Origin of the sequence: Acinetobacter gerneri DSM 14967 = CIP 107464 = MTCC 9824, from assembly GCF_000368565.1 — a bacterium.
Lineage (GTDB): Bacteria > Pseudomonadota > Gammaproteobacteria > Pseudomonadales > Moraxellaceae > Acinetobacter > Acinetobacter gerneri.
Map to the genome: position 1 here is coordinate 396333 of NZ_KB849545.1, position 115343 is coordinate 511675.

109 protein-coding genes, 5 tRNA genes, 1 pseudogene and 1 riboswitch (2 of these 116 cut by a window edge) are annotated in these 115343 nt (G+C 38.7%); of the genes and pseudogenes, 44 read left to right on the forward strand and 71 right to left on the reverse strand.

Translation table 11 applies throughout. The annotated features are described in order from the left end of the window. The 3 genes from uvrA to F960_RS16960 all read left to right on the forward strand — a co-directional run. Positions 1-496: the 3' end of an excinuclease ABC subunit UvrA gene (uvrA, locus tag F960_RS16950; RefSeq protein WP_004867928.1), read on the forward strand. Its footprint begins 2336 nt before the window's first position; only the last 496 of its 2832 coding nucleotides appear in the window; the start codon falls outside the window, past its left edge; its stop codon occupies positions 494-496. A gap of 98 nt (positions 497-594) precedes the next feature. Then, entirely contained in the window at positions 595-1419 is an 825-nt protein-coding gene (locus F960_RS16955) for a hypothetical protein (protein ID WP_020846504.1), read from the forward strand. A 4-nt stretch (positions 1420-1423) separates the two neighbouring features. Then, the gene (locus tag F960_RS16960) at positions 1424-2140 is read left to right on the forward strand and encodes a hypothetical protein (protein ID WP_004867931.1); all 717 of its coding nucleotides are present in this window, start codon (positions 1424-1426) and stop codon (positions 2138-2140) included. Between the two features lie 329 nt (positions 2141-2469). Here F960_RS16960 and F960_RS16965 read toward each other — a convergent pair whose 3' ends face one another. Together F960_RS16965 and F960_RS16970 are read right to left on the reverse strand one after the other, a co-directional pair. Then, positions 2470-3309: a class D beta-lactamase OXA-308 gene (locus tag F960_RS16965; RefSeq protein WP_004867933.1), complete on the reverse strand. Its 840-nt coding sequence runs from the start codon at positions 3307-3309 to the stop codon at positions 2470-2472. A gap of 346 nt (positions 3310-3655) precedes the next feature. Then, positions 3656-5041, reverse strand: coding sequence for an MFS transporter (locus F960_RS16970; RefSeq protein ID WP_004867939.1), 1386 nt, complete (start codon positions 5039-5041; stop codon positions 3656-3658). Between the two features lie 675 nt (positions 5042-5716). Here F960_RS16970 and omp33-36 point away from each other — a divergent pair. Next, a complete protein-coding gene (omp33-36, locus tag F960_RS16975) occupies positions 5717-6604 on the forward strand; it encodes a porin Omp33-36 (protein WP_004867941.1) in 888 nt (295 codons plus the stop codon). 83 nt (positions 6605-6687) lie between these two features. Here the strand turns inward: omp33-36 and F960_RS16980 are convergent, their stop codons facing one another. Next, positions 6688-7362, reverse strand: a complete 675-nt coding sequence (locus F960_RS16980; protein ID WP_004867942.1) for an ion channel — start codon at positions 7360-7362, stop codon at positions 6688-6690. A gap of 267 nt (positions 7363-7629) precedes the next feature. On the opposite strand from F960_RS16980, the gene F960_RS16985 reads away from it, so the two are divergent. Continuing rightward, a complete protein-coding gene (locus tag F960_RS16985; RefSeq protein WP_154650778.1) occupies positions 7630-8007 on the forward strand; it encodes a hypothetical protein in 378 nt (125 codons plus the stop codon). A 73-nt stretch (positions 8008-8080) separates the two neighbouring features. On the opposite strand, the gene pgsA is transcribed toward F960_RS16985, so the two are convergent. The 7 genes from pgsA to F960_RS17015 form a co-directional block, all read right to left on the reverse strand. After that, a complete protein-coding gene (pgsA, locus tag F960_RS16990; RefSeq protein ID WP_004867948.1) occupies positions 8081-8668 on the reverse strand; it encodes a CDP-diacylglycerol--glycerol-3-phosphate 3-phosphatidyltransferase in 588 nt (195 codons plus the stop codon). Positions 8669-8774: 106 nt separating this feature from the next. Beyond that, the gene (locus F960_RS16995) at positions 8775-9569 is read right to left on the reverse strand and encodes a thioesterase family protein (RefSeq protein ID WP_004867951.1); all 795 of its coding nucleotides are present in this window, start codon (positions 9567-9569) and stop codon (positions 8775-8777) included. A 35-nt stretch (positions 9570-9604) separates the two neighbouring features. Next, the gene (locus tag F960_RS23140; protein WP_004867954.1) at positions 9605-9739 is read right to left on the reverse strand and encodes a hypothetical protein; all 135 of its coding nucleotides are present in this window, start codon (positions 9737-9739) and stop codon (positions 9605-9607) included. A 70-nt stretch (positions 9740-9809) separates the two neighbouring features. Then, complete coding sequence (gene uvrC / locus F960_RS17000) at positions 9810-11609, reverse strand: excinuclease ABC subunit UvrC (RefSeq protein WP_004867957.1); 1800 nt, start codon at positions 11607-11609, stop codon at positions 9810-9812. Between the two features lie 203 nt (positions 11610-11812). Next, entirely contained in the window at positions 11813-12148 is a 336-nt protein-coding gene (locus tag F960_RS17005; RefSeq protein ID WP_004867961.1) for a hypothetical protein, read from the reverse strand. Positions 12149-12328: 180 nt separating this feature from the next. Further along, positions 12329-13273 (reverse strand): lipid A hydroxylase LpxO, encoded by a 945-nt coding sequence (gene lpxO / locus F960_RS17010; protein ID WP_004867965.1) that lies wholly within the window; start codon positions 13271-13273, stop codon positions 12329-12331. A 205-nt stretch (positions 13274-13478) separates the two neighbouring features. Beyond that, positions 13479-14471, reverse strand: coding sequence for a hypothetical protein (locus F960_RS17015; protein WP_004867967.1), 993 nt, complete (start codon positions 14469-14471; stop codon positions 13479-13481). A 435-nt stretch (positions 14472-14906) separates the two neighbouring features. Here F960_RS17015 and fadB point away from each other — a divergent pair, with 435 nt between their 5' ends. The 4 genes from fadB to F960_RS17035 all read left to right on the forward strand — a co-directional run bounded on the left by fadB (position 14907) and on the right by F960_RS17035 (position 20779). After that, positions 14907-17060 (forward strand): fatty acid oxidation complex subunit alpha FadB, encoded by a 2154-nt coding sequence (gene fadB, locus F960_RS17020; RefSeq protein WP_004867970.1) that lies wholly within the window; start codon positions 14907-14909, stop codon positions 17058-17060. A 12-nt stretch (positions 17061-17072) separates the two neighbouring features. Continuing rightward, entirely contained in the window at positions 17073-18245 is a 1173-nt protein-coding gene (fadA, locus tag F960_RS17025; protein WP_004867974.1) for an acetyl-CoA C-acyltransferase FadA, read from the forward strand. 84 nt (positions 18246-18329) lie between these two features. Next, the gene (locus F960_RS17030) at positions 18330-18779 is read left to right on the forward strand and encodes a hypothetical protein (protein ID WP_004867978.1); all 450 of its coding nucleotides are present in this window, start codon (positions 18330-18332) and stop codon (positions 18777-18779) included. A gap of 542 nt (positions 18780-19321) precedes the next feature. Continuing rightward, the gene (locus tag F960_RS17035) at positions 19322-20779 is read left to right on the forward strand and encodes a DKNYY domain-containing protein (protein WP_169333019.1); all 1458 of its coding nucleotides are present in this window, start codon (positions 19322-19324) and stop codon (positions 20777-20779) included. Between the two features lie 74 nt (positions 20780-20853). On the opposite strand, the gene F960_RS17040 is transcribed toward F960_RS17035, so the two are convergent. Both F960_RS17040 and F960_RS17045 read right to left on the reverse strand, forming a co-directional pair. Beyond that, on the reverse strand, positions 20854-21354 hold the full coding sequence (locus tag F960_RS17040) for a hypothetical protein (protein WP_004867986.1): 501 nt from the start codon (positions 21352-21354) through the stop codon (positions 20854-20856). A 356-nt stretch (positions 21355-21710) separates the two neighbouring features. Further along, positions 21711-22520: a hypothetical protein gene (locus F960_RS17045; RefSeq protein ID WP_004867987.1), complete on the reverse strand. Its 810-nt coding sequence runs from the start codon at positions 22518-22520 to the stop codon at positions 21711-21713. A gap of 177 nt (positions 22521-22697) precedes the next feature. On the opposite strand from F960_RS17045, the gene F960_RS17050 reads away from it, so the two are divergent. The 3 genes from F960_RS17050 (at position 22698) to F960_RS17060 (ending at position 24697) form a co-directional block, all read left to right on the forward strand. Next, the gene (locus F960_RS17050) at positions 22698-23108 is read left to right on the forward strand and encodes a hypothetical protein (RefSeq protein WP_004867988.1); all 411 of its coding nucleotides are present in this window, start codon (positions 22698-22700) and stop codon (positions 23106-23108) included. Between the two features lie 38 nt (positions 23109-23146). Next, positions 23147-23815 (forward strand): CDP-alcohol phosphatidyltransferase family protein, encoded by a 669-nt coding sequence (locus F960_RS17055; RefSeq protein ID WP_004867991.1) that lies wholly within the window; start codon positions 23147-23149, stop codon positions 23813-23815. 180 nt (positions 23816-23995) lie between these two features. Further along, a complete protein-coding gene (locus tag F960_RS17060) occupies positions 23996-24697 on the forward strand; it encodes a DsbA family oxidoreductase (protein ID WP_004867992.1) in 702 nt (233 codons plus the stop codon). 160 nt (positions 24698-24857) lie between these two features. Here the strand turns inward: F960_RS17060 and pqqE are convergent, their stop codons facing one another. The 6 genes from pqqE to F960_RS17085 form a co-directional block, all read right to left on the reverse strand. Continuing rightward, positions 24858-25988: a pyrroloquinoline quinone biosynthesis protein PqqE gene (pqqE, locus tag F960_RS17065; protein WP_004867993.1), complete on the reverse strand. Its 1131-nt coding sequence runs from the start codon at positions 25986-25988 to the stop codon at positions 24858-24860. After that, positions 25985-26263 (reverse strand): pyrroloquinoline quinone biosynthesis peptide chaperone PqqD, encoded by a 279-nt coding sequence (gene pqqD, locus F960_RS17070; protein ID WP_004867994.1) that lies wholly within the window; start codon positions 26261-26263, stop codon positions 25985-25987. Before pqqD ends, pqqE begins: the two co-directional genes overlap by 4 nt. Next, positions 26260-27009, reverse strand: coding sequence for a pyrroloquinoline-quinone synthase PqqC (pqqC, locus tag F960_RS17075; protein ID WP_004867995.1), 750 nt, complete (start codon positions 27007-27009; stop codon positions 26260-26262). Before pqqC ends, pqqD begins: the two co-directional genes overlap by 4 nt. Positions 27010-27024: 15 nt before the next feature. Further along, the gene (gene pqqB, locus F960_RS17080; protein ID WP_020846511.1) at positions 27025-27936 is read right to left on the reverse strand and encodes a pyrroloquinoline quinone biosynthesis protein PqqB; all 912 of its coding nucleotides are present in this window, start codon (positions 27934-27936) and stop codon (positions 27025-27027) included. Positions 27937-27995: 59 nt separating this feature from the next. After that, complete coding sequence (pqqA, locus tag F960_RS21940; RefSeq protein ID WP_081401800.1) at positions 27996-28067, reverse strand: pyrroloquinoline quinone precursor peptide PqqA; 72 nt, start codon at positions 28065-28067, stop codon at positions 27996-27998. A 241-nt stretch (positions 28068-28308) separates the two neighbouring features. Then, positions 28309-28713 carry an ASCH domain-containing protein gene (locus tag F960_RS17085; RefSeq protein WP_004868000.1) on the reverse strand — a complete coding sequence of 135 codons (405 nt, stop codon included), beginning with the start codon at positions 28711-28713 and terminating at the stop codon, positions 28309-28311. A 382-nt stretch (positions 28714-29095) separates the two neighbouring features. Between F960_RS17085 and F960_RS17090 the strand changes: the two genes are divergently transcribed. Then, on the forward strand, positions 29096-31297 hold the full coding sequence (locus F960_RS17090) for a phosphocholine-specific phospholipase C (RefSeq protein ID WP_035372930.1): 2202 nt from the start codon (positions 29096-29098) through the stop codon (positions 31295-31297). Positions 31298-31358: 61 nt separating this feature from the next. On the opposite strand, the gene F960_RS17095 is transcribed toward F960_RS17090, so the two are convergent. Continuing rightward, a complete protein-coding gene (locus tag F960_RS17095) occupies positions 31359-32240 on the reverse strand; it encodes a hypothetical protein (RefSeq protein WP_004868005.1) in 882 nt (293 codons plus the stop codon). Between the two features lie 297 nt (positions 32241-32537). On the opposite strand from F960_RS17095, the gene F960_RS17100 reads away from it, so the two are divergent. The 3 genes from F960_RS17100 to F960_RS21625 all read left to right on the forward strand — a co-directional run bounded on the left by F960_RS17100 (position 32538) and on the right by F960_RS21625 (position 35286). Beyond that, positions 32538-32753 (forward strand): hypothetical protein, encoded by a 216-nt coding sequence (locus F960_RS17100; RefSeq protein ID WP_004868007.1) that lies wholly within the window; start codon positions 32538-32540, stop codon positions 32751-32753. A 223-nt stretch (positions 32754-32976) separates the two neighbouring features. Then, positions 32977-34164, forward strand: a complete 1188-nt coding sequence (locus F960_RS17105) for a hypothetical protein (protein ID WP_004868009.1) — start codon at positions 32977-32979, stop codon at positions 34162-34164. A gap of 132 nt (positions 34165-34296) precedes the next feature. Next, entirely contained in the window at positions 34297-35286 is a 990-nt protein-coding gene (locus F960_RS21625; protein ID WP_004868011.1) for a hypothetical protein, read from the forward strand. A 45-nt stretch (positions 35287-35331) separates the two neighbouring features. Here F960_RS21625 and htpG read toward each other — a convergent pair whose 3' ends face one another. The 4 genes from htpG to F960_RS17130 form a co-directional block, all read right to left on the reverse strand. After that, the gene (htpG, locus tag F960_RS17115; RefSeq protein ID WP_004868015.1) at positions 35332-37263 is read right to left on the reverse strand and encodes a molecular chaperone HtpG; all 1932 of its coding nucleotides are present in this window, start codon (positions 37261-37263) and stop codon (positions 35332-35334) included. Between the two features lie 116 nt (positions 37264-37379). Further along, positions 37380-37742 (reverse strand): lysozyme inhibitor LprI family protein, encoded by a 363-nt coding sequence (locus tag F960_RS17120; RefSeq protein WP_373429863.1) that lies wholly within the window; start codon positions 37740-37742, stop codon positions 37380-37382. Between the two features lie 180 nt (positions 37743-37922). Then, a complete protein-coding gene (locus F960_RS17125) occupies positions 37923-38510 on the reverse strand; it encodes an OmpW/AlkL family protein (RefSeq protein ID WP_004868023.1) in 588 nt (195 codons plus the stop codon). A 314-nt stretch (positions 38511-38824) separates the two neighbouring features. Then, on the reverse strand, positions 38825-39694 hold the full coding sequence (locus F960_RS17130; protein ID WP_004868025.1) for an alpha/beta fold hydrolase: 870 nt from the start codon (positions 39692-39694) through the stop codon (positions 38825-38827). Between the two features lie 121 nt (positions 39695-39815). On the opposite strand from F960_RS17130, the gene F960_RS17135 reads away from it, so the two are divergent. Beyond that, a complete protein-coding gene (locus F960_RS17135) occupies positions 39816-40301 on the forward strand; it encodes a PaaI family thioesterase (protein WP_004868026.1) in 486 nt (161 codons plus the stop codon). A 125-nt stretch (positions 40302-40426) separates the two neighbouring features. On the opposite strand, the gene F960_RS17140 is transcribed toward F960_RS17135, so the two are convergent. Next, complete coding sequence (locus F960_RS17140; RefSeq protein WP_004868029.1) at positions 40427-40783, reverse strand: YMGG-like glycine zipper-containing protein; 357 nt, start codon at positions 40781-40783, stop codon at positions 40427-40429. Positions 40784-41057: 274 nt separating this feature from the next. Between F960_RS17140 and F960_RS17145 the strand changes: the two genes are divergently transcribed. After that, positions 41058-42422 carry an amino acid permease gene (locus F960_RS17145; protein ID WP_004868031.1) on the forward strand — a complete coding sequence of 455 codons (1365 nt, stop codon included), beginning with the start codon at positions 41058-41060 and terminating at the stop codon, positions 42420-42422. Positions 42423-42546: 124 nt separating this feature from the next. Here F960_RS17145 and F960_RS17150 read toward each other — a convergent pair whose 3' ends face one another. The 29 genes from F960_RS17150 to F960_RS17290 all read right to left on the reverse strand — a co-directional run bounded on the left by F960_RS17150 (position 42547) and on the right by F960_RS17290 (position 71975). Further along, the gene (locus tag F960_RS17150; RefSeq protein ID WP_004868032.1) at positions 42547-43089 is read right to left on the reverse strand and encodes a hypothetical protein; all 543 of its coding nucleotides are present in this window, start codon (positions 43087-43089) and stop codon (positions 42547-42549) included. Between the two features lie 352 nt (positions 43090-43441). Further along, positions 43442-47635 carry a DNA-directed RNA polymerase subunit beta' gene (gene rpoC / locus F960_RS17155; protein WP_004868033.1) on the reverse strand — a complete coding sequence of 1398 codons (4194 nt, stop codon included), beginning with the start codon at positions 47633-47635 and terminating at the stop codon, positions 43442-43444. A gap of 170 nt (positions 47636-47805) precedes the next feature. Beyond that, entirely contained in the window at positions 47806-51894 is a 4089-nt protein-coding gene (gene rpoB, locus F960_RS17160; RefSeq protein ID WP_004868035.1) for a DNA-directed RNA polymerase subunit beta, read from the reverse strand. A gap of 309 nt (positions 51895-52203) precedes the next feature. Then, positions 52204-52575, reverse strand: a complete 372-nt coding sequence (gene rplL / locus F960_RS17165; RefSeq protein WP_004868039.1) for a 50S ribosomal protein L7/L12 — start codon at positions 52573-52575, stop codon at positions 52204-52206. 48 nt (positions 52576-52623) lie between these two features. After that, the gene (gene rplJ, locus F960_RS17170) at positions 52624-53130 is read right to left on the reverse strand and encodes a 50S ribosomal protein L10 (RefSeq protein WP_004868044.1); all 507 of its coding nucleotides are present in this window, start codon (positions 53128-53130) and stop codon (positions 52624-52626) included. Between the two features lie 327 nt (positions 53131-53457). Then, complete coding sequence (gene rplA / locus F960_RS17175; protein ID WP_004868046.1) at positions 53458-54153, reverse strand: 50S ribosomal protein L1; 696 nt, start codon at positions 54151-54153, stop codon at positions 53458-53460. Between the two features lie 3 nt (positions 54154-54156). Next, a complete protein-coding gene (rplK, locus tag F960_RS17180; protein ID WP_004868049.1) occupies positions 54157-54585 on the reverse strand; it encodes a 50S ribosomal protein L11 in 429 nt (142 codons plus the stop codon). Positions 54586-54706: 121 nt separating this feature from the next. Continuing rightward, positions 54707-55240: a transcription termination/antitermination protein NusG gene (gene nusG, locus F960_RS17185; protein WP_004868050.1), complete on the reverse strand. Its 534-nt coding sequence runs from the start codon at positions 55238-55240 to the stop codon at positions 54707-54709. A gap of 7 nt (positions 55241-55247) precedes the next feature. Continuing rightward, positions 55248-55688 carry a preprotein translocase subunit SecE gene (secE, locus tag F960_RS17190; protein WP_004868053.1) on the reverse strand — a complete coding sequence of 147 codons (441 nt, stop codon included), beginning with the start codon at positions 55686-55688 and terminating at the stop codon, positions 55248-55250. 76 nt (positions 55689-55764) lie between these two features. Beyond that, positions 55765-55840, reverse strand: a tRNA-Trp gene (locus F960_RS17195). Between the two features lie 48 nt (positions 55841-55888). Then, complete coding sequence (gene tuf / locus F960_RS17200; RefSeq protein ID WP_004862742.1) at positions 55889-57079, reverse strand: elongation factor Tu; 1191 nt, start codon at positions 57077-57079, stop codon at positions 55889-55891. Between the two features lie 167 nt (positions 57080-57246). Continuing rightward, positions 57247-57321: transfer RNA gene (locus F960_RS17205), tRNA-Thr, on the reverse strand. A 12-nt stretch (positions 57322-57333) separates the two neighbouring features. Further along, positions 57334-57409 (reverse strand) — tRNA-Gly (locus tag F960_RS17210). A gap of 32 nt (positions 57410-57441) precedes the next feature. Then, positions 57442-57525: transfer RNA gene (locus F960_RS17215), tRNA-Tyr, on the reverse strand. A gap of 55 nt (positions 57526-57580) precedes the next feature. Next, positions 57581-57656 (reverse strand) — tRNA-Thr (locus F960_RS17220). 97 nt (positions 57657-57753) lie between these two features. Then, a complete protein-coding gene (gene trpE / locus F960_RS17225) occupies positions 57754-59247 on the reverse strand; it encodes an anthranilate synthase component I (RefSeq protein WP_004868055.1) in 1494 nt (497 codons plus the stop codon). Positions 59248-59418: 171 nt separating this feature from the next. Beyond that, entirely contained in the window at positions 59419-60087 is a 669-nt protein-coding gene (locus tag F960_RS17230) for an HAD-IA family hydrolase (RefSeq protein WP_004868059.1), read from the reverse strand. Positions 60088-60211: 124 nt separating this feature from the next. Beyond that, on the reverse strand, positions 60212-60958 hold the full coding sequence (locus tag F960_RS17235) for an FHA domain-containing protein (protein WP_004868061.1): 747 nt from the start codon (positions 60956-60958) through the stop codon (positions 60212-60214). A 68-nt stretch (positions 60959-61026) separates the two neighbouring features. Beyond that, positions 61027-63342: a type II secretion system secretin GspD gene (gene gspD / locus F960_RS17240; RefSeq protein ID WP_004868063.1), complete on the reverse strand. Its 2316-nt coding sequence runs from the start codon at positions 63340-63342 to the stop codon at positions 61027-61029. A 41-nt stretch (positions 63343-63383) separates the two neighbouring features. Then, positions 63384-64244 (reverse strand): type II secretion system protein N, encoded by an 861-nt coding sequence (locus F960_RS17245; RefSeq protein WP_004868068.1) that lies wholly within the window; start codon positions 64242-64244, stop codon positions 63384-63386. Further along, positions 64244-64987: a type II secretion system protein N gene (gene gspN, locus F960_RS17250; RefSeq protein ID WP_020846438.1), complete on the reverse strand. Its 744-nt coding sequence runs from the start codon at positions 64985-64987 to the stop codon at positions 64244-64246. Before gspN ends, F960_RS17245 begins: the two co-directional genes overlap by 1 nt. A 238-nt stretch (positions 64988-65225) precedes the next feature. Continuing rightward, a complete protein-coding gene (locus F960_RS17255; protein ID WP_004868076.1) occupies positions 65226-65552 on the reverse strand; it encodes an H-NS histone family protein in 327 nt (108 codons plus the stop codon). A gap of 175 nt (positions 65553-65727) precedes the next feature. Beyond that, positions 65728-66159 (reverse strand): acyl-CoA thioesterase, encoded by a 432-nt coding sequence (locus tag F960_RS17260; protein ID WP_004868080.1) that lies wholly within the window; start codon positions 66157-66159, stop codon positions 65728-65730. Between the two features lie 10 nt (positions 66160-66169). Next, positions 66170-67363, reverse strand: coding sequence for a heme biosynthesis protein HemY (locus F960_RS17265; protein WP_004868082.1), 1194 nt, complete (start codon positions 67361-67363; stop codon positions 66170-66172). Between the two features lie 10 nt (positions 67364-67373). Next, entirely contained in the window at positions 67374-68243 is an 870-nt protein-coding gene (locus F960_RS17270; RefSeq protein ID WP_004868085.1) for a hypothetical protein, read from the reverse strand. Beyond that, positions 68240-69019, reverse strand: coding sequence for a uroporphyrinogen-III synthase (locus F960_RS17275; RefSeq protein WP_020846437.1), 780 nt, complete (start codon positions 69017-69019; stop codon positions 68240-68242). The genes F960_RS17270 and F960_RS17275 overlap by 4 nt, the downstream gene beginning before the upstream one ends. Positions 69020-69023: 4 nt before the next feature. After that, a complete protein-coding gene (gene hemC / locus F960_RS17280; RefSeq protein WP_004868091.1) occupies positions 69024-69950 on the reverse strand; it encodes a hydroxymethylbilane synthase in 927 nt (308 codons plus the stop codon). Between the two features lie 90 nt (positions 69951-70040). Further along, a complete protein-coding gene (locus F960_RS17285; protein ID WP_004868092.1) occupies positions 70041-70778 on the reverse strand; it encodes a LytR/AlgR family response regulator transcription factor in 738 nt (245 codons plus the stop codon). 57 nt (positions 70779-70835) lie between these two features. After that, positions 70836-71975, reverse strand: a complete 1140-nt coding sequence (locus tag F960_RS17290; RefSeq protein ID WP_004868095.1) for a sensor histidine kinase — start codon at positions 71973-71975, stop codon at positions 70836-70838. Here F960_RS17290 and argH point away from each other — a divergent pair. After that, positions 71966-73414 (forward strand): argininosuccinate lyase, encoded by a 1449-nt coding sequence (argH, locus tag F960_RS17295; RefSeq protein WP_035372882.1) that lies wholly within the window; start codon positions 71966-71968, stop codon positions 73412-73414. The two genes, F960_RS17290 and argH, sit on opposite strands and share 10 nt — an antisense overlap. 11 nt (positions 73415-73425) lie before the next feature. Next, positions 73426-73698 carry an oxidative damage protection protein gene (locus tag F960_RS17300; protein ID WP_004868102.1) on the forward strand — a complete coding sequence of 91 codons (273 nt, stop codon included), beginning with the start codon at positions 73426-73428 and terminating at the stop codon, positions 73696-73698. Positions 73699-74333: 635 nt separating this feature from the next. Here F960_RS17300 and phoU read toward each other — a convergent pair. Continuing rightward, positions 74334-75056 carry a phosphate signaling complex protein PhoU gene (gene phoU, locus F960_RS17305; protein ID WP_004868103.1) on the reverse strand — a complete coding sequence of 241 codons (723 nt, stop codon included), beginning with the start codon at positions 75054-75056 and terminating at the stop codon, positions 74334-74336. 112 nt (positions 75057-75168) lie between these two features. Continuing rightward, entirely contained in the window at positions 75169-76518 is a 1350-nt protein-coding gene (gene abuO / locus F960_RS17310) for a multidrug efflux outer membrane protein AbuO (RefSeq protein ID WP_004868105.1), read from the reverse strand. 383 nt (positions 76519-76901) lie between these two features. Between abuO and F960_RS17315 the strand changes: the two genes are divergently transcribed. From F960_RS17315 to F960_RS17345, 7 genes are all read left to right on the forward strand, one after another. After that, the gene (locus F960_RS17315) at positions 76902-77939 is read left to right on the forward strand and encodes a hypothetical protein (protein ID WP_004868108.1); all 1038 of its coding nucleotides are present in this window, start codon (positions 76902-76904) and stop codon (positions 77937-77939) included. Between the two features lie 502 nt (positions 77940-78441). After that, positions 78442-78575, forward strand: a riboswitch (TPP riboswitch). 86 nt (positions 78576-78661) lie between these two features. Next, the gene (thiC, locus tag F960_RS17320; protein ID WP_004868110.1) at positions 78662-80548 is read left to right on the forward strand and encodes a phosphomethylpyrimidine synthase ThiC; all 1887 of its coding nucleotides are present in this window, start codon (positions 78662-78664) and stop codon (positions 80546-80548) included. Positions 80549-80624: 76 nt separating this feature from the next. Next, positions 80625-81269: an NUDIX domain-containing protein gene (locus F960_RS17325; protein ID WP_020846436.1), complete on the forward strand. Its 645-nt coding sequence runs from the start codon at positions 80625-80627 to the stop codon at positions 81267-81269. After that, positions 81256-82065, forward strand: a complete 810-nt coding sequence (gene cpdA / locus F960_RS17330) for a 3',5'-cyclic-AMP phosphodiesterase (RefSeq protein WP_004868114.1) — start codon at positions 81256-81258, stop codon at positions 82063-82065. The genes F960_RS17325 and cpdA overlap by 14 nt, the downstream gene beginning before the upstream one ends. 210 nt (positions 82066-82275) lie before the next feature. Next, positions 82276-82800 (forward strand): RNA polymerase-binding protein DksA, encoded by a 525-nt coding sequence (dksA, locus tag F960_RS17335; protein WP_004868116.1) that lies wholly within the window; start codon positions 82276-82278, stop codon positions 82798-82800. Positions 82801-82861: 61 nt separating this feature from the next. Beyond that, a complete protein-coding gene (gluQRS, locus tag F960_RS17340; protein WP_004868117.1) occupies positions 82862-83725 on the forward strand; it encodes a tRNA glutamyl-Q(34) synthetase GluQRS in 864 nt (287 codons plus the stop codon). Between the two features lie 85 nt (positions 83726-83810). Continuing rightward, a complete protein-coding gene (locus F960_RS17345; RefSeq protein WP_004868120.1) occupies positions 83811-84038 on the forward strand; it encodes a zinc-ribbon domain-containing protein in 228 nt (75 codons plus the stop codon). A 27-nt stretch (positions 84039-84065) separates the two neighbouring features. Here the strand turns inward: F960_RS17345 and ftsW are convergent, their stop codons facing one another. After that, complete coding sequence (gene ftsW / locus F960_RS17350; protein WP_004868123.1) at positions 84066-85262, reverse strand: putative lipid II flippase FtsW; 1197 nt, start codon at positions 85260-85262, stop codon at positions 84066-84068. A gap of 30 nt (positions 85263-85292) precedes the next feature. Continuing rightward, positions 85293-86639, reverse strand: a complete 1347-nt coding sequence (murD, locus tag F960_RS17355) for a UDP-N-acetylmuramoyl-L-alanine--D-glutamate ligase (RefSeq protein WP_004868126.1) — start codon at positions 86637-86639, stop codon at positions 85293-85295. 292 nt (positions 86640-86931) lie between these two features. Between murD and F960_RS17360 the strand changes: the two genes are divergently transcribed. The 7 genes and pseudogenes from F960_RS17360 to F960_RS17390 all read left to right on the forward strand — a co-directional run bounded on the left by F960_RS17360 (position 86932) and on the right by F960_RS17390 (position 90592). Continuing rightward, complete coding sequence (locus tag F960_RS17360) at positions 86932-87366, forward strand: PAAR domain-containing protein (protein WP_004868128.1); 435 nt, start codon at positions 86932-86934, stop codon at positions 87364-87366. 12 nt (positions 87367-87378) lie between these two features. Continuing rightward, positions 87379-87651: pseudogene (locus F960_RS17365) on the forward strand (PAAR domain-containing protein); the annotation flags it as partial. Between the two features lie 560 nt (positions 87652-88211). Continuing rightward, complete coding sequence (locus tag F960_RS17370; protein ID WP_004868132.1) at positions 88212-88682, forward strand: hypothetical protein; 471 nt, start codon at positions 88212-88214, stop codon at positions 88680-88682. Between the two features lie 95 nt (positions 88683-88777). Next, positions 88778-89218, forward strand: a complete 441-nt coding sequence (locus tag F960_RS17375; protein WP_004868134.1) for a hypothetical protein — start codon at positions 88778-88780, stop codon at positions 89216-89218. A gap of 24 nt (positions 89219-89242) precedes the next feature. Next, a complete protein-coding gene (locus tag F960_RS17380) occupies positions 89243-89677 on the forward strand; it encodes a hypothetical protein (RefSeq protein ID WP_004868137.1) in 435 nt (144 codons plus the stop codon). A gap of 24 nt (positions 89678-89701) precedes the next feature. Beyond that, positions 89702-90136, forward strand: coding sequence for a hypothetical protein (locus tag F960_RS17385; RefSeq protein ID WP_004868138.1), 435 nt, complete (start codon positions 89702-89704; stop codon positions 90134-90136). A 24-nt stretch (positions 90137-90160) separates the two neighbouring features. Beyond that, positions 90161-90592: a hypothetical protein gene (locus F960_RS17390; protein ID WP_004868140.1), complete on the forward strand. Its 432-nt coding sequence runs from the start codon at positions 90161-90163 to the stop codon at positions 90590-90592. Positions 90593-90670: 78 nt separating this feature from the next. Here the strand turns inward: F960_RS17390 and F960_RS17395 are convergent, their stop codons facing one another. Genes F960_RS17395 through F960_RS17405 form a run of 3 tightly spaced genes read right to left on the reverse strand, consistent with a single transcriptional unit; the run spans position 90671 to position 93066 of the window. After that, positions 90671-90922: a DUF6587 family protein gene (locus F960_RS17395; RefSeq protein WP_004868143.1), complete on the reverse strand. Its 252-nt coding sequence runs from the start codon at positions 90920-90922 to the stop codon at positions 90671-90673. 15 nt (positions 90923-90937) lie between these two features. Continuing rightward, a complete protein-coding gene (gene feoB, locus F960_RS17400; protein WP_004868147.1) occupies positions 90938-92800 on the reverse strand; it encodes a ferrous iron transporter B in 1863 nt (620 codons plus the stop codon). Further along, on the reverse strand, positions 92797-93066 hold the full coding sequence (locus tag F960_RS17405) for a FeoA family protein (RefSeq protein WP_004868148.1): 270 nt from the start codon (positions 93064-93066) through the stop codon (positions 92797-92799). The genes feoB and F960_RS17405 overlap by 4 nt, the downstream gene beginning before the upstream one ends. Positions 93067-93235: 169 nt before the next feature. Between F960_RS17405 and xerD the strand changes: the two genes are divergently transcribed. The 4 genes from xerD (at position 93236) to thrC (ending at position 97826) form a co-directional block, all read left to right on the forward strand. Further along, the gene (gene xerD / locus F960_RS17410; RefSeq protein WP_004868151.1) at positions 93236-94156 is read left to right on the forward strand and encodes a site-specific tyrosine recombinase XerD; all 921 of its coding nucleotides are present in this window, start codon (positions 93236-93238) and stop codon (positions 94154-94156) included. Positions 94157-94279: 123 nt separating this feature from the next. Then, a complete protein-coding gene (locus tag F960_RS17415; RefSeq protein ID WP_004868152.1) occupies positions 94280-95089 on the forward strand; it encodes a DsbC family protein in 810 nt (269 codons plus the stop codon). A gap of 128 nt (positions 95090-95217) precedes the next feature. Beyond that, positions 95218-96522: a homoserine dehydrogenase gene (locus F960_RS17420; protein WP_004868155.1), complete on the forward strand. Its 1305-nt coding sequence runs from the start codon at positions 95218-95220 to the stop codon at positions 96520-96522. Positions 96523-96680: 158 nt separating this feature from the next. Further along, the gene (gene thrC, locus F960_RS17425; RefSeq protein WP_004868158.1) at positions 96681-97826 is read left to right on the forward strand and encodes a threonine synthase; all 1146 of its coding nucleotides are present in this window, start codon (positions 96681-96683) and stop codon (positions 97824-97826) included. 159 nt (positions 97827-97985) lie between these two features. Here the strand turns inward: thrC and pbpG are convergent, their stop codons facing one another. Further along, entirely contained in the window at positions 97986-99029 is a 1044-nt protein-coding gene (pbpG, locus tag F960_RS17430) for a D-alanyl-D-alanine endopeptidase PBP7/8 (protein ID WP_020846432.1), read from the reverse strand. Positions 99030-99249: 220 nt separating this feature from the next. On the opposite strand from pbpG, the gene gacA reads away from it, so the two are divergent. Both gacA and F960_RS17440 read left to right on the forward strand, forming a co-directional pair. Then, positions 99250-99885 carry a response regulator transcription factor GacA gene (gene gacA, locus F960_RS17435; RefSeq protein ID WP_004868162.1) on the forward strand — a complete coding sequence of 212 codons (636 nt, stop codon included), beginning with the start codon at positions 99250-99252 and terminating at the stop codon, positions 99883-99885. Between the two features lie 599 nt (positions 99886-100484). Beyond that, positions 100485-101954 (forward strand): sigma-54 dependent transcriptional regulator, encoded by a 1470-nt coding sequence (locus tag F960_RS17440; protein ID WP_004868166.1) that lies wholly within the window; start codon positions 100485-100487, stop codon positions 101952-101954. 13 nt (positions 101955-101967) lie between these two features. Here the strand turns inward: F960_RS17440 and F960_RS17445 are convergent, their stop codons facing one another. The 4 genes from F960_RS17445 to lptF form a co-directional block, all read right to left on the reverse strand. After that, positions 101968-103173: a S41 family peptidase gene (locus F960_RS17445; protein WP_004868167.1), complete on the reverse strand. Its 1206-nt coding sequence runs from the start codon at positions 103171-103173 to the stop codon at positions 101968-101970. A 20-nt stretch (positions 103174-103193) separates the two neighbouring features. Next, on the reverse strand, positions 103194-104738 hold the full coding sequence (gpmI, locus tag F960_RS17450) for a 2,3-bisphosphoglycerate-independent phosphoglycerate mutase (RefSeq protein WP_004868170.1): 1545 nt from the start codon (positions 104736-104738) through the stop codon (positions 103194-103196). 150 nt (positions 104739-104888) lie between these two features. Next, positions 104889-105959, reverse strand: coding sequence for an LPS export ABC transporter permease LptG (gene lptG, locus F960_RS17455; RefSeq protein ID WP_004868171.1), 1071 nt, complete (start codon positions 105957-105959; stop codon positions 104889-104891). Next, positions 105959-107059: an LPS export ABC transporter permease LptF gene (lptF, locus tag F960_RS17460; RefSeq protein ID WP_004868174.1), complete on the reverse strand. Its 1101-nt coding sequence runs from the start codon at positions 107057-107059 to the stop codon at positions 105959-105961. Before lptF ends, lptG begins: the two co-directional genes overlap by 1 nt. A gap of 158 nt (positions 107060-107217) precedes the next feature. On the opposite strand from lptF, the gene F960_RS17465 reads away from it, so the two are divergent. From F960_RS17465 to F960_RS17480, 4 genes are all read left to right on the forward strand, one after another. Then, complete coding sequence (locus F960_RS17465; RefSeq protein WP_004868177.1) at positions 107218-108672, forward strand: leucyl aminopeptidase; 1455 nt, start codon at positions 107218-107220, stop codon at positions 108670-108672. Beyond that, positions 108665-109072, forward strand: a complete 408-nt coding sequence (locus F960_RS17470) for a DNA polymerase III subunit chi (protein WP_004868179.1) — start codon at positions 108665-108667, stop codon at positions 109070-109072. The genes F960_RS17465 and F960_RS17470 overlap by 8 nt, the downstream gene beginning before the upstream one ends. A 33-nt stretch (positions 109073-109105) precedes the next feature. Beyond that, positions 109106-109720, forward strand: coding sequence for a cell division protein BlhA (gene blhA, locus F960_RS17475; RefSeq protein WP_228134723.1), 615 nt, complete (start codon positions 109106-109108; stop codon positions 109718-109720). A gap of 188 nt (positions 109721-109908) precedes the next feature. Then, the gene (locus F960_RS17480; protein WP_004868183.1) at positions 109909-110127 is read left to right on the forward strand and encodes a hypothetical protein; all 219 of its coding nucleotides are present in this window, start codon (positions 109909-109911) and stop codon (positions 110125-110127) included. Positions 110128-110192: 65 nt separating this feature from the next. On the opposite strand, the gene F960_RS17485 is transcribed toward F960_RS17480, so the two are convergent. The 6 genes from F960_RS17485 to F960_RS17510 form a co-directional block, all read right to left on the reverse strand. Beyond that, the gene (locus F960_RS17485; protein WP_004868187.1) at positions 110193-110852 is read right to left on the reverse strand and encodes a riboflavin synthase; all 660 of its coding nucleotides are present in this window, start codon (positions 110850-110852) and stop codon (positions 110193-110195) included. A gap of 57 nt (positions 110853-110909) precedes the next feature. Next, positions 110910-111347 (reverse strand): hypothetical protein, encoded by a 438-nt coding sequence (locus tag F960_RS17490; protein ID WP_004868190.1) that lies wholly within the window; start codon positions 111345-111347, stop codon positions 110910-110912. Between the two features lie 18 nt (positions 111348-111365). After that, positions 111366-112664, reverse strand: a complete 1299-nt coding sequence (locus F960_RS17495; protein ID WP_004868194.1) for a DNA adenine methylase — start codon at positions 112662-112664, stop codon at positions 111366-111368. Further along, positions 112661-113761, reverse strand: a complete 1101-nt coding sequence (gene ribD / locus F960_RS17500) for a bifunctional diaminohydroxyphosphoribosylaminopyrimidine deaminase/5-amino-6-(5-phosphoribosylamino)uracil reductase RibD (protein ID WP_004868196.1) — start codon at positions 113759-113761, stop codon at positions 112661-112663. Before ribD ends, F960_RS17495 begins: the two co-directional genes overlap by 4 nt. A gap of 42 nt (positions 113762-113803) precedes the next feature. After that, complete coding sequence (nrdR, locus tag F960_RS17505; RefSeq protein WP_004868198.1) at positions 113804-114271, reverse strand: transcriptional regulator NrdR; 468 nt, start codon at positions 114269-114271, stop codon at positions 113804-113806. Between the two features lie 150 nt (positions 114272-114421). Beyond that, positions 114422-115343, reverse strand: partial view of an ammonium transporter gene (locus F960_RS17510; protein WP_004868202.1) — the 3' portion only. The gene runs 470 nt beyond the window's last position; 922 of the gene's 1392 nt are visible here — the last part of the coding sequence; the start codon falls outside the window, past its right edge — the gene reads right to left on this strand; the stop codon is at positions 114422-114424.

Below are 115343 nucleotides of genomic sequence, written 5' to 3' on the forward strand. Positions count from 1 at the left end.
AGTCGGCTATAAAGGTAAAAACATTTCTGATGTATTAGAAATGACCGTTGAAGATGCAATGCATTTCTTTGATGCAATTCCAGTGATTCATCGTCGTTTGGAAACCTTAAATCAAGTTGGTTTGGGTTATATTCGTTTGGGTCAGTCCGCTACTACTCTTTCAGGTGGTGAAGCTCAGCGTGTCAAACTTGCACGTGAACTTGCCAAACGTGATACAGGCAAAACTTTATATGTGCTTGATGAACCAACAACGGGCTTACATTTCCATGATATCGCTAAGTTGCTAGACATCCTGCATGAGCTTCGCAACAAAGGAAATACCATTGTCGTCATCGAACATAATTTGGATGTGATTAAAACAGCCGATTGGGTGATTGATTTGGGTCCTGAAGGCGGTGCTGGCGGTGGTGAAATCATTGCCGAAGGTACACCTGAAGAGGTCGTGAAATCTAAGATTTCACATACTGCAAGGTTCTTAAAACCATTGTTGAAGTAATATCCTTACTGCACTATTTATGATAAAACGGTGATTATATAATTGCCGTTTTTTTTACAATGAAAATAAATAATAAGCTCGTTTTTATATTTTTTATCATGCACTCTGCATTTTCATGGGGATATTCATGCCCTGCAAATCAATATTTTACAAAGCATCATACTCAAAATATGTATCCCAATTCTGTTCTGTGGCTACAGCAGCACACAGGAACAAATATTGGCTCTGTTGCAGCAAAATCAAAAACAGATACAGTCCCCTTCAATCTTAAAACCACCACATTGAATAACGAGATTAAACTTGTTCCTAAACAGCCTTATCTCAAAAATACAGAATATACTTTGGTGAACAAATACTTAGAACAACAATATTCAGCAGAAGATTTAACATTTAAAATCTCGGACCATCCACCTGTAGTTCAACCTCGGTTAGAAGCTGCGCCTACTCTTGAGAAATACCAATATCATCAAGGCGATATGCAAACAGGTCCTTCAGGGGAGATGCAATTTAAGTTCAGAGCCAATCTTGATCCCGCTGATTATCTAGTTCGTTTAAAAGTCTCTCAATCCAATGATTTTAGTGCTGCTTCTGAATATATTTTAGAGCCATTTCAAACTCAAAAAGCCGATCATCTTAGTGATAAATCTGATGCAGTGTTAACACATGTACGTTCCTATTTTGATGCATGTCATTGGGGCGTTCGCTTTCAGGAAAATGATCATTTTTGGATAAAAATGGATCTTATTAGCCATCAAGGTGACCTGATAACAAGCCCATTTCCTGCCTCAGAAATTATTATTGCACCAGAACCCAAAGCTGTAGCCTCAAAACCTGTAGACGATATTCACACCGCCAATTTTTGGCAAAAATTACTCATCAAAATTAAAAGCTTTTTTATCTCACTTTTTTCTTTTTTAGGATGAAAATATGAAAAAAATTATATTGATGTGTAGCTTATTTTTAAGTACAACAACTTTTGCATTAGATTGTGATATTCCACCTCACTATATATTCATCGCGACAAAAAACACTTACCCTTCATCTGTCTTTTGGTTAAGTGGACAGTCTGATTCGCCTGTTAAAAATATCCAACTGAAGTCAGCTAAAGACTCGAACTTACTTAAAATAATACCGAAAAATCTTTTAGAACCTCATATTTTATTGCAAAGCGATCATCCTCTTAAAATTGGGCAAAGCTATGCCATCAAAACCCCTGCAAGTTCAGATATTCAAATTTATGCACGTGACTTTCAAACAAAGATTCAAAATAACCCACCTAAACACCTCCTAAAATGGGTAGCAATGCCTCATTTTCTCCAAACTAAATTCGTTAGAGATACAGCATTTGGCGCTTATGGTTCAGTAAGTTTTAAACTCAAAACCAATTGGGAAACAAATGATTATCTTATCAATGTCAAAATTTCTAAAAATGCCAACTTTAGCCAATATCAAACGTTTTTAGAAAATCCATTCACAGACCAGTCTGGAACGACCAAAATCCAAGTTGGCTTTGATTTATGTAGCAATGCAAATGATTTTGTATTTCAACCAAATCAAACTTTTTACGCAAAGTTTGATCTCGTTACTCATGACGGAAAAGTCTTGATATGGCACCAAGCCCCTATAAAATTTACTACTCGATAATCATTGAATTATTTAAAATCTAGCGCACAAAACATACAAAAAGCTTTCAGAGCTATACACTCTTGGTAAAAAAAGGCTATTCACTTGTATTTAAATCAAATTTTTGCAAAAAAATTAAGCTGATTTTAAAAATTGATCAGTAACATTACTTTTATCAATTTTACATCGATCTCCATTCTTTCTAAAATTTGATTATCAAATGAACGCTGATCTTGAAAATATTTCTCAGGATGTTTTCTCCCAAACACATGACATCCTTTTCATATGCCCAATCCACCCCAAGTGATTGGGCTTTTTTTTGTAAATTTAAAAAAAATCAGGTCGATCCATTATAAATAAAAAAATATGCCCAATTTATCTAAGATATCCAGTGTTGCCTGCTGACGGCTATTGACATCTAGCCCCTGTACCATTTGCATATTGATGGAAAAAGCCACAATTTTGCCATCGGCTTGTTCAACCCAACCCGTATACCAACCGATGTCAGGTTGCCCATTTTTCATGCTCAAACCAGACTTGGCAAAAAGCTTGGATTGCCCTCGACTTTCCACATACAACATATCTTTAACTTGGCTTTGCACATTTTGATCAAATGGCAATTGTTGTGTTGCCAATTGATATGCAAATTGGGCTTCTTGTTTAGGTGTGATCTTCAGTGGTCCATCTAGCCAAAAACGATCAACAACAGTGCCGATATCCGTATTGCCATATCTAACCCGCGTTACTTCCTTTTGCATCAAATCCAAGCCAATACGACGCGCCAATTCTTGATAAACCGGTACAGCTGAAACTTTCATGGCATCGGATAAGGTCATGTCTTTTTCCCAGATCGACATTGCCCTTTTTTGACCATCCCATTTAAAGACTTCGGTGTTGGTTGCTTTATGATTTTGCAGTCCAATCAATGCATTTAACATTTTAAATGTCGAAGCAGGAACGTAGGCAGTATCTGCTCTTTGTAAAGCATTACCGTAGCTCTGAAAATGCTGACCGTCATAGGTCACAAATACTGCTTGAGTATGCATCTCATCGAAAAGAAGCGAGATTTCTGCTGCACGGGTATTGTGGTTTTCAGTATGTGAATTAGCCGACAGTTGTTGATTAGACTGACAAGCTGCACACAAAATACTCAAAAAACACAAAAGTGCCAAATTCAATTTTTTATTCATAATTTATTGTATCACCAAAAAACTTTATTTAAATATAGGCTTATTTTTTCCAACATATAAATAATATTTAACTATCACATAATTTTTTAGAATATATCAAAATAAAATATTTACACGCGCATCATAAGGGTGCATAATGCACCGCATTAGGGCAAGTCAATATCGTACCTCAGCAGGGTTTTTGACTTATCCGAAAGTTTTGGCGAAAAAAATCCCAATTTTCTTTGAAAATTGGGATTTTTTTTATTTATATCTACCGATTAGCGCAATAAGCATGCCAAGAGGTATCTATTTAAAGCCAATATCGCACTATTATAGTGCATAAATATTGTGTAAAATGATCATATTAATGCGATAAAATATTTTCAGCTTCCACTTGTCTATAGCTTTTTCTTATATAAAAAACACAAATCAAAGCAATAAATAGCGGTATAGCAAGCATATAGAAATAACCATTAATTCCAAAGTTTGCCAAAACGGTTCCACCAATCGCAGAACCTAAAATCGCACCAAATCGCCCCATCCCGATTGCCCAACCTGTTGCAGTTGCACGAACCTCTGTTGGAAATGATGCGACGACCAAATAATTCAATGCCAACTGTTGTCCACCGATTCCAAATCCAGCCAAAGCAATAAACGCAAAAATTAAGCCCCATTGTTGAGTTTGGATCGTGAAACCCAGCGCAAGCGCGATAGCGATCCCACAGCCCAACATGAAATATAAAATTTTCAATGTATTCAGTTTAGGCAAAAAGTAAGCCAGTGGAATAGCGAAGATAATAAAGGCAGCATTGACTGTAACTGAAGCATACGGTGCATCAGCAGGATTTAAGCCCGCTTGTTTCAAGATTGTTGGCAACCATGAAAGTAACATAAACCAAGCAATCCAATTGAAGAAATAAGTTCCCCATACACCAATGGTCGTTTTCGCCAAACCATTTTGAAATAAAGCCGACAATTGAGCAGCTTTGACTGCTGTTGTTTGCTCAGGTGCAATCTCTTCTTTTGTAAGCTTGAAGTTTTGACCCGTGATTTTCGCTAAAATTTTCTCAATTTTGGCTATATTCTTCGCTGTAGGGCGTTGTTTTAGATATTCCAAAGACTCAGGCAATATAAAAAACAAAATCAATAATAAAAATAATGGAACAACGCCACCAATAATATAAATACTTTGCCAGCCCCAAATCGGCATAATTTTGGCAGCTAGTATCCCACCGAGCATTGCTCCAGCAGGCAGAGCCAACAACACACCTGTTGTGACCAAACCTTTATAACGTTGCGGTGAGTATTCGGAAGCCAGAGCCAGTAAAACAGGTGTGGCGCCACCCATTCCCAAGCCAGCAATCACACGCAGGATAAAAATTTGATCCAGATGCGTGACATAGGCTGTAAAAAATGTCGCCGTCGCAAAGATAAACATACAAATCATCAAGGTCATACGACGACCTAGACGATCAGCCAACATGCCAAGACACATTGCACCAACTGTCATCCCGATAATGCCTGCAGTCAGTACTGGTGCGAGTGCTTTTGCTTCAAGTTGAAATGCATCAATGATCGCAGGTCCTGTAAATGCAACGGCTTGGGTATCGAAACCATCAAACAACGCTACACAAAAACAGAAAAATATGATGAAAAATTGATACGGTGAAAACTTCTGATCAATCACCTTGGTGATTGGATGAATACTCTTTTCCATAAAACATAAAAACCCAATTCCTTGAGGTTTCATGATTGTCTGCAAAGCCTGAAAACTCAATGCTTTAAAAAGTATCTAAGCATACTTTTTAAGTATATGAATTATTTTAACGGTCTGAATTTTAAATAAAAAAAAGCCCAACCTTGGGGAAAGCTGGGCGGATAAAAACTTAAATCTTGTGATCTAAACTAGATCTATTTGATGAAGCTATTATGGAAAAAAATTCTAATCTTGTAAATCCGATCAATTCAATCAACTTTGCGCATACAATCGTTTTTATAAATTATTGCCAATTAAAGCGCACTTTATATATATGAATGTATATTAACTTTAAGAGATGTGTATATTTTTCAGACTAAAAAGGTTTTTTTGTAAAAAATATGACTTATTTTTACACTTTTATTAAAATCCAGACGTAAAAAAACACGGAATTAACGATTAAAATTAATTCACGATCGTTTTAAACAATAAAAAAAACTAGAGAATTATCATGAATAATCCTTTTATTTTAGTTTTCCTTGTAAATATAATATTGTTATCTCACATTTTTTTTCAGGTTGACTTAATCCTTATCAACTGAGCACTTTTTAATCATAATACTTTTCTTAAAATTTGCAAGACCTATAATGTCCTTAAACATCATTGACTTAATATGTTGTTACAATACAATAACTGCCTGTTTACCCATTTCAACTTTTGGAAATGATTATGAAAAAACTCGGTTTAGCCACTGCTTTACTTTTAGCCATGACCGGTGCTCAAGCGTACCAATTTGAAGTACAAGGTCAATCAGAGTTCTATGACAACACTGAAAACAACGGCGGTAACTTCACTGGTGGTGTTCAAGGTACTTACTACCTTAAAAATGTTGACACTTCAAAAGGTCCACTTGCTGAAGCTGCATTTTTAAACCAAGCTTCTAACGTTTCTGTTGGTTATAACTTCGCTGAATACAAATCTAAACTTACTGGCGAAGATATCCAATCTCATAACTATGGCGTTAAAGCTGAAGGTTATGTTCCTACTAAGTATGTTCCTGTATATGCTAGCGCTTCTTACAGCCATACAAATAACGACAGCAAAAATAACTTTGCTCGTGATGACAGCGGCGATCGTTATGCATTAGAAGTTGGTGCGGTATTGGCTCCAAACTTCTTGTTAGCAGCTGGTTATACAAACGTTCCTAACCAATTGTCTCTTGATACTTTCGGTATCATGAAAAATGGTTTAGTTGCTGCTGGTATCGAATCAGCTCAAGCGATTCAAGACAAATCTGATGCTGTAACAGCTCGTGCTAAATATGTTGGCCCGATCACTGGTACAAACATGGCTGTTGGTTTTGAAGCTGCTGGTACTTTCGGTGAAGAAAACGTTTATGGTTTAAAAACTGATCTTTATTTAAACCCTAAATTAAGCGTTGGTGCTACATTCCTTGGTAGCGATGCAAGCGTTGGTGTTGACCAAGCTTGGGGTGCAGACGTAAATTACTTCATCACTCCTGCTGTTGCTGTAGGTGTTAACTACCTTCATGCAAACACAAACAATGTTGCGTATGACACAGATACTTATGGTATCAATGCAAAATACCGTTTCTAATTTTTTAGAAATGTGATGCAAAGAAAGGGTTCTATTTAGAACCCTTTTTTATTTGTCGTAGAAATATATAAAATACAATTTCACTACTTGGGACGATAACGAATATAGTTTAAAGCCACCAAACGCGACACAATCAAGGTCAAATACATCATGCCACAAAACATTTGCAACATTGCTAAAACCCTTGCAGGCGGGCTGATCGGCATCAAATCCGACAACCCTGTCGCTGATTGCAGACTAAAACTTATAAATAACAAATCTAGCCACGACTGCTGCCCCGCATAATTGGCATTTTGGAAACTATTGGGCACGATCAATTGACAAATATTATATAAAAATGCAAAAGCCCATACGATCAAAGTAAAAACAGAACCCGCAGCAAACAGCTCATCTTTGGTGACATAGCGGTCACTAAACATATATAAAATCAAACCATAAGCTGCCGAAAAATAAGCACAGGCCTGAAAAATATCAGCAATGATCTGAATAGGAATAGATTTATTGCCAAGTAAAATCATTAGTGAAAATACAAAAGCACCGACCACAAAAAATAGACCTAGTGCTGTATAAATTGGGGTTTGTCGTATCACTTTGGCAATTAAGAGCAATGCCAAAACACCTAAAGACCAAATAAAGCCTTGATAACTCATATGATGATTATTAATCATAGATAAAATTAAAATCAAAAGCTGAACCAACAAAAGCCATGCGGACGGTAACAATTTAAAACCACGCCAAAAATCTAAAATTGCTTTCATACTTGACCTTATAGTTATTTTACAATTTGAAAATATTCTGGCTTTATCATAAGCTTTACATGATTGAAAATATGCATATATTTATTTTGAACTTGTTGTAGATTTATAAATGGATAAACTTTAAAGCTAAATATACTCCGCTCATACACGTCACTTTTTGCTAAAAATAACATTTAAAGATACAGAAAGTTAGATAAAAAGCTAAAGACATTTATACAAATTCAACCAATACTATTTGATGTGCCCAATATAACGACGAGAGGTAAAATGATGAAAATACGCGCACTTTTTTTTGCAATTTTTTGCGCTTGCTTTATTGTCGCTTGTAGCAAGACGAGCCCACTTCTTGAAAATAACAAAGATTTCATTGGGGTCTGGAAAAATGAAACTGGTACAATCTCAATCGAAAAAAATGGGGATGCTCGCTATAGCAGTCATGAAAAACTGGAAAATATGACCAAAGATAGCGATGAAAAAGTTTCAGAATCTTCAGAAATCAAAGCGCAAATTACCGAGTTTGATTCTTCTCATTTTAGAATCGGATCAGGTGGCTTTGGCAAAAGTTTTGTGATTAACAAAGCCCCATATCAAGATAATGGCAAATGGAAAGTTGTATTGAATGATGAAGAATATGTAAAAAAATAACTTTTTATCTATTTTTCAATTTCAAACAAAAAAGCTTAACCGAGGGGTTAAGCTTTTTTAATTGATTTTTAGATCAAGGCTGTTTCAGATAAGGCCATGCAGCACGTAAATAGATAAACATTGACCATAACGTTAAAGCCACAGCGGTATATAACAAAATATACGCAAACAACTCAAATGGTGGCCAATTCAATAAAAACACTGAAATTGCAATCATTTGAAAAGCTGTTTTGTACTTCCCTACAGTCGAAACAGCGACACTGGTACGTGCGCCCAACTCAGCCATCCATTCACGTAAAGCAGAAACTGTTATTTCACGTGAAATAATCACGATTGCAGCAAATGCCATCGCAATACTTGGCTTCCATTGCACCAATACTATCAGCGCTGTCGAAACCATTAATTTGTCAGCAACAGGATCCAAAAAGCGACCAAATGCTGAAGTCTGATTGAGGCTTCGTGCTAGATAACCATCAAACCAATCTGTAATTGCTGCAAGTACAAAGATTGCAGTCAAAATGATATGTCTAAACATCCCACCATGATGTCCTTCGACACCCACAGCAGGTGGCCAATACGCTACAAGCAAAAATACTGGAATTAATGCAATTCGAGCTAAAGTTAATATATTTGGAATATTCAGGATACGACCTGTAGTCATAGACACCGCCAGTTTGTCCCCTATTTGCATCAATTCACGTGAAATGAATGATGAAGATTACAGCTTGAAATTAGCTTCACTTTATACGAAATACCAAGCACTGTCACTAGCTAAAGACCGTGACTGTTTGCCTAGAAATGGCAATTAAACGGTTATTTTTATCCCACAAATATGCATTTTCAGTCGAATAACCGTGATCAGCATAATCAGTAAATACTTTATATTTAAACCAATCATGCATATTTTGTTGCAGTGAATGCACAAAACTAATATGCCAAGTCAATGAACTAGAAGGTGCAGGAATTTTAAATAGAGGTAATACACCCGGTGGCCACACATCCATTAATGCCAATAAATCTGACACTTGCATTGGACGATCTTTATGCAAATTTGGATCAAAACGCGACCAACCACCAAAATCTGGCTGCTTAGTCCCCGAAATTGGATAATGCCCTTCTGCCCAAGTCAGCTCAAATTGTTTGAAACATTCTGGAAATGGCAAATGCTTAGGCACAATATGTAATTGTTCAACAGCAGGATAATCTGGAGCAAGCTTTTCATTGGACACTTTGATATGCGTATCACGCTCAGTGCCAAAGCTTGCAATCAAAATACTTTGCACCGCTTCGTCTTGCCAGAGTCTGACTTCTATCGTCGTTACAGATTTACCTTGTCGTAAAATCTCCGCAGTCAAACGCACTTTGGCTTCTTGCACAGGACCAACAAAAGTAATGCTACAACTGAGTACTTTCTTTAATGGATTATTGATGGTCAAAACTGCTTTTTGCATCAGCATTGCAGCGACTAAACCACCAAAAACAGTTCGACCTTGTAGCCACCCTTTGGGCAACTCCACCCATTCTTCTTGCTGAATTTGCGCATAAAGCTGACTCAATGGCATCACATTTCCCTAAACAAAATATCCTTTTTGCTATCTTAACTGGAAAATGGATAAGGTAAATGGTCAGTGACTTTCGAGTCAATGAACATTTTGGCAAATGGAACGCTGTTAAGGCCTGTTAGTGCTATTAAATGATCTTGCATCCAACTGGTCGCTCCTGCCTTGGTCATGATCGCTCAGCTCGATATGATTTAAATACTGATTTTTTGAGTTTTAAAATTGATGCTTTTAAGCAGAATCTTATTCATGCAAAATTTTATAAATCGTTCTAGCCATAACCGCCCCCAGACCCGGTACTAGCATCAGATCATTTTCAGAAGCTTTTAGCACACCTTGTATGCCGCCAAAATGAGTCAATAAATCACGACGACGTTTAGGTCCAAGTCCTGGTATCGCTTCAAGCACAGACCCTGCACGACGTTTATCGCGCTTGGCACGATGCTTCGTGATCGCAAAACGATGTGCTTCATCACGAACCTGCTGGATCAAATGTAAGGCCTTATGATCCTCAGGAAGTTGGATTTTTTCACCATCGGTAAAATGCAAAGTTTCCAAACCGGGTTTACGCCCTTCCCCTTTTGAAACACCGACCATGAATGCGTCCAAACCTAATTCTTGCATCACTTCCATAGCCATGTGCAACTGACCTTTACCACCATCAATGAGCAACAAATCAGGCAACATATTTTTCTTATAACGGCGCGTTAATGCTTGTCTCATCGCAGCATAATCATCACCTGCGGTAATATCATTAATCGCAAATTGACGATAATCTCTTTTACGGGCACCCCCTGCATCAAATACCACACATGATGCGATCGTCGCTTCGCCCATAGTGTGTGAAATATCAAAGCATTCAATTCGATCAATCGGACGTCCTACCACTTCTTCAAGCTGATGAAAACGCTCATTTAATTCTAAATGATTGGCGAGTTTCCCTTTGATTGCATGTTGCACATTCATCTGGGCGAGTTCTAGCCATTCGGCACGAGTTTCACGCACATTGTGTTTAATTTGAATTTTTTTACCAAACTCTTGATGCAATGCTTCTTGCATTTCATTTTGATTGGGTAATGCCGTATTGACAATCAATTCAGCAGGAACTTCATCGGCAACTTGGAAATAAAAGTTCGCCATAAAATCAGATAACATTTGCCCCAGATCATCGCCCAACATGTCGGGGAAATAACTTTTTCCACCCAACATTTTCCCATTTCGGACAAACATAATCTGAACACAGGTCACCCCAGCTTGATATGCAATAGCCAAAATATCAGCTTCGCCTTTGAGCTTATAAATCGCTTGCTGTGCCTGTACATCACGCAATAAAGCCATACGATCACGATAAAAAACTGCTTTTTCAAACTCTAAATTTTCGGCAGCTTGCTCCATTTTCTCAATCAATTCTTGGTTGAGTTCCTTGGTATCACCACGTAGAAAACGAATCGAATTTTCCACATCCTCTTTATAAGCTTCTGGTGAAATCAAGCCCACGCATGGCGCGGTACAGCGTTTGATTTGGTACTGTAAACATGGTCTTTTACGCTGGGAAAAATAGCTATTTTCGCATTGACGCACATTAAATAATTTCTGCAAAACCAATAATGTATCGCGTGCATTGTAAGCACTCGGATACGGCCCGAAAAATTTACCAACCTGATGTTTGCCCTTACCACGACCACTCGCAATACGCGGATAAGGCTTATCTGCAGAAACAAAAATATAGACATAAGATTTATCATCGCGCAGCATAATGTTATATGGCGGACGATGCAGTTTAATCAGGTTTTGTTCAAGTAAAAGTGCTTCAGTTTCCGAACGTACCACCAAAGTTTCAATGTGATAAATACGTGCAACCAATGCTTGAGTTTTGGGATGTTCAATGGTTTTAACAAAATAACTCGACACACGATTTTTTAGATTTTTCGCCTTACCGACATACAACAATTCGCCATCTTTACCGAGCATTTTATATACGCCGGGAAGCTGGGTCATATTAGCTAAAATCTGTTCAATATTTTCGCGTGCGTTTTCGTTCACAATAATTTTCTAAAACCTAAATATATGGATTAATTTAGGTTCTATAATTATTTTTTCAAGGGCTTTGTTGTGAATAGCTCAAATAGATTCACATTATGAAGACCTTTGATTTATATTTTAAGACTTAACTGATGCTTTAAATAGCTAGACCTGTATCACGCTGAAATTCAGTCAACCCCACTTTATTTCAGTTTTCAAGATATTTAATCTGCTTTATTTTGCTGCTGATCCGCTTCATTTACAGTACTTTGATCATCTTTTTTTACATCGGATGTTGATTGCTTAAACTGATTCATTTTTGCAGTATTGATCGCATCTTCACGCATTTTTATCGCATGTTCTTGGCGTTGTATCTTATTTTCAGAACTTTGATTTTTGGCTATTTCAAAAAAATTAATCCTTTCATCTGCAACAGAATCAGTCTGAGCATTATTCAACATTAAGGACTGTGGTTTTTGTAAATGATTGGTTTCTGCAAAAGTAGATGTGACAGTCAAAAGTCCACCAGTCATCAGGATTACATACAGAATCTTATTCATTTCTCATACCTATTTTTTAAATTTTTTTAACCTTAAGCCCTGTAGTGTAGGCAATTTATCTGTATAAGCAGCTGATCTTCACTTTTTTCTACAAAATCACTACCTGAGCCTTACCTTTTATTTTCAGATACAAAAAAACGCTCCGAAGAGCGCTTTTAAAAATTTATGCCGTATAACTCATTAAAAAAGCTTTTGGAAAAATGCAATAATTTGAGACATATAAGGACGAATAAAGATCAAGAAGAAAATACCCAGCATCAATACCCATTTCAAAATATAGTACAGCGTACGATTTGATGCTTTTAAGGCTTTTGCCTTGAGACGAATTTGATAAACATAACCAAAAGCTTTGTTTAAACCACCCGTTTTATCTCCAGCTTCATTTGGAGAACTTGCAGCAGTCATGACATTTTTACCGAACCAATGGTTAAATTTCTCCATGATTCTACTTTTTAATGGACGCTCGACATCGGCAAAGAAAATAATACGGTTTTGATCTGTTTTATTTTCTGCATAGTGGATATAAGTTTCATCAAAAACAACACTTTGACCATCACGCCATGAGTATCTTTGGCCATCTACATCAATAAAACAACGGTCATCATTTGGAGTCATCAAACCTAAATGATAACGTAGCGAACCCGCATAAGGGTCACGGTGACGGACCAAACGGCTATCAGGTGCAAGCTCGGTAAACATTGCCGCTTTAATCGTCGGTAAAGTCTTTAAAAGCGCAGTTGTTTTTGGGCAAAGCTCTGCCGCAGAAGGATGAGCTGAATCATACCATTTCAAATAAAAACGCTTCCAACCTGTTTTAAAGAATGAGTTAAAACCCAAATCATCATAGGTGCTAGATGCTTTGATTCCGCCTTGGGCATAAAGCGCTTCAGCTTCTTCTTTAATCATTTCCCAGTTTTCATCCAGTACTTTGAGATCGGCAAAATATTTAGTGTCAATATAAGGCTGATTCGGTACTTTTGAAAAAATGTACATCAGGAAATTTACAGGGGCCAAAATCGTTGAATGATCAAAGAATTGACGATAAAACGAATGGCGCACTTTACCGCGATTTTGGATATACAATGCTGAAATCACAAAAATCGCTAATATGATCCATTTAATCATACAGCTACTCACATTTGAGAAAACTTAAAACAAGTCTTCGAGTTCGAGAGAATTCAAATAATTTTACTGTATAGATAATAGCAAATTCACAAGAAAAGTTCAGGAAATTAGGTTTACTGATGATTTCATTTAAAAAAGGAAAATCTCGCTATGAGATTTTCCTTTTTTTGTTTCAATCAAATAATTCAAAACATCGTCTATGACATTACTCGTGTTTCGTCCAATCTAAATCTTGAAAGCTATAAATCGCTTTTGCTGCATCCTCGTTATACATATCACATCCAGTCTGCAATCCAGCCAAACTCAATTTCAAACTACGCACTTTATCTGCACCAAGATCTGGATTTTTCAGTCTTTCTTCAAGCTGTTTTATCGCAATAGTATTGGTATATTCAATCGCACTATTATATTCAGCCTTATAGGTCTTGTTTTGGTATTGGACCGCAGGAGTGTTGACATAAGTGACGCCAAGCGCTGTTTCATAAACAACAGTCCAAGGCACATCCTGCCACGTTCCCGAAGTATAACGATACTGCACTGCTGGCTCGATATTGATCGAATCAATCAAGGCTTTGTTGGCTTGATCAAAATCACTAAAAGGATATAGAGCGCCATCTTTTTTGATGAGGTCAGTATCTAAGCCAGTAAAAGAAAAATATTCCTGATCATTTTTCCGAGAAATCAAACGGAAGCAAGCACTACCTTGTGGAAAAATAGTTTTACCATGCTGATCTAAAAACTTTTGCCCATTAGTTTTCACATATTTACTGTCAAAGCCCAAGCTTCGGTATCCTGGCAATACGGTATCGAAGATATTTTTACCCGTTAGATCGACTTGCTCATATTTAATATGCGATTTCACATCGCCAATAATATGTGAAGTCCAATCTGTCAAAGAGTTAACATCAATCACTCGGTTCGCAATATCTGTCGGCTTATATAGTTTTGATTCAGTTAAAATAAAAGTCCCTAAAGGTAAATTATTTGATAACTGGTTAGAGATTTTATTGTCTGCCGATACTTTGCTATAACCAATATCAATCTTATCCGCTGTCGTTGTCGGATTATATTGAATATGCCAGTAACGCAATGAATTATCTGGTTGAGCTGTGCTGCCCCCTCCACCACCACCGCCACAAGCAGTCAGTAAAATTGAAGCAATCGAAAGGCTCAGTCCTGTTAAAATTTTCTTATTCATTATCCTAAATCACATTTATTGACATTTTTGTCCTGAGCAACATTCTATACATTTTTTATTCACAATTAAAAGATTGCTCACATTTTTAAGCAATTTTATTGACCTATTGACCATATTGCCCCTTTAAAGCTTGCTTTTAGCCTTGATTTAATCGCTAAAAAAATGATAGCAAACCATTTTTAATTTTATTTAAAAATGTTTAAAAATAAATACTTAAGTAAAAATCATTTATTTCCATCAATCATAAAACTTGATCGTTGAAAAATTTGCAACAAAAAAATTGATGACCCTTGCGTCACGGCTTGATACAACTTGTTAGGTTCTTTTTAGATATAGTTATCGTAAGATTAGCGAAGCATAAAAATGTGTAGGACTAACGCACATTCGCTTCAAAACATCAACTTATGAAGTCCTCCAAAAAAAGGAGATCAGGGCATGATCCACGCTGGCAATGCCATTACCGTCCAAATGCTTTCGGACGGAATCGCAGAATTCCGCTTTGACTTACAAGGTGAGTCTGTCAATAAATTTAACCGTGAAACACTTGAAGACTTTAAAGCGGCGATTGCTGCTGTTAAAGCGGATAGTTCTGTTAAAGGGTTAATCGTTACTTCTGCTAAGTCTACTTTTATCGTAGGTGCGGATATCACAGAATTTGGTGATAACTTTGCGCAAGGTGAAAAAGCGATTGTTGAATGGGCTGGTCCTGTTCATGACATCTTCAATAGTTTTGAAGATTTAGAGATTCCGAAAGTTGCTGCGATCAATGGTATTGCATTGGGCGGCGGTTTTGAAATGTGCTTGGTTTGTGACTATCGTGTAATGTCAGAAAAAGCACAAGTAGGCCTACCAGAAGTTAAACTGGGTATCATTCCAGGCTTCGGTGGTACTGTGCGTTTAAGCCGTGTCATCGGTATCGACAATGCAATCGAATGGATCGCAACTTCAGCATCTAAACGCCCTGCTGCTGCACTTAAAGATGGTGCTGTTGACGCAGTTGTTGCTGCTGATAAATTACAAGATGCTGCAATTGACCTTGTGAAACAAGCAATTTCAGGTCGTTTGGACTGGAAAGCAAAACGTCAAGAAAAACTTGATCCAGTTAAATTAGACACATTAGAACAAATGATGGCGTTTAATTCGGCGAAAGGTGTGGTTCTTGCAAAAGCAAATCCTGCTCAATATCCAGCACCAAAATTACTTCTTGATTCATTGCAAGCATCTGCAACTGAATCACGTGACGCAGCGATGAAAGCAGAAGCCCAAGCATTTGCAAAAGCTGCTGTAACACCTCAAGCAGGTGCGTTGATTGGTCTATTTATCAATGACCAAGTTGTGAAAAAAGCATCTAAATCACATGAAAAAGGTGCTCATCCTGTAAACCAAGCTGCCGTTCTCGGTGCGGGTATCATGGGTGGCGGTATTGCTTACCAAGCGGCAAGCAAAGGTACACCGATTATCATGAAAGACATCGGCAATCCACAACTTGCTCTTGGTATGTCTGAAGCAAATGGCTTGTTGACTAAACAAGTTGAGCGCGGTCGTCTTAAACCAGCGCAAATGGGTGAAACACTTGCGCGTATCCGTCCATCTTTAAGTTATGAAGAATTTAAAGAAGTTGATATCGTAATCGAAGCAGTGACTGAAAACCCTAAAGTTAAAGAAATCGTACTTGCTGAAACTGAAAAGCATGTGCATGAAAATACGATTTTGGCTTCAAACACATCTACGATTTCTATCACTCGCTTGGCTAAAGCATTGCAACGTCCTGAAAACTTTGTCGGGATGCACTTCTTTAACCCAGTACACATGATGCCACTTGTAGAAGTGATTCGTGGTGAAAAGACTTCTGAAGAAGCAATCGCAACAACTGTTGTTTTAGCTCAAAAAATGGGTAAAACACCAATCGTTGTCAATGACTGCCCAGGTTTCTTGGTTAACCGCGTATTGTTCCCTTACTTTGGTGCATTTGATCTTCTTCTTAAAGACGGTGCTGATTTCCAACAAATCGACAAAGTGATGGAAAAATTCGGCTGGCCTATGGGTCCTGCTTACCTTATGGACGTTGTTGGTATTGACACTGGCGTACATGGTGCAGAAGTAATGGCTGAAGGCTTCCCAGATCGTATGAAACCTGACTATAAAGGTTCTGTACAATCAATGTATGAAGCAAACCGTCTTGGTCAAAAGAACGATGTAGGTTTCTATAAATACGTTCTAGATAAAAAAGGTAAGAAAGCAAAAACTGTTGACCCAACAGCATATGAAGTGATCGCTGCGGGTGTTACAGGTGAAAAACGTGAATTTGATGCTCAAGAAATCATTGATCGTATGATGCTTGCTTTCTGTAACGAAACTGTTCGTTGCCTAGAAGACAAAATCGTTGCGACTCCATCTGAAGCAGATATGGCAATGATCATGGGTGTAGGTTTCCCTCCATTCCGTGGCGGTCCATGCCGTTATATCGACCAAACTGGTGTAGCTGAATATGTTGCGCTTTGCAACAAATATGCTCACTTAGGTAAAGCATACGAAGCGCCACAAATGTTGCAAGACATGGCTGCTAATAACAAAAAATTCTACGGTTAAGGAGCAACGTGAATGGCTACTTTAAATCCACGCGACGTTGTGATTGTTGATGGCGTTCGTTCTGCCATGGGCAAATCTAAAAACGGTATGTTCCGCAATGTTCGTGCTGACAGTTTGTCTGCTGAGTTGGTTCGTGCTTTAGTTGCTCGTAACCAATTTGATGTAAATGAAGTTGAAGACGTAATCTGGGGTTGTGTAAACCAAACGCTAGAACAAGGCATGAACATTGGCCGTAACATTGTATTGTTGGCTGATTTACCAAAAACTGTTGCAGGTCAAACTGTAAACCGTCTTTGTGGTTCTTCTATGCAGTCGATCCATACTGCTGCGGCTCAAATTGCAACAAACCAAGGTGATGTATTCATCATCGGTGGTGTTGAACACATGGGTCACGTAGGGATGATGCACGGCATCGACTTAAACCCAGAAGCATCAAAACACTATGCAAAAGCATCTAACATGATGGGCTTAACTGCTGAAATGTTAGGTCGTATGAATGGCATTACTCGTGAAGAACAAGATGCGTTTGGTGTTGAATCTCACCGTCGTGCTTGGGCTGCAACACAAGAAGGTCGTTTCAAAAACGAAATCGTTGGTGTTGAAGGTCATGATGCAAATGGCTTCAAAATCCTTTGTGATATCGATGAAGTGATTCGTCCAGATGCAAACTTAGAAGCATTCCAAGCATTGCGTCCTGTATTTGACCCTAAAGGCGGTACAGTAACAGCAGCAACATCTTCTGCGTTATCTGACGGTGCTTCTGCAATGTTACTTATGTCTGCTGAACGTGCTCAGTCACTTGGTTTAAAACCACGTGCGGTGATTCGTTCTATGGCAGTTGCAGGTTGTGATGCTGCGATCATGGGTTATGGTCCTGTACCAGCGACTCAAAAAGCACTTAAACGTGCGGGTCTGTCTATCGCTGACATCCAAACTGTTGAGCTAAACGAAGCATTTGCTGCACAAGGTTTATCAGTTCTCAAAGGCTTAGGTCTTTATGACAAACAAAACATCGTGAACTTAAACGGTGGTGCAATTGCACTTGGTCACCCACTTGGCTGTTCTGGTGCACGTATCACAACAACATTGTTGAACGTGATGGAACAACAAGATACACAAATCGGTCTTGCGACAATGTGTATCGGTTTAGGTCAAGGTATCGCAACGATTATCGAACGTGTTTAATCGATAAATTGAAAAAATCCCCGCTATATGCGGGGATTTCTTATATAAATTAAATAATTAAAATATTGATAGGAATGATAAAAAGTGAAAACTAAAGTTATATTTTCAAGCCTATTGTGTTTAATGATGGCACAAAACCTCTTCGCTGAACTTCCTCAGCGTAATAATCTGTCTCCACAACTTAAAGCTAGCCTTTCTGATAAAATTCTCAGTAAAGATGAAATAATGCAAGGTGCTGATCGAAGCCAAAATATATACTTTACCTGTCTTTCGGAGACGTCTGAATCTATTAAGAAACAATTCCCTAATGCAAATAAAGACATGCTCATTAATATCACCAACGCAACATGTGAAAATCCAGAAGATTTATTTAATGTTTATAATATTTTACTTGCATCTTCAAGTATGAATAAGCCAATGTCAGAGAAACAAGCTAGTGTTTTTATCGAGAATGCCTACAAAAAAAATGGTCGTGAAAAAACCAATGAAGCAGTTAGAGCTAAAGTTTTAAAAGACTTAAGGATTATTGAGTGACGAAAGTAACTGATCATCTTATCATCTACACAGATATAACATGATCTACCAAGCTTCTACTGACAATCTGAACAGTTTTAGATTGTCAGTGATATTTTATTTTTGCCTAACACTTATAAAATTCGATCATGTATAAAAATCATGCTATATATTAGGGTCTATTGACATTTCACAACTGAATTGCGTTGTTGGCTAAAATTGAAATGTCAATAAACCTTAAGCTTAGCAGATAAATACAATTCAAAATGTCTAGAAAAAATACCTCTTCTAATCGAATGATTGAACTTAAAACCTATCCTACCCACCCAATAATGGTGGGGCTATTTATTGTATTCATCCTGATGATTTGGTTGACGGCTTATTATTTTATCTACGACACCAGTCTGTATTATTTTTATCAATTCACCTCATATTTTGCCGTTTTACTCAATTTAATTTTTTTATTTGCTTTATTTTTTCTATTAATCAAACTTTTTGACAGAATTTATAAGCAACTATTTTCTACTGAAATCTCGTTTCAAATAACGCCCGAAGCGATCAATATGAGTTGTCCTGCATCCAAACTATTCAAGCCACAACAATTTAAATGGGATGAAATCGCAAGTATCCGCTTATTGGAATACAATCAATCCTATCCCTATCTTCAGATTGAATTATTACAGAAAAATACTACCTATCAGCTGACTTTCCGTACATTGTTTGAATTTAAAAACAATCAACAAAAACAGCAAATCGACCAACTTTGGTCAATGATCAAAAAACAATCTCCTAAGGCATTAAAGTTCGCTGTGGATACTGTAGGAAAAGACAAGCAAATTTATAGCCTTTCAAGTGATGTAGCAGTCAACCAGCGTTATCAAGATAGCCAAATTAAACGTCAATTTAAACTCATCTTTGCCGCTTTGCTTGCCATAATCGTTGTGATCTGCTTAATCCTTTATATCTCAAAAAGACAAGACGGAATATCACTCGACAACAAAGAGCAGCCGATTGATGGGACTAATTTTAGAAGCGCTCAAGATCAGATCTATATCTGGAAACAAGGTCGAGGACATTTTCTTATACCAGATGCAACAACAGAAAATTTTATCGGTCTAAGCCTAGATCATTTGCCAGATCGTGCACCTGAACTTTATAGTAATGTCGGGAAAACCTCGCAACATGTGTACTGGCAAGATCATATTTTAGAAAAATTAAATCCACAAACCACACAATATCTCGGCAATGACTATAGCAAAGATTCACGAAGTGTTTATTATCAGGATAAACAAATATCGAATGCTGATGCCAAAACATTCTCTGCGATTTTGCATCCAAAATTTAATGCTCTCGTCTATTTTTATGCAAAAGATCAAAAGCAGGTTTATTATCAAAATATCGCTTTAAACAACCTAAATCCTGCTCAAGCACAAGCTTTTCTAAACAGTAGAGACTATGTGCACGATCAAAAGAATGTGTTTTATCAGCAATATCAGCTTAAAAATCTCAATGCGCAAAACACGCAAATCTATGTTGGGGCAAACCGATTTAGTGATGGTTTAAACTTGGCTAGCGATGGTCACTATTTTTATCTTAATCAAAATCCACTGCCCGAAGTGGCTTATGGAAAATACTTTGGCTCACATGCTATTGACCCTACGCAGCTTAAAATCGTAGCTACACAAAGCAGTGAGCCCTACCCCGGCTTTTATCATTTTATCTTTGCAGATCGACATCGTATTTATATTTACGATGAGTTTTATCAAAGGTTGGTGCAACTTTATGACTTCTCACCCAACGTCATAGAGGTGACTCAAGATCATCAATTCCAAGTCAATGCCGTGCCTTATACTTTTCAATCCAAACTGATTCGTACCAGTAGTCAACGCAGTGGAACTCAGACACATGGTTTTGTGATCAAACTGATCAATGAAAATGATCAATCGGAAATTGCAGATTACTTTGCTCGTATAGCGACAAGTTTTAGTCCTAAAAGAATTTTTACTTCAACTCAAAACTAGAACAAGAGGTTTATGTGTTTGAATATTGGATGATTCAATTAGAATAAGACAAGGCGAAAATCGTCAAAAAGACCCTATTTGTTTTGTTTCCAATTTGGTCCTAAGATCTGTTGTAAGCGACTGCTATCCATATCAATATTGAGCTTCAACGTCCCATTTCGTAGCGCATCAGCATTACCGCGATTAATCCCTAAAGGTTCCAACATATTAAACAAACCATTACTCGGATCTGAAGATTTCAATCCTGCAGCAATCGCTAAAACATATTGTTGTAAGGCAGGTGATAAATTACTCATATCAGGAGTTGCGGCTGGAGGCTGAAAATCGATCACTTTGATATTGTCATTAACGACATAATTTTGTATATCACGTTCTGATTTATTGACATGATGCTGCAAAGCCTTACGTACCTTTGAATCTTCTTGATAAGGCACTATACCGACTTCCTCATCGCGCATTTCAGACTCAGCCATAGCTTGAATCGATGGCAATAAAACTGGCTCTTCAGCCTGAACGGTATGGAGAGCGAAACTTGAAAATATGATTAATATTTTTGAAACTTGAGTAAATTTCATCGCCTTAACCCATCAATTGTTTTGATCAATAGTAAAAATCTTTGCTAAAAAACAAAAAATACTGCTATTAAAATATAATAATTTGCATATTTTTTCAGCAATACTCAGATAAATGGTTCATTTATTGTTTTATATTTCCAATAATATTGATCACATGCAGTTCCCTTTCCTTTTTAAAGAATGAGTAACATATTCCACAATAAGGTGACCCTCATCCTAACCTTCTCCCGAAGTGAGAAGGGACCATCCGATATCAATTTTCAAAATAATAAATGATTGTGTATTTTAGATTTATGAAAGAGATCTAATAAACCGCAATACGGTTCTCATCGGTCTACGAAAAAGTTTTTGAGAGATTATTTATGATTATCCTCGATTTTTGGGGTTTCACTTTGAGCTACATTTGCACTATTTGCATCATCATCGCTTGTCACTGCTTCGGCATTTTGGATTTTCTTTTCTTCAATTTTGGCATCTTGTTTCAAGACAGATTGATATAGAGCATTAAATTTTTTTACCTGAGCATCTTCATAAAACAAGATTTGCTGATCTTTGACCTGCCATTTATACTTTTTCAACATGTCCAACATATCATCCGCTTTATGAATAATCTGCAATTCATTTGCAAAAAGTGAATCTTCCTTAATCACTTGCTGATTGTTTTTCAATTTTTCTAACAACGCTTGTTTCTTGTCCTCGCTCATTTGCAAAGTTGCAGCTTTTGCCAGTGCCTGTTTTTTATTTTGTTCATTTTCTTTTTGGTAAACATCCATAGCTTTATGAACATTTTCAAGGATTTGATCGCTTTCTTTAAAACCATTGGCTTTATCTTTTTCTAGACGCTGCACATTTAAAAACTGATCCCAATGATTTTGTTTCAAGGTCCGTAAATAGGTATTTCGAGTTTCGATATTGTTTGACCAGACCTGCAAAAGAAACTCTGAAAGTACCTTATAATCACCATGCAAACGTCGATCATGGATATCAAATTGCAATGGTTTAGACCAATCTTGAGCTTGATCATATAAGTCTTGCATTTTTTCAGTCATGACCACATCAAACATTTTTTTATTATGTTCTTCGTTATTTCGCATCGAATATTGATAGAAAAATACTGCAGCAATGATCAGTATGATGAGGCTTAAAATCCAAATGAGACGTTTCATATCGCACCTCAAGTCTATTTTTTAGACAATTATTTTTTTAGAATACCTATTATTTCAGCATTTTTGAATAGAAAAATGATATCTGAATCAACAACTCAAAGGCTATATTTTCAATATGCTTGAAATTTAGTCGATAAATACGATTAAATACCAATAACTTTTTATTTAAATATAACAATGACAGCCAATTCAAAAATCAGTCAACAATACAATTTTATCTCTGCCGCGCTTGCATTTGTCCTTTGGGGCGGATGGTCATTTTTTATCAATACACAGCATGGCTCGCTCAATCACGGCATTATTTCTGGATTAACCCAAGGCATTTGTAGTTTTATCATCACATTATTGATCACTTTTTTAATTGAAAAATTATTTAATTTTTTTCATCAAAAAACATTAAAACTTGTGCTGCCACCGATCCTGACCATCTTAATCACAGGTAGCTTTTTAGTTATCGTGCATCATCTGATTGGGACACCTGCGATTTTATATACCTTAAGCCCTGTTTTGACTGTGGCGTTTTTATTTGCAGCATTTACCAATTTCAAACTTTATCAAAAGTTTAATCAAGCTAATCTAACTAAATGAAAAATTGATCTTTTATAAAATACAACCTGAGAAAAAATATGCAAAATGAAGAAAATTTAGAATCAAGACGTCCCTTAAAAGTACGGGGCAATCAGCTTGCCAAAAATTTTGCGAAATGGTTAAGTGAAAAATCGATTACGCCAAATCAGATCTCTATTTTAAGTATCTTTTTCGCGCTTTGCTCTGCGGCTTGTTTTGTCTTTTCAGTAATACAAATCGACTATCGACCGCTCTGGATGATCTTGGCTGCCCTTTTTATACAAGCCAGATTATTGTGCAATTTGTTTGATGGTATGGTGGCGATTGAGGGTGGAAAATCGACTGCTTCAGGTGAGTTATTTAATGATATTCCTGACCGTATTTCCGATCCGCTGATCATTATCGCTGCGGGTTATTCGATATTATGTGTGACATGGGGCGACAGCTTAGGTTGGCTAGCAGCACTACTTGCAGTACTCACCGCCTATGTACGAACACTTGCTGTGGCGATTGGTGCACCATCAAATTTCACAGGTCCGATGGCAAAACAACAGCGCATGGCTTTACTGACCGTGAGTTGTGTATTGGTAGCGATCGAGCAGTATTTTTGGCAGCATGACTATGTGATGCTCATTGCATTAATCATCATGAATCTCGGCTGTATCTGGACCTTGATCCGACGTAGTACTATGGCATATCAATACTTAGAGAAAACTCATTCTTCATAAAATATATTTATTTTCAATCATATAAAATAAAATTATTTTCAAAAATGGACATATTTTTAAATCAAAAACTTTGAAAATATGTCCTCGCTATAATGTGCTATTACAATAACTGACAAATTTTGGCTTTAAATCTTTGGCTTCACCCCCATCTTTATACAATCAAGAGAAATGAGAAAAGTCATGCGTGTAGATATTTGGTCCGATGTAGTATGTCCATTTTGCTATATTGGTAAAAAACGATTAGAAAATGTGGCAAAAGAAGCAGGTATAGAGCTTGAAGTGATTTGGCACAGTTTTGAACTTGATCCAGATGCACCTGCAAAACATGACACGTCAAACACTGAGCGTTTAGCTAAAAAATACGGGCGTACCATCGAACAAACCCAAGAAATGGAACGTAATATCGCAGCCGCTGCTCTCAGCGAAGGCATTCAATTTAATTGGGAAAAAGCCAATTCTGGAAATACTTTTAATGCACATCGTATTATCCATCTAGCACAAAGCAAAGGTTTGGGCACTGAGGCTGAAGAAGCTTTTTTCCATGCTTATATGACTGAAGGCTTGGCGATCGGCGAACGTGAAACCGTTGAGGAAATCGCCTCACGTATCGGTTTGGATAATGCTGAAGTTGAATATGTTTTAGACTCTGAAGAATTCGCTGATTTTGTACGTCATGATGAAAAATTGGCTCATGAACAACTCAATGTCACTGGAGTACCTTTCTTTGTTTTTGATCAACGCTTGGCTTTATCAGGCGCACAGCCTCGTGAAGTATTTTTACAAGCTTTACAACAAGCGATTTCTACTCAAGCACAAGGTGAAATTGAGCAAGAAAATGGCGCTGTTTGTAATGATGAATCATGTGAAGTGCCAAATAAATAACGGGCATTCAGCAGGTCAAACCCACTTTTGTGACTGCAAAAGTGGGTTTGAATCATCAAAATATGCTGTTCATAGCAACTCTATTTTGAAATACCATTTCCCGCGCATAATATTTATAAGTATCGTATTTATAAACAACGTATTTACAATTAAATAAGCTTTATTGCACATTGATCACTGAAATAAAACTTTTAGAATTTCGACTATTTCGTGCAGTCAGCTGCTCAATTGTGATCTGATTTTCAGCTTGTTGTTGAGCCTCTAAAATCACCTCGTGATGAACCGACTTCGAGCATACAGGATCAGTATTTTCAGCCTTTCCAGTCAGCATAAATGCCTGACAACGACATCCACCATAATCCTTTTCTTTCTCGTCACAGCTTTGACAAGGTTCTGGCATCCAAGCATCCCCCCGAAAATAATTGAAGCCTGTGGACTGATACCAAATCTGCTGCAAAGTCTGTTTTTGCACATAAGGAAACTGGATTGGAAGTTGTCTTGCGGCATGGCAAGGAAGCGCCATTCCATCTGGTGCAATCGTCAAAAAGACTTTCCCCCAACCATCCATACATGGTTTTGGACGCGTTTCATAATAATCTGGCACCACAAAAATCAATTTACATGCTGAATTTTCTTGTTGTAATTTATCTCGATACTGCTGGGTTATTTCTTCTGCCAAGCGAAGTTGATCTTGGGTGGGCAATAAACCTTGCCGATTTAATTTAGCCCAACCATAAAACTGACAAACCGCCAGCTCTACACTATCCGCTCCCAAAGCAATACTCAGTTCAATCATTTCAGCAATTTGTTCGATATTATGTCGATGAATCACAAAGTTGAGTACCATCGAATAATCGTATTTTTTGACCAGTTTTGCCATTTCAAGTTTATGTTGAAATGCATGTTTAGAACCTGCCAATGCATCATTCACGACGGGGTCACTTGCCTGAAAACTGATCTGAATATGGTCCAATCCAGCATGTTTAAAGCGAGCGATTTTATCTTCTGTCAGCCCGATTCCTGAAGTGATTAAATTGGTATAGAAGCCCAACTGATGTGCATGTTCGATCAATACATCCAGATCTTGGCGGACCAAAGGCTCACCACCAGAAAAACCCAGTTGTGCGGCTCCCATTGCCCTTGCCTGCTCAAAAACATTGCACCACTGTTCAGTTGAAAGTTCATGTTTAATCTGGGCATATTCCAAAGGATTGGAACAATAAGGACATTGTAGAGGACAGCGGTAAGTCAGCTCAGCCAACAACCAAAGTGGCAGTCCTACAGCACTCATACAAAGTCGATCCAATGCTGTTGTTGCGCAACCTGCATAAAATCATCGACATCAACCGCCAACTCAGCAGCATCAGGATATTTCTGTATTAACTGGAAAATAATTTGATCCGTTGTCATTTTCCCATCAATGAATCGACCAATTTCACTGGCACTTTCATTGAGCTGAATCATACCCTCGGGATATAAAATGACGTATTTATTCTGTGCTGGTTCAAACTGAAAACGATATCCAGCACGCCATTTCACGATCTTTTCACGTTTATATTCACTCATTTAAATAACCCTCGATGCCAAACTGCTTGATCCGTTACAGTAAAATATGGTTGTTCTTTATGTACATAAGCCATTGATAATGCATCCAATAAACTCCAAAGCACATCCAATTTAAACTGTAAAATTTCCAGCATTCTCTGCTGGTCTTGGTAACTTTGATAATGATCTAAAGTAATATTTAAACCATGTTCGACATCACGGCGGGCTTGAGATAAACGTGAACGAAAATAGTCATAGCCCTGTTCATCAATCCAAGGATAATGCGTGGGCCAACTATCCAAACGAGATTGGTGAATTTCAGGTGCGAACAATTCTGTCAGTGAACTACTTGCAGCTTCTTGCCAAACGGCTCGACGTGCAAAATTGACATAAGCATCGACTGCAAAACGGACACCCGGTAGTACCCATTTTTGTTCGACCACTTCTGATCGGGTCAAGCCAACGGCTTCAGCGAGCCTAAGCCAAGCTTCGCCCCCTCCTGTTTCAGCACCTTCACCATCCTGATCCAACATACGTTGCATCCACTCACGGCGTACTGCAGCATCAGGACAATTGGCTAAAATCGCGGCATCTTTCAAGGGAATATTCACTTGATAATAATAACGGTTGGCGACCCAAGCCTGAATCTGTTCTTGATTGGCTTGACCCGCATGCATCATCTTATGGTAAGGATGATAAATATGATAAAACCGACCTTTATCTAAAATGGCTTGTTTAAACTCAGCTCTGGACAGGGCTTGTGGCATAGATTGACCTCTTTTTTATAATTGAAAATGCATTCCATCAAATGCCATCTCTACGTCGTGCTGTGCTAATGATTGATACTCGGGAGAATCTTCATTTAAAATTGGGTTGGTATTATTAATATGAATCAGTATCTTACGTGGTTTATCTAAGCGATCTAAAATAGACAACATGCCATTTTCCCCACTCAAGTGTAAATGCCCCATTTCCTGACCCGTTTTGGTTCCCACACCTTTTTCAGCCATTTCATTGTCCGTCCACAAAGTTCCATCCACCAAAACGGCATCTGCTTTTTGCATAACTACAAATAATTCTGGGCTAATTTGTCCCACACCTGGCGCATAAAAAAGTGATTTTTCAGTCTGATGGTCGATGATCAGCAATGCTAAATTATCTCCATCTTGTGGGTTATTTCGATGAGGTGAATAAGGCGGTGCTGCACTACGAATCACAAAGGGAATGAACTCTAGATCTTTAAACTTTTCAATCCGAAAAGCCTGTGATGGTTTGATTTGATTCCAATTCAGTCCACCATTCCAGTGCTGCAACATCTTAAATAACGGAAATCCTGTGCTTAAATCTTCATGCACCATATCTGTACACCAGACTTGTAATGGACATCCTTCACGTAAGCTTAACAATCCAGTTGCGTGGTCAATCTGGCTATCCATCAAAATAATATCTTGGATCGCTGTATCTCGAATCTGTCTTGCTGGTTGCGCTTGTTTGAATTGGCTCAGTTGTACACGAATATCGGGTGATGCATTGAGTAATACCCAGTCAATACCATCATTTGATACCGCGATCGAAGACTGTGTTCTCGCTTGAGCATTGATCTGATTATTTCTAAAACCTAAACAATTTTGACAATTACAATTCCACTGAGGAAAACCACCACCTGCAGCAGATCCCAATATATGTATATACATAAAGACTAAAACCCCCAAAATAATAAAAGCCCTAGTCAATCTAGAGCTTTTAGAAAATATTAACGATTATGGAAATACATGGTCACTTCAAAACCGATTCTTAAATCTGTATAAGCAGGTTTTACCCACATTTTTATTGCTCCTAAAATGAGTATTGGTGTATTGAATATAAAGAGCTAAAATGAAAGAGAGTGTTGATGATTTGAAAAAGTAATGTAATTTAATGTAATGAACATTTAGTTTTTATGCGTCAAACTTTAAACAAATACTTATAAATGAAAGGCTAAATCTCATATTGTTATAAAAAGCCTTATTTATTGTTTTAAATTAGTATTGGACGTACCTTCTCTCTTTGGAGAAGGATTGTTTGATCTAAAAATCGAACGATTTAAAAATAATCTGCTGCGCTAAAAGTTCAACATCATATATTTTTCTTTTGGCAATCATCGGGAAGGGTTCAATTGCCCGTACATTTTCAATCTTCCACGCATAGTACCCTGCTGCCCAGTATGAAGCACACGCGATTTCAATCTCATTTTCCTGCCAAGCATGCACAGAAACAAAGTCTACCAATGCCACTGCATAGCCAAGTTCTTGATCATTTTCTTGTAATAAGTAGTTTTTATTTTCAATAATCATGACATTTTTTAGTGGTAGCTGTTCTGGCTTCCATTTCCGAATTTCGAGCTTTTTCAATCCTTTTGCAATATTTTCACCATGTGGAGCGACGATTGAGAGGGCTGGATAAGTCACCAAGTTATCCACAAATTCGGTCATTTTTTATCATCCTTTAGCTTTGGTATTTTTTTATATTTTATACAAAATAAAACATTTAAAAATAAAATATTAAAAATTATAGAGTTATTTGGTGTTTTTATCACATAAAAAATCTATGTCATTTTTCTTAAAACAAAACGTAACTTGCATGCAACTTAGCTTTCCTATGGTTTTGGCTCCTCTACTACCGATAGCAATCATGGAACATGCTATGCAACATTTTAAAAATCGGAAATTTTTTATATTGAGTTTCATCTTTTCAATGAGTTTAGGGCTCACTGCTTGTAATGATAGCAACGATGATACATCTAGCTCTAAGCCTAGCCCTGCAAAACTTAACTGCGCGCCTTAATTTGAGAGAATAAAAATGCCAAATATTAAAATGAATCGTCGTCATTTTTTACAAGGTCTTACTGGGGTTGGGGCGCTTGCAGCATTTCCAGCATCAATCCAAAAAGCATTGGCTATTGATGCTTACAACAAAACTGGCACCATTCAAGATGTCAAACATGTGGTGATGTTGATGCTTGAAAACCGTTCTTTTGATAGTTATTACGGTACTCGTAAAGGCTACCGAGGTTTTGGTGACAGGTTTACGATTCCATTACCTAATGATCGCAATGTCTGGCAACAATTAAATAGTAAAGGTAAACAAATTCTACCGTACGAACTCGACAGTGAAAAAGGCAATGCTCAACGTCTAAAAAGCACTCCACACACTTGGATTGACTCACATCAAGCTTGGGACGGTGGTCGCATGGATAGTTGGCCAAAAATTAAAAAAGATCACTCTATGTCTTATTTTCCACATAAAGAACTCAGCTTTCAGCATGCATTAGCAGAAGCTTTTACTTTATGTGATAACAACCACTGTGCGATGCATACAGGAACTCATTCTAATCGCCTGTTTTACTACACGGGATCCAATGGGACAAAACCTGCTGGCGTTAATATGCTCAATAATGAATTGAGTGACTTAGGTTCATCGAGTATTGGTCTGACTTGGACGACCTATGCAGAACGTTTAGAAGCTGCTGGAGTAAAATGGCGTGTTTATCAAAATATGCCTGATAACTTTGGTTGCAATCAGCTCATTTCATTTCGTCAATTTCGTGCCGCCAATGAAAAAGCGCCGCTAGAACGTCGTGCAAGTAGTGATAGTAATGTCGTCAGCCCTGCCTATGATCCTGCTATAGATGATCTCAACAACCCATTATTTAAAGGCGTTGCAAACACCCTACCCAACAATGGCTTGTTTGATACTTTAAAACAGGACGTGATCAACAATACCCTGCCTGAAGTTTCTTGGGTTGTTCCTACTGCACTTTATTCAGAACATCCATCTCCATCCACTCCTGTTCAAGGGGGCTGGTATGTTCAAGAATTGTTGGATGCATTAACTGCAAATCCTGAGGTTTGGAGCAAGACCGTACTGATTATTAACTATGATGAAAATGATGGCTATTTTGATCATTTAGCACCTCCAACAGCACCTTATCGTGATGAAAAAGGTCAGGTGTATGGCAAAAGTACGATTAATGATGCGGAGATGTCATTTGAATATTGTAATTATCCATTCCCAGAAGGTACAACAAAACAACCTGGAGACAAGTTCAGAAAACGTGAAGATGGGATTGCTTATGGTGATGGCCAGCCATTTGGACCTGGTATGCGTGTCCCGATGTATATCATTTCACCGTGGAGTCGCGGTGGTTGGGTAAACTCACAAACATTTGACCATACTTCTGTGATTCAATTTTTAGAAAAACGTTTTAATGTGAAAGAACCTAATATCAGTACTTTCCGGCGTGCAGTATGTGGAGACTTGACCTCTGCTTTTGATTTTAAAAATCCGAATGATCTTGCTATGCCTACACTTGATGGACGAAAAACCCAAGAACAGGTAGACCAAATTGCAAAGGCTCAGGATAAACTTGCACAAATTCCAGTTCCTGAAAATCAACAACTTCCTGTTCAAGAAACGGGTATCCGACAATCTCGTGCTTTGCCTTATATTTTACACACCAGTGCAGTTGCAAATACGGCGAACGTACAGCTCAAATTTGCCAATGCTGGGGCTCAAGGTGCTGTGTTTCATGTTTATGATAAATTGAATTTACAACAATATCCTAAGCGCTACGTTGTAGAAACGAACAAAGAACTTGATGATATTTGGACAATAAACAATAACCAATATGATCTATGGGTGCTCAGCCACAATGGCTTTCACAGACATTTTAAGGGCAATATGACCGAGATCAGTAAAGCCAATGTCTTGCCTGAAATCCAAGTCTGCTATGACAATGAAAATGGTGATGTATACCTCAAATTGCACAATACAGGTTCGGTAGCATGTACTTTGACGATCAAAGACAAAGCCTATTTTAAACTTGCAGAAAAAACCGTAACTGTGAAACCAAATACTGAAGAGTTGATTCCATTCATCCTTAAAGATTCAGGACAATGGTATGACTACGAAGTGAGCTGCAAAGAAGCACCAAGTTTCTATCGTCGATTTGCTGGACGTGTTGAAAATGGTCAAGACTCGGTCAGTGATCCAGCTTTCGGTTACTTACTCGGTTAGTCATATTTCCTTTGACGTATTTTTAAAATAATCAAACACGATCGACTGATGTATAACTACATCAGTCATCATCAACCATGCGGTCACAGCTTTGATCACTATGCACATAACAGTTTTTCTTGATATTAAAATTTAGCACTTCCTTCGAGCCATTTTTCGGTAATTTACGCCAATCAACATTCCCCCGCTTTCTATACAGCACCTCGATAGGATATAAGTTACTTGCCTGTGGATCAGCAATCAGTTTATAGCTGATATCATAAGCACCAAACTCTGGATCTTGTTCTTCATGTGCCCCTGCATTACTTGATGCAAAGCCAAATGGATATTGTTGAATCCAGCCATTTTCATTTAAAACAATCAAATATTCCCACTCTGAAGCTTCACCCGTGGAGGTATAGCCCCCACCATAGGTAAAGCCCATTTGATTTTTCCCTACACGTTTAATTTTGGAAAAATCCTGCGCTTCCAAATGCGACTCTCCCCAACTCCCCGAAATATCCATTTCCGGATAACTTTGACTTAAAAGTTGATATGTACCATTTTCTAACTTTTTAAATAAATACATTTCCACGACAGGGCGTGATGGATGCCCTCTGTTAATTTCACCGTCTTCCTGGTCAAAAATCTGAATCCAAACAATAAAGCGCTGTTCTCCTTGTAAATTTTGATAACGTTGTACAGGCATATAAACAGCATATCTCTGATTGCCATGTCCATCATCTAGTCCAACGGCTTGAGCCTCATCCAATGACTTCATTTTCAAATAACGGATATCTTTTTGGTAAAACTTCATAAAAAAAGTTTTAAAATTCAAATCATTTAAAATGACTGCTGATGTTGGCGCTTCGACTGAAACTGTAGCTGCAAAACTGGGTTGCGTAGTCAATATACCGAGTGAGCTGAGGATCAGTAATGTTTGAATCAACGGTTTTATTTTCATCTTTTCGATTCTCTTAGATTTGTTTCATGTGATGTTGTTCTAGCTGAATAATTCACTCTAAATTTGCTTTTAAATTGAGTAGATTGAATAAGTAACACATATAATTTTCAAACTAAAATAGATATTTTTAGTTTAACTTATAAAACTTTATCTATGAAAATATTACATTTTTTAAAATACTATCCACCTAAATAACCACTGTTTTACTGAATATAACTGTAACTTTACAGCACAAGTACAGCATTTTTGCAAAATTGTCCTAGCATAGATTTTGAGATAACAATTGAGGCTATATTCATGATCAATGCAGATGTTCAACATCCAGAGCAAAGTTCAAATGGGGTAGAAGCAAAACAATCTCGTTTTTCTCCTACAGTCAAAGGAGCCATCATTGGCGCAGTTGCTGGTAGTATTTTACCTGTCTTTGGGACATTTAGTGGGGCACTCATCGGCGGTGTTGCAGGTAAGATTTATCAAAAAAAATGTAGTTCATGCAAATCGGCTACATCCTAAGTCTGAGCAAAAAACCTAAACTTTAATCAAAAAAATCTGCTTTTATGTGAAATGAAGCAGATTTTTTTTATTTATTTTTTATTATTATTAAATTTAATCGGATTTAAGCTTTGTCATCATTTAAAAATTAGCTAAGATAAAAATGACGGAAAAATATTCTCATTGATTTATTTATAGAATTCATAGATTCAACATCAAAAAACCTAATTTTAAAAGATAAGATATGAAATTTGAGCTAAACCCGACGCTACGTCATTTTAAAACTTCATTTTTATTCATCTGCCTCGTAACAGCAGGACAGAGTTACGCCGCAACCGAAGGCAATGCTGATCAATCAATACTTTTAAACAACCCTCAAGCACCATCGCCTGATACTTATTACACGACACATCCTATTCCAACACCTGATCCCGCAACAACACAACAACAAAGCTGGTTAGATTTTATTCCCAATCTCATTGATTCTACACCTACTTTTCTACCACCTGAGTCCAATAATCCAATCGTTCCAAGCACCGCTGAAACGGAAAACTCGACATGGACCGACCAACAACAACAAGGGGTTCGAAATTGGGTAGATCGTACCGCCAATAAGATTGATAGTTGGTTCGGTACACCTGATCCAAACAAGCCTGCTGAAGCGACTTTGCGGATTTTACTTGATAATTATTATGATGAGCATAATGGCTATGAAATCAAGCCGCGTATTCGCGGTAAAATCAAATTGCCAACCTTGCAACGTAAAATCAGTGTGGTCTTCGGTGATGACTCATTAGATAACGAACTCAAAGATAATGTTGCGATTTCAAATGAAAATCCAAGTAGTCAAACAGACAAATCCTTTGACCGTAAACGTACCCGAGATGACAACAGCTCTATCGCATTAAGATGGTCTGAGCTCTCTAAAAAATTACCTTTTGATGTTGATGCTGATCTCGGTATCCGTTCTGGTGATGATATCTATCTGCGTTTAAAAGCATCAAAAGATTGGACGCTAAATAATGATTTCTATGCTCACGCAGAACAGATTTATCGTTATGGGATTGATAGTAAAAATTATTGGCGTACGAACTTAGAATTGTCCCACATGCGTCCAAATCAGGCGATGCTTTCCAATCAGTTCTATCTCACCATTTCTGACCGACAAGAAGATGATTTTACTTGGGATAACCGTTTTTTTAGACAACATCAATTTTTCCAAGGTAATCGTTTCAACTATGGTCTTTATACCGGCGGTTATGACAATGGTTCAAACTTACGCTTAAACAGTTGGGGACCATTTGTATCTTGGAGACAACCTGTTTGGCGTGAATGGTTCTTTGTACAAGGTGACTTAAACTATTTCAATGATGACCGCTTAGATCGTGATCATTATTTTAGTACAGTGCTTCGTTTAGAAGCCCTTTTCTAATCAGTATTTATATGTTGATGTCTAAGTTATTGAAAATAATATGGCCCTTATTTAGATGAAATTTCTCTGTGGATTTAATCTAATTTAAGTTATTTCGCAGTACCATATGCATAAATATTATCGTTATTGCGTATGCATGCTCCTCAACCTTCCCAAACTCAACTGATTTTAGGCTCAGTCAGTCTTGTACTGTGTTTGAGCCTTTGGGGCATGCTCAATACATCACAACATTTTCATACTCGATCACATTTTTCACATCATGCCGTGGTTTTTTCATCTGCTTCTCACGACATTTTCAGTTTCATTCCTAGATATGCTTTTGCTACTTGTAAGGAAAAAATTCTAAAAAAACAACATAGAAGAAAAATTCAATCTCAAAAAGCAAGCAATACTGTTACCCCCCCTCCAACGATCGATGAACCTGTCATTGTGACCGAAGAATATATCCAATCTTTAATGGCTGTATTTGGACATGACTCCTTAGCCCAACGTACAGCGCAAACGGAAAAATTATTTCCAAAACCTAAACATCAGTTTGGTCGTCAAACTGTCAAAAAAATTGCAAAATTGAGCACTCAAGAAAAAAAGGATTTCATTAGTTCAACCTTAGCCAGTGTTTCCCAAATCTTGCCTTTTAAAAATAATATGGGACTTGGCTCAGACTCATCTCAAGACATTCATGTGGTGATGAGCGCAAATCAAAATTGGCTACTCGATCCCAAGTTAAAATTAGATACTGAACAAGTCTATAAATATGGCGTGGAATCTGGGAATCAGTTTAATACCAATTTCAAACTCACTCATGTCCAATCCAAAGAATCTTCGATATTTTCTCAATTGCAAATATCACGTTCGACAGGAGATGAAAATTTTTATTGGACGGATAAAACCTATCAGCAATTTCAATTACAAAAAAATCAATCGATTATTTTAGGAATTTATAGCAGTGGTCATTATGATCGTGAATGGATACTGAATAGCTGGGGGCCTTATATCTCTTGGAAACAACCTATTTGGCGGAATTGGTTATTTTTACAGAGCGATTTAAGTTATTACAATGATAAAGGCAGTGATTTAGAACATCGTATTAGTTCATCATTTGGTTTTGAAGTGCATTTTTAAATAAAAAAGCCGATCATTGGATCGGCTTTTTTGCGTTGAATTAAATTATTTCAACAATAAGCTATTGATACGTTTCACATATTCAGCTGGATCTTCTGGTAAACCACCCTCAGCAATCACCGCTTGATCAAAAATCACATTGGCTAAATCATCAAACTGCTGAGAACCTTGCAGTTTTTTCACCAATGGATGATCAGGGTTGATTTCCAAGATTGGTTTACTGTCAGGAACCGCCTGCCCTGCTTGTTTAAGCATACGTACTAACTGAGGAGACAATTCCCCCTCAGGAGTGACTAAACACGCAGGAGAGTCAACCAAACGAGTCGTTACACGTACTTCTTTAGTTTTCGATTTCAAAGCATCTGATAACTGCTCAACCACAGGTTTAAACTGTTCTGCCGCAGCTTCAAGCGCTTTCTTCTCTTCCGCATCTTGTAGATCGCCAAGATCAACTGCACCTTTAGAAACATTTTGCATCGGCGTACCGTCAAACTCTTGAACGAAATTCATCGCCCATTCATCGACACGATCCGCCATTAAAATCACTTCAATGCCTTTTTTCTTAAACAACTCAAGTTGAGGAGAATTTTTTGCCGCATTCAAGCTATCTGCAGTCACATAATAAATCGCTTTTTGCCCATCTTTCATGCGCGCTTTATAGTCAGCTAAAGAAGTTACAATTTCATCATTTGTTGAGGTAGCAAAACGTAAAAGTTTTAAAATACGTTCACGATTTGAAAAATCCTCACCCAAACCTTCTTTAATCACTGAACCAAATTCAGCATAGAATTTTTTAAAGTTTTCCTGATCTTTCTCATCTTCAGATTTTGCTAAACCATCAAGCAAGTTGAGGATACGACGAGTATTACCTTCACGAATCGTTTTGACATCGCGACTTTCTTGTAAAAGCTCACGGCTGACATTCAATGGCAAATCAGCACTATCTACGACACCTTGGATAAATCGAAGATAATTTGGAATTAAATTGTCTGCGTCATCCATGATAAAGACACGTTTCACATATAATTTAATACCCGCTTTGGCTTCACGTGTAAAAATATCACCCGATGCTTTGCTTGGAATATAAAGTAACTGAGTATATTCAGTATTTCCTTCCACATGGTTATGTGCCCATGCCAAAGGTGCTTCAAAGTCATGTGTTAAATTTTTATAAAATTCAACATATTGCTCTTCAGTGATTTCACTTTTATTGCGTGTCCATAGTGCACTGGCTGAGTTGATGACTTCCCACTCATCCGTTTTCACCATTTTACCGCCTTGCGCTTGCTCACCTTCAGCGGCCTCATCTTCCTGCCAAACTTCTTTTTGCATTTCAATTGGCAAACTGATGTGATCTGAGTATTTATTGATGATTTGTTTAACTTTCCAAGGCTCTAAATACTCAAGTGCATCATCACGTAAATGTAGAATAATGTCTGTTCCACGCGAAGCTTTGTTGATTTGCTCAACTTCAAAATCACCAGTTCCACCGCTAATCCAACGCACACCTTCAGCAGCGTCTAGACCAGCATGGCGAGATTCAACCGTAATTTTTTCAGCAACAATAAAACCCGAATAGAAACCTACACCAAATTGACCAATCAATTGGGCATCAGATTTTTGATCACCGGTCAATTTAGACATAAAGTCTTTGGTTCCAGACTTTGCAATCGTACCGAGGTTATCAATCGCTTCTTGAGCAGTTAAACCAATACCGTTGTCTGAAATCGTAATGGTTTTCTGTTCTTTATCTAAACTAACGCGGACATGCAAATTCGGATCATTTTCATAAAAATCAGGATGATTAATCCCTTCAAAACGTAATTTGTCACAAGCGTCAGATGCGTTCGAAATAAGTTCACGCAAAAAGATTTCAGGATTTGAATAGAGAGAATGCGTCACTAAATGCAAAAGCTGAGCCACTTCGGCTTGGAAACTATGCTTTTGTGTAGCTTGTTGTGCGCTTTGTTCACTCATAAAATCGCTCCTTTAAATATGCAAATGTTTTTATCAATGACATATGAATTGGAGCGCATGAATGATTTTTCAATACTACGAATAAAATTTTATTTTAAATCTGCCAAATATTAAAACTAAAATGGACCTTGCTGATAAATACGACTCATATATTTGTCTAGACGTTGTTGTTGCATCTTATAGACATCTGTTAAACAACTCACAGAATCACGACAATCATCACGTAATTTTAACCACTTAATTTGTTGATCTTGGATAATCGAACGCGTTCCCATAGGAACCAAATGTCGTACGATATTATATGTTGTAGCCATTTTGACATCTGCATCATTTAAACTGCGTGTATCGCAAATGGTATGCTCTGTGACAGTCTTGGCAGCAGCACAATTAAAGCTTGCAGCATGACTCGCTGTTGCAAATGCAAGTGAAAATAAACAACTAAAAAACAATGTCGAAGTATGAATTATCGTTTTCATCATCAGCTACTTTTATCTGAATTTTATAAAAATAGACTACAAAAAAACCTTTAATTTTCATATGTTATTTTCTATCAATATTTGTTTAAATAATTTATTAATTCATCATTTATTAGCTAAATAAAATAAAAAAACTCGGTACAAGACCGAGTTTTAAGCACAACTTTCTAAAAATCTAAACGATTAAAATTTGTAGCTATAACCAATTGTGTAAACAATTGGATCAATATCCAAATCAAACGTGTAGTTATTTGCAACGTTCAAACGAACTTCAGGGCTAAGATCTGCGTAACGCACATCAAAATATACGCCCCAATTTTTAGCGTCGGCTGGTTGATAGTTAAAACCAAGCTGACCAGCAACACCAAAGTCATTTTTAACTTTATCAGCTACACCACTTTCATCCCATGTAATCAATGCAGTCGCACCAATACCTACATACGGGGTAAAGCGTGTTGAGTTTTTGAAGTTATATTTTGCAGTAATTGTTGGTGGTAAATGTTTTACCTTCGCAACTTTAGTCCCATTCAATGTCACTTCTTGGTTAAATGGCGTAGCCAATAATAATTCTGCAGAGAAAGGCGTATCACCAAAAAAATATTCAACCGAAGGCGTGAAATTGATTTCGTGATCTGCTTTCACAACACCAAGTGGAGTCGTTGTGTCTTGTGTTGGCGCTAACACACTACCACCGAGTTTTAATTGCCATCCACCAGCAAATGACGCAGAAGAAATCCCCAATAGAGCAATAATTGCAGCTTGTTTTAACATTTTAGCCACCAGTAGTTAATCAATATTTAAATATTAAACATGAGTTTTAATATTATGCAACACTTATTATACAATTAATTTTAAAATTATTTTTAATTTATTGTTTTAAATCACATTTATTTTAAACAAACCATTTTGGTTGGATTTAATCCTTAGTTATTTACTATACTTTAATATCATTTAATAATCCTAGTTTTTTACTATGAATTATTATTTAAAATTATATTATTAAAATAATTATTTTAGATTTAAAAATAATATTCTTAGCATAAAAAAACTGCCCATTTTAGGACAGTTTTTAAAAGCTGATATTTTTAAGATTTGCTTATAATAAATTGCTTAATCTGCTCAGCAATCTGTTTGGGTTTACTCACGACAGCCCAATGATTGGCATCAATTTCAACCTTGCTAAAATCTTTGACCCAATTTGGCATTTCGTTGATCAATTCTGGACTAACAAAGTTATCACGTTGCAGCACAATCGCCTGAACAGGGCAAATCGCATAGCGTTCACGTGGTCGAGTTAATCGTGGGATAAAATTGGCACGATATAAACCGATACCATACTGCCCATCTGCCGAGATATTTTCATTTTTAGGCAGATTTTTTTGATGTTCGAGTTGCTCTAGCATTTTGCTCCATCGTTCTGGGCTAAAAAAATGCCAAACTGTTGGTGCAACCACAGGTAAATGGAACGCTAAAATGTACCAAGATTTTGCCAGTTGTTTAAAAAATTTGCCTTTATCTGAGCTAAATTGTTTGCGCATCCAAAATGCGGCATGATCTAAACATGGTCCAGAAATCGTGGAAAAAGACAGAATTTTGCGACTAAATTGCGGATCTGTCACAGACTCCCAAGACTGAATTGATCCCCAATCGTGTGCTGCAAGATGGTATGCACGATCAGCTAAAAGAGCTTGTGTCACACTCGCCAAATCTTGCGATAATTTTTGTAGACTAAAATCCTTGATTCGTTTCGGTATGCTTGATTGCCCTGCACCACGTACATCATATGTCACGATGTAATAGTCTGAAATGAGCTGCTCAATAATCGGCTCCCATACTTCTTGGTTGTCGGGATAACCATGTACCAAAACCAGTGCAGGCTTGTTTTCATCGCCCCATGTTTTGGCATAAAGCTTTTGCCCATCTTGGGTCTTGATCCAATGTGACTGAAACTGCATATCAACTCCACTTTTTATTTTCCATTGACCATTTATTTGACGCACAGGGCGGATTGATCAATGTCAGACGTTTTTTTGTACTTTAGTATGCTATGAAAGTGTTTCTGAATAATTGACCGTTATGAATCTTTTAAAAAAACTTCAGACAATACCCGTAGTCTCAAAATTTTTAATCAATCAATATGCACCATTTAAAGGTGCTGGCATTGAAGTCGAAAAGATGGATCTTAAAAACTTCCATATTCGTGTAAAAATGCCACTCAACCATAAAAATAGAAATGTGGTGGGTGTTCATTTTGGTGGCAGTCTTTATTCGATGGTCGATCCATTTTATATGTTGATCTTGATGTATCACTTGGGCCCTAAATATTTGGTCTGGGATAAAGCTGCACATATCAATTTTTTATCTCCGGGACGGAGTACGGTATATGCTGATATTCGTTTAGACTCAACCGAGTTAGCGCATGTAAAAGATCTTGCTGAAAATTATGCACCCGTACATCGTATTTATAAGTTAGATATTTTTGATGAAGCAGGTGTTCGGATCGCTGAAGTTGAAAAAACCGTGTATATCCGCCGAAAAAAACCGAAATCGAGCAAACATTAAAAAAAGCGTTAACCCATTTCGGTAACGCTTTTTGTCTTATCTTGAGTTTTAATACTTTCATTTCATGCTTTGACATTTTCACAAAGCATTTAAAAAATACTTAAAACTCATTTTTTGCTGAGCGATTAGCGTTTCTCTTCGATTGCAGCACCTGCGCCACCACCAATTGCACCGCCGATTGCAGCTCCAGCATCACCACCAAAGATACCTTTACCTACAACAGAGCCAATCCCTGCACCCACACCACTATAAGTTGCATTTCGGTTTGAACCATTTTGGGTTTTACTGCCTACAGCACCACCAGCACCGCCACCTAAGGCCGCACCAACGCCTCCACCGACATGGTTACCAACACCACCACCGACTGCACCACCAAGTGCTGCAGCGCCAATACGTTGGTTTTGAGGCGACATAGAATCACAACCTACTAACATTAGTGTCGGAAGTCCTGCACACATCAAAATCATGAGGGCTCTTTTCATGTCTACTCTCCAATTTATTAGTTTGGCTTTAATGCCTATCTCTATATCAAAGCACTAAATTATGTTAAATTTCACGAATTCTTGCTTTTTTTTGTAATTTTTGAATACTTCTCCATCAAGTCATTAAAAAAATTCTCTAAATTTTGTTTTCTGAATTTTATTTGGTGTGTAGTTTTCCAACTTTTCATCCCACCCTTCGTCCATAAAGTGCAAAGGTTTAATGAAGTCATGTCTCAGCTTCTATACAATATGCGCCCAAGGATTGGAGTTTAAAATGTCACAGACCTCTTCTTTAAAACGCGGGCTTAGCACGCGTCATATTCGCTTTCTAGCGTTAGGATCAGCCATTGGTACTGGTCTTTTTTATGGTTCAGCTTCTGCTATCAAACAAGCAGGACCTTCGGTGTTGCTCGCCTATATTGTTGCGGGTATTGCAATTTATATTGTAATGCGCGCACTAGGAGAGATGGCGGTTCACAATCCTGTATCTGACTCATTTAGCCATTATGCTTCAGAATATTTAAGCCCATTTGCAGGTTTTACTACAGGTTGGACTTATGTCTTTGAAATGGTCATCGTGGCAATTGCCGATGTGACTGCTTTCGGGATTTATATGGGATTTTGGTTCCCCGACGTTGATCGGTGGATTTGGATTCTTTCACTGATTTTATTTCTCGGTGCGATTAATCTGATCCACGTCAAAGTTTATGGTGAACTCGAATTTTGGCTTTCCATCGTCAAAGTCGGTGCAATTGTTGCAATGATTTTAGGCGGATTTGGGATTATGGCTTATGGCTTACATGTCCCTAACACCAACTTTACTCCTGGTATTTCAAACCTTTGGGAGCATGGCGGGTTTTTCCCAAATGGTTTTGCGGGCTTTTTAGCATGTTTTTCTGTAGTCGTCTTTGCATTTGGTGGTATTGAAATTATTGGTGTTACTGCGGGTGAAACCAAAGATCCGAAAAAAGCCATTCCACAAGCGATCAACGCAGTTCCCTTTCGTATCATCTTATTCTATGTACTGACCATCTTTGTCTTGATGTCAATTTTCCCATGGAATCAAATCGGTACTCAAGGTAGCCCATTTGTACAGATTTTCAAAAGCTTAGGTATCGAATCTGCCGCATCAATTTTAAATATCGTTGTGATCACAGCTGCAGTATCTGCGATCAATAGTGACGTATTTGGCGCAGGTCGTATGATGTATGGTATGGCTGTTAAGGGCAAAGCACCGCATATTTTCACCAAAACTTCAAAAAATGGTGTGCCATTTATGACCGTTTTTGTCATGGCTGGTGTACTGATCGTTGGTGTGATTTTAAATGCGACTATCCCTGAAAATGTCTTTGAAATCATTGCTTCAATTGCGACATTTGCTACGGTTTATGTCTGGTTAATGATCCTTCTCGCTCAATTTGGTATGCGTAAAAAATTGACTAAAGAAGAAATTAAAAAGCTTGATTTCCCTATTATTGGTTGGCCGATTGCTCCCATTTTAGCAACTGCATTTATGATTTTCGTCATTGCGCTGATTGGCTATTTCCCAGATTCACGCCCTGCGCTTTATGTAGGTGCGGCATGGTTAGCAATCTTGGCTGCTGCTTATCAGCTTTGGGTTAAACCGCAAAGCAAATAAGTCATATAGACTATAAAAAACCGCTGAATTTCAGCGGTTTTTTTTCAACATAACGAAGCATCTGTTGATATTTCAAATGAATATTCCCATATAACTATATGAGAATATTGCTTAGATAAAGTCCTTATTGATCAGGTTGTATGACCGTAACAGCCTTAGTTGGAACACCATCAGTAGAGACTACAGCTTTTGCCACACTACCACGTGTAGGGACATTCAACTCACCGACATGAATGCTTTTCTGTTCAGGTGCTTGACCTTCCTGAAACTTCACGCCACTTGCTGTAACGTCTTTTGCTTCCGCAACAACTACACCATCTTTGATGACTTTTGTTTTTTGCTCAATTTTTGAAGTAGGAACAATCACAGCTTTTTTCTTCACTTCAGGTTTTGCCAACTCATGTTTAGAAAAATGCGCTTTATTGTCAATTTTTTCAATGTCATGTGAGCTGATTGAATTGCCGTGATCTTTCACATCCAACACAGTCGCTTGAGTTTTGCGTACTGGTTCCTGCCCTTCTTGTGTAGTAATAATTTGCGTTTTTGTCACAGGTACAATTGCATGCGCTTCTTGTACGATTTTATTTGGCAATGGATCGGCAAAAGCAACCGTAGACATTGCACTCGCTACTACTACAACACTCAGGAGATTTTTACTAAATTTCATACGAATTATCCTAGTTCAATCAAGTCAATTTTTTTGCTAAAACACAGCTCTTTTAGCGGATGTTATCTTTTTAATATAGTAATTTTTGTACATTCATTGTGCATTGTTCAGGAAAAGACAACAAATTAATAACGTAAACTTACCGTGAAGTTTCACTTAATAGCGGGTGAGTTTTACTGATTATTTATAGCCTAATGATCCTCGATACTCGGTATTCTTTTACGCTTCAGTGTTCTCTAAGTATTTTCTATTAGATTTAATTTTTATTTTATTCTTATCCTCATATACCTATTTTCTATATATACCGCATAAAAAAGACGCCCTAAGGCGTCTTTTTAAATCAAGCTAGAACTTAGAATTGTTCTTCGTTCAATGCTTGAGAGAATGCTTGGTCAACTTCAGAGAAGTCATTTACAAGTTCGTGTTCAGCAGCTTCTGCTTCTTGACGACGACGTTCTAAATGGTATGCAAGACCTGTACCTGCTGGGATCAAACGACCTACAACAACGTTTTCTTTCAGACCACGTAAATCATCTTCTTTACCTGTTACAGCAGCTTCAGTTAACACACGAGTTGTTTCCTGGAACGATGCAGCAGAGATGAACGAGTCAGTAGAAAGCGATGCTTTGGTAATACCCATCAATTGACGTTCAAATTTCGCAGGGAATTTGTTTTGCGCCAATACAGCACGGTTTTCTTGAACCACGCGGATATAATCCACTTGTTCGCCTTTGATGAAGCTAGAATCACCACCATCAGTGATTTCAACTTTACGCAACATTTGACGTACGATGACTTCAATGTGCTTATCGTTGATTTTTACACCTTGTAAGCGGTAAACGTCTTGTACTTCGTTCACGATGTAGTTGGTTAACGCAACTTCACCTTTCAAGCGCAAGATGTCATGTGGGTTTTGTGGACCATCAGAAATGGTTTCACCACGGTTCACATGTTCACCTTCAAACACGTTGATCGTACGCCATTTTGGAATCAATTCTTCGTAAATTTCAGAACCGTCATCCGGAGTAATCACTAAACGGTTCTTACCTTTGGTCTCTTTACCAAAACTTACGATACCTGAAATTTCAGCAAGGATCGCGTGTTCTTTTGGTTTACGTGCTTCGAACAAGTCAGCTACACGTGGAAGACCACCGGTAATATCACGAGTACGTGAAGATTCTTGTGGTACACGACCGATAACGTCACCGACACCGATTGTTTCGCCATCACGAACAGTTACGATCGTATTTTGTGGCAAGAAGTAGAACTGTTCACCGCCATCCGCTGTATCAAGTACGATAGCAGGACGCATATCTTTACCAGATGCAGGACGTGATGTTACAGGCAAGATTTCAATCGTTGTCATACCTGTTGCATCATCAGTTTTCGATGTTGCAGTTACACCATCAGCGATTTGGCTGAAACGTGCTTTACCAGCCACTTCGGTAACGAGTGGATGTGTATGCGGATCCCAAGTTGCAACGATACCGCCGCCTTCTACAGTTTCACCATCTTTAAGCAAGATGTTTGCACCGTAAGGAATCTTATAACGTTCACGTTCACGACCTAAATCATCCGCAATACCGATTTCACCTGAACGTGAAACAGATACCAAGTGACCTTTGGCATGTTGAACAGTTTTTACGTTATGGAAACGAACTGTACCTTTGTTACGTACTTGTACGCTGTTTGCAGCAGAAGTTCGGCTCGCAGCACCACCCACGTGGAATGTACGCATGGTTAACTGTGTACCTGGCTCACCAATTGATTGAGCAGCCATTACACCAACAGATTCACCTGGGTTCACCTGATGACCACGTGCTAGGTCACGACCATAACATTTCGCACAAACACCGAAAGTCGATTCACAGCTTACAACTGAACGTACTTTAACTTCATCGATACCTGCATCTTCTAAGAATGCTGCAAGTTTTTCATCGATCAATGTATTACGTGGAAGTAAAACTTCTTCTGTACCCGGTTTTTTCACATCAAGTGCAGTTACACGACCCAATACACGAGCGCTTAACGGCTCGATTACGTCACCACCTTGAATGAATGGAGTCATTACAAGACCATCATTTGTTCCGCAATCAGGTTCTGTGATCACTAAGTCTTGAGCAACGTCTACAAGACGACGTGTCAAATAACCAGAGTTCGCAGTTTTAAGTGCTGTATCGGCCAAACCTTTACGTGCACCGTGAGTTGAAATAAAGTACTGAAGTACTGTCAAACCTTCACGGAAGTTTGCTTTAATCGGAGTTTCAATGATCGAACCATCTGGTTTCGCCATCAAACCACGCATACCAGCAAGCTGACGAATCTGCGCCGCACTACCACGGGCACCAGAGTCAGACATCATATAGATGCTGTTGAATGATTTTTGTTTCTCGTCTTCACCCTGTTTGTTTTTAACAGTTGTGAAAGACAAGTTGTCCATCATCGCTTTCGCTACTTGGTCGTTTGTACGCGCCCAAATATCGACAACTTTGTTATAACGTTCACCAGCAGTTACGAAACCTTGTTCGAACTGTTGTTCGATTTCACGAACTTCAGTTTCTGCTTTTTCAATGATGGTATGTTTTTGAGGTGGAATGAGCATGTCTTCCATACCTACAGAAACACCTGAGCGAGTCGCTTGACGGAAGCCCAAATACATCAATTGGTCAGCGAAGATAACAGTATCTTTAAGACCGAGTTTACGGTAACAAGCATTGATCAATTTAGAGATGTTCTTTTTAGTCATCTCGATGTTGATTTGTTGGAAATCCATACCTTCAGGTACAACTTCCCAAAGCAAACAACGGCCTGGAGTCGTATCTACAACAATTGTTTGTTGTTCACGTTCACCATTTTCATTGATCACTGTTTGGTGTACACGCGCTTTAACGCGAGCGTGTAAATCAACTTGACCTGTTGCAAGCGCACGGTTTACTTCGTCAGTATCCGCAAACACCATGCCTTCACCTTTGGCATTTATCGCATCACGAGTGATGTAATAAAGACCCAAGACAACGTCCTGAGAAGGAACGATGATTGGCTCACCATTTGCAGGTGACAAGATGTTATTGGTTGACATCATTAACGCACGAGCTTCTAACTGAGCTTCAAGTGTTAATGGTACGTGTACCGCCATTTGGTCACCATCGAAGTCGGCGTTAAACGCAGCACAAACGAGTGGGTGAAGACGGATCGCTTTACCTTCAATCAAAATAGGTTCAAATGCTTGAAGACCTAAACGGTGAAGTGTTGGCGCACGGTTCAACATCACTGGATGTTGACGAATCACAGATGCCAAAACGTCCCAAACTTCTGGAGTTTCGCGCTCAACCATTTTCTTCGCAGCTTTAATGGTTGTTGCTTGGCCTGAAGCTTGTAGTTTTGCAAAGATAAATGGTTTGAATAACTCAAGCGCCATTTTCTTAGGAAGACCACATTGGTGTAAACGTAATGTAGGACCTACGGTAATCACCGAACGACCAGAATAGTCAACACGTTTACCCAACAAGTTTTGACGGAAACGACCTTGTTTACCTTTGATCATATCTGCCAAAGATTTAAGAGGACGTTTGTTCGAACCTGTAATTGCACGACCACGACGACCGTTATCTAACAATGCATCAACAGACTCTTGTAACATACGTTTTTCGTTACGTACGATAATATCTGGCGCTGCAAGGTCTAATAGACGTTTCAAACGGTTGTTACGGTTGATCACACGACGGTAAAGATCGTTCAAGTCAGAAGTCGCAAAACGACCACCTTCTAGAGGAACCAATGGACGAAGATCTGGTGGAAGTACTGGAAGTACATTCATCACCATCCATTCTGGTTTGTTGTTCGACTCTTTGAACGCTTCCATCAACTTCAAACGTTTAGATGCTTTTTTAAGCTTAGTTTCTGAAGTTGTTTGAGGAATTTCTTCACGTAAACGAGAAATTTCAGCTTCAAGATCGATGTCTTTCAACAAATCTTGAACTGCTTCAGCACCCATTTTCGCGCTAAATTCGTCACCGTGTTCTTCTAAAGCTGTGAAGTATTCTTCATCATTTAGAAGTTGGTATTTCTCAAGCGGAGTCATACCAGGATCAGTAACAACATAAGATTCGAAATACAATACGCGTTCAATATCACGCAAAGTCATATCAAGTAATAAACCGATACGGCTAGGAAGTGATTTCAAGAACCAAATATGTGCAACTGGAGATGCAAGCTCGATGTGACCCATACGCTCACGACGAACTTTTGCAGTTGTTACTTCAACGCCACATTTTTCACAAATGACGCCTTTGTATTTCATACGCTTGTATTTACCACACAAGCATTCGTAATCTTTTACTGGACCAAAGATTTTGGCACAGAATAAACCATCACGTTCTGGTTTAAACGTACGATAGTTAATTGTCTCAGGCTTTTTAACTTCACCGTGAGACCATGACTTAATCATTTCTGGTGACGCAAGACCAATACGGATACGGTCAAATTCAACTGGTGCATGACCATCTGAATCCGTCTTTTTGCGCATGATATCGAGCAAGTCTTTCAATTTTTTTCTCCGTGCGTCGAGGAGATTTTCACTTCTCGACTGGGTCACAAATATTGTTTTTTAACTGAGAATCCTCCCTCAATCCCTCCTTTAATAAAGGAGGGAGGTTGCAACTATTTAAGTGCTGGACCTCCCCCTTTTCAAAGGGGGTTGGGGGGATTAATGGTTAATTAGTCACCATTTTTCAGTTCAATGTTGATACCTAAAGAACGGATCTCTTTGGTCAATACGTTGAACGATTCAGGCATACCCGGATCCATATAATGGTTGCCATCTACAATGTTTTTGTAGACACGTGTACGACCTTCAACGTCATCCGACTTAACTGTAAGCATTTCTTGTAGTGTGTAAGCCGCACCGTATGCTTCAAGTGCCCAGACTTCCATCTCACCGAAACGCTGACCACCGAATTGTGCTTTACCACCAAGCGGTTGTTGTGTCACTAATGAGTAAGAACCAGTAGAACGTGCATGCATCTTGTCATCAACCAAGTGGTTAAGTTTCAACATGTACATATAACCAACGGTTACAGGACGGTCAAAACGCTCACCTGTACGTCCGTCATACAATACTGTTTGACCAGAACGTGGAAGTTCAGCAAGTTCAAGAAGCTCTTTAATTTGACCTTCTTCAGCACCATCAAATACTGGAGTTGCTAAAGGAACACCTTTACGTAAATTACCTGAAAGAACAAGGATTTCTTCATCAGTTAAGCTATCAAGATCTTCTTGCTCGCCACCAACTTTGTTATAAATCTTGTCCAAGAACACACGAAGTTCAGCAATCGTACGTTGCTCTTTGAGCATCTTATCGATTTGCTCACCAAGACCTTTGGCAGCTAAACCTAAATGTGTTTCAAGAATCTGACCCACGTTCATACGTGACGGTACACCCAGTGGGTTAAGTACTACGTCAACAGGAACACCGTTGATGTCATGCGGCATATCTTCTACAGGAAGGATGTTTGATACAACACCTTTGTTCCCGTGACGACCCGCCATTTTATCACCCGGTTGGATACGACGTTTAACAGCCAAATACACTTTAACAACTTTCAATACACCAGTTGTAAGCTCATCACCTGTAGAAAGTTTGCGTTTTTTCTCAGCAAATTTCTCATCAATTTCATGGCTCTTTTCTTTCAAGAACACTTGAATTTGAGTTAAACGTTCAGCAATACCTTCATCACTTGGTTGAATTTCAAGAAGATCAACTAGCTCTAAACCAGATAACAATTCTTCAGAAAGTTTGTCACCACGTTTAGTTGAACCACCACCATTTGATTCTTGACCTTTCAACAAGCGAACAATACGTTCACGAGCAGCTTCTTCAAAGATTTTATATTCTTCTTTCAAATCTTTACGGTAAGCATCAAGCTGAGCTTTCTCAATTGCTTGAGCACGTTCATCTTTTTCAATACCATCACGAGTAAAGACTTGAACGTCAATCACTGTACCTTTAGTACCAGATGGAACGCGTAAAGATGAATCTTTAACGTCAGCAGCTTTTTCACCGAAGATCGCACGAAGAAGTTTTTCTTCAGGAGTCAACTGAGTTTCACCTTTAGGCGTTACTTTACCTACAAGAATGTCACCAGCAGTTACTTCAGCACCGATATAAACGATACCTGACTCATCAAGTTTAGACAGCGCAGCTTCACCAACGTTAGGAATATCTGCAGTGATTTCTTCTGCACCTAACTTAGTATCACGAGCTACACATGACAATTCTTGAATGTGAATAGAAGTCAAACGATCTTCTTGAAGAACACGTTCAGATAATAAAATCGAGTCTTCGTAGTTATAACCGTTCCAAGTCATGAACGCTACGCGCATGTTCTGACCAAGAGCAAGTTCACCACCGTCTGTAGATGGACCATCAGCCAATACATCACCGCGACCTACTTTATCACCCAAGCTCACGAGAACTTTTTGGTTGATACAAGTATTTTGGTTCGAACGGGTATATTTGATGAGGTTGTAGATATCTACACCAGCTTCACCAGCAATCATTTCATCTTCGTTAACACGAATCACAACACGTGAAGCGTCAACAAATTCGATCATACCGCCACGTTTCGCGATCACACATACACCTGAGTCACGCGCTACGTTTGCTTCCATACCTGTACCAACAAGTGGTTTGTCAGCAAGCAATGTAGGAACAGCCTGACGTTGCATGTTTGAACCCATCAATGCACGGTTGGCATCATCGTGTTCAAGGAACGGAATCAATGATGCAGCTACAGATACAACCTGTTGAGCTGATACATCCATATGCGTCACTTTTTCAGGAGGCATACGAACGAATTCACCTTGATGACGTACAGAAACGAATTCTTCAGTTAAGTTATTATCGCCATCTACACTAGAATCGGCCTGTGCAATAACAGTACCTACTTCTTCAATAGCAGATAAATACTCAACATCTTCAGTTACACGACCATCAACAACTTTACGGTATGGAGTTTCCAAGAAACCGAAGTTATTACATTTTGCATAAACAGAAAGCGAGTTGATCAAACCAATGTTTGGACCTTCAGGCGTTTCAATAGGACATACACGACCATAGTGAGTTTGATGTACGTCACGTACCTCAAAGCCCGCACGTTCACGAGTCAAACCACCAGGTCCGAGAGCTGATACACGACGTTTGTGTGTGATTTCAGACAATGGGTTGTTTTGGTCCATGAACTGAGACAATTGGCTTGAACCAAAGAATTCTTTGATTGCAGCAGCAACTGGTTTCGCATTGATTAAATCTTGTGGAGACAAGTTATCTGTTTCAGCTTGGCTTAAACGTTCTTTAACAGCACGTTCAACACGAACTAAACCAACACGGAATTGGTTTTCAGTCATTTCACCAACTGAACGTACACGACGGTTACCTAAATGGTCGATATCGTCGACTTCGCCTTTACCGTTACGGATTTCAACGAGAGTTTTTAATACGTCGATAATGTCTTCGTTAGAAAGAATACCTTCAACTTCACGAGACTTCTGATCAGTACCCACTTCGTAAGGACGACCCAAACGACGGTTGAACTTCATACGACCTACAGGAGATAAGTCATAACGTTCAGAAGAGAAGAACAAGTTGTTGAATAAGTTTTCAGCAGCTTCTTTTGTTGGTGGCTCGCCTGGACGCATTACTTTATAGATTTCAACAAGCGCTTCTTCACGGCCTGTTGTAGTATCTGTACGTAATGTATCTGCGATAAATGAACCACGGTCGATATCGTTGGTGAATAGGATATTAAATTGTTTAATACCGCCTTCAGCCAATTTCACCATAATGTCATGACCAAGCACAGTGTTTGCTTGAATCACTTCACCATCTTTCAGTGTGATATCTTCAGCTGTAATACGCTCATATAAATATTCATCAGGAACAGAAAGCTTAGTTAAACCAGAAGCTTCCATTTGACGAACATGACGCGCATTAATACGTTTACCTTGTTCAACAATCACTTTGCCATCAGCATCAGTAATGTCGAATTGAGCCATTTCGCCACGCAGACGTTCAGGCACAAGGTCAATTTGGTAGCTACCCATATCTAGATATACAGGAACTTTCTCATAGAACATTTCTAAGATTTGTTCATTTGTATAATCTAAAGCACGAAGAATAGCAGTTGCTAATAATTTACGACGACGGTCGATACGAACATAAACTAAATCTTTCGCATCAAACTCAAAGTCCAACCATGAACCACGGTAAGGAATGATACGTGCAGAATAAAGCACTTTACCACTTGAATGAGTCTTACCTTTATCGTGGTCAAAGAACACACCTGGAGAACGGTGTAATTGAGAAACGATTACACGTTCAGTACCGTTAATAACAAAGGTACCGTTCTCAGTCATGAGTGGCATTTCACCCATGTAAACTTCTTGTTCACGAACGTCTTTGATCGATTTCGTTTCACGATCTTTGATGATCAAACGAATTTTAACGCGCATTGGTGCCGCAAAAGTCGAGCCGCGAAGAATACACTCACGAACATCAAACTCTGGTTTACCAAGGCTATACTCAACGAATTCTAAAGCAGCATTGCCAGAATAACTTTCAATTGGAAAAACTGAACGAAATGCGGCTTGGAGACCGATATCTTCGCGGTTTTTTGGTGTTTTGCCATCTTGAAGGAAGGTTCTGTACGAGTCGACTTGAATCGCGAGCAAGTACGGAGCTTCCATTACTTCGGGCAATTTACCAAAATTCTTACGGATCCGTTTCTTTTCGGTATATGAGTATGCCATCTGGAGTCCTCGGAAAGTAATACCAAGCCCGCCTGCAGAACGAACTTAGAAGGAATTACGCAGGTCGATATGACCACCACCTTTATACAAATGCTGCAATTTTCAGTGGTATAAAACGCTTAACAATATTTTTAAAATGGAAAAATATTGGTAAGCGTTTGAATTTGTATATTTATTTTTAAAATTGATGATTATTCTATCGATCAATCTAAAAATCGAGCCGATTATTGTAACGCAAAAAGGCTGATGACCCAAGAGCCATCAGCCGTTTTTTGGAGCCGATTACAAAAAATCGACTCCATAAAGCGATTACTTAAGTTTAACTTCAGCACCAGCTTCTTCAAGTTTTTTCTTAAGTTCTTCAGCTTCTTCTTTAGTAACGCCTTCTTTAATTGCAGAAGGAGCGCCTTCAACAAGATCTTTAGCTTCTTTAAGACCAAGACCAGTTGCTTCACGAACAGCTTTAATTACAGCTACTTTGTTAGCACCGAAGCTAGCAAGTTCAACAGTAAATTCTGTTTGTTCTTCAGCAGCAGCAGCACCAGCAGCAGGGCCAGCAGCAACAGCTACAGCAGCAGCAGATACGTTGAATTTTTCTTCGAATGCAGAAATAAGTTCTACAAGTTCAAGAACAGTTTTTTCAGAAACTGCGTTTAAGATTTCTTCGTTAGTTAAAGCCATGAGAATAACTCCAAATGGATATTGAATGGTGTGTAAAAAGTTTTAAGCTTATGCAGCTTCTTGCTCGTTTTTCTCTTTGAGTGCTGTAATAAGGCGACCCAATTTCGAAATAGGAGCTTGAAGAACATTGGCAAGCATAGTGAGTGCTTTTTCTTGGTTCGGAAGGTTTGCAATAACGCTAACTTCAGCACCTTGATAAACTTTGCCGTCAAATGCAGCAGCTTTTAATTCAAATGCTTTGTTAGTTTTAGCAAAATCTTCGAACAAACGAGCTGCAGCGCCCATGTCGTCTTCAGAAGTTGAAAAACCAAGAATAGTTGGACCAACAAGGTTTTCATCTAAGATGCTAAATTGAGTACCTTCAAAAGCACGTTTAGCTAGAGTGTTACGTACGATACGTGTTTTAACACCTAGTTTACGAGCTTCTACACGTAGTGTAGTAAGTTGCTCAACTGTTAAACCTTGATAGTCAGCAACAACAGCAGCAAACGCGCTAGAAGCAACTTCATTTACTTCTGCAACGATTTGTTTTTTGTCTTCGATAAGAAGAGCCATCGTAAAACCTCCTAGCGGTGATTTATGCATCGACTGGATGCACTCCCAATTCGTAAGTTCTTTCAAACTTACACGCGGAGGTCGAATAAATCACACCACCGCGTCTACTCAGACTGGAATATTAAGAAGATCATCTAAAAAGACTTCACTTCGCCTGAGGTCTTTGACGCTGATAAATTTACATTTATCAATTCAAAGTCCGCCTGAATAGCCCCTTCTCCCTCTGGGAGAAGGTTGGGATGAGGGTTTAAGACCTCTCCCTAGCCCTCCCCTCAAAGGAGAGGGAACTTTTCAGGACTTTAAAATTCTTTCAGTTCTAAATAAAAATTATTTAGAAACGTTGTTTACATCAATAACAAGACCAGGACCCATAGTTGAGCTCAAAGTGATCTTTTGGATGTAGATACCTTTAGAAGTAGCAGGTTTTGCTTTCTTAAGGTCAGCGATAAGTGCTTCAACGTTTTGACGAACAGCTTCTTGAGTAAACCCAACTTGACCGATCGCAGCATGGATAATACCAGCTTTGTCTACACGGTAACGTGCTTGACCAGCTTTTGCATTTTTAACTGCAGTAGCTACGTCAGGAGTTACAGTACCCACTTTAGGGTTTGGCATTAAGCCACGTGGACCAAGGATAGTACCCAATTTACCAACAACGCGCATTGCATCAGGAGCAGCAATGACTACGTCGAAATCAAGGTTACCTTGTTGAATGCTTTCAGCAAGATCGTCGAAACCTACGATGTCTGCGCCTTCAGCTTTAGCAGCTTCAGCAGCAGCACCTTGAGCAAATACTGCTACACGTACAGTTTTACCAGTACCTGCAGGAAGAGTAGTTGCACCACGTACTACTTGGTCAGATTTACGAGGATCAACACCTAGATTTACTGCAACATCCAAAGATTCTTTGAATTTAGCAGCAGGAAGGCTGTTAAGAACTTGAACCGCTTCATCCAAAGTGTAAACTTTGTTTGCTTCAATAGCAGCAGCAATGGCTTTTTGACGTTTAGTTAACTTTGCCATGTCTTATAGCTCCACTTCCAAGCCCATAGAACGTGCAGAACCAGCGATGGTACGTACACGTGCGTCTAAATCAGCACCAGTTAAATCTGGTTCTTTAGTAGTCGCAATTTCTTCTAATTGAGCACGAGTCAACTTACCAACTTTAGTTTTGTTAGGTACAGCTGAACCCTTTTGGATACCAGCAGCTTTCTTAAGAAGAATAGCAGCAGGTGGAGTTTTCATGATAAATGTGAACGACTTATCGTTGTACACAGTGATCACGACAGGAATTGGAAGACCCGCTTCAACTTTTTGTGTAGCAGCATTGAATTCTTTACAGAATGCCATGATGTTTACACCACGTTGACCTAATGCAGGACCAATTGGTGGAGATGGATTTGCTTTACCAGCTGGAACTTGCAGCTTGATATAGCCGTCAATCTTCTTAGCCATTTTAAAATTACCTCTGGGTACAAACGCCGTTAAGCTCCCCAACATCGTTCACATAACAACAACGAGTTGCCATTATAATAACAATGCCCGATTAAATCGGGCGCTTTTCAACCAACTAAAATTAGTCTGTTTTTTCGACTTGGCGAAATTCCAGCTCAACCTGAGTTGGTCGATTAAATACATTAATCGTCAACGTTAAACGTGACTTATCGTAAATAACTTCTTCCACCACACCTTTAAAGTCTGTGAATGGGCCGTCAATTACAAGTAATTCTTCACCAGGTTCAAACATCGTCTTAGGACGAGGTGCTTCACCTTTGTTGTGTACACGAGCAAGAATCGCATCAGCTTCTTTTTGCGTAATAGGAGCAGGTTTTTCTGCTGTACCACCGATGAAACCTAATACTTTTGGACATTCTTTAACAATGTGCCAAGTTTCATCATTCATTTCCATTTCAACTAATACATAGCCTGGAAAGAATTTACGCTCTGATTTACGTTTCTTACCATCCTTCATTTCAACTACTTCTTCAGTAGGAACAAGGACTTCACCAAAACTATCAGCAACGGCGCTACGCTGGATTCGATCATTAAGTGAACGCATCACTTGTTTTTCATAACCAGAATAGGCATGAATAATGTACCAACGTTTCATAGCTCTCTTACCCGATAATAAACTTCATAAACCAACTGATGATATAGTCAAAGCACCACAAAATAATTGAGGTCACAATCACTACCAGTAAAACCTGCCATGAAGTGGTTACTGTTTCATGTTTCGTTGGCCAAGTCACTCGACGCAATTCAATACGCGAATCTTTAAGCAAACGAACAAAGCCTTTGCCTTGATGGGTGGCGTATAATAAACCTAAAGCCACTACGATACAAGCGATAATTACGCCTACACGTACCCAAATGCTATTTGCAGGTGGCCAATACGCTGGTAAATATTGATTTACCATCAATGCACCAACAAATAAAATCAAGGCAATGATCCATAGTAAATAGTCTAGCGGTGAGCTAGATTTCACTACTTCTTCAGAATAATTTCTTTGTGGAATAGGCGCTTCGCTCAATGCGTCACGCGATTTATCATTCGACATTTTTTTACTCGTCGTAGTATTCGCGACTTATTATATGACAAATTAATCAGCATTAAGCTTTTTATTTAAAATAATTTGGCAGGTCAGGAGGGACTCGAACCCCCAACATTCGGTTTTGGAGACCGACGCTCTACCAATTGAACTACTGACCTATAACGAAACTGAGAGCCGAAACCCTCAGTTCAATGTTACAGCAGTGATTATGCAGTTACTTTCGCAACAACACCAGCACCTACTGTACGACCACCTTCACGGATTGCAAAGCGTAAGCCTGCATCCATTGCGATTGGGTGGATCAATTCTACTGACATTTCTACGTTGTCACCAGGCATAACCATTTCAACGCCTTCTTTAAGAGCGATCGCGCCAGTTACGTCAGTTGTACGGAAGTAGAACTGTGGACGGTAACCGTTAAGGAATGGAGTATGACGACCACCTTCTTCTTTAGAAAGAACGTATACTTCTGCGTCAAATTTAGTATGTGGTTTGATTGTACCTGGTTTAGCAAGTACTTGACCACGTTGAACGTCTTCACGTTTAGTACCACGAAGAAGAACACCACAGTTCTCGCCCGCACGACCTTCGTCAAGAAGTTTACGGAACATTTCTACGCCAGTTACAGTTGTTTTAACTGTATCTTTAATACCAACGATTTCAACTTCTTCGCCAACTTTAACGATACCTGATTCAACACGGCCAGTTACAACTGTACCACGACCAGAGATAGAGAATACGTCTTCGATTGGCATCAAGAATGCTTTATCGATAGCACGTTCTGGTTCAGGGATATAAGAGTCAAGCGCTTCAACAAGAGCAAGAACTGCAGATTCGCCATACTGACCAGCATCACCATTAAGCGCAGCAAGAGCAGAACCACGGATAACTGGAGTGTCATCGCCTGGGAAGTCATAAGTAGAAAGAAGTTCACGAACTTCCATTTCTACTAATTCAAGTAATTCTTCGTCGTCAACAAGGTCACATTTGTTTAAGAAAACAAGAATGTAAGGTACACCTACTTGGCGAGAAAGAAGGATGTGTTCACGAGTTTGTGGCATTGGACCATCAGTCGCAGCACATACAAGGATCGCACCGTCCATTTGAGCAGCACCAGTGATCATATTTTTAACATAATCGGCGTGTCCTGGGCAGTCTACGTGAGCGTAGTGACGAGTTGGAGAATCGTATTCTACGTGTGAAGTATTAATTGTAATACCACGTGCTTTTTCTTCTGGCGCAGAGTCGATTGCTGCGTAATCTTTAGCTTCACCGCCGTAAGTTTTTGCACAGATCGTTGCAATAGCAGCAGTAAGAGTTGTTTTACCATGGTCAACGTGACCGATTGTGCCCACGTTTACGTGTGGCTTATTACGTTCAAACTTAGCCTTAGCCATTTGATATTCCTCGTTTACGTCGAACCCAACTCTGAGACGACCTCCACGAGAGCGCAACTCAGCATCGACATACCGTCTAAAAAATTAGACACCTAATACTTGAAAAGCAGACTAATTAGCCTGCTTTTGAAAACTTTTTGTAGAATAATCTACTAAACTTTAATATCTGGAGCTCTTATCGAGATTTGAACTCGAGACCTCTCCCTTACCAAGGGAGTGCTCTACCACTGAGCTATAAGAGCGACTTACTTCGATGGAGCGGGAGACGAGGGTCGAACTCGCGACATGTAGCTTGGAAGGCTACCGCTCTACCAACTGAGCTACTCCCGCATTGCTGGTAATGTTACCGCTTTCGAAGTTAATGGTGGTGGGAGAAGGATTCGAACCTTCGAAACTTACGTGGCAGAGTTACAGTCTGCTCCCTTTGACCGCTCGGGAATCCCACCTTATCACACTTAACTTTCAGTGCCGTTCTTTTACTACTTTCATACTAACTTAAGATGGTGCCGGCACACGGATTCGAACTGTGGACCTACTGATTACAAGTCAGTTGCTCTACCAACTGAGCTATGCCGGCGTTTCTTTTGTTTCGTACGTTTCGTATCGGAACGGTGTGCAGTTTAGCAAAACTTTCAGATCGTGCAAGTATTTTTTTCAAAAAAAACGTCAAAAACTCATAAAATCAAACCATTTGATGATAATTCAACCGCTTTGATCACTGCGCGAGCTTTTATTTGGGTTTCATTCCACTCAGATTCGGGATTTGAGTCCGAAACAAGACCTGCTCCAGCTTGCACATAAACCTTATTTTCACGAATAACGCATGTTCGAATAGCAATTGACATGTCCATTTCACCCTGCCAACCCAAATATCCGATTGCACCACCAAATAATCCGCGTTTTACAGGCTCAACTTCGTCAATAATTTCCATTGCACGAATTTTTGGAGCACCAGAAAGTGTTCCTGCGGGGAATGTTGCTTTAAAAACATCCAAAGCATCAACATCATCACGAACCTCACCCTGCACATTGGACACAATATGCATGACATGCGAATATCGTTCGATCACCATTTGATCAGTAACCTGTACTTTTCCTATTTTTGAGACACGACCAACATCATTTCGCCCCAAATCGATCAACATTAAATGTTCTGCAATTTCTTTTTCATCAGAAAGCAAATCTTTTTCTAGTGCCAAATCTTCTTCTTTGGTTTTGCCGCGTGGTCGTGTACCTGCCAATGGACGTACAGTTGCAATTCCATTTTCCAGACGAGATAAAATCTCAGGCGATGAACCCACCACATAAAATGGCTTGTTGTCTTCTAAGGTCTGCCCTTGCACTAAAAATAAATAAGGCGAAGGGTTTAAATGACGCAATGCACGATAAACCTGCAAAGGCTCACCATCAAAATCCGAAACCATTCGATGCCCCGGCACAACTTGCATCACATCGCCCGCTCGAATGTATTCTTTGACCTTTTCCACACTTTCAATAAATTTATCGTGGCCTGTAATCGACTCAAAATGCGGTGCTGTGTGTTTTTTTGCTTGTAGGCTAATCGGTGTTGCCAAAATGCGTTCTAGCTCATCTAGTGCTGTTTGTGCATTGTGATAAGCATTTTCATCATTCACATCTGCGTGAACGATCAAAAATAAGGTATCTTTTAAATTATCAAAAACAATGACTGTTTTAGACAACATCATCCATAAGTCAGGAAGCCCCACTGGATCAGCTTCAGGCACGTTATTTAAGCGCGGTTCGATATAGCGCACAGCATCATAGCCAAAATAGCCAACCAGCCCTCCCGTAAAGTTAGGAAGCTCTGGTAACTCTTTTGAGCTTGGCACACGATACTGCGCTTGAAAATCACGAATATATTGAAATGGGTCACTACATGGCTGTGATGAAATCTGACCTTTAACATCTTGAATAGTCAGCATGCCTCCATTGCATGAAAAAACAGTCGATTCACCTAGACCAATAATCGAATAACGTGCCCAGTTTTCACCGCCTTCGACAGATTCAAATAAATAAGCTTGTTTATGATCTTTTAAACGAGCAAATACAGACAATGGTGTATCTGTATCCGCTAGGCGCTGGCGATAAACTGGAATTAGGTTGTAACCGCTTGCTTTGAGTTGTTCAAATTGAGTTTGTGTCGTCATTTGGAAATTCTCTCATTTTCGATAGATAGGGGCTTTTGCTGTGTACTGACTTAGCGTCGCCATCGAAAAATAACCATTTGATTCATTCCTATGTCCTTAGATGTGCACTTCAATTTTTAACAATTTGCTTAATGCTTTATTCATTCAAATCAATAAAGCATCACAAGCTGATCAATCCAATAATTCTCTCAAATCATCCACGATAAGTTGTGGATTGCAATTGCGTATATCTTCCCCATGATTATAGCCATAGCTCACCACAATACAATCGACATCCGCACGGCGTGATGCTTCAACATCATTACTCGAATCACCGATCATCAACGCTTGATCTTTGGTTGATTGGAAATGATCAACGCAATAATTCAACTGTATTGGATCTGGTTTACGCGCTTCAAAACGATCACCACCAATGACATCGGCAAAATAATGATCCATATCTAATTCTTGTAAAATCTTACGTGCTGGCTCTTCTGGCTTATTAGTTACACAGATGAGTTTTTTATTGTTTTTAATGCCCCATTCTAAAAATGGCAAAATACCTTTGAAAGGACGAGTATCTACGCAAGGTTCAGCATTATAAATTTCTAAAAATGTATCCAAAAGTTGCTGATTCAATGCAGGATCGACTTCACCTTTTAGATATTGCAATGTGCTTTGGCAAAATAATGACGTTCCTTTACCAATCCAAACACGCACCTGCTCCTCAGTAACCGTCGGTAGATTGAGGCGTTGTAGGCTCAAATTCATCGCACGATATAAATCATAGGCTGAGTCCACCAAGGTTCCATCCAAGTCAAACATGATGAGTTCTCTTTGATCCAATTTTGCAATGCTCATGATTTACACCTAACTGATTTTCAATTTAAAACGTTCATAAAACGATGAAACAGATCTCTTTATACAGCATAAAAACAACAAAGGCATGCGATTGCATGCCCTTTCATTGAAAATGATCCACGGGCTATTTAAAGAATAGCCACGCAATCACTGCCAAAATCACTAAAATAACAATTGTCACCAAACCTAAAGACGCATTTTTTCGCTCTTGAGTTTGTTGCTCAGCAACTGTTTCCGGCTCTGGAATCGCGACTGGTTTTGGCTCTGGAGCCACTGCATGCACATCCACACCCTCTGGAATTGGGGCTGGTTTCGGCACAGATACTTTTTGCGGCATACCATTTGCATCAACAGAAGCACCATTTGAGCGCTCAGTTAAACTAGGCATCCCTTGCTCACTCATTTGTTGAGCTGCGGTTGGTTCTTGTTGTGGCTGAACAGTTTCTTCTGTATTTTCAGTCGAAGTTACTTCCGCAGTTGCCACAGCTTCCGCAGGTTGATGAACTTCAGTTGCTGTTTGCACGACTGGCTCATCTGTCACTTCAACTGGTGCAACAGTTTGCACTTCGTCTTCTTCTACTACAGGAGCTAGGACTGAAAATTTCAAACTCGCAAATTGCACGATATCTTGATCTTTCAACAAAGTTTCGTGATCAATACGAATATCATTAACAAATGTGCCATTGGAAGAACCCAAGTCTTGTACCCAAAGTGCATCCTCTTTAAGCAAAAATGCAGCATGGCGACGAGAGATTTCAGCCGATTGCAAAACCAAATCAGCATCCTGACTACGGCCAACCAACATATCTTTGACGACGTCAACTTCTTGACCTGTTAGCTCACCTGTAATTGCTTGTAATTTCCAAGTCATAAATACATTTCTCTTTGTGAGTTTTTAGCCATCATAACATGACTTTTTTTAGTTTATACAAGCAGAATTTAGTTCACCGTTCTAATCGTGGTTGTCGAAACCGTATTTTTAGTACGCTCCACGGTCTGTTTCGGTAAAGCTGGTTGTTCTGCTTCAGGCTCTATCGCATAGGTCTGTGTTTTAGGCTCTACTGCTACAGGTGTTGCATTATTTACACGGGTTGCACCACCTGATGGAACAGCCTGATAATTTGGTGCAACTTGAGGATCTCTTTTCAAAGGAGATGTAATCGGTAAGCGCTGCTGATAGATGTCATCCATACTTTCAGGCAATTTGGCAAAATTACCCTCTTTATCCATCGCAAGCTGTAGACTATACAACTGATCATATTTACTTTGAGAAATACGACGAGCATCAGCATCATTAGAAATAATGGTTGGATGAATGAAGACCAAAAGGTTGCGCTTTTCACCATCACTCGCATCTGCTCTAAACAAACGCCCCAAACCAGGAATTGCACCTAAAAAAGGTACAGATTGGCGGCTTGTTTGTTTATCATCTTTAATCAAGCCACCAAGAACAATGGTTTGTCCTTGATCTGCCAATACAGATGTTTTAATAGCACGTTTATTAGTGACCAAATCAGTCGCCTGACCTTTGCTTTTTTCAACATCAGAAACTTCTTGTTGAACCTCTAAACGGACAGTACCACCCTCTCCAATATGCGGAATAACTTTTAGCGTTACCCCGACATCTTTACGTTCTACCGTCGTATAAGGGTTAACACCCGTAGAACTAGAGGTCACAGAACCCGTGATAAATGGTACGTTTTGCCCCACAACAATATAAGCTTCTTCATTGTCCATCGTCACAATCGAAGGGCTTGAGAGTAGATTTGAATTACCTTTACTTTTCAATGCCTGAATCAGTGCACCATATAACTCACGCGATCCATCTGCATTGGTTTTATATTTACCTAAAGCAAGTAGACCACCTGCTCCCTGATTTGTATTAGATGTTAAAGCTGATCCTGCACCAGCTGCACCACTCGATAAATATCCACCGAGCAATCCTGCCAAACTCGAACCAACATTGGTGAAGTTCAACAAACCAACACCCGTACTCATATCACCCATAGCCCATTGCACACCGAGCTGATCCACATCAGTCCCAACCACTTCAATAATCGCCGCTTCAATCAAGACTTGTTGACGACGCACATCAAGTTGTTGGATTGCCGAGTCGATTTCACGCATCAACTGTGGTTCTGCTTTGACCACCAAAGAGTTTTGACTTTCATCCGCAATGATACTGACACCATTTGCATTAAATGAACTGATATTATTTTGATTTGAACTATTTGAATTGCTATTTAAATTAATCGTTGGCGTGGACGAGCCCGAACTGCTCGAAGAGTTTGAATTATTGATTAAGTTATTGATCGAGTTATTACTCGAATTATTTGAGTCACTTGAGGAAGAATTATTGTTGTTGCCACTTGAGTTATTTGATTGCCCTGATACTAAACCTTGTAAAATTTGCGATAAATTTTTAGCGCTTGCATATTTCAAACGATAAACCTTTAAACCACCCAAACGATCTGCCGATGGTACATCCAACATTTCAATGGTTTGGCGAATACGTTTACGAGAAGTTGGATCACCTTTGATCAAAATACGGTTGGTACGTGCATCTGCAATGATTCGCACACGTGAACCTGCCAAATCTTTAGAGCTGCCTGTTGCACTCATCACTTCCAGTTGCTTGATAATTTCTTCAGCTTGGCTCGATTGTAATGGTACAGCCTCGATATCATTTTGCCCTGTGCCATCCAAATTACGGATAATCGTTTCAAGCTGATAAATATTGGCTGCCCGATCTGACACGATCAGCGCATTGGTGCCTTGTATCGCTGCCATGTGTGCAAATTGTGGCATCAATGGACGTAAGGCAGGAATCAAATCATTTGGATTGGTATTTTCAAGCCAAATTACCCGTGTTACAACTTGATCACCAGATGCTTTATGTCTTGAATCATAAGGCACACCGGCATTTTTCACATTGCTATCAGGCACTAGGCGAATGGTATTTCCTGACGGAATCGCAACTACGCCATTGACATTCAAAACCCCTAAAAATAAGTCATATACTTCATTACGATTTAAAGGTTTATTTGAAATAACCGTGACATTGCCACGTACTCGTGGATCAACAGCAAAATTTTTACCAGTAATATCGGCAACTTCATTAATAAACGCAGTTAAATCAGCATCACGCAAATTAATTCGCCAAGTTTGAGCATCGGCTACACTGCTGATTGACATCATCAGCGGTGCTGCTGCAACGAGTGCCCAAAGTGGACGATTGTGATTCAAAAAAGCCATAATTTATTGTCTTTCCTAACTCTTTTAGTGATTTTTATCACTTACAAACTTTGCTGAATGGTCATCACCTGATCACCACGCTTAATTTCTATTTTCACTTTTCCATCGCGTTTCGCTTGTTCTAGCAGTTGTACATCTGTTTGTCCTTGACCTACAGCCTGTCCATTTAGAGAAATAATGCGATCACCCGATCTCAAGCCTAATTTATTTTTCAATGCTGCCGGTGTATTGTCTGTAACTTCATAACCTTGACCACCGCCAGTACTCACGCCCATATTTTTAAGATATTCATCTCGATCCGTTTGTAAACTTTGGATCGCATGACCAATCGCATTTTGACTATTGTTTGGGTTAACATTGGATGCTTCTGATTGAGGTAAAACTGGAGCGTTGGCTGTTGAATTTGGATCAGCCAAGTTTTGATTTAAAGTTGCAAGCCCTGCAAACTTCAACTCTTTCACCGCACCAGAGTCAGTTTTTAAAATGACTTTATCCCAATACACTTCAGACAAATGATATGGCGAATCATCCAACTTTTGTCCCACAACAAAACGATCAGCCGTCTCATTGACTTTGATGACCGCCGAAGAGTTACGACTTGGCGATGAGATCATCACCCCTTGTAGCTCCAATTTGATATTGTCATTTTCAGCCACCGCACCTTGTTCAGCAAACAGTGAAAATGATGAAATATTTGGAATTTGCGGTTGTTGTGACCCTAGGGCCACTTGGTCAAACTGCATGACCTGTGGCGGTGCTACGACCCACCAAAACATGGATGCCAATTTCCAGCACAATGCCAAAATCAAAATAATCAGTAGCAAAGGTCCCGCTTTATTGAGCTTTTGCCATGAGATATCAGAAAGTTTATCTTTAGAAAAAATATCTTTTAAATTCTTCATTAGAAACCACCCGATAAAAGTGGTTGTCTTGAACTGAGCACATACGTATCCAGTCCAGCTTTACCGTCATAAGAAGGGACATTCATCAAAAATCTTTGTGTCAATTGCACATCAAGCATCATGCCTTGATCGAGCACCAAATTAATCATTTTTTGATTACGCTGATCTTGAATGTCGAAAACTAATCTATCTGATTGATCTTTAATATTTCCAATGAGTGAAGGAATGCTCATACGATCTTGGCGTTGCCCCATGCTAAAGATCAGGTCCCCGCCACCCCATTGCAAAGTACCTTCGCCCGCAGCAAAGCCTTGTTCTTTTTTATAATCAAATGCCACATCTTTGAGCTGAATCGCATTGGCTGGCCACTGCCAATTCACCACAGTTTTCAATGTTTCTGGAGAGATTTGACCTGACATTTTCCGGACAATTACTTTTTTCCCAAATCCATAAGCCATAACACCTTGCAATTGGGTATTACCGCTATGCACATCGATATCTGCACCTAAACGCAATAATGCCAAATCTAGAGGACGAGTCTTCCACGCAACCGTTCCGCGCAACTGACCTTTATGCCAATCCGCCTGACCCTGCCAAATATTACCGCTCACATTTTGTAAAACTTGATTGTCCTTATAAAATTTGGATATCAACCAAGTTGCTGGAATTTGTAAAATTACAAAAATTAAAAATGCAATGACGGCGAAAACCCACCATGTCAATTGTTTCGATTTTTTGTTCATCCAGCCGTTACCAATTCTTTCATTTATTATTCCACGTGAGAACATGCTTATTTTTTTATGAGCGCTTGATTACTTTAAATTCCATTTTCAAACATTCCTAACAGTCATGACAAATCAAAACCGCTCATAGACATTATGCATATATTTCTCTCAACGCCAATTCAATGATATAAAAAAAACCAAGCATTTCTGCTTGGTTTTTAGAATTTTACAAACTGTGAATGACAGTTATGTGAAATTAGATAAGAAAATCATCTAAACTGCCACCTTTTTCAAGTTCAGCAACCAACCAACGAGGTTGTTTACCGCGACCTGTCCAAGTTTCAGAAGGATTGTTTTTGTTGCGGTAACGTGGTTCAACTGCTTTACGCGTAGTTTTCTTACGTTTGTGCGCACCGTATTCAATCAATTGCTCTAAAGACAATCCAACTTTCTCAGCGATTTCAATAATTTTATTATAAGCGTCTTCTAATTCTTGATCTTTTTTAGATTCAATTAATGCTTCAGCTTCAGCAGTTAAGCGTTTTAATTCTTCAACAGAAAGGTTACTAATATCAGGCATCATAAAAACTCCGTAAACGATTAAATAATAATTATCCGAGTAATGATTATTTATACAATAACAATTTCGAGCTAACTACTAATACAGCAGATCATATTCTCTATGAATAGAAATAATCAAGTATTAATATCATTATTAACAATATTAAACATAGATGAGATAACAATATAATTTAAAATTATATTAACTCATGACCAACTTGGAGTTCAGATTGAATTAATTTTTGCTTTATATACTCTGGTATAACCGTCTTTTGCATATTATCTTTATCAACACAAACGATAACTGCATCACCTGTGGCAACTATACTTTGCTGCTCAGTACTGAATAAAATATAGCTCATACGAAAAGCACTATTGCGGATTTCTTCCACTCGCGTATACACATCAATATGATCTGGATAATAAATTGGTTTAATATATTTGCACTGATTTGACGCAACAACAGTCAAAAACTCTTCTTTTAATAATCCCAGTTGAGCAAAATGGAGGATACGAGCGCTTTCCATATAACGATAATAAACGACATTATTGACGTGACCAAAAGCATCCATATCACCCCATGCTACCGCTTGTTTTAATACAACGGGGTATTTTGATAAATCTTCCATAACTTTTACTCTATATTTTAAATTTTAAGTAGTTTGCATCATTTTCGAAAATTGAATTAAGTTGCTGAATTAATTCAGGGTTGCCATTTAAAGTTGATTTAATCCGTAGATAATTCATCAAGTTATTATCAGGATATAATGTGAGTAATTGATTTGCTTCAGATTCTCGCCCTGTCGCATTCAGCACATGCCATTTAGCAAAACTTAAAATTGGGATGTGTTGATACTTAGACTCAAGTATATCAATTTCCTTTTCTACAAGATCATAATCTGGGTTTTGTTTTAATAACTGTTGTTGAAACCACAAATAGAACACATCCTGATCAAATTGTTCATCTAGCAATTGTAGTGACAAATCTTCATGTTGCAAACTCATTTCAGGCAAACGTGCAAGTAATTTCAACCACAGCGTTCTTTCGTTATGACTATAGTTTGGAACAGATTCTGCCAATAAAGCATAGCGTTGTTGTAATAATTGCTTATCCTCTTCTGAAGCATTATTAAACTGTACTAACAATTGTTGCAACCACTGCTCATTACTTTGTACATCCAGATAACCCGCTTGAGTTGAATGTAAATACCCCCACGGAAACTGTATGGCAAATGCACGCCATTGCTGCGCAAGATATTCTTTATAGGCATCTTTAATATCACTTAACCAAGGTGAAAGCTCATGCTGGCTTAAAAACTCCAAATGAGTTAATGCCTGCTCTTGGTCAGCTTCTGCCAAAAATATTTGGATGCGCAATAATTCAGCAAGTTCAAAAGCAGAAGGTGGTGCTTGATTTAATAATGTTAACGCTTCACCATATTTACCTTGATCAAATAATAATTTTGCAGAAATAATTTCATTCAACATGCCTGAATTGGAAAATACTTGTTGAATAAAGCCTTTTTGATCCTGCGCACCTTCAATTAACCACAATATACCGAGCTGTTCATAAGGATGTAGATTTTGAAATTCTGTTACATTTTCAATTTTACGTTTTTTCATTGCAATCGAGCGTTTGATTAACATCCAACCGACTTGCAGGATAAAACTCATTAAAATAATAAAGGCGATCAAAATCCATAAATTGGTTTGAACTTGCCAATTTCGCCATAATAAATATACATAACCCGAACCATAGCCGTAACTAAGCAAACTAAATAGCGCAACAAAAATTAAACTAATAAATAAATATACGAGTAAAATATGTTTCATGGTTTTACTCCTAGCCTAATAATGCAATCGCGTTTAATTTTGGTGTAGGTAAAACCTCTAAGTGACGCAGTTTTTCAATTTTATTTTTTATTCTTTGACTATTGCTATCTGGTAATTGTTTAAATAAATCGATCGCCAAATCCAAGTTATTTTGAAATTCTGTGACTTGACCTTTAAATAATGCGTTCTTTGCCAATAACACACGGAATTGGATTTCTTTTAAAACAACTTTACGATACATCAAATCTACAGGTGCTTCAGAAACAGAATCTATTTGAAACCATTTCTGCCAAAAATGCTTTGTTTCAAGTTTGGCAGGATTTAAGTTTTTGCTCTGGATCTCACGTGTAAGCGCAAGATCAATTTGATTGAGTGTTTCATCAAACATATCTTGTTGCTGTCTCTGAGCCACGACAAACTGTTGGATACTGGCTTTGTCTTTATTAATTGCTTGCAACAAACTATGTTTCAGGGTATCTGCCAAATCATAATGCTCAATATTTTGTTGTAGCTGGCTCATTTTATCCAAAGCTAAAACATATTGTTGCTGCGATATGGCAAATTGAATTAAGTCTAATTGCTGGCGAACCAAAACAGTCGGTGTAATCAGAATTGCTTTTTGTTGCGAGCCATTTAATTGTTGAGTATTTTGTTGTTGAGTATTTTTCTCAGTGTTTTTAGTTTCTTGTTTTGGCTGATCCGTAACGATTGCTCGTTGTAATGCCACGATTTTATCATTCAAATTGGCATTGTTTTGTTCACTTTGATGCAAATCATTTTGCAAGCTTTCCAAGCTTTTGGAAGTTTGATTATTATCAAAGCTAAGCTTTACCATCCAAAGCAAAGCTAAACAAACCATCAAATAATAAAACTTCTTCATAATAACCTTGGCAATTTTGCAATTTCTGCAATCAATATATCAGGCTCAAGTCGATCAACCTGAGTAAAATTAAAATAAATTTGTTTCAGCTTTTTATCATGTTGCAATATTTGGTACAAACGCTGACCCAAAACTAAATAATGGCAACTTTGCAATAATTCAAGATCATTTTCACAAAGTTTTAACCAGTTGTTCCAGCTTGCTTCGCTTGTGATACACATCACTATACCGTCATGTGTTTGCTCGATTTTCGATTTTAAAACTGGGAAATCGACAACACTACTCTCAGGGCAATGGCGTTGATAGAGTAAAAAATTGAGTACCTCAACGCCACGATCAATGAGATGTTGCATCATAAATTGGCGTCCACCTTCACCTCGCCAAAAAGCAACTTTTTCAAGCTCTTGCTGCTTAAAAATATCCAAATCCAACATCCCTTCCGAGGTTTCAACTTCAGGAATATGACTTTCAATACCATAAGCCAATAATGCTTTTTGGGTCGTTTGCCCAACTGAAACCCATTTAATGTGGTCAAGGTCTTGGATAGAAATGCCACTCTTTTGCAAATAACGCATTCCCACTTCAACTGCAAAAGGACTCACCACCACGATCAATTGTGTATCACTGAGTTGCTGATACAACTTTTCCAGTGTTTTTGAATAATCCAGCGCACTTAAAGCCAAAAGAGGAAGCTCAAACACATCAAACCCTGATGCAAGCATGCGCTTACTCAGGGTATCTCTGCGTTCAACTGGACGAGTATTGATGAATAACATCGAATTATTCTTGCTTATACAGCGCTTTGAGTAACTCACCTGCGCCCTGATCAAGCAATTGCTTGGCTAACTGAACACCGAGCTGTTCTGCTTGTTGTGTTTCACCGATGACTTTAGAGACCAATAAGGTTTCTCCATCAACGCTACCCACACGACCTTCTAAATGAATTTGCCCATTTTCAAGCGTTGCAAATCCTGCGATTGGAACTTGGCACCCACCTTCAAGATAAGCATTAAAAGCACGTTCTGCACGAACACAGACATTGGTATCCGTATGCATCAAAGGCATGATCAAATCCAAAATCTCAGCATCATGACTACGACATTCAATCCCCAATGCACCCTGCCCGACTGCTGGCAAACTCACATCACGATCAAGTACATGACGAATACGTTGCTGCAATTCCAAACGCTTTAAACCTGCACTTGCCAAAATAATCGCATCGTATTGACCTGCATCTAGTTTTGATAAACGCGTTCCAACATTGCCTCGTAAATCAATCACATCTAAATCTGGACGTTGTTTCAAGATTTGGCATTTACGGCGCAAACTCGAAGTACCTAATTTTGCACCTTGTGGCAAATCGGCAAAATTTTCATATTGATTGGAAACAAACGCATCATACGGATCTTCACGCTCACAAATAATCGCAAGCTCCAGCCCTTCAGGCAATTGCATCGGTACATCTTTCATCGAATGCACTGCAATATCAGCACGACCATCTAGCAAAGCCGCTTCCAACTCTTTTACAAACAATCCTTTACCGCCAATTTTTGCCAATGGCGTGTCTAAGATTTTATCCCCCTGAGTTACAAATGTAACCAATTCAACTTTCAATCCATCATGCAAAGCTTCAAGACGATCACGGATATGCTCCGCCTGCCACAATGCTAAAGGACTTTGTCGTGTTGCAATTTTCAGGGTCTTCATAATTTTAGATCATTAAAATAACAATAGACTAAACTTAACCTGCTATCTCAAAAATGCAAGTGAAATCTTGCCAAGGCTGCCATGCAGACTTTATAAATTCTGCATTTTTTCTCTAAGTGCAGCGAGATGACGGCGACTGACTGAAAGTTTTTCTGGAATTTCTCGAATCCTGACCTGATATTGCCCTGAACTCACCATTTCCAAACCATCGATATACTCTTGAGCAACCAAGGCATTGCGATGGATACGAACAAATCGCTCCGCGAGCTCAGACTCAAGATCCTTCAGGGTTTCATCAATCAAGACACTGCCATTTTTATGGCGAACTGTGACATATTTTTGATCTGCCAGAAAATAATAGATATTTTCAATCGGAATCAGCTCTACACCACGATAAGTTTTCGCAACAATTTGTTGACGTTGTACTTTTTCTTCCATGATCTGTTCTTTTTCTAAGGTTGTCATTTGAGCTTGATTAAGCTCCGTTACTTGATCTAAAGCCGTTTTTAATTCTTGTAACTCGATTGGCTTTAATAAATATCCATTTGCACGTGCTTGAATCGCTTCTAAGGCATGTTCACTATAAGCAGTACAGAAAATAATTGCTGGCATCGGCTGCATTTGGCTTAACATTTGCGCACAAGCCAACCCATCCATCTCAGGCATCTGAATATCGAGCAACACCACATCTGGCTTTTTTTGTTTCACAGATTCAATGACCTGCAAACCATGATTTACTGTTGCAACGACTTGGTGACCTAATTGCGTGACTAAACGCGTCAAGCGAGCGACTGCAAGTTGCTCGTCATCACAAATTAGGATATCCATCCTTCCTCCTTTCGCTCATTTAACTTCAGTCTTTTTTTGGTTAATCTGAGCTTTTTCTTATTTGTATCGGTAACGAATCAATATTGTAAAGAAACCATTCGCCAAATGACTTTGAAACTGTAAAGACGATCCAAAATGTGCTTTTAGACGCTGTTTTACATTTTCAAGAGCGATTCCATGTCCTTGTCTTGATTTTATTTTACCCATTGTACTAGGGTTAGTAATGACTATAGTGACTTGATTTTTTAATATTTCTACCAATACCCCAATCGAATCACCGACTATTTTTTTCTCCACACCATGAAAAATACTATTTTCCAATAATGGTTGCAAAGTCAATAAAGGAATTTTTACCTGCTTTAAAGCTTCATTTTCAGGTAATTTCCACTCAACTTTTAGTCGATCCCCTAAACGTATTTCTTCTATTGCAATGTATTTTTTACATAAATCCAGCTCCTCTTGCAGTGAAACCAGTCGAAACTCTTGAAAACTTGCCCTAAAAAGTTTGGATAAATTGAGAATGACTCGTTCTGCTTTATCAGGATCAATACTGATCAAACTTATAGCACTATTTAAACTATTAAATAAAAAATGCGGTTGAATCCGAGCTTGCATCGCCTGAATGCGCGCATTTAATTCGCCATGTTGTTGTCTATACCACTGCTCTAATACATATAAATAACGCAAACAAAATGCACCGAGCAAAACACCATAAGCCAAATTTAAACTGAGCTGATCGAGCAAAGAAATGAAACTAAAATGCTCAAAAAAATGGTCTTGCCCCCAATAGCTGAGCACATTTAACAGCAAAGTTGTGACTAAGATAATGATTTGTAAAATAATAAAGCTCAATATCAAAGCGCCTATCATATTAAGCTTTCTGAGTTTATTTTTCAAACAACTGATCACAACTGCAAATGCAATCAATATCCAGTTGATAAACAAGACATAATGGAAAATTTTAAGCACATTTAAACGTGACCAAGCCTGTGCTTCAGCCAATGCAATCACCAATGCTAAAACGTGACTTGCCACAAATAATTCGATTAAATGTTGCCATCTGCCAATTTTCGTAAAAAAATAGGAGCGATTGAAATCATGCCCCTGTACAGGATCCAATTCATTCCCTAAAGCTTCGGCAATTCGGTCTGAATTTGATATACTCTCTTTTATTTTACCGAGCCAATATGACCACATCTGCAAATTCCCCAAGTTCTAATTCCACAAGTACCCCAACTCAAAACCAAACCTCTGGAATGTGGGGTGGTCGTTTTTCAGAAGCAACTGATGCTTTTGTTGCTGAGTTCACGGCTTCTGTTCAATTTGACCAACGTTTTTATAAACAAGACATCGCAGGTTCAATTGCACACGCAACGATGCTTGCTAAAGTCGGCGTACTGACGAATCAAGAACGCGACGATATTATTTCTGGTTTAAACACTATTAAAGCAGAAATCGAAGCAGGAAACTTTGAATGGCGCATCGATTTAGAAGATGTGCACATGAATATTGAGTCTCGTTTGACCAATCGTATTGGTATCACTGGTAAAAAATTACATACAGGTCGTAGTCGTAACGACCAAGTTGCAACAGATATCCGTCTTTATGTACGTGATGAAATTGACGAAATCTTAAAATTATTAGAAAAATTACAAAAAGGTATTTTAGGTTTAGCAGCGAAAAATACTGCAACCATCATGCCTGGTTTTACCCATTTACAAACAGCTCAACCTGTGACTTTTGGTCATCATTTAATGGCTTGGTTTGAAATGTTAGTCCGTGATAGTGAGCGTTTGATTGACTGCCGTAAACGTGTCAATCGTATGCCACTTGGTTCTGCTGCACTTGCTGGAACAACTTACCCAATCGATCGTGCTTATACAGCTGAACTTTTAGGTTTTGAAGCTGTTGCTGAAAACTCATTGGATGCAGTATCTGATCGTGATTTTGGTATCGAGTTCAATGCAGCTGCATCCTTAATCATGATGCATTTATCACGTATGTCAGAAGAAATGATTCTTTGGACATCTGCTCAGTTTAAATTTGTGAATATCCCAGACCGTTTTTGTACGGGTTCTTCAATCATGCCACAAAAGAAAAACCCAGATGTTCCTGAGTTAATCCGTGGTAAAACAGGTCGTGTCTATGGTGATTTGATGAGTTTATTAACACTCATGAAAGGTCAACCTTTGGCTTATAACAAAGATAACCAAGAAGACAAAGAACCATTATTTGATGCGATTGATACCGTACGTGGTTCGGTAATGGCATTTGCAGATATGATTCCTGCACTCATTCCAAATATCGACATCATGCGTGAAGCAGCACTTCGCGGCTTCTCAACTGCGACTGACCTTGCCGATTACTTGGTGAAAAAAGGTGTTGCGTTCCGTGATGCACATGAAATCGTCGGAAAAGCTGTTGCTCTTGGTGTTCAAGAAGCCAAAGATTTATCTGAACTTTCACTTGAACAATTACAACAATTCTCTGATTTGATTAGTGCAGATGTATTTGAAAAAGCGCTTACTTTAGAAGCTTCTGTCAATGCACGTAATCATATTGGTGGTACTGCACCAGCACAAGTTGAAGCTGCGATTGCTCGCGCTTATGCTCGTCTTGAAAAACTTTATGCTTAAGGAGTTTTGATATGTCTCGACAAGTTTTTTGCCGTAAATATCAAAAAGAAATGGAAGGTTTAGACTTTGCACCATTCCCAGGTGCCAAAGGTGAAGAACTCTTCAATCATGTTTCGAAACAAGCTTGGCAGGAATGGTTAAAACACCAAACCACGCTGATCAATGAAAAGCGCTTAAATGTGTTTGAACCAGAAGCAAAGAAATTTCTAGAAGAACAACGTGAGAAGTTCTTTAGCAATGATGAAAGTGTTGAAACAGCTGAAGGTTGGAAGCCTGAGGCGTGATAAGTGGAGCGCTGCTCCGCCACGCCGCAAGACAAGCAGCTATGCTGCGCGTAGGCTTTTAGCAACACAATGATCGTTCACTCAAAACCGAAGCTCAGGCTTCGGTTTTTTAACAATGATTATTTATTTTAAACAATTCATTTTTCACGTGAATAGATTAAGTTTTATAGGATCAAAAATTTCTCTAAAAAATAACCATCAAAATTTGAAATGAAAATTTATTATTCACTTAACTTTTCATACATTTTTTTAAGTGCATTATTTTCATCTTATAAAAAGAATGATATTTACGAATATTTTTTATACTGTATAAACAAAATGATAATGTACTTAATTGACTACTCGTTCAAAATATTTACATTTCGCGAAATAAAATTACAGAACTACATACAATACATGCATGATTGTTTCGAATAAATTTCATATACTTTTCCTATGACATAAACATAGTCTACGCCATTTAACGATGGCAAATTTTTCTTCCTAGATTTCCCCCAAAATCTAGGAATTTTTTTGTCTAAAATTTATTATTAATATTTTTTAATCAATATCAACAAAACGATGGTGATTTTTCCAAAATAAAAAAGCCCCATATCTTATGGAGCTTTTTATATCGACAAACGCTTAGTTAAATATTAACCACGTTGTACTTTTTCTTCGATCTCTTCGATGTTGGTATGGCGTACGTCCAAACCTTTCACCATATAGATCACTTGTTCTGAGATATTTCGTGCATGATCGCCGATACGCTCAAGCGAACGAAGCACCCACATTACATTGATCACACGTGAGATATGTCGAGGATCTTCGATCATATACGTCATCAAAGTGCGAGTTGCAGATTGGTATTCACGGTCAATATCAGCATCTGCCAGCAATACATTCAAGGCTTGCTCTGCATCTAAACGCGCAAAAGCATCCAATGCATCATGGATCATGACACGCACTTGGTTTCCGATGTGACGAGTTTCCATATAACCACGAGGAGACTCACCCTCTTCACATAAGTTTTGTGCGATACGAGCAATCTTCGCTGCTTCATCACCAATACGCTCAAGATCGGTATTGGCTTTACTCATGGCAATTACCATACGTAAATCAATTGCAGCAGGATGACGGCGAGCTAAAATCAGCGTCAAACTTTCATCAATTTCTCTTTCGTATTTGTTGACCACATTGTCTTGAAACTGAACATCAATCGCTAAGTTAGCATTGGTGTCCAATAATGCATGAATCGCGTTGGCAACCTGTTGCTCAACTAAACCACCCATGGTCATAAATTTGGTATTTACACCTTGTAAATCTTCATTAAATTGAGAAGAAATATGATGGCTAAATACAGGATTGTTGTTGCTCAAGGGTCGTCACTCCACGCATAAAAAAAAGACTATAGTCATGTTATTATTTAATACATAAATTGTGAAACTATTATGACAATCATTTGTTTTTTGCTTAGAACTCATTTCATAACTATTTCATCACCAACCAAGCATTCATTTCTTGTAAATCTTTTTCAGTCAGTTGACCAACCGATGCTTTTAATTTGAGTACGTTTAATACATAGTCATATTGTGCGTTGACATAGTCTTGCTTTGCCGAAAATGCATTTCTCTGCGCAAGTAATACATCAACCATACTTTTTAAACCTTCATTGTATTGTGCTTTGGACGCATTCGATACCAAAGTTGATGACTCTAATGCAGCTTTTCGAGCCTGCAAAGTTGCTTCATCTGTTTCGACCTGCAAGAATGATTTTTTAACATCAGTATTGGCTTTTCGGATCGCTGCATTCAAAGAGGCATCTGCTTTTTGCACATTGACTGCAGCTTTTTGTATCGACTTTTTGGTTCGCCCTCCATCGAAAGCATTCCAATTCATCTCCACACCAATCTGATCAAATTGACCATTTCCAGTAATCATGGTTTCTGGACTTTGTTTATTGAATCCGTAACTAGCAACCGCATCCAACTGTGGATAAAGTGCAGCTTTTTCCACTTTTCGTTGATCTTCAGCATATTGACGTTGCATACGTGCTTGCAAAATATCGAGGTTTTGGCTTTGCGCCAAATTTTTCCAGTCCTCAAATGCAGCAGGGATTGGCTTTTGATATTGGAAATCGTCACGTAGAACTGCCAATTTCTCTTGATAAGGTCCGATGAGCTGTGCCAATTGCTCCTGTGCCAAAAGCAATTGCACACCTGTAGCGATCCGATTAGCACGTGCATTTTGATATTGTGCATTGGCCTCACCAACATCACTTCGTGCAACTAAACCCTCTCGTAGCTTGGCATTCATCATATTGAGCTGTTCAAGTAATGCTTTTTCCTCTTGTACATTGGTCAGGCTCAGGGCTTGTTGACGTAAGACGTTGAAATAAGCTTCTGCCACACTCAAGATATGCTGTTGTTGCTGTAATTTTAGGGTGACTTCACTCAATGCAACTGAGGTTTTAACTTGTTTATAACCCTCCCACGCATCCATACGAAAAAGTGGTTGCCTTGCTGTCAATGCAATTTGTCGAGTGGTGGATGTTGTTGCAACCAAATCATTGGCATTAAATCCACTACCGTCTACATTTGGAAATGAAAACTGCTTCATATCTTGATGTTTACGAGTGATATTTCCAGATAAAGTCACCGTAGGTAAAAGCGCCCCTTGGGCAATACCCAAATTTAACTGATCTGCTTGATATTGATAAAGATTGGCCTGCCAATTTGGATCGGTCATTTGCGCTCGTTGATAGGCTTCCAACACATCTAGCGCATGTCCCCATGAGCTCATCAATAAAATGCTTATCCCGATATATATTTTTTTATTCATTGATGTTCCATGCTCGAAACCTGATTAATCAAAATGGGTAATAAAACATTATCTAATAACTTAAAGTAAGCAAATCTTTTGCACTAACATTTTTTTGATATCTCATAGAATATATTACATTTTTAACATCGCAGTTCGTTATATTTCAATATTGATTTTGTTCAAAATACTCTTTTTTCAAATTGATTTAGCAAATTGTCTGAGTATTACAATTTTTCAATGTTTTGCACAATTCACACATTTTCTAAACTTAATATTTCACGACATCAAAGAGTTAAATAAACTAACGCTTCTTCTTAATATAAAATATATCTCCAAGATTTTAATTCAGCTAAAATGCAGGCAGCATGTTGGCGCAGACTTTGAAGGCTAGAGATTTGTTAATGAAAAGAAACCTTAAAATTTTCAGTATTTTTTTAAGCTTATTCATTCTTGGTGCTTGCCAAAAACAAGAAAATAAAGCCGAATCTGCCGATCAAAACCAAGCTTCAAAAATCATGTGTAATGAAGTCGATAAAGGCTTGTCTCAATATATGGATGATTGGGATCCTGAAGCGGTCAGTGAATTCAATGATCTGGTCAAAACCTGCGTCCCTCAATTGAGCATGCAACAACGCTATGCTTGGTTGAAAGCATCTGAAGATATTTATAGCAATTTATTGGACAATACTTCTGATGAAGTGATCAATTATATCTTCAATGCTAAAAATCCAAACTCAGGCATCTCAGCCGAAGACCTAAAAAGCACCTACAATAACTTTGATGATGATGAACAATACATGATTGATCATTTCAGAGATTTATATCTTCAAGAATATGACGTAGGCGATGATGGGCACGATATTTATCGTACTGCCAAATATAAAATTGATCTCTTCGGACCTTATCTAAACAAAGCTGACTTATCTTTCTTTGAACAGCAGTATTTGGAAGAAAAAATTGCCAATGGTGCTGTAGTCAAAGATTCTACTTTGGCTGTTGATTTTAGCACTTTAGCAAGTTGGATCTTGGTTTGGGAACGCTATATCGCACACCACCCAAATGAACATTTTAGTGCTGATGCCAAAGCTCGCTTAAAGCTATATCAGTCTTATTTATTCTTTGGTGTTGAAAATAGCTCAGTATTTGATGCTCATGAAAATAATTACATCAATCCTAAAGCTTGGTTTGCGATCAAAACCTTAAGTAAAAGTGATACACCATCAGGCGCACTTGCCAAACAATATATGAGCTATGTGCAGTCCAATCAAATGCAATGGATCAAGATCCATTCACAAAATAGTGATGAGCAAGATCAACAACTTGAAACACGCTATAACCACGATCTACAAAGTAAATTTGGTCTAGTCCCACCTTTTGATGATGATCAACAAAAGCCATCTGATAACCCCGAGCAAACAGATCAACAACAAGATCAGTGATGCTCTAACACTCAGTTAAAATAAAATCTTCTTGCCTAGTTCAACTGAAAAATGTTGCTCTAGGCTTTTTATTTGAAAATAAAAAAACATAAGCAATCGCATGACATTTCAAACTTAGAATCGAAAAATTAAAACATCAACTTTAGAGTTCTTGCTAAGTCATTTTTTGCTCAATTTTCTATGCTAATCATTTTGCTTAAAAACATAATAAAATTTGCAATTAAGGCAGGATGCCGTCCGTCGAACAAGGGCTACAGGGATGTATGCCCATTTGTTCGACAAATGGTTTTGCTTACTTTGTCCGAAAACAAAGTAAGAAAGATTGTCTACGCAAAGTAAATTAAATGACCCACAGCAAATGTGACAGTGCGATACTTTTCACCCAAACACTTGATCATTATTTAATCTATGAAAGAAGTCTTTTAAACGTCATTCATTTTACAAAATCCAAAATTATAAAATTTTCTGCCATGTTTTTAGCCGAATTACATGCTAGTATCTCTTTAGCTTGACGGAGCGCGAGTAATACCTCGCTGAGATTGTGTAAGTTTTTCATTTGTTTGCAATAACTTAAGCACAAGTACCGTTGAACCTGATCAGGTTAAGACCTGCGTAGGAATCAAGCCGCTTAAAAACAATATGCTATAAATTTATCTATAAGATAATAATGCCACGTTTTTGGTCGTGCTTGATTCGTTGATGTCATTCATAAGGATCATGCTATGAACCAATTAACGAATCTTTCTTCAAATGATCTTGCAGCTCAACATGAGCAAGATGCAAAAGATCTGACTCGTATTTTACCCGCTTCACAAAAAGTCTATATTCAAGGTTCTCGCCCAGATATCCAAGTTCCAATGCGTGAAATTGCATTGACTGATACACCTACAGGATTAGGCGGTGAAAAAAATCCACCGATTATGGTTTATGACACTTCTGGGGTATATACCGATCCAAAGATCAGTATTGATCTCAATAAAGGTCTGCCAAATGTTCGTGAAAGCTGGATCGAAGAACGCCAAGATACTGAAATGTTGGATACCTTAAGCTCTGCTTTTGGTCAAGAACGCTTAAAAGATATTCGTACTGCCAATATTCGTTTTGCCCACATTTCAAAACCACGTCGCGCCAAACAAGGCAAAAATGTCACACAAATGCATTATGCAAAACAAGGCATTATCACCCCAGAAATGGAATATATCGCGATCCGTGAAAATCTTCGCCAACATGAAAATATCGATATGCGTCAGCATGCAGGACAGAACTTTGGTGCAAAAAACCTAACGGAAATCACGCCTGAATTTGTTCGCCAAGAAGTGGCTGAAGGTCGTGCAATCATCCCAGCCAATATCAACCATCCTGAAATCGAACCCATGATTATTGGTCGCAATTTCTTGGTCAAGATCAATGCCAATATCGGTAACTCTGCGCTCGGCTCTTCAATTGATGAAGAAGTAGCGAAAATGACGTGGGCAACTCGTTGGGGCGCTGACACGATTATGGATTTATCGACAGGTAAAAACATCCATGAAACACGTGAATGGATTATCCGTAACTCGCCTGTCCCTATCGGTACTGTTCCCATTTACCAAGCTTTGGAAAAAGTCGATGGTGTGGCTGAAGATCTAACTTGGGAAATTTTTAAAGACACTTTGATTGAGCAAGCTGAGCAAGGGGTAGATTATTTTACCATTCATGCTGGCGTACTTTTACGTTATGTACCGCTCACAGCCAATCGCCTCACAGGGATTGTGTCACGTGGCGGATCGATCATGGCGCAGTGGTGTTTGGCACATCATGAGGAAAACTTCCTTTATACCCATTTCGATGAAATCTGCGAAATCATGAAAGCTTATGATGTGTCATTTAGTTTGGGTGATGGTCTACGTCCGGGTTGTGTTCAAGATGCCAATGATGAAGCACAATTTAGCGAATTAAAAACTTTGGGTGAATTGACCCATCGCGCTTGGGAACATGATGTGCAAGTCATGATCGAAGGTCCGGGACATGTACCTATGCACATGATTAAGGAAAATATGGACTTGCAGCTTGAAGTCTGTAAAGAAGCGCCATTTTATACTCTTGGTCCACTCACTACAGATATTGCACCAGGTTATGACCATATTACCTCAGCGATTGGTGCAGCGATGATTGGCTGGTATGGTACGGCGATGCTTTGCTACGTCACGCCAAAAGAGCATTTAGGTTTGCCAAACAAAAAGGATGTCAAAGACGGCATTATCACCTATAAAATTGCTGCTCATGCTGCTGATCTTGCAAAAGGTCATCCGGGCGCACAAGTTCGCGATAATGCATTGTCCAAAGCACGATTTGAATTCCGTTGGGAAGATCAATTTAACTTGAGCTTAGACCCCGACACGGCACGTAGCATGCATGACGAAACCATGCCAAAAGAAGCACACAAATCAGCACATTTTTGCTCTATGTGTGGGCCTAAATTCTGTTCGATGAAAATCACACAAAATGTACGTGATTATGCACAAAATCAACAAAATACAGCACAAAATGCTGAGTTGGTTAAAGATGGATTTGAAACCATGAAATCTGTTTATCAAGAACATGGGCAAAAGTTATACCACAAAGTGTAAAACTCTAAAAAAAGATTTGAGTTCAGCATTTTCTCAGTTAGGATGGAATAATCATCGTTCCATCCTGATTGAAATTATGAGCATTATTACTAAAGCTACTTATAATCATACCGACGTTGAAATTATTTCAAGTGAAAATATTTATAAAGGCTTTGTGCAAGTAGAAAAAGTCGAATTCAGACATCGTCTATTCAATCAAAAAGACTATACACCTGTGATTAGCCGCGAACTGATCGGTCGTAAAGAGGCTGCTGGCGCATTACTTTATGATGACCAACAGCAAAAATTTGCCTTAATCGAACAATTTCGTGTTGGTGCATTAAACGATCAAGATTCACCTTGGCAGCTAGAAATTATTGCTGGTGTCTTGGACGGTGATGAATCACCTGAAACCTGTATTATCCGTGAATGTCAGGAAGAATCAGGTTGCGTGATCAACGATCCACAACATTTATTTACTTTTTATCCTTCTGCTGGTGCATGTAATGAAATTTTTCATCTATATAGTGCAGAAACCCAATTGCCCGAACAAGGCGGTATTTTTGGTGTAGAGGGTGAAGGCGAAAATATTCAATTACATATTATCGAATATACGGCAGTTGAAAGCCTGCTTAAAAGCACACGTTTACGTAATGCTCCTGTGATCATGGCATTGCAATGGCTTTATCAACATATCAAAGGACGATCAAATGTCTTGGGGGTAAGACATGACGAAAGCTAAACAATTAGAAAGCTCTACCGACAAAATTATTATTCAAATTACTGATACGCATTTACTACAAGACCCCAAAGAAGAGTTTGTACAGGTCAATCCAGAGCATGGCTTTCATGCGGTCATGGATGATATTCGCAAAAACTTTCCACATATTGATGCCATCATCCATACTGGTGATTTGGCACAAAATGCAAAAACTGAAACTTATCAGCGCTATCTCGATTATATGCAGCAGTTTGCAGTGCCTTTTTTTCAAGTGCCGGGCAACCATGATGACATCGAGAAACTTCCCTTTGCAACCGCCCTACCAGAACCAACAGTAGTTGATTTAGGGGCGTGGCAAATCATTTTGCTCAATAGCGCAGTCACGGGGAAAATTGATGGTTGGTTTGATCATGAGCATCTCGAAAGATTAAATACTTTGTTGGAAAACAACCAAGATCGACATGTCATTTTGGCCTGTCATCATCATCCATTTTCTATGCATTCCAAATGGATTGATCAGCATATTTTAAAAAATACCACTGATTTAAAGCAGCTTCTATCTAAATACAATCACGTGAAATTGGTTGTTTTTGGTCATGTGCATCAGGAGTCCATAAACGCTTGGCATAACACCGAATTTTTATCTACCCCATCAACTTTTGTACAATTTAAGCCACGTAGTGATGATTTTGCCTTTGATGATATCGCGCCTGGTTACCGTTGTTTACATTTAAAATCTGATGGGCAATATTCTACAAAAGTATATCGATTGAAGGATTACAACCCTAAAATTAATAAAGAAATATCAGGATATTAGCTTTTCAAAAAGTGATTTTTCATTTATGTTAAGCAACCTATAGTGTTGGTGCAGTAGTGAAAAATGATTTTGGTGACTTTCATATTTGTTGAAAACTCTATATGATGACGACCCCTGATAGGTGTTCACACTTATCGAGAATAAAAACACTTGCATATCACCATATTTTTTACGTAAAAATAGATACGTATATGATGAGGAATGCCCTTTATGGCGAATGACAACCAAAATCAAGTCTTAGATGATACTGAACTTGCAGATAACCAAGCTGCAAAACGCGTGCGTAAGACTAAGCCAAAGGCTACAGAAGGCGGTTCTACTGCGAGCCTATTTGGTATTGAGCCTTATCAACCGAAGAAAAATGAAGAATATATGTCTGAGGGGCAACTTGAGCACTTCCGCAAAATTTTACTTGCGTGGAAAGCTGAGTTGATGTCAGAAGTCGATCGTACCCTAAATACCATGCAGGACGAATCTTCTTCTCTTCCAGATGTAAATGACCGTGCAACTCAAGAAGAAGAGTTTGCCATTGAACTTCGTACACGTGACCGCGAACGTAAATTGATCCGTAAAATTGAGCAATCAATTGAAGCGATCAAAAATGATGACTACGGTTTCTGTGAAACTTGTGGTATCGAAATCGGTTTACGTCGTTTAGAAGCTCGTCCAACAGCGACTTTATGTATTGATTGCAAAACTTTGGCTGAGATCAAAGAGAAGCAAAACAACGGTTAATACTGTGCTGATAAACAATCCTTCTTTAAGCCCCTCTCTAAATCAGGAGGGGAATGAAAGGATGATGTATTCAGGTCGGTTTGCGCCCTCGCCAACCGGCCCTTTGCATTTCGGATCACTGATTACCGCAGTCGCAAGTTACTGTGATGCCAAAGCCCATCATGGCAAATGGCTCGTCCGTATCGAAGATACCGATATTCCCCGCATATATCCCGGCAGTGAAGCGCATATTCTGGCATGTCTTGATGCTTTTGAATTTGAATCTGATGCTCCGATCATTTTCCAGAAAGATCGCTTGGACATTTATGAAAATGTCATCCAAGAACTGAAAAATAAAAATCTCGTTTATGCCTGCCAATGTACCCGTAAAATGTTGGGTTCCAATGCCATCTATGCTGGTACTTGCCGAGATTTAAAATTAGCTTTTCAGCAACAAGCCATACGCGTCAAAGTTTCTGATCAAGATATTTGTTTTGATGATCGACTTCAGGGACGGCATTGCGCCAATCTGATGCAGGATTTGGGTGATTTTGTGCTTAAACGTCGGGATGGCATTATCAACTACCAATTGGCTGTGGTGGTTGATGATTATCTACAAGGCATCACCCACGTCGTGCGTGGCGCAGATTTGTTAGATAATACTGAACGACAAATCTGGCTTGGCTCACTGCTCAATTATCCTCAGCTAGACTACATGCACTTGCCTTTGGCGATGAATGATCAAGGTCAAAAACTTTCAAAACAAAATCTAGCTCATGCCATTGATCCTAAACAGGCACCAAAACTGCTTCAGCAAGCGATACAAGCTTTGGGACAAGAGACTGTAGATTTGGATCGTCCATCCGTCATGTTGGCTCAAGCCGTCAAACAGTGGGATATTTCACGCATTCCAACTGGGACAGAACTTTCAGGAACATATTTATAAACGGCAGCTGATTTGTCTCGGCTATCTTATTGATTCACCCATAATGCAACGCTATATTGGATCAATCCCTCCATTTGAGCATCTTATGTTTTTTATTTTTGGTGTAGCTCCAAGAACCATTAAAACAGAAACAGGGCAATTCCTCTGCCCTGTTTGTAAAACACGTTGTGCTTATGAAATTAAAGTTCAACGTCAATTTTTTTCATTATTTTTTATTCCATTAATTCCTTTGGGCAAAGCCAAAACAGGTTTAGTGACCTGCTTAAACTGTCATACTCAAATGCCACATATGGTTTTAGAAAACCAAAATTAAAAAAAAGAGCCGAAGCTCTCTTTTTTATTAGAAACTGGATTCTTCTATACTTGGATTGACATTTTGCGTTGTTGCATCAATTTTGAGTACCAGACTGATCATGACTGCACACATCATCAATGACGTTCCCCCATAACTAATAAAGGGTAAGGTCAAACCTTTGGTCGGCATCAAGCCCATGTTCATGCCTGCATTTACCAAGATCTGCATGAGGAAAATAATGGCAATACCATAAGCCAAATATCCTGCACGTAAGTATTGGTTTTTCAATGCACGTTGCCCAACACGGATACAGCAAGCCAACATCAAAAATGACAAGATCAGTACTGCGCTGATTCCAAAGAAACCAAACTCTTCACCCAATACCGCCAACATAAAGTCGGTATGTGCTTCAGGTAAATAAGAAAGTTTTTGTACACTGTGCCCCAGCCCTGTACCAAACCATTCACCTCGACCAAATGCCATTAACGCATTGGAAAGCTGATAACCAGTACCCAATGGATCCGCCCAAGGATCAGTAAATGACAATGCCCGTTTCAAACGATACGGTTCAAATAGAACCAAGATAATGATGCCTGTGATCGATGCCCCAAAGAAGAATAGGAACTGAATCGGTGGCGCACCTGCAAGGAAGAACACCCCAAGCATCATCAAACCGATGACCACTGTCGCACCCAAGTCTGGCTCAGCCAAAATCAACCCGACCGTGATCATCATCACTAAGCCCAGTCGAATCAAACCAGACCAACTATTACGAACCTCTTTGGCACGGCGTACCACATAGTCAGCCGTAAAGATCGCCATCATCACTTTGGCAACCTCAGTCGGCTGCAAAGTAAAGCCACCGACTTTAATCCAACGGGTCGAACCATTGACCTCTGTCCCGACACCCAATGCCATAATCAAAAGAAGAATGGTAATAATCCACAAAGGAAAGGTATTGTTAAACCATTTTTCTAGTGAAATCCGATACGTTATAGCAGCAGCAGTCGCAGCAATAACAATCGAAATACCATGTCGAATCAGATAATGAAATGGATTTTGATGCATATATTCTGCATAAGGCATCGAAGCCGAAGCCACCATAATCGAACCGATACACAGCAAACAGAGCACACAAAAGATCAATGTATTTCGTGTGGTCATTTCTGCAGGTAATTTCGGTGCCCATTTATTATAGACTTCATTTACCTTATTCATCGTTGTCTGAGCTAACCCAGCCATAGACTTTTCCTTATGACGATTCTTTCATTTTTAATTTAATTGATTTACGTATTCAACAAATTTGTGCCCACGTTCAGGATAGCCTGAGAACATATCAAAACTTGCACACGCAGGAGAAAGTAATACCACATCATGAGCATGAGTATTTTGCTGACACAATTCTACTGCTTCTTTTAGACTTGATGCGTGTAAAAGTGTAGTTGTTCCTTGTATCGCTTGCTCGATGATCGGACGATCTTCACCAATCAATACGGCAACTTTGGCGTATTTTTCAAGTGAATTGCGTAAGGCAGTAAAATCCTGACCTTTACCCTGTCCACCTAAAATAATCGCAACCTGCCCATTTTGAGGCTCAATCGCAGCGCCCAAACCATCGATCGCAGCTAAAGTTGCGCCGATATTTGTACCTTTAGAATCATTATAATAACGAACACCATCGATCTCTTTGACAAATTCGCAGCGATGTTCCAAACCTTTAAATTGTTTTAAAGTATTGAGCATTGAATCCATCGGCAAGCCAATCGCTTCACCAAGCGCTAAACAAGCCAATGCATTGGCAACATTATGCGTACCTTGAATATACATTTCAGAGCTTTTCAGCAATTTTTCACGACCACGAGCCAACCAAAGTGTGCCATTGTCTTCTCTTAAAACACCAAATTGATTGATATCTGGCGCATTTAAGCCAAAACTTTGCATTGGTGTCACATCGGGCACCAATGGGCGTGTCAATGAGTCATCACGGTTATAGACGACTTTTTTAACGCCTTGGAAAATACGATGTTTCGCAGCATGATAACCTGCCATATCACCATGACGGTCAAGATGATCTTCACTCATATTGAGTACAACAGCAACTTCTGCGGCAAGATTCGAAGTGGTTTCTAACTGAAAACTCGACAATTCCAAGATATAAATTTCTGGATCATCATGAGTCAAATCAAGTGCTGGACGTCCCAAGTTTCCGCCCACTGCTGCTTTAAGTCCTGCATCTTTTGCCATTAGACCGAGCAAAGTTGTCACGGTACTTTTGGCATTAGAGCCTGTAATCCCTACGATAGGCTTATCTGTTGCACGGCGCAAAATCTGGATTTCACTGACCACAGGGATTCCTTTGGCAAGCGCTGCTTGGATTTCAGGAAGCTGTGGATCTAATCCCGGACTAATCACAATTTCTTCAGCTTGCAACAACAGATCTTCATCCAATTTACCAAAACTGGTTTGCACATCACTGGCAATTTTGTCATGTCCAGGTGGATTTGCCCTAGAATCTGTTACAGCAACGCGATAGCCATGTTCATGTAAAAAATTAACAGCTGAAACACCTGAAATACCCAGACCTGCTACGGCTTTTAAGCCACCACGTTGTATTAACATTTTGCCCTACCAGCATGTAATGAATGAAACTTGCAAAATGTTAGCACTTTGTCGATTTGAAAGCTTTTTATGTTTGCATTTTCTTATCAATTTTTTGTGTCAGTGCGTAAAAAATGAATTAGCTCAGCAAGATAAAATGAATTTTGAAAAATAATGATTGCAAATATACAAAATCAGATTATGCTCAAAATTAAATATAATTTTAATTTTCAATAACTTAATAATAAATCTCATTAATTTTATAAACTTTGATTTATTTAACATAAATATTTTAAATATTGGGGAATATCAAATGACAAGTCCGGTTTTTTTACATGAGCTTGGTCCTGAAATCTATCAGCAACTGAGCTTAGAAGAAATTGAGCAAATTCATATTGCAGAACAGCTGTATTGGCAAAATAAGCCTAAAAAATCTTATTACATTGCTGTTCAAGGTTCAAAAACCAAAAATGGGGGAACCGTACAAGCAACTTTCGATAGTGTTTTAGTTCAAAACTTAGCTATAGCTCGTGTAGGTGATGAAGTCCTGTATCCAGATGGAAGTAAAGCGAAAATCATTTCAGGTGCTGACTGTGCGCAAATGATAGATGGAGTTTCAACAGCAATTGTTGGGAACCTTTTGGACAATAATGATGAAATCATCGAAAGTCCAAATACAACTTGTGCAATTGTAATCTATGCAGATGCTGTTAAACCTCAAGATTTTCTCGACCATGAATCATTTTGATGGGAGAGTCCAATGAAAGGTTTTGCTATCCATAACTCCATGACAGATCATGGTGGAATAATCCCAGCAACTCAAATGAAAGCTTCTCAAATGGGAAATTTATTCTTACTTGCTGGAGATGGTCATTTCTGTCCGAAATGTAAATGCTGGTCCACGATTATTAAAAGTCATGATCATGTGATTTTCTTTGGGAAACCTGTTGCGTATGCAGGCGATAAATTGACATGCGGAGCAAGGGTTTTACCTAAGCAAAGTCATGTTGTTGGGGATAGTGGAGGGGCATCGCCATATTCCATAAAATATCAAACACAACAAAATTTAGATATTCCAAACAATATGATCGAAAACTTCTCTAGAGTGCCTAAGCAATCATTAACAGAAGATCAAAAAATACTAACGTCCGAAGAATGTAGATTAATCACATTTATATTATGGGGAGAAGATAAAATTAGTGCAGCAGATCCCACACCATCTTATAGACCTATAACTCAAATGCCTGAAATTCCATTAAATGTTAGAAAAGAAATTACTCGCATGTACTTTAGTGCCGTAGATGCAGATGAAAGTATGGGAATAATACAAACTATTTTTGAAAGTTTAACATCAATCGGACCAAAAACAACTTATAAAATATTGCTGCAAACTATAATAAAAGACCTATTAGAAATGAAGGTAAAAGAAAAATTTAATAGTTTATGGAACAACAGTGAAAGACAAAAATATTTTAAAGTTGGAAGTAGTAAAAATCCAGTAGAAAGATTTCAAGAAATACGTCAAACCATTAAAAACCAAGTAAAATATAATTACTCTTCATATTATCAGCTTGAATTCAAAGGGTATGAAAGATGAAAAAAGCTATTCTAATCCCTTTATCAATTTTAGTTATTTTTACGCTCTATATTGCTCTAAGTATATATCCTTTTACATCCGAAAAGAAAATTTTAGGTACAAACTATGCCACCATAGTTTTTATTCAAAAAAATAGAATTTATCCAAAATTTTGGATTGAATTCCTTTTTGAAAAATTTGAAAAACAAAGGATTATCAATGCTCAAAGAGAAAATTCTGATTATTATATTTTTGTCTTGAATGGTTTATTTTTATTAGAAAACAAATACGAAGAAGAAATAACATATCGTGATCATATTGAATATCTAGAAGACATTCTTATTTGTGAAGGACTGACTCCAGAGCGAATAAAAGTTTATCAGGATTTTTTTATACTTAACAAAAGGCAACCAACTTACATCCAAAAGAAATATAGGGTTTTTGACTATGTACATATTAAAGAATATTGTTACAACAAAAAATTGTGAGTCTAAATCTAAAATTTATTTTTAATATTTAAAATATAAATCAACAAGTTGAAAACAATTTTAAAAACTATAATTTGCCGTAAAAAGAGGGAAAAATGAAAAAAAGAAAGCTACTTCTAAGTTTGTTTTGCAGCCTCATCTTTATAGTCATCATAGAATATCAAAAGAAAACCATTTACCTTACTCCTGAAGTAACAGGCTATATTTATGATAGTGTGACAAAAAAACCTTTAAGTAATTTATCTGGTCATGTTGGCTTTTTTTTACCTGATAATAATACTCCTAATATAAAATTAGATATTGATGGTCGCTTCACCATAAAACCTATAATTGAAAGTTATTATTTTATAAGACCAAATGTTCGTAAATACAGTTATATTCCACCTCAGATATATATATATTTGCCAAATTATCAAGGAAAAATTTTAGATTATTCCCAGTTTTCTTGGAAACAGATTCCTTCTGAAAGTCGAGGCTATTCTCATTTCAAAAAAATAAATGTCGGAATTATTTATCTAGATCCCGAAAAGCCATAATTAACGATAAAAGAGGGAGAAAAAGTGAAAAAATTTAGACTATTTCTAATTTTATTTTTTAGTCTTTCCTTGATTGCATGTGAAAAGAAGACGCTTTATTTTACTCCTGAAGCAACAGGCTATATTTATGATAGTGTGACAAAAAAACCTTTAAGTAGTCAAATAGGAAAAATTATTTTTGAAGGTTTTTCCGATGCTGACGTAATTGGAATAAAGCTAAATCAAGACGGCAGCTTTAATCTCCAACCAATCACCAAATCATATTATTTTTTCCAACCAAATGTCAGAATTTATGATGGTATTAGAGCACGACTTTATATAAAATTTGAAAAATTTCAAAGTAATTTTTTTGACTATGCACCGTTTTACTGGAAGCAAGTCCCAGAAGAGAAAGCTAACTTTGAACATCATAATAAAATTAATCTAGGCATCATTTACCTTAATCCCGAAAAGCCATAATGAACAATAAAAGAGTAAAAAAAGGTGAAAAATTTTAAACTATTTCTAATTTTATTTTTTAGTCTTTCCTTAATTGCATGTGAAAAGAAGACGCTTTATTTTACTCCTGAAGCTACAGGCTATATTTATGATAGCGTAACAAAAAAACCGATAAATAATCTGACGGCAAATGTTGGATTTGATGGGCTTACAGCTATAAAAGACTCACAAATTAAACTTGAATCTGGAGGAAAATTTACTCTTTTACCAGTTGTAAAAGAGTTCTATATTTTCAGTCCAAAGACACAAAAGTATAATGATATCCCACCACACATCTATATTGGAGTCCAGCCTTATAGCCCAAAAGTAATTGATTACTCAGAGTTTTCATGGAAACAGCTACCTGCAAATCTATCTGGCACTTATAATTATAGAAAAATAAATCTCGGCATTATCTACCTAGACCCTGAAAAGCCATAATGAACGATAAAAGAGGGAGAAAAGGTGAAACAATTTAGACTATTTCTAATTTTATTTTTTAGTCTTTCCCTGATCGCATGTGAACAAAAAACTTTATATCTCACACCAGAAACAAAAGGATGCTTATATAGTAGTGAAACCAAAAAACCATTAAGTCATCTTATTGGTCATGTAGGTTATTCTCTTGCGGATGATAATACGTTCGCAACCAAACTTGATAACAATGGTTGTTTTATTATCTCCCCAAAGACTAAATGCTATTATTACATAGAACCAAATGTTCAAAAATACAGTGAAATAGCTCCTCAAATTTATATTTATTTTGAAAGCTTCCAGCCAAAATCTATTGATTATTCTAAGTTTGTTTGGCAACAAGTTCCTGAGAATATATCTGGAACTTATAATTATAGAAAAATAAATGTCGGTATCATTTATCTAGATCCTGAAAAGCCATAACACTCGTCTAATCATGAGTAGAAAAAATCATAAAAAAAGCCAATTCATGATGAATTGGCTTTTTTGAAGTGAAAATGACTATTTCCATTTCACTGCTTGAATTTCGTTTTTTTTAGGTGCCGATGATTCACTGCTGCCACAACCACAACTACCACCACAACCAGCAACCATTTTAGGTTTAATCCATTTTGCCAAAGTCGTCCAACCTTGCTTTTCAAAAACCTGTGAAAGCTTTAAATAAACGGCATAAGCTGTTTTCGAAAAGACCTTATTGAAGACAACTATTGCACTCCAAACGACCAAAACAGCAACGATTAATAACTCAATCATCAGAAGCTCCTTCGATTATAATCCGAAATAACGTGAGGCAATTTGATAAGTCAAAAACGCCATCAAATAAGCCAAGCCAAATAAATAACCCGTCATGATTGCAACGGTTTTCCAAGAACCTGTTTCACGGCGTACGGTTGCTAAAGTCGCTAAACAATGCGGCGCATAGATAAACCACACTAAAAGCGATAAACCAGTCGCTACAGACCAACCTGTACCCGGTGCGCTAATAAGGTGAGATAGACCTTGAGCGATCGCATCATCATTGGTCGCAGACAACGCATAAACTGTACCAAGAGCAGCAACAACAACTTCACGAGCCGCCATTGCCGGAATCAATGCAATACAGATCTGCCAGCTAAAGCCAAGTGGTGCAAAAATTGGCTGCATGAGATGACCAAGCTGACCTGCGAAACTATAATCAATCGCAGGTAAGGTTCCGCCTTCTGGAGGTTGAGGGAAGGTCGACAAGAACCAAAGCAAAATAGATAAAGCGAAGATAATACCGCCGACACGCTTTAAGAAAATTTTTGCACGGTCAAGTAAGCCGATCCAGATACTTTTCATATCAGGAATACGATAACTTGGTAATTCCATCAACAATGCATGTTGTGATTTGTCTTTTTGGAAAAGCTTCATCACCATAGAAACACACAATGCACTGACAATCCCTGCCATATATAAGCCAAATAAAACCAGACCTTGTAGGTTTAAAAAACCCCAGATCATTTTAGATGGAATAAATGCTGAAATCAGCAAAGCATAAACTGGCAAACGTGCAGAACAAGTCATCAATGGCGCAACAAAAATCGTGGTTAAACGATCACGTGGATCATTGATACTTCGTGTAGCCATGATGCCCGGTACAGCACAGGCAAAACTTGAAAGTAGTGGAATAAAAGCACGGCCACTTAAGCCAGCTTTGTACATCAATTTATCTAGCAAAAATGCTGCACGAGGCAAATAACCCGATTCTTCAAGCACCAAGATAAAGAAAAATAGAATCAAAATCTGTGGCAAGAACACCACCACACTACCCGCACCCGCGATAATGCCATCAACAATCAAACTATGTAGCAAAGGTTGGCTAATCAACGGACTTATTTGCTCACCTAACCATGCAAATAATTCTTCAATACCATCCATAAATGGTGCAGCCCAAGCAAAAACCGCTTGGAACACAATAAACATCAATAAGGCAAGGCTAACCAAGCCCCAAACAGGATGTAAAAATATTTTATCTAAGAAATCGGTACGTTTATCTTCATGATCAACCGAAACCACCACATCTTTTAAGATTTGCTCGATCTTGTCATGATTTGAACCTGTCAAAATGACATCACTCAACTCATGATCTGGTGTACGAAATTTGCCTTGTTCCAAAGAACCCATCAAATTTTCAATACCTGCATTTTTAACAGCAACGGTTTCCACAATAGGAACACCCAAACGTTGTGCCAATTTTTCAGTATTGATCTGCATACCACGACGGCGAGCTTCATCCATCATATTTAAGACAAGCAAAAGTGGCTTGCCTAAAGCGATGACTTCAAGCACCAAACCCAAATGAAGTTTTAAATTGGTCGCATCTACCACACATAAAAATGCGTCTTGCTGCCCTTCTTCTTGGATTTTACCTTGTACCACATCACGGGTAATCGCTTCATCAGGACTGGTTGCATTTAAGCTATACGTTCCTGGCAAATCGAGTACACGAACAGCGCGTCCAGAAGGTAAAGTAAAATTACCCACTTTACGTTCGACGGTCACGCCTGCATAGTTTGCGACCTTTTGACGAGTACCTGTTAAATGGTTGAATAATGAAGTTTTACCGCAGTTAGGATTTCCGACCAAGGCAATACGAAGCGCATCACTCATGCAGGAACTCCTTCCAAGATTTTTTGTGAAATTTCAATTTTTTCTGCTTCAGATTTACGTAAGGCAAAACGGGTAAAACCGATTTGAATCAAGATAGGATCTCCACCAAAAAAACCTTTAGTGATTACTTTTACCTGAGTGCCAGGAACAAAACCTAATGTTTCTAAACGGCTTGCAACCATATCTAGGGAAGTCTCAGCATCATTGAGCCGATTTACCTTGGTAATGGTAGCTGTCTGCTTTACTTTTAACTCTGACAAACGCACTGTGGGAGATCCTAAAACGACCAGAATTTAACTTCATTATACATTCAAAATGAGAATAATTACCAACTATTGTTTGATTATAATTCTCATTCAATATAAGAATTCGACTTTGTCATAATTTTAGACTAAATTTTGCTTTGAAAATGAAAGTTTGAGAATATTTCTGAAAATGCTGAATAAAAAGCCACGAATTCCTGCTCCAGTTCACATTCCTGAACATTTAAGTTGCTTACAAGGCTTTCGTGATTATTTAATTTCACAAACAGTCAGCCCGCATACTCGAAATGCTTATCTTTCTGATCTGATTCAGTGTAGCGAATGTATTGCTCAACATGATTTATCTCAGTGGAGCAGTGAAGATATTGCTGATGTATTGATTACGTTGACCAAACAATCAAAAAGTCCACGTTCAATCGCCCGCTGCCTGTCTGCAATGCGCTCATTTTATAAATTTTTGCGTGAACAAAAAATTCGTTTAGACAACCCAGTCGCTACACATAAAACACCAAAACTGGGGCGAGCATTACCTAAAGATTTGTCTGAACAAGACGTTGAAGCTTTGATTCAAGCACCTGATATTGCTACAGCCCTAGGCTTACGTGATCGTGCCATGTTAGAGGTTTTATATGCTTGCGGTTTGCGGGTCACTGAACTACTCAATTTACGTACAGATTTAATCAATTTAAAACAAGGCTATCTACGCATTGTCGGTAAAGGCAATAAAGAACGCTTGGTTCCTTTGGGTGAGTTTGCCTGTGACTGGATCGAAAAATACTTAAATGAATCACGGCCTACTTTATATAAAAGTTCAACAGATTATTTATTTTTAACCCAACATGGCGGCATCATGAGCAGACAAAATTTTTGGTATGCGATTAAGCGCTATGCTTTACAAGCCAACATTTCTGCTGAACTCTCACCGCATACACTCAGACACGCATTTGCAACTCACCTGCTCAATCATGGAGCCGATCTTCGAGTTGTACAAATGTTACTTGGTCATAGTGATCTCTCAACAACGCAAATTTATACCCATGTTGCTCAACATCGTATGCAAGAATTGCATCATAAATTCCATCCACGAGCATAATCGCTGCTTTAAACTATATTTTTACTTACTTTTACAATGTCTTAATCAAGCGTTAACGAAAAGTTGAGTTTTTTTGTTATGCTAGTTCTCTTTTAAAAAAGCTTAAAACGATAAGGGTTGTTTATGCGATTTACCCGTTCAAAATTGATGATTGCTTGCTTGATTGCAAGCACTGCCGCGATTAGCGCATGCTCAAAAGCAGATAATACTCAAAATGATGACACGCTCACTGCTACATCTCCCGCAACTGGCGAAGCATCTAATTTAAATGCACGTGATGCACAGCAAAAATTGATTAAAGCCTTACAAGCAAATCTAAAAAATGCCAATATCAATGCTAAAATTTTAGACGTCAAAGCGACTGAAGTTCCAAATATTTACTGGGTAAGCATCGAAGGCATGTCTTCTGTTTACGTGACTGCTGATGGTAAATACATTATCCAAGGCGATGTCATTAAACTCGATAAAAACCCGCATAGCATTGGGGATAAACTCCAAGCTACAGAAAATAAAAAGCATTTTGCAGCACTGAAAAAAGAGGACTTATTGGTCTATCCTGCTAAAGGACAAACCAAACACGTGGTTTATGTCTTTACCGATGCAAGCTGTCCGTATTGTCACAAATTGCATGAGCACATGAGCGAAATCAATGCCAAAGGCATTGAAGTTCGTTATATCGCTTGGCCACGTGGTCCACAGTTTATGCCTGCAATGGAAAGCATTTGGTGTAGTGCAGATCGACAAAAAGCATTTGATCAAGCGATTGCTGGCGTTCAATTACCTGCTGCAACCTGTAAAAATCCTGTAAAAGATCAATACCAAATGGGCTTAAATATGGGGGTAAATGGTACCCCTGCGATTTATAGCGAAAATGGCGAATATTTAGGTGGTTACCTCACTCCAGAAGAGTTAGATAAGCGTTTAAATAAATAATTATTATCAATTAAATAATTATTTTTTATGGATAAATATAAAGATGCGCTAGGCTCTAGAGTCTGGCGCATTTTTTAGCTATGATCTACCTTGAATAAATTTTTAAATTACTATATTTGGAGTGTGACGTGAAACCAGTTCGTCTGGCAATCCTCGGTCTTGGTACCGTAGGTGGTGGTGCCCTTAAACTATTACAAGAAAACGCTGCTGAAATTAGACGTCGCACCGGTCGTGAAATTGAAATTACCCACGTAGGGACTCGTCGCCCTCGTCCAGATTTAAATTTACCTGCAAGTGTGAAACAAAGCGCAGACCTATTAGAAATCGTTCGCCAACCTGACGTAGATGTCGTGGTAGAAGTGATGGGCGGGATTCACCCTGCTTATGAAGTCATCATGGAAGCGATCAAACACGGTAAACAAGTGGTTACTGCCAACAAAGCATTACTTGCTGAACATGGTAATGAACTGTTCAAAGCTGCTGATGATCATCATGTTCAAATCGCTTATGAAGCTGCGGTTGCTGGTGGGATTCCAATCATCAAAGTCATCCGTGAAGGTCTAGCTGCCAACAAAATCGAATGGCTTGCAGGTATCATCAACGGTACTGGCAACTTTATTTTGACTGAAATGCGTGAAAAAGGTCGTGCATTTGCAGACGTATTAAAAGAAGCACAAGAACTTGGTTATGCTGAAGCTGACCCAACATTTGACGTTGAAGGTATCGATGCTGCACACAAACTCACGATTTTGGCATCGTGTGCATTTGGTATTCCTTTACAATTTGAAAAAGTTTATACCGAAGGGATCAGCAAAATTACAGCGCAAGATGTAAAATATGCTGAAGAACTCGGTTATCGCATCAAACATTTAGGGATTGCACGTCGTTCTGATAAAGGTATCGAACTTCGCGTACATCCAACTTTGATTCCTGAAGATGAATTGATCGCCAATGTAAATGGCGTGAAAAATGCAGTTTTGGTTCAAGCCAATGCTGTAGGTCCGACACTCTATTATGGTGCGGGCGCAGGCGCAGGTCCTACAGCTTCTGCTGTGGTTGCTGATGTGGTTGATATCGTACGTGACATTATCTATACAGAAGATGGTTCAGGCACAATTCCACAACTTGCCTTTGAAGCATTGTCAGATCTTCCTATTTTATCTGGCGATGATATGACTACAGGTTATTACATCCGCCTAAATGCTGAAGACCAAACAGGCGTACTTGCCGATGTCACTACGATCTTAAGTCGTTCAGGAATCAGCATTGATGCCATCATGCAACAACCACGTCTAAAAGATTTGATTCCGATTGTGATTTTAACTGATCCAGTCGTTGAATCGAAAATGAATGAAGCCTTGGCTAAAATTCAAGCTTTACCTGTGATTCATGGCGAAATCGTACGAATTCGTTTAGAATTGCTTGATAACTAATCGGGTTTTAAACCTTCCAGACATCCTTATTTTAGGGTAAGGATGTTGATGAATCTGCTAATGATCTGAATATTTTAAATTTTATTTCATATCATCGCAGTTTCAAGGAAGATGAAAAGAATGCCTAAATTTGCTCTACACTCACTTGGAACAACATCATGTCGAATGCCAATCGTTATACAGGCCTAGTTGACCGTTACCGTGACCGCTTACCAGTATCAAAAACAACACGTGCAATCTCTTTAAATGAAGGGAATACCCCACTCATTAAATTAGACAATATTCCACGTATTATTGGCAAAGACGTTGAAATTTATGTGAAATATGAAGGCTTAAACCCAACTGGTTCATTTAAAGACCGTGGTATGACCATGGCTGTGACAAAAGCAGTTGAAGAAGGTTCTAAAGCGATCATCTGTGCTTCTACTGGTAATACTTCTGCTGCTGCAGCGGCTTATGCTGCACGTGCAGGTATCAAAGCATTCGTTTTGATTCCAGAAGGCAAAATCGCAATGGGTAAAATGGCTCAAGCGATGATGTACGGCGCGATCACAATGCAAATTCGTGGTAACTTCGATGACGGTATGCGTCTTGTTAAAGAAGTTGCGGATCAAGCACCTGTAACTATCGTAAACTCAATCAACCCTTATCGTTTGCAAGGTCAAAAAACCATTGCTTACGAAATCGTTGAAGCTTTAGGTCGTGCTCCTGATTATCACTGCTTGCCAGTAGGTAACGCAGGTAACATCACTGCACACTGGATGGGTTATACAGAAGCTGTTGCTAACCAACCAGCAGATCAGTTTGAACAAGTGGTTTATGATGCTGAAGCTGATGCGTTTACAGGTCCAAAACCAGCAGGTCGTCCAACGATGGTCGGCTACCAAGCAGCAGGTGCTGCACCATTCTTACGTGGTGGTCCTGTAGCAAACCCTGAAACTGTTGCAACTGCAATTCGTATCGGCAACCCACAAAGCTTCAACCATGCGAAAGCTGTGGTACGTGAATCAGAAGGTTGGTTCGATGAATTGACTGATGCTGAAATCTTAGAAGCGCAACGTTTGCTTTCTATGTATGAAGGCGTATTTGTTGAACCTGCTTCTGCTGCTTCAATTGGCGGTGCGATCCGTGATATTAAAGCTGGCAAAATCAAAGAAGGTTCTGTAATCGTATGTACCGTAACTGGTAATGGTCTTAAAGATCCAGATACAGCAATCAAACAATGTGCTGATGCCGTTATGTTAACCATTGATGCAACAATGAATGACGTAAAAACTTCGATTCTTTCAAATATGGATCACTAATCCATTTTAGGATCGATCCTAAAACCCTGCTTAGTGCAGGGTTTTTTATTGGTTTTAAAATGTCTCAAATATAAAACTCAAATACAAAAAAGCCCCAATATTGGGACTTTTTAATTTTATGTCTAAATAACTATGAACAGACTTTATAAATTGAATAGATTAGATACGTTTTGGTTGATGACTTAACCAAGAGAACAGTTCAGTGGCATCATTGGTACGTGCTTGGCTACTTCCTGCGCCAAGTAACACCACAACCGCAGGACGATTATTCACTGTGGCATGCATGACGACACAACGCCCTGCCTCATTGATATAACCTGTTTTAGAAATATTGATATTCCAACCGCCATTGCGAACGAGCGCATTGGTATTGTTTGATTTAAGAACACGATAGCCCAAATTGAAATCGTAATGCGGTGTAGTCGAGAATTGACGAATGAGGCCATATTGATAAGCACTACTCACTAAAATGCCTAAATCGCGCGCTGAAGCCTGATTACGAGGGTCTAAACCAGTAGACTCATAATAATGAGTCGATGTCATACCCAATTGGCGTGCTTTGGCATTCATTGCGGCAACAAATGCAGGACGACCACCCGGATATGTACGTGCTAAAGCTGCAGCTGCAGGATTTTCAGATTTCATCAATGCTACAAGTAAAACCTCCGCACGATTCATCTTATCGCCAGCTTTCAACGTAGAGCTAGAGTTTTTACCACCTGCACCCGCAAAATCGATCGGCTCAAGGGTAATCTGCTCAGACATATTTAAACGAGCATCTGCAGTTACAACCGCTGTCATCAATTTGGTAATTGATGCAATAGGTAATGCAATATTACTATTTTTACTATATAAAACTTCACCGGTCTGTGCATCCATCACCAAGGCTGCACGCGAATTGACTGATGGTTGACCATTATAGTTATAACGGCTTGTATCACTGATCTGAGTCGCTCGAGCAGCTGTCGTTGTAGACACAGCACCAGCTTGGCGAATGGTTGTGGTCGCAGTTGCTGAACCGGGAGGAGAGAAATCATCCTCATCGTTCATGAGCTGACTAGCATCTGCTGAAGACCAATTGATCGAAGCTTGTCCTGCATTCCCCGAGGAATTCATAACAAGATCAGCAAAGCTTGTTGAACTCAAACTGAGTAGTGCTGACATGCTCAGCACATGGATTAACGTTTTTTTAGATTTTTTCACGATAACTTACTCATCTCACGGAGGAAAAATGCGATATTGCTTCTTACCTCAAATATGACTTACATTTACACACTATAGTGAACAAAATAATAGTTCCCGTAATTGTGCATAACTATTCGTTGGATAATAAGGATAGAATTGCTAATTTTGTAATGACATTGCAAGTAATTTTTGCGTTTTGTAACAAAAAACTTGCATTAAAAATATTCAGGAGGGTGATGTGATCACAGTTTTAGTGGTTGATGACCATGAGTTAGTTCGTACGGGTATCTGTAGAATGCTTGAAGATCAAGTAGATATACAAGTGATCGGACAGGCTGAATCAGGTGAAGAAGCGATTGCCTTAGTACGTCAGTATCATCCGAATGTTGTGCTGTTAGATGTAAACATGCCCGGCATTGGTGGTGTTGAAACAACTCGACGTTTATTACAAACAGCCCCTGATACCAAAGTCCTTGCTGTCAGTGGCCTAGCAGAAGAACCTTATCCATCATTGCTGTTAAAAGCAGGTGCACGAGGCTATATCACTAAAGGAGCACCCATTTCAGAAATGGTTCGTGCAATTAACAAAGTGATGCAAGGTGGCAAATATTTCAGTGCAGATATCGCAGAACAACTCGCAAGCTCATACCTTTCAGATACTCAAAAATCACCTTTTGATGCTTTATCTGAACGTGAAATGCAAGTTGCCATGATGGTCGTAAACTGCATAAGTGCTCAAGAAATATCAGATAAATTATTTGTGAGTGTAAAAACAGTCAATACATACCGTTATCGTATTTTTGAAAAATTAGGCATAGATAGTGATGTCAAATTGACACATCTAGCCATTCGTTATGGGCTCATCAAACCTTGATTTTTGAGTGTCACATGTTGCCTCCGATATATCCGAGTTTAGATTTATCGTATAGGCACATGGAACACGTTAAATTTTTTATACCATTCAACTTTTTGATCTAATCATCTGTTTAAAATAAATTTTATATAAAATGTCACTGTGCTGATCTAGGCCCGATTTTATTGCTTATTTTTTGTACTGACATTTTCATTACATATATAAATTTCGTTTTAAATTTACTGATTTTGAATATTTTATCAACATGATTTTGCTTTTCTAATAACACCATCACTCCCCTTCTCAATAATAGAATTTTTCTCTCAAATAACACATCGTTTAAGCTTTTAGTCTCATGATAGAAAAAGCTTAAAAATAAATAGAATAGATGTGAAATAGTGCAGAAATCTACCCATAAATCAGGACTTATAGCAATTATTCATTGATTTAATTTGTTTATAATATAAGAGATCTGGTTTAGCATATAAGCCATGAGATTGTGCATTTGATGCTACAAAAAATATTTTTTGATCTGACGTTTTAAACCTAAATTTTGGGTTATAGATCGCAAAAAAAATTTAAATAATTTGGTTTTTATAAAATTTATATTTTGGGGAATTATGAGCACTTTTCATTCGTCAATTTTATTTGTCGATGACGAAGTCGACGGTTACATCATCAAGCAGATGTCCTTATCTCATTTGGGGATGCTCAATAACGCCACACACAACCTTGAACAAACGAGACTTCAGCTTTCACAAAAAGCTAATGATGCTTGCCTAGCCGAGTGCAATATAGAAACTAAGCATACCGAAGATTTGGGTGAAGATATTCGCTCCACTTTGCTCAAAAAAAATGATGTCGTCACCACACTGCAAACTGACACTCGATCAGCGATTTCGATATTAGATACAGGAGCATTTAAAATGGTCACAAAACCATTAAATCAAAAAGATCTTGCTCAGCTTTTAAAAAAGGCACTCCATTTTTCTAAACAACATCCAGAATTCCCCATAAATTCATTTAAAACTTCAAAGAAAAAACCATCAAAAAAACATGAAATAGAACATGATATTACGCATACATTATTGCTTGGAAAATCTGAAGTCATTGAAAACTTACGTACTGATTTAAAAAAGATAGCACGCTCACAAGCCCCTGTTTTTATTACAGGTGAATCAGGTACAGGCAAGGAAATTGTGGCAAACTTGGTGCACCAATTGAGCCGTCGTCGCAAAGGCGCTTTTATTGCAATTAACTGTGGTGCGATCCCACATGACCTACTTGAAAGTGAATTTTTTGGCTATAAAAAAGGTAGCTTTACAGGTGCAAGCCAAGACAAACAAGGTTTGATCCAAGCTGCCAATGGTGGAAGTTTATTTCTTGATGAAATTGCTGAGCTTCCACTTGCCATGCAGGTCAAACTCTTGCGAGCGGTTCAAGAGAAAAAAATCCGCCCAATCGGTGGCGATGAAGAAATAGCTGTCGATTTTAGAATCATCAGTGCAAGTCATACAGATTTGAAAACCTTGCTAGAGCAGGGAAAATTTCGCCAAGACTTATTTTTTCGACTACATGTGATGCCAATCCACATTCCACCACTGCGGCAACGTCAACAAGATATTATCTTATTGGCAGACAGTTTTATTAAACAAATTTGTGCTGAATGGAAAGTCCCGCAAAAAAAACTCTCAAATGCTGCTCAAAATTTTTTGTTATCTTTAAACTATCCCGGCAATGTCCGAGAATTGCGTAATATGATTGAGCGTGCTATTTCATTATGTGATTCAGATCAGATTGAAGTTGAACATTTTAAAATATTAGTTGAACAAAAACATGACCTTTCTAATGAAAATCAATTCATTGAAGAAGATAAAAAAAATAGAAAACCTATTCCTATTTATGATCTTTTTCAAGAAGAACAAAAAAATGAGAATATTTGTTTAGAACAGTATTTGGCCAATATAGAAAAAGATATTTTGATCACAGCTTTAAACCACACCCATTGGAATAGGACTTTAGCTGCACAAAAACTGGGCTTAACCTTTCGTGCGCTTAGATATCGTCTTAAAAAATATGATTTGGACTGAATGAGATGCTTTGCTATTTATGTTTCAATAAAAGCTCTGAAGCACCATATAAATAGGTATCTTCTTTCATTTCACCCGGCCAAGGATAGCTTTGATTTGGCTGAATGCCGATACTATCAATCATATTACCTTTCGGTGTGAAATAGTGCGACACCGTCATCTGCAACGCAGCTCCATCTGGCAAAGGAAATAACTTTTGCACCACACCTTTACCATAACTTTTTTCACCAATGATCCAAGCACGTTGGTGTTCTTTCATTGCTGCGGTAAAAACTTCTGCAGCTGAGGCAGAACGCTTATTGATCAAAATACCCAATTTTATATTTGGAAATTCACTGCCCGGCAATGCTTGGAATTGTTGATCGCCTTCTGATCGGCTTTTGGTTGAAACAATCACACCTTGATCTAAAAATAGATCCGCCATTTCTACAGCTGCCGATAATAAACCACCGGGATTATTGCGTAGATCAATCAACACCGCTTTTATTTTTTGTTTACTGTATTCTTCAATCAGTCTTTTTACTTCATTTGCAGTATCTTGTTGAAATACTTTTACTTTCAATATCAAAACACCGTTATGCAGCATCATCGGCTCGATATCAGCAGCTTCTATTTTTTTGTTGCGAACGACACTAATGACAGGTGCATTTTCAGTCTGAATCAACTGTAAAGTTGATCCAATCGAACCATGTAAAAGGTCTTCAACTTGTTCATGATTTAGATTTTTAAGTTCTTGTCCATCTATTTTATAGATACTTAAGTCATTTTTTAGACCGAGTTTTTGCGAATCAGACTGATCTGCTAAATTTTTTATCACCCATTGTTTGCTATGTATGTCCAAAGCCAAATCAAAATCAACAGTCGCCAAATCCCCTTCGGTATATTGAACCAATTGGCGATAATCTTCAGGTGTTAAATAACGTGAATAGCGATCCAAACCTGATAACAATCCCTTAATTGCTTGTAAAAACAAAGCATCATCGGGCTTTTCATCCACATAGTTATCTTTGACTATGCCGTAAATTTGTACAAATTGTTCTATAGATTCAATCGGGACTTCTGCGCTTTGATCTTCTTCTTCGTCAAAGTCATTTGCAAATGAAGTCGTTTTATTGGTCGTCTCTTTTGCTGCAGTCGTACGATCTGCAGCAAAAGTGGTGTGACTCATCAACGTCAGCATGCTCGATAAAGCAATCACATGTTTCCATTTTTGAGCCATTTCTCACCTTTTTATATGGATTATTTTAAAGTAATTAAATTACGTCCTTGCATTTCAGCAGGAATCGGAAGTTGCATCAAGCTCAATAATGTAGGCGCAACGTCAGCAAGTACGCCGCCTTCGGCGATCGTAGCTTCAGTCGGTCCAACATAAATAAATGGCACAAGCTCAGTCGTATGTTGAGTATGCACTTGACCACTAATATAGTCTTGCATTTGCTCTACATTACCATGATCTGCTGTGATTAACATATGACCTTTGTTTGCCATCACGGCTTCATAGACACGACCTAAAGAAGTATCTACTGCTTCGACCGCTTTTACCGCAGCATCAAAGACTCCAGTATGTCCAACCATATCACCATTTGCATAGTTCACAACCAACAAATCGAACTCACCAGAATTGATCGCATTGACCAATTCATCAGTCACTTCATAAGCGCTCATTTCTGGTTGTAAGTCATAAGTGGCAACTTTTGGTGATGGAATCAGGATACGTTTTTCACCTGGATATTCGTCCTCACGACCACCACTAAAGAAGAATGTTACATGTGCATATTTTTCAGTTTCAGCGATACGTAACTGTGTTTTACCAAGACTTGAAAGATACTCACCGATTGAATTTTTAAGTTCTTCAGGCATATATGCAACTGGCGCATCAATTGAAGCTTGATAACGGGTCAACATCACAAATTTTGACAAAGCTGGAACAACTTTACGCTCAAAACCTGCAAAATCTTTTTCTACAAATGCTTTGGTAATTTCACGCGCACGGTCAGCACGGAAATTCATAAAGACAACGCTGTCACCATCTTCGATTTTAGCCAATTCGCCAATACGGGTTGCTTTAACGAACTCATCAGATTCATCAGCCGCATAAGCCAGTTCAAGCCCTTCAATAGCAGACGCAGCAGTACGCTCAGCCTCACCTAAAGTCAGTAAGTTATACGCTTGTTCTACACGATCCCAACGATTGTCACGATCCATTGCAAAATAACGGCCAATCATTGTCGCAATACGACCTTGATTTGGATATTGAGCAAATAATTCGTCCATTTTCTGTAAAGAAGGTTTTGCGCTACGTGGTGGAGTATCACGACCATCTAAAAATGCATGTACATAAACTTTCAAGCCACGTTTCAAAGCAAGCTCAGACATCGCAAAGATATGATCTTGGTGAGAATGCACACCGCCTTCTGAAAGCAAGCCCATGATATGCAAAACACCACCAGCCGCTTTGGCTTTATCACATGCATCAATCAAGACTTTATGTTCAAAAAAAGCACCTGTACGGATATCTTTGGTAATACGGGTAAAATCTTGATACAGCACACGACCTGCACCCAAATTCATATGGCCCACTTCTGAGTTACCCATTTGACCATCAGGTAAACCCACATCTTCACCAGAACCAGAAATCAAACTATGCGGATGCTTTTGTTGCATAGCAGTTAAATTTGGGGTTTTTGCTGCAAGAAAAGCGTTGTCTTCTACCGCTTCACGATGACCCACACCATCCATAATTACTAGTACGTGAGGGATTTTGCCAGCAGTTGCATCCGTCATAATTGATACTCTTTTGTTTACTCGTTAATCAAATATTTTACCGAAATTTCGATAAAGACTCTATGTTGTGTTGATGGAATGATCTGATACATCTCATCAATTTTTTAAATCTTAAACAGCAAAAGGGGCAATAATGCCCCTTTTTGGTATTTATCTTGCTCGATAAATCAAATATCCACCGACAACAAACATCAAGGCAATCGGAATAAAGACGAACCAAGCTGGAGATGGTGAATAAACCAAACTCGCATAACCAAGAAAATCTTGCAGATAATAAATGGTTAAACCAACAAATAAGGCGATGACCAAACGAAAGCCCATAGACTGTTGACGAAGTGGTCCAAAAACAAAAGAACATGCAATCAAAGTCAAAGCCAATAATGAAAATGGTGAGCCCATAATTTTCCAAAATGCCAGTTGATAAGTTTTAGGCACTTGACTGTATTTTTTCATATACTGCATAAAACTCACCAATTCACTTGGTGCGATATCTTCTGGGTCGAGGGTGACCATATGTACGTATTTCGGTTGCAGAGCCAAAGGTAAATCTTGTTCTGCTATTTCTTTAAACGTTGCATTACCATTTGGCAAAATCGTCAATTGTTTGGTGTTATTGAGTTTCCATTCACCATTTTGGGTAAACTTACCTTGCTCAGCCAAAATGACGGATTCAAGCTGATTATTTGCAGTTAAATTGGTGACTTGCACATGATTTAGATTGCCGCTTGAGTTTGCATAATCAATATAAATAAAGCGCTGACCTTCACGTGACCAATAACCACGAACTTCGCCAAGTGCAGCTACAGTTCTCTGACTTTTGACACTTTTAGCCTGTTCACTAGTATAAGGAATCACCCATTGGGTCAAAGCCAGAGAAAACACCACCAACAATAAAGCCGGTCGCATCACCCAAGCAACGATACGCCATAAGCTAACCCCGGCTGAACGCATCACGATCAATTCACTATTTGAAGCAAGAGATCCCAATCCTAAAACTGCCCCGATCAAAGCACCGATAGGAATGATTTTATTGATGTTACGTGGTGCATCCCAAAGCACATATTTAAATGCATCCCAAGCACTATAACCCTTTTTGACTGAGCCCAATTCGCCTACATAGGCAAATAAAACAAATAAGAAAGCCAAAACCAGTAAAGTACCAATCATCATCAAAGCAGTGGTTTTGGTCACATGTCGGGCTAAAATTTTTTGAGCAACCATTATGACCTCACACGTTTAATTTGATTTTTCAGTTTTGGAGCAAGCTTCTGCTTCCTCGAAAAAATTGCGCTAGCAAAGAGATAGACAAACAATACCGCAGGATATGCCCAAATACCGATTTCCCCTTTACTTACTCGGGTCTTCACTGCAATCAAAATCACAATCATACTGGCAAATATCATCAACGCAGGAAACAGCTTGAGATAGCGTCCTTGACGTGGTGTCACCTCAGATAATGCGACCGCTAAGGCTATGGCTACAAACATTGAAAATGGTACAAAAATACGCCAACCAATTTCACTTTCAATGACCGAGTTATCTCTAGATTTCCAAAGTTGTGAAAATGGCAAGGCTTCAACATCACTGGCATCGTATTCAGCTGTTTTATTATTTTCAATACGTAAACGCCAAGTTTGAAATTCTGCCTGAGAGTATTTTGCAGTATCAGGATAAATCTCATAGCGACGACCTTGAGATAAATCCACAACGCTGGCTGTCTCATTGGCAATTTCAACACGTGTTGCTTCTTTTGCCACGATCATTTGATCAGGCTTACCTTCTTTTTCAGCTCGAATATAGACAAAAACATCTTTTAAGTTTTGTCGATCTTCTGATAATGAACCTGCATAAATGGTGTAAGCGCCCGATGAAATAAACTCTTTTGGTCGAACCAAATCAAAACCTGTACGTACCGCTTGTACTGAAGTCAGCTTATTAAATTCACGCAAGCCCCAAGGCGATACCCAAACCATGATCACCAGTTGGATAATCATAAATACGGTTGCCATCGGCACCATTAAACGTGCAATTCGATGTTTACTGATCCCACTACTGTTCAAAACCGCCATTTCATGTTCGACATAGAGTCTGCCAAACACGAGCATGAGTCCGATAAAGAAGGCTAAAGGAAGTAATAAAATCAAAAATTCAGGTAATCGGTATCCGATAATACTAAACAAGACACTGACATCTAAACGACCTTGCGCCGCTACGCCAAAATATTTGATCAGCCGCGCGCCAAGCACAATAAGCGTCAAAATGCTGACTACAACCAGCGTTGTAGAGACCACTTGCTTGACGAGATAACGTCGTATAATCAAAGTTAATCTTCCAAAAAAGTAAAGGATCGGATGTGCGCTAGTTTACCCGATTGAAAAAAATATAAAACCTATACGCTTTAGCACATTGAAATTCTATCACTGGAAGTGGTTCAATGGTTTAATGATTTGAAAACATCGGATAGGCACGAAAACAGTATATGAAACTTACTATTAATACGTCATTGCTAGAGAATACGTCTAGTCAAAATTTGTTGATATTCGTTGATTCTGAAAACACTCAAAAAGCATCAACAACATACAATATCAATAACTTAGATCAAATTATTGCAGCTACACAATATAAAGCAAGTTTTAATGAAACATTGCCATTGATCCAAAATGTGCCTGCTCAAGCCAATAGCGCGCTGATCGGTTTAGACAAAGCTAGCGAGCTTAAACCAGCAAAACTTGCAAAACTTGCACAGCAATTGATTAAAACTGTACAAAAAAAATTCAAACATATCAGTATTGATATTTCAGCGATTCCGACTGAATTACATTATTTGTTTGCTTTAAATTTGACTCAAGCCGCTTATGGTTATGATGAATTTAAATCAAAGAAAAATGAATTTGTGCTTGAACAAATTGATTTGATTGCAACGACCACCACTTTAGATGCAGCACAAATTGCTTTAATTGAAGCTGTTCAAAATGGTCAAAATTTTGCACGTGATCTAGGTAACTGCCCTGCCAATATTTGTTTCCCAGAATATTTAGCAGACCAAGCCAAAGCACTTGCAGCCGAATTCCCAGACCTTTTAAAAGTGACTGTGCTTGAAGAACAACAAATCGCTGATCTCGGGATGAATGCCTTTTTAGCAGTTGCTAAAGGTTCTGAACGTCCGGGACGTATCATTACCCTCGAATATAAAGCAGATATTGATCACGCACCGATTGTGCTTGTGGGTAAAGGTATTACATTTGACACAGGTGGTATTTCATTGAAACCAGGTCCTGGTATGGATGAAATGAAATTTGACATGTGTGGTGCAGCATCTGTACTCGGTACGATTCGCGCTCTTTGTGAAGCAAGATTGCCAATCCATGTCGTTGGTGCGGTTGCAGCAGCAGAAAATATGCCATCAGGTCATGCAACTCGTCCGGGTGATATCGTGACGACGATGAGTGGTCAAACTGTTGAGATCTTAAATACCGATGCTGAAGGTCGTTTGGTTCTTTGCGATACATTGACTTATGTAAAACGCTTCAACCCTGCTGTAGTGATTGATATTGCGACCTTAACTGGTGCATGTATCGTAGCACTCGGTAAAGTTTTAAGCGGTTTGTTTACCCCAGATGATGAATTGGCGGCTGAAATCAACCAAGCTGGCGAACAAAGTTTTGACCGTGTTTGGCGTTTGCCAGTAACTGATGATTACCAAGAATTACTTGATTCTCCATTTGCGGACATCGGTAATATTGGTAATTCTGGACCACAAGCAGGTTCAGTTACTGCTGCATGTTTCCTACAACGCTTTACTCGTGAATATCGCTGGGCACATCTCGATGTTGCAGGTACAGCATGGGTTTCAGGCGCTGCGAAATGTGCAACAGGTCGCCCAGTACCGTTATTGATGCAATTTATTGCCAATCGTGTTGAAAATAATGGCTAAAATTAGCTTTTATCTATTTGAAAAAAGCCCCGAACGACAAGTGCATAGCGCTTGTCGTTTGTGTCGTAAGCTTTTGTTAAAAAATCAGAAAATATGGCTGTATTGTACAGACACTGATTTACAACAAGAATTAGATGACCTACTTTGGAGCTTTGATCAAACCAGTTTTATCGGACATGGCATCGATCAAGCTGATGCAGCAATCTGCATCTCAGCCACCTTGCCTGAAGATTCTGAGCGGATTGTGTTTAATTTTAACAATCAAGCACTTGAACAAATCAACAATTTTAGTCACATTATTGAAATTGTTGAAAATGCTGAAACAGCCAAAGTGATTGGACGAGAAAAGTTTAAATCTTATCGTCGTCAAGGCATCGAAGCACGAACATTTAAACTATAATCAACGATTGAATATTTTATTTTTAGGAGATGCGTGGTGGCATTAAATGTAGGTCAAGATTTTAAAAAGCGTTGGCTCGATGCGCCTGAAGCTGTACGTCAAGCTTTTATCGACGACCTCACCCGCATCACGGATTTATTTGATCATAAAACTCGAGATATCCAAGCTTGGCTTGAACACGATAAACGTTCATTGCAAGTGGCTGGTTTGAAAGTTGAGCAAGCCTATGCCGATCTCAAAGCACGTTTGATCGAAGAAGCACGTGCACGAAAACAAGCAGCTTTAGAAAAGTCACTCGAAGAAAAACGCGCCAAAGAAGCTGAATACAATCAACAGCTTTTACAAGATGAAGCACGCCAATATCAAGAACAAACACAAGTGCTTGCTGACATCCGTGAAAATGTTGATCATGAGATCCAAGAGTACACAGCGCATTATCATAAAAACCCTGAAAATGACGCTGTAAATGCTGCACCTTTTGACGATTCTTCGATTCGATCAGAGCTTGAAAATGTACGTTTAAGACTCGAACTCGAAGCTGAAAATCTCATAGAACAAGCGGTAACGGTATTTAGAGCCAAACTTCTTACTGCCTCTCAAGAAGAAATTGAATACATTTTGAAAGACTTAGAAGATAAATCTGAATAATAGATAACCTTATACTTTTATCTTATAAGTCATTTATCGCATGTCATGAAAGTGAAATATTTTTGTCACAGTATATTCATACCACCTAGATTTGGGTAATAAAGCATTTGAATCTCCAGAAATTCAAATGTATTTATTTGAGTGATTTATACAAATATGCAGCTTCTGCAACATTTGGGACAAAAAAAATGGACATGTTGAATCAAATTTCGAATCGAATTGCCACACTCAGTTCGGGCGAAACAATGACACTAACGGCACAAAATCTATTGATTAGTCGTGGCGATTTTCAAGCCATTTCCGTATATCTTTCACGTGAGTCAGAAAAAGGTCAATTTTCTATAGATCTACCAAAGCGTTTAGCGACTTGGTTTGAACAAACCTCAATCACTGTAATCAAAAATTAATTTCCTCCCCAAATACAAAAAAGCCCGATATTTCGGGCTTTTTCAATTGTTTTACTGAGCAATGATTATCTTAAAAAACCATTTTCAGCCAAAAAATCCATACTGATTTTTGATTCAGCTTTTTGTTCAGCCGCTTTGTCACCTAACAACAAACGCTCGATATAACGTGCTAAGACATCTACTTCGAGATTGACTTTACTACCAACTTTCCATGTTGAAATATTGGTGCGTTCCGCAGTATGAGGAATCAGATTTAAACTGAGAATATTGCCACGTAAATGGTTAATCGTTAGGCTAATGCCATCGACTGTAATAGAACCCTTTTCCGCTAAATATTTGGCAATTTCCGCAGGTGCTGTCACTTCAAAATAAAGTGAACGTGCATCTTTTTGAACCACGGTCACTTCACCTACGACATCGACATGCCCGCTCACGATATGCCCACCAAAGCGTGTGGTCGGCAACATCGCTTTTTCGACATTGACCGTTTGCCCCACTTTCCATTCACCAAGTGTAGAGCGATTGAGACTTTCACGTGATACATCGGCTGCGTACCAGTTTTCACCCCAATCAATTACGGTCAAACAGATCCCATTGGTCGCAATTGAATCACCCAAATGCACATCTGACATATCCAGACCAGTTGAAATACGTAGGCGGACATCGCCTCCAACACTTTGCAGACTATCGACCTTACCTAAACTTTCAATAATGCCTGTAAACATATATCACCTAATGCTGTTACTCATCCGCGGATGTTATTTATTGAATATTCAAATGAATTATTGCTCAGTTTCTGGGTCAATTTTCATGACCCAAAAGCCTCTCATTTTTGCATTCGCCTGATTGCTTTCATAGGCTACTCTAAAGCGAATGACAAAATTTTCATAACGATAGAAAAAGATCTTTTGACTGCTCTCTTGGTTTTGGCTCTGACCATTTTCAGAAAGCAAAGGTACTTCGACAGCCAAAGGATCTTGCGTTGGAACGGTATCCATCATTTGCTGTACGACTTTTTTATTTTTCTTTAGATCTTCTTGAAACTGTGCATTGGACAATTGATACAATTTGGCCATGTCACGTTTTTGCAAAGCAACATAGGGACATTGCGCATTGAGCTGCAAACAATTTTGTTCAAGCACATCAGCTTGTGCAACTTGTGAATACACCACAGTTGAAACGACACAAGCCAAAGTTTTTAACATCGTTTTTATTTTCATTATATTTCCTAGAGTACTTTACCAGAGTGCGAGCTGTGTACTCGACCCTGAAGTATCCACTCCGCCTAGCTCAGCAAAATGATATAGCTGACCTAAGAGTTGGCGTAATGGTGGTCCTGATTTGGCATGTGTATCCGTAATCACGATAAACTCAAGTACACGTGCGCGATCAGACTGACGTTGCTTACTTACACGATAACGCGGTACATCTTGCGTTAAAAGCGTTACTTTGCCACGTTTTAAATTGGCAGCCAAAAGATCTTTCGGCTCAATATGACCATCCGTAGAATAACTGGTCAAAATAAACCGTGCATTGATCGTTTCGAGCAATTTCTCATAAGCTTCTTGTGCATGTTTTGAGGAATTGTACGGGCTTGGACGCTCTTTACGCCATGCACGGTCAATTCCACTCTTATACCCTTTAGTATCTGGTGTCGGTAAATCGACCTGATCCCAAAGCGTTAAAGAGTTTAATACATGATAATTACTACTATACGCATGTTGGTTGTACGGTGGATCAAGATAAGCCACATCCACCTCAAAACCGCTCATTTGGTTAGCCAAATGCTGTGCATCGACACACCACATTTCAGCCATTGGTGTTTTTTGTTTGCTATCACCCAGTTCACAAAAACGACTCGGTGTCAGCCAAAGTAAAGATTCGATACGCTCCAAAGCAGTTTGGGTTTTACCGCCCCAGCCGTGGTGGAAACTTTTAAATACTCCATTGGTATTGCTGACAAAACTTGCTGAATATAAAAGTGGTGCAAGCAAAGCACTCATTTCAACATCATCAATCGCACCTTGTGCCTGCCAAGTCGCAATCTGTTGACGAATGGCATCAATCCGCATGCCATTACGACGCTTATAAAACAATCGATCACGGCTAGGATCATAAATTTCATCATTGCGTGGGCATAGATTATGCGTCACCCAACCTTTTACTTCAGGTAAACGGTTCAAATAATCAATGGCTTTTTGATAACCGCCCAACTCTTTAAAAGCAGGCGCATCTGTACAAGCCAAAATCGCATGATTCAATGCGTGACTATAAGGTTCCCAATCATTGGCAATCACACGATAACCATTTTGGCGTGCCAAACGCGAGACTACGCCACTGCCTGCAAAAAAATCAGCAAAAATAGGTGAACGTTTGCCCCCTTGTTGCAAAGTTCCTGTGATTTCCAATGCTTCTAGGATCAGATGAAGTAGTCTGCGCTTATTGCCCAAATAGGGAACGAGCTGATGAAATAGGTATTCATCCGTCGTACGTGCAGAATGACGGCGTTTATGATAAACCGTAGCTTCTGAATTCATATTGTCTCTTTGCTAGGAATTAATTTTAAGCGGATGTCATCTCCAATTTGGAGTACATCAACCAGCTTAAAACGTAACTGTTCAGCCATCGTGTTGAATTCTACTGAGAACATCGCACGGGCTGATTGCCCTAAAAATGTCGGTGCAACATAGCTGATCATTTCATCAACTAAATTTTCCTGCAAAAATGCACTGGATAATGTTGCGCCAGCTTCGACCAATACATCATAAATTTGATGTTCTTTAGCCAAGGTCAAAAGCAGCGATTTTAAGGACTGAATCGGAAATTGTACCACGCCTAGATCGGCGAGTTCCTGACGAAATGGTCCCATGACCATGACTGTTTCAGGATTTTGTAAAATTTTAGCAGATAAAGGCAAGCGACCTTGACGGTCCAAGATGACTCTTTTCGGTTGTACCACTGTTGCCAAGTCTACCTCAGGCAAATGACGCACATTGAGTTCTGGATCATCCGCCAATACCGTTGAGATACCAGTCAGTACTGCTGCTGATGTTGCTCGAAAATGTTGCACATCTTGACGTGCTGCAGTATCTGTTATCCATTTTGACTCACCTGAAGCCATGGCAGTTCGGCCATCAAGGCTTGAGGCAACTTTTAGTCGTACATAAGGCATGCCTGTAGCCATCGCCTTTAAGAAACCCAAATTGAGCTGATGGGCTTCATCTTCGCAGATTCCCACATCAACTTGGATCCCAGCATCTCTTAGGATCTGCACACCTTTACCAGCCACAAGCGGATTTGGATCAGGACAAGCAACCACAACACGTGCGACACCAGCCTCGACCAAACCTTTGGCACAAGGCGGAGTTCGACCATAATGCGCACAAGGCTCAAGCGTGACATAAGCAGTTGCACCCTGACTTAAAACACCAGCTTCACGCATAGCAAAAACTTCTGCATGCGGTTGACCTGCTTTAGGATGAAAACCTGTGCCCACAACAACGTCATCTTTGACGATCACACAACCCACATTGGGATTTGGACGTGTTGAATATTGCCCAAGTTTTGCCAGTGAAATGGCTTTTTTCATCCATTTTTGATCTATCAAATCCTGATCTTGAACTAACTCAGACATGCTTAACCTAAAAGAAAATTCTGCTTAAAAGATGTAAATGTATTATTCAGACGTTTGACCACGATTTTGCATTTGCTCAATCTGGCGACGGAAGGCTTCAACATCCTGAAAATCCTGATAAACCGAAGCAAAACGAACATACGCAACATGATCAAGTGCAAATAAGGCTTTCATGACAATTTCACCAATGGTACGTGAACGCACATCTCGCTCACCCAAACGGCGAATCTGCAACTGAATATCACTTAAAACGGTTTCGATTTGCTCTTGGGTCACAGGACGCTTTTGTAGTGCATGCATCAATGAACGACGCAATTTTGCCTCATCAAAAGGTTCGTTTTTACCATCAGATTTGGTTACTCGTGGCATCACCACTTCATAACTTTCAAATGTAGTAAATCGTTCGCCACAACAAATACACTCACGACGTCGACGGATCTGGCAACCTTCGGCTGCCAACCGTGAATCAATCACCTTACTGTCTGCGGCGTTGCAAAATGGACAATGCATAGTGGTTTTATTGAACAAATCAAATTGCAATTAGTGTAGCAAAAATAATGAAATTTGTTGAGTGTCAGCAAGACTTATAGACCTAGATATAGAAAAAAAACAGCTCATTTGAGCTGTTTTCCACAAGATATTGATTGTTGCGCTTAAAATTTAGTCGATACGTTCGCCATGTTGGCTCAAATCCAGACCCATACGTTCATCATCTCGTTCCACACGAAGTCCAATCACGAGATCAATCACTTTAAGTAAGATAAAAGTCACTACAGCAGAATATGCAATCGTCGCTAAGACACCTTCTGTTTGTACCCAAAGTTGATGCAACATATCAGCAGGCGCTTTTTCACCCATAATGAATGAGCTAGCAAATACAGCCGTCAACAATGCACCCGCGATACCACCGACAGCATGCAAACCAAAAGCATCGAGTGAATCATCAATTTTCAATACACGTTTTAGACCAGTCGTACCCCAGAAACAAACCACACCACCGATCAAGCCCATGATCAATGCGCCGCCTACAGTAACAAATCCTGCAGCAGGGGTAATCACAACCAATCCTGCGACTGCACCAGATGCAGCACCCAATACTGAAGCCTTACCACGAACTATTTTTTCTACGATTAACCAAGCAATGGCTGCTGTTGCTGCTGCAACTTGAGTCGTAACCAATGCATAAGCTGCTGAGCCATTTGCACCTAGAGCAGATCCACCGTTAAAGCCAAACCAACCGACCCAAACAAGGCTTGCACCCAAGACAGTCAAGGTTAAGTTATGCGGAGCCATAGATTCTTTGCCAAGCCCCATACGTTTGCCAAGCAAGACCGCAGCCACTAAGCCTGCAACACCAGAGTTGATATGTACAACTGTACCTCCAGCAAAATCAAGCGCACCGTCATTCATTAACCAACCGCCACCCCATACCCAGTGCGCAATCGGTGCATAGACGATAATGACCCAAAAAGTAATAAATGTAAGCCAAGCACCAAACTTCATACGATCAGCTACAGAACCACTGATGATCGCAACAGTGATAATGGCAAAAGTCATTTGAAAGATAACAAATAATATTTCA

What these genes read in the sequence shown, in the direction of transcription:
- F960_RS16955 (WP_020846504.1), top strand. Translation starts at nt 595, where the DNA reads ATGCACTCTGCATTTTCATGGGGATATTCATGCCCTGCAAATCAATAT.
- F960_RS16960 (WP_004867931.1), top strand. Translation starts at nt 1,424, where the DNA reads ATGAAAAAAATTATATTGATGTGTAGCTTATTTTTAAGTACAACAACT.
- F960_RS16965 (WP_004867933.1), bottom strand. Translation starts at nt 3,309, where the DNA reads ATGAATAAAAAATTGAATTTGGCACTTTTGTGTTTTTTGAGTATTTTG.
- F960_RS16970 (WP_004867939.1), bottom strand. Translation starts at nt 5,041, where the DNA reads ATGAAACCTCAAGGAATTGGGTTTTTATGTTTTATGGAAAAGAGTATT.
- omp33-36 (WP_004867941.1), top strand. Translation starts at nt 5,717, where the DNA reads ATGAAAAAACTCGGTTTAGCCACTGCTTTACTTTTAGCCATGACCGGT.
- F960_RS16980 (WP_004867942.1), bottom strand. Translation starts at nt 7,362, where the DNA reads ATGAAAGCAATTTTAGATTTTTGGCGTGGTTTTAAATTGTTACCGTCC.
- F960_RS16985 (WP_154650778.1), top strand. Translation starts at nt 7,630, where the DNA reads ATGATGAAAATACGCGCACTTTTTTTTGCAATTTTTTGCGCTTGCTTT.
- pgsA (WP_004867948.1), bottom strand. Translation starts at nt 8,668, where the DNA reads ATGACTACAGGTCGTATCCTGAATATTCCAAATATATTAACTTTAGCT.
- F960_RS16995 (WP_004867951.1), bottom strand. Translation starts at nt 9,569, where the DNA reads ATGCCATTGAGTCAGCTTTATGCGCAAATTCAGCAAGAAGAATGGGTG.
- F960_RS23140 (WP_004867954.1), bottom strand. Translation starts at nt 9,739, where the DNA reads ATGACCAAGGCAGGAGCGACCAGTTGGATGCAAGATCATTTAATAGCA.
- F960_RS17005 (WP_004867961.1), bottom strand. Translation starts at nt 12,148, where the DNA reads ATGAATAAGATTCTGTATGTAATCCTGATGACTGGTGGACTTTTGACT.
- lpxO (WP_004867965.1), bottom strand. Translation starts at nt 13,273, where the DNA reads ATGATTAAATGGATCATATTAGCGATTTTTGTGATTTCAGCATTGTAT.
- F960_RS17015 (WP_004867967.1), bottom strand. Translation starts at nt 14,471, where the DNA reads ATGAATAAGAAAATTTTAACAGGACTGAGCCTTTCGATTGCTTCAATT.
- fadB (WP_004867970.1), top strand. Translation starts at nt 14,907, where the DNA reads ATGATCCACGCTGGCAATGCCATTACCGTCCAAATGCTTTCGGACGGA.
- fadA (WP_004867974.1), top strand. Translation starts at nt 17,073, where the DNA reads ATGGCTACTTTAAATCCACGCGACGTTGTGATTGTTGATGGCGTTCGT.
- F960_RS17035 (WP_169333019.1), top strand. Translation starts at nt 19,322, where the DNA reads ATGAGTTGTCCTGCATCCAAACTATTCAAGCCACAACAATTTAAATGG.
- F960_RS17040 (WP_004867986.1), bottom strand. Translation starts at nt 21,354, where the DNA reads ATGAAATTTACTCAAGTTTCAAAAATATTAATCATATTTTCAAGTTTC.
- F960_RS17045 (WP_004867987.1), bottom strand. Translation starts at nt 22,520, where the DNA reads ATGAAACGTCTCATTTGGATTTTAAGCCTCATCATACTGATCATTGCT.
- F960_RS17050 (WP_004867988.1), top strand. Translation starts at nt 22,698, where the DNA reads ATGACAGCCAATTCAAAAATCAGTCAACAATACAATTTTATCTCTGCC.
- F960_RS17055 (WP_004867991.1), top strand. Translation starts at nt 23,147, where the DNA reads ATGCAAAATGAAGAAAATTTAGAATCAAGACGTCCCTTAAAAGTACGG.
- F960_RS17060 (WP_004867992.1), top strand. Translation starts at nt 23,996, where the DNA reads ATGCGTGTAGATATTTGGTCCGATGTAGTATGTCCATTTTGCTATATT.
- pqqE (WP_004867993.1), bottom strand. Translation starts at nt 25,988, where the DNA reads ATGAGTGCTGTAGGACTGCCACTTTGGTTGTTGGCTGAGCTGACTTAC.
- pqqD (WP_004867994.1), bottom strand. Translation starts at nt 26,263, where the DNA reads ATGAGTGAATATAAACGTGAAAAGATCGTGAAATGGCGTGCTGGATAT.
- pqqC (WP_004867995.1), bottom strand. Translation starts at nt 27,009, where the DNA reads ATGCCACAAGCCCTGTCCAGAGCTGAGTTTAAACAAGCCATTTTAGAT.
- pqqB (WP_020846511.1), bottom strand. Translation starts at nt 27,936, where the DNA reads ATGTATATACATATATTGGGATCTGCTGCAGGTGGTGGTTTTCCTCAG.
- F960_RS17085 (WP_004868000.1), bottom strand. Translation starts at nt 28,713, where the DNA reads ATGACCGAATTTGTGGATAACTTGGTGACTTATCCAGCCCTCTCAATC.
- F960_RS17090 (WP_035372930.1), top strand. Translation starts at nt 29,096, where the DNA reads ATGAATCGTCGTCATTTTTTACAAGGTCTTACTGGGGTTGGGGCGCTT.
- F960_RS17095 (WP_004868005.1), bottom strand. Translation starts at nt 32,240, where the DNA reads ATGAAAATAAAACCGTTGATTCAAACATTACTGATCCTCAGCTCACTC.
- F960_RS17100 (WP_004868007.1), top strand. Translation starts at nt 32,538, where the DNA reads ATGATCAATGCAGATGTTCAACATCCAGAGCAAAGTTCAAATGGGGTA.
- F960_RS17105 (WP_004868009.1), top strand. Translation starts at nt 32,977, where the DNA reads ATGAAATTTGAGCTAAACCCGACGCTACGTCATTTTAAAACTTCATTT.
- F960_RS21625 (WP_004868011.1), top strand. Translation starts at nt 34,297, where the DNA reads ATGCATGCTCCTCAACCTTCCCAAACTCAACTGATTTTAGGCTCAGTC.
- htpG (WP_004868015.1), bottom strand. Translation starts at nt 37,263, where the DNA reads ATGAGTGAACAAAGCGCACAACAAGCTACACAAAAGCATAGTTTCCAA.
- F960_RS17120 (WP_373429863.1), bottom strand. Translation starts at nt 37,742, where the DNA reads ATGATGAAAACGATAATTCATACTTCGACATTGTTTTTTAGTTGTTTA.
- F960_RS17125 (WP_004868023.1), bottom strand. Translation starts at nt 38,510, where the DNA reads ATGTTAAAACAAGCTGCAATTATTGCTCTATTGGGGATTTCTTCTGCG.
- F960_RS17130 (WP_004868025.1), bottom strand. Translation starts at nt 39,694, where the DNA reads ATGCAGTTTCAGTCACATTGGATCAAGACCCAAGATGGGCAAAAGCTT.
- F960_RS17135 (WP_004868026.1), top strand. Translation starts at nt 39,816, where the DNA reads ATGAATCTTTTAAAAAAACTTCAGACAATACCCGTAGTCTCAAAATTT.
- F960_RS17140 (WP_004868029.1), bottom strand. Translation starts at nt 40,783, where the DNA reads ATGAAAAGAGCCCTCATGATTTTGATGTGTGCAGGACTTCCGACACTA.
- F960_RS17145 (WP_004868031.1), top strand. Translation starts at nt 41,058, where the DNA reads ATGTCACAGACCTCTTCTTTAAAACGCGGGCTTAGCACGCGTCATATT.
- F960_RS17150 (WP_004868032.1), bottom strand. Translation starts at nt 43,089, where the DNA reads ATGAAATTTAGTAAAAATCTCCTGAGTGTTGTAGTAGTAGCGAGTGCA.
- rpoB (WP_004868035.1), bottom strand. Translation starts at nt 51,894, where the DNA reads ATGGCATACTCATATACCGAAAAGAAACGGATCCGTAAGAATTTTGGT.
- rplL (WP_004868039.1), bottom strand. Translation starts at nt 52,575, where the DNA reads ATGGCTTTAACTAACGAAGAAATCTTAAACGCAGTTTCTGAAAAAACT.
- rplJ (WP_004868044.1), bottom strand. Translation starts at nt 53,130, where the DNA reads ATGGCTCTTCTTATCGAAGACAAAAAACAAATCGTTGCAGAAGTAAAT.
- rplA (WP_004868046.1), bottom strand. Translation starts at nt 54,153, where the DNA reads ATGGCAAAGTTAACTAAACGTCAAAAAGCCATTGCTGCTGCTATTGAA.
- rplK (WP_004868049.1), bottom strand. Translation starts at nt 54,585, where the DNA reads ATGGCTAAGAAGATTGACGGCTATATCAAGCTGCAAGTTCCAGCTGGT.
- nusG (WP_004868050.1), bottom strand. Translation starts at nt 55,240, where the DNA reads ATGAAACGTTGGTACATTATTCATGCCTATTCTGGTTATGAAAAACAA.
- secE (WP_004868053.1), bottom strand. Translation starts at nt 55,688, where the DNA reads ATGTCGAATGATAAATCGCGTGACGCATTGAGCGAAGCGCCTATTCCA.
- tuf (WP_004862742.1), bottom strand. Translation starts at nt 57,079, where the DNA reads ATGGCTAAGGCTAAGTTTGAACGTAATAAGCCACACGTAAACGTGGGC.
- trpE (WP_004868055.1), bottom strand. Translation starts at nt 59,247, where the DNA reads ATGACGACACAAACTCAATTTGAACAACTCAAAGCAAGCGGTTACAAC.
- F960_RS17230 (WP_004868059.1), bottom strand. Translation starts at nt 60,087, where the DNA reads ATGAGCATTGCAAAATTGGATCAAAGAGAACTCATCATGTTTGACTTG.
- F960_RS17235 (WP_004868061.1), bottom strand. Translation starts at nt 60,958, where the DNA reads ATGACTTGGAAATTACAAGCAATTACAGGTGAGCTAACAGGTCAAGAA.
- gspD (WP_004868063.1), bottom strand. Translation starts at nt 63,342, where the DNA reads ATGGCTTTTTTGAATCACAATCGTCCACTTTGGGCACTCGTTGCAGCA.
- F960_RS17245 (WP_004868068.1), bottom strand. Translation starts at nt 64,244, where the DNA reads ATGAAGAATTTAAAAGATATTTTTTCTAAAGATAAACTTTCTGATATC.
- gspN (WP_020846438.1), bottom strand. Translation starts at nt 64,987, where the DNA reads ATGAACAAAAAATCGAAACAATTGACATGGTGGGTTTTCGCCGTCATT.
- F960_RS17255 (WP_004868076.1), bottom strand. Translation starts at nt 65,552, where the DNA reads ATGATGCCTGATATTAGTAACCTTTCTGTTGAAGAATTAAAACGCTTA.
- F960_RS17260 (WP_004868080.1), bottom strand. Translation starts at nt 66,159, where the DNA reads ATGGAAGATTTATCAAAATACCCCGTTGTATTAAAACAAGCGGTAGCA.
- F960_RS17265 (WP_004868082.1), bottom strand. Translation starts at nt 67,363, where the DNA reads ATGAAACATATTTTACTCGTATATTTATTTATTAGTTTAATTTTTGTT.
- F960_RS17270 (WP_004868085.1), bottom strand. Translation starts at nt 68,243, where the DNA reads ATGAAGAAGTTTTATTATTTGATGGTTTGTTTAGCTTTGCTTTGGATG.
- F960_RS17275 (WP_020846437.1), bottom strand. Translation starts at nt 69,019, where the DNA reads ATGTTATTCATCAATACTCGTCCAGTTGAACGCAGAGATACCCTGAGT.
- hemC (WP_004868091.1), bottom strand. Translation starts at nt 69,950, where the DNA reads ATGAAGACCCTGAAAATTGCAACACGACAAAGTCCTTTAGCATTGTGG.
- F960_RS17285 (WP_004868092.1), bottom strand. Translation starts at nt 70,778, where the DNA reads ATGGATATCCTAATTTGTGATGACGAGCAACTTGCAGTCGCTCGCTTG.
- argH (WP_035372882.1), top strand. Translation starts at nt 71,966, where the DNA reads ATGACCACATCTGCAAATTCCCCAAGTTCTAATTCCACAAGTACCCCA.
- F960_RS17290 (WP_004868095.1), bottom strand. Translation starts at nt 71,975, where the DNA reads ATGTGGTCATATTGGCTCGGTAAAATAAAAGAGAGTATATCAAATTCA.
- F960_RS17300 (WP_004868102.1), top strand. Translation starts at nt 73,426, where the DNA reads ATGTCTCGACAAGTTTTTTGCCGTAAATATCAAAAAGAAATGGAAGGT.
- abuO (WP_004868105.1), bottom strand. Translation starts at nt 76,518, where the DNA reads ATGAATAAAAAAATATATATCGGGATAAGCATTTTATTGATGAGCTCA.
- F960_RS17315 (WP_004868108.1), top strand. Translation starts at nt 76,902, where the DNA reads ATGAAAAGAAACCTTAAAATTTTCAGTATTTTTTTAAGCTTATTCATT.
- thiC (WP_004868110.1), top strand. Translation starts at nt 78,662, where the DNA reads ATGAACCAATTAACGAATCTTTCTTCAAATGATCTTGCAGCTCAACAT.
- F960_RS17325 (WP_020846436.1), top strand. Translation starts at nt 80,625, where the DNA reads ATGAGCATTATTACTAAAGCTACTTATAATCATACCGACGTTGAAATT.
- cpdA (WP_004868114.1), top strand. Translation starts at nt 81,256, where the DNA reads ATGACGAAAGCTAAACAATTAGAAAGCTCTACCGACAAAATTATTATT.
- dksA (WP_004868116.1), top strand. Translation starts at nt 82,276, where the DNA reads ATGGCGAATGACAACCAAAATCAAGTCTTAGATGATACTGAACTTGCA.
- gluQRS (WP_004868117.1), top strand. Translation starts at nt 82,862, where the DNA reads ATGATGTATTCAGGTCGGTTTGCGCCCTCGCCAACCGGCCCTTTGCAT.
- F960_RS17345 (WP_004868120.1), top strand. Translation starts at nt 83,811, where the DNA reads ATGTTTTTTATTTTTGGTGTAGCTCCAAGAACCATTAAAACAGAAACA.
- ftsW (WP_004868123.1), bottom strand. Translation starts at nt 85,262, where the DNA reads ATGGCTGGGTTAGCTCAGACAACGATGAATAAGGTAAATGAAGTCTAT.
- murD (WP_004868126.1), bottom strand. Translation starts at nt 86,639, where the DNA reads ATGTTAATACAACGTGGTGGCTTAAAAGCCGTAGCAGGTCTGGGTATT.
- F960_RS17360 (WP_004868128.1), top strand. Translation starts at nt 86,932, where the DNA reads ATGACAAGTCCGGTTTTTTTACATGAGCTTGGTCCTGAAATCTATCAG.
- F960_RS17370 (WP_004868132.1), top strand. Translation starts at nt 88,212, where the DNA reads ATGAAAAAAGCTATTCTAATCCCTTTATCAATTTTAGTTATTTTTACG.
- F960_RS17375 (WP_004868134.1), top strand. Translation starts at nt 88,778, where the DNA reads ATGAAAAAAAGAAAGCTACTTCTAAGTTTGTTTTGCAGCCTCATCTTT.
- F960_RS17395 (WP_004868143.1), bottom strand. Translation starts at nt 90,922, where the DNA reads ATGATTGAGTTATTAATCGTTGCTGTTTTGGTCGTTTGGAGTGCAATA.
- feoB (WP_004868147.1), bottom strand. Translation starts at nt 92,800, where the DNA reads ATGAGTGATGCGCTTCGTATTGCCTTGGTCGGAAATCCTAACTGCGGT.
- xerD (WP_004868151.1), top strand. Translation starts at nt 93,236, where the DNA reads ATGCTGAATAAAAAGCCACGAATTCCTGCTCCAGTTCACATTCCTGAA.
- F960_RS17415 (WP_004868152.1), top strand. Translation starts at nt 94,280, where the DNA reads ATGCGATTTACCCGTTCAAAATTGATGATTGCTTGCTTGATTGCAAGC.
- thrC (WP_004868158.1), top strand. Translation starts at nt 96,681, where the DNA reads ATGTCGAATGCCAATCGTTATACAGGCCTAGTTGACCGTTACCGTGAC.
- F960_RS17440 (WP_004868166.1), top strand. Translation starts at nt 100,485, where the DNA reads ATGAGCACTTTTCATTCGTCAATTTTATTTGTCGATGACGAAGTCGAC.
- F960_RS17445 (WP_004868167.1), bottom strand. Translation starts at nt 103,173, where the DNA reads ATGGCTCAAAAATGGAAACATGTGATTGCTTTATCGAGCATGCTGACG.
- gpmI (WP_004868170.1), bottom strand. Translation starts at nt 104,738, where the DNA reads ATGACGGATGCAACTGCTGGCAAAATCCCTCACGTACTAGTAATTATG.
- lptG (WP_004868171.1), bottom strand. Translation starts at nt 105,959, where the DNA reads ATGGTTGCTCAAAAAATTTTAGCCCGACATGTGACCAAAACCACTGCT.
- F960_RS17465 (WP_004868177.1), top strand. Translation starts at nt 107,218, where the DNA reads ATGAAACTTACTATTAATACGTCATTGCTAGAGAATACGTCTAGTCAA.
- F960_RS17470 (WP_004868179.1), top strand. Translation starts at nt 108,665, where the DNA reads ATGGCTAAAATTAGCTTTTATCTATTTGAAAAAAGCCCCGAACGACAA.
- F960_RS17480 (WP_004868183.1), top strand. Translation starts at nt 109,909, where the DNA reads ATGGACATGTTGAATCAAATTTCGAATCGAATTGCCACACTCAGTTCG.
- F960_RS17485 (WP_004868187.1), bottom strand. Translation starts at nt 110,852, where the DNA reads ATGTTTACAGGCATTATTGAAAGTTTAGGTAAGGTCGATAGTCTGCAA.
- F960_RS17490 (WP_004868190.1), bottom strand. Translation starts at nt 111,347, where the DNA reads ATGAAAATAAAAACGATGTTAAAAACTTTGGCTTGTGTCGTTTCAACT.
- F960_RS17495 (WP_004868194.1), bottom strand. Translation starts at nt 112,664, where the DNA reads ATGAATTCAGAAGCTACGGTTTATCATAAACGCCGTCATTCTGCACGT.
- ribD (WP_004868196.1), bottom strand. Translation starts at nt 113,761, where the DNA reads ATGTCTGAGTTAGTTCAAGATCAGGATTTGATAGATCAAAAATGGATG.
- nrdR (WP_004868198.1), bottom strand. Translation starts at nt 114,271, where the DNA reads ATGCATTGTCCATTTTGCAACGCCGCAGACAGTAAGGTGATTGATTCA.